This window comes from Sessilibacter sp. MAH1 (genome assembly GCF_054658315.1).
The window spans coordinates 173,014-288,356 of sequence record NZ_BAAGIC010000004.1; the positions used below are offsets into that span (position 1 = coordinate 173,014).

Annotated in this window: 92 protein-coding genes, 5 tRNA genes and 1 pseudogene (2 of these 98 only partly in view); 51 read left to right on the top strand and 47 right to left on the bottom strand. The window is 41.4% G+C overall.

The annotated features are described in order from the left end of the window. Nucleotides 1-2,772 carry the 5' portion of a TonB-dependent receptor gene (locus ACYQ28_RS05760; RefSeq protein WP_460048719.1) on the bottom strand. Its footprint begins 351 nt before the window's first position, so only the first 2,772 of its 3,123 coding nucleotides appear in the window; the start codon lies at nt 2,770-2,772; its stop codon lies beyond the left edge, outside the window. 1,007 nt (nt 2,773-3,779) lie between these two features. Between ACYQ28_RS05760 and ACYQ28_RS05765 the strand changes: the two genes are divergently transcribed. Next, nucleotides 3,780-6,938, top strand: a complete 3,159-nt coding sequence (locus ACYQ28_RS05765; RefSeq protein ID WP_460048720.1) for a non-ribosomal peptide synthetase — start codon at nt 3,780-3,782, stop codon at nt 6,936-6,938. Here ACYQ28_RS05765 and ACYQ28_RS05770 read toward each other — a convergent pair. Both ACYQ28_RS05770 and pdxH read right to left on the bottom strand, forming a co-directional pair. Next, nucleotides 6,922-7,485, bottom strand: coding sequence for a DUF1415 domain-containing protein (locus tag ACYQ28_RS05770; protein ID WP_460048722.1), 564 nt, complete (start codon nt 7,483-7,485; stop codon nt 6,922-6,924). The genes ACYQ28_RS05765 and ACYQ28_RS05770 overlap by 17 nt on opposite strands. Before the next feature lie 32 nt (nt 7,486-7,517). Then, nucleotides 7,518-8,162, bottom strand: coding sequence for a pyridoxamine 5'-phosphate oxidase (pdxH, locus tag ACYQ28_RS05775; RefSeq protein ID WP_460048724.1), 645 nt, complete (start codon nt 8,160-8,162; stop codon nt 7,518-7,520). Between the two features lie 209 nt (nt 8,163-8,371). Here pdxH and ACYQ28_RS05780 point away from each other — a divergent pair, with 209 nt between their 5' ends. The 5 genes from ACYQ28_RS05780 (at nt 8,372) to ACYQ28_RS05800 (ending at nt 14,452) form a co-directional block, all read left to right on the top strand. After that, a complete protein-coding gene (locus ACYQ28_RS05780) occupies nt 8,372-9,043 on the top strand; it encodes a molybdenum cofactor guanylyltransferase (protein WP_460048725.1) in 672 nt (223 codons plus the stop codon). Nucleotides 9,044-9,414: 371 nt separating this feature from the next. Beyond that, nucleotides 9,415-10,818: a CmpA/NrtA family ABC transporter substrate-binding protein gene (locus ACYQ28_RS05785; protein ID WP_460048726.1), complete on the top strand. Its 1,404-nt coding sequence runs from the start codon at nt 9,415-9,417 to the stop codon at nt 10,816-10,818. 124 nt (nt 10,819-10,942) lie between these two features. Then, nucleotides 10,943-11,962, top strand: coding sequence for an ABC transporter permease (locus ACYQ28_RS05790; RefSeq protein ID WP_460048727.1), 1,020 nt, complete (start codon nt 10,943-10,945; stop codon nt 11,960-11,962). Between the two features lie 36 nt (nt 11,963-11,998). Continuing rightward, the gene (locus ACYQ28_RS05795; RefSeq protein WP_460048729.1) at nt 11,999-12,868 is read left to right on the top strand and encodes an ABC transporter ATP-binding protein; all 870 of its coding nucleotides are present in this window, start codon (nt 11,999-12,001) and stop codon (nt 12,866-12,868) included. A 387-nt stretch (nt 12,869-13,255) separates the two neighbouring features. Further along, complete coding sequence (locus tag ACYQ28_RS05800; RefSeq protein WP_460048730.1) at nt 13,256-14,452, top strand: alginate export family protein; 1,197 nt, start codon at nt 13,256-13,258, stop codon at nt 14,450-14,452. 47 nt (nt 14,453-14,499) lie between these two features. On the opposite strand, the gene ACYQ28_RS05805 is transcribed toward ACYQ28_RS05800, so the two are convergent. The 6 genes from ACYQ28_RS05805 to purU all read right to left on the bottom strand — a co-directional run bounded on the left by ACYQ28_RS05805 (nt 14,500) and on the right by purU (nt 20,442). Further along, a complete protein-coding gene (locus tag ACYQ28_RS05805) occupies nt 14,500-15,351 on the bottom strand; it encodes an ATP-grasp domain-containing protein (protein WP_460048731.1) in 852 nt (283 codons plus the stop codon). Nucleotides 15,352-15,498: 147 nt separating this feature from the next. Next, on the bottom strand, nt 15,499-15,837 hold the full coding sequence (locus tag ACYQ28_RS05810) for a hypothetical protein (RefSeq protein WP_460048733.1): 339 nt from the start codon (nt 15,835-15,837) through the stop codon (nt 15,499-15,501). A 244-nt stretch (nt 15,838-16,081) separates the two neighbouring features. After that, nucleotides 16,082-17,272, bottom strand: coding sequence for a hypothetical protein (locus tag ACYQ28_RS05815; RefSeq protein ID WP_460048734.1), 1,191 nt, complete (start codon nt 17,270-17,272; stop codon nt 16,082-16,084). 276 nt (nt 17,273-17,548) lie between these two features. Further along, nucleotides 17,549-18,160 carry a MarC family protein gene (locus ACYQ28_RS05820; protein WP_460048736.1) on the bottom strand — a complete coding sequence of 204 codons (612 nt, stop codon included), beginning with the start codon at nt 18,158-18,160 and terminating at the stop codon, nt 17,549-17,551. Nucleotides 18,161-18,545: 385 nt separating this feature from the next. Beyond that, nucleotides 18,546-19,292, bottom strand: a complete 747-nt coding sequence (locus ACYQ28_RS05825; protein WP_460048737.1) for a competence/damage-inducible protein A — start codon at nt 19,290-19,292, stop codon at nt 18,546-18,548. Nucleotides 19,293-19,551: 259 nt separating this feature from the next. Further along, on the bottom strand, nt 19,552-20,442 hold the full coding sequence (gene purU, locus ACYQ28_RS05830; RefSeq protein WP_460048739.1) for a formyltetrahydrofolate deformylase: 891 nt from the start codon (nt 20,440-20,442) through the stop codon (nt 19,552-19,554). Nucleotides 20,443-21,270: 828 nt separating this feature from the next. Here purU and ACYQ28_RS05835 point away from each other — a divergent pair. From ACYQ28_RS05835 to ACYQ28_RS05900, 14 genes are all read left to right on the top strand, one after another. After that, a complete protein-coding gene (locus ACYQ28_RS05835; RefSeq protein ID WP_460048741.1) occupies nt 21,271-22,596 on the top strand; it encodes a hypothetical protein in 1,326 nt (441 codons plus the stop codon). 564 nt (nt 22,597-23,160) lie between these two features. Then, nucleotides 23,161-24,189, top strand: a complete 1,029-nt coding sequence (locus ACYQ28_RS05840; RefSeq protein ID WP_460048743.1) for a hypothetical protein — start codon at nt 23,161-23,163, stop codon at nt 24,187-24,189. A gap of 92 nt (nt 24,190-24,281) precedes the next feature. Beyond that, nucleotides 24,282-25,493: a hypothetical protein gene (locus ACYQ28_RS05845; protein ID WP_460048744.1), complete on the top strand. Its 1,212-nt coding sequence runs from the start codon at nt 24,282-24,284 to the stop codon at nt 25,491-25,493. A gap of 27 nt (nt 25,494-25,520) precedes the next feature. Further along, the gene (locus ACYQ28_RS05850; RefSeq protein WP_460048746.1) at nt 25,521-27,092 is read left to right on the top strand and encodes a tetratricopeptide repeat protein; all 1,572 of its coding nucleotides are present in this window, start codon (nt 25,521-25,523) and stop codon (nt 27,090-27,092) included. A 261-nt stretch (nt 27,093-27,353) separates the two neighbouring features. Next, the gene (locus ACYQ28_RS05855) at nt 27,354-29,414 is read left to right on the top strand and encodes a PEGA domain-containing protein (protein ID WP_460048748.1); all 2,061 of its coding nucleotides are present in this window, start codon (nt 27,354-27,356) and stop codon (nt 29,412-29,414) included. Nucleotides 29,415-29,420: 6 nt separating this feature from the next. After that, a complete protein-coding gene (locus ACYQ28_RS05860) occupies nt 29,421-29,708 on the top strand; it encodes a hypothetical protein (protein ID WP_460048749.1) in 288 nt (95 codons plus the stop codon). Between the two features lie 19 nt (nt 29,709-29,727). Then, entirely contained in the window at nt 29,728-30,528 is an 801-nt protein-coding gene (locus ACYQ28_RS05865) for a MotA/TolQ/ExbB proton channel family protein (protein ID WP_460048751.1), read from the top strand. A gap of 40 nt (nt 30,529-30,568) precedes the next feature. Continuing rightward, on the top strand, nt 30,569-31,897 hold the full coding sequence (locus ACYQ28_RS05870) for a hypothetical protein (RefSeq protein WP_460048753.1): 1,329 nt from the start codon (nt 30,569-30,571) through the stop codon (nt 31,895-31,897). After that, nucleotides 31,897-32,976: a vWA domain-containing protein gene (locus ACYQ28_RS05875; RefSeq protein ID WP_460048755.1), complete on the top strand. Its 1,080-nt coding sequence runs from the start codon at nt 31,897-31,899 to the stop codon at nt 32,974-32,976. The genes ACYQ28_RS05870 and ACYQ28_RS05875 overlap by 1 nt, the downstream gene beginning before the upstream one ends. 10 nt (nt 32,977-32,986) lie before the next feature. Continuing rightward, complete coding sequence (locus ACYQ28_RS05880) at nt 32,987-33,994, top strand: VWA domain-containing protein (RefSeq protein WP_460048756.1); 1,008 nt, start codon at nt 32,987-32,989, stop codon at nt 33,992-33,994. A gap of 124 nt (nt 33,995-34,118) precedes the next feature. Next, nucleotides 34,119-34,811: a hypothetical protein gene (locus ACYQ28_RS05885; RefSeq protein ID WP_460048758.1), complete on the top strand. Its 693-nt coding sequence runs from the start codon at nt 34,119-34,121 to the stop codon at nt 34,809-34,811. A gap of 64 nt (nt 34,812-34,875) precedes the next feature. Beyond that, nucleotides 34,876-35,547: a hypothetical protein gene (locus tag ACYQ28_RS05890; protein WP_460048759.1), complete on the top strand. Its 672-nt coding sequence runs from the start codon at nt 34,876-34,878 to the stop codon at nt 35,545-35,547. A 48-nt stretch (nt 35,548-35,595) separates the two neighbouring features. Beyond that, a complete protein-coding gene (locus ACYQ28_RS05895; RefSeq protein WP_460048761.1) occupies nt 35,596-37,092 on the top strand; it encodes a M48 family metalloprotease in 1,497 nt (498 codons plus the stop codon). Nucleotides 37,093-38,960: 1,868 nt separating this feature from the next. Beyond that, complete coding sequence (locus ACYQ28_RS05900; protein ID WP_460048762.1) at nt 38,961-39,557, top strand: TetR/AcrR family transcriptional regulator; 597 nt, start codon at nt 38,961-38,963, stop codon at nt 39,555-39,557. A gap of 193 nt (nt 39,558-39,750) precedes the next feature. On the opposite strand, the gene ACYQ28_RS05905 is transcribed toward ACYQ28_RS05900, so the two are convergent. From ACYQ28_RS05905 to ACYQ28_RS05925, 5 genes are all read right to left on the bottom strand, one after another. Further along, the gene (locus ACYQ28_RS05905; RefSeq protein ID WP_460048763.1) at nt 39,751-40,365 is read right to left on the bottom strand and encodes a TetR/AcrR family transcriptional regulator; all 615 of its coding nucleotides are present in this window, start codon (nt 40,363-40,365) and stop codon (nt 39,751-39,753) included. A 795-nt stretch (nt 40,366-41,160) separates the two neighbouring features. Next, nucleotides 41,161-41,604 (bottom strand): response regulator, encoded by a 444-nt coding sequence (locus ACYQ28_RS05910; RefSeq protein ID WP_460048765.1) that lies wholly within the window; start codon nt 41,602-41,604, stop codon nt 41,161-41,163. Nucleotides 41,605-41,865: 261 nt separating this feature from the next. Continuing rightward, the gene (locus tag ACYQ28_RS05915) at nt 41,866-44,700 is read right to left on the bottom strand and encodes an ATP-binding protein (RefSeq protein ID WP_460048767.1); all 2,835 of its coding nucleotides are present in this window, start codon (nt 44,698-44,700) and stop codon (nt 41,866-41,868) included. 5 nt (nt 44,701-44,705) lie between these two features. Then, nucleotides 44,706-45,161, bottom strand: coding sequence for a response regulator (locus tag ACYQ28_RS05920; protein ID WP_460048768.1), 456 nt, complete (start codon nt 45,159-45,161; stop codon nt 44,706-44,708). Then, nucleotides 45,158-46,672 carry a sensor histidine kinase gene (locus tag ACYQ28_RS05925; RefSeq protein ID WP_460048769.1) on the bottom strand — a complete coding sequence of 505 codons (1,515 nt, stop codon included), beginning with the start codon at nt 46,670-46,672 and terminating at the stop codon, nt 45,158-45,160. Before ACYQ28_RS05925 ends, ACYQ28_RS05920 begins: the two co-directional genes overlap by 4 nt. 147 nt (nt 46,673-46,819) lie before the next feature. On the opposite strand from ACYQ28_RS05925, the gene ACYQ28_RS05930 reads away from it, so the two are divergent. Next, complete coding sequence (locus ACYQ28_RS05930) at nt 46,820-47,548, top strand: ATP-binding protein (RefSeq protein WP_460048771.1); 729 nt, start codon at nt 46,820-46,822, stop codon at nt 47,546-47,548. 22 nt (nt 47,549-47,570) lie between these two features. Then, nucleotides 47,571-49,343 carry a putative bifunctional diguanylate cyclase/phosphodiesterase gene (locus tag ACYQ28_RS05935; RefSeq protein ID WP_460048772.1) on the top strand — a complete coding sequence of 591 codons (1,773 nt, stop codon included), beginning with the start codon at nt 47,571-47,573 and terminating at the stop codon, nt 49,341-49,343. Between the two features lie 29 nt (nt 49,344-49,372). Here ACYQ28_RS05935 and ACYQ28_RS05940 read toward each other — a convergent pair whose 3' ends face one another. From ACYQ28_RS05940 to ACYQ28_RS05970, 7 genes are all read right to left on the bottom strand, one after another. Then, nucleotides 49,373-50,689 carry an allantoate amidohydrolase gene (locus tag ACYQ28_RS05940; RefSeq protein ID WP_460048773.1) on the bottom strand — a complete coding sequence of 439 codons (1,317 nt, stop codon included), beginning with the start codon at nt 50,687-50,689 and terminating at the stop codon, nt 49,373-49,375. Then, a complete protein-coding gene (locus ACYQ28_RS05945; protein ID WP_460048775.1) occupies nt 50,661-51,890 on the bottom strand; it encodes a pyridoxal-phosphate-dependent aminotransferase family protein in 1,230 nt (409 codons plus the stop codon). Before ACYQ28_RS05945 ends, ACYQ28_RS05940 begins: the two co-directional genes overlap by 29 nt. A 23-nt stretch (nt 51,891-51,913) precedes the next feature. Beyond that, nucleotides 51,914-52,744 (bottom strand): sulfite exporter TauE/SafE family protein, encoded by an 831-nt coding sequence (locus tag ACYQ28_RS05950; protein WP_460048776.1) that lies wholly within the window; start codon nt 52,742-52,744, stop codon nt 51,914-51,916. Nucleotides 52,745-53,100: 356 nt separating this feature from the next. Continuing rightward, on the bottom strand, nt 53,101-54,693 hold the full coding sequence (locus ACYQ28_RS05955) for a gamma-glutamyltransferase family protein (RefSeq protein WP_460048778.1): 1,593 nt from the start codon (nt 54,691-54,693) through the stop codon (nt 53,101-53,103). Between the two features lie 106 nt (nt 54,694-54,799). Then, nucleotides 54,800-56,002, bottom strand: a complete 1,203-nt coding sequence (locus ACYQ28_RS05960; protein ID WP_460048779.1) for an amidase — start codon at nt 56,000-56,002, stop codon at nt 54,800-54,802. Nucleotides 56,003-56,295: 293 nt separating this feature from the next. Next, nucleotides 56,296-57,300, bottom strand: coding sequence for an adenosine deaminase (locus ACYQ28_RS05965; protein ID WP_460048780.1), 1,005 nt, complete (start codon nt 57,298-57,300; stop codon nt 56,296-56,298). Nucleotides 57,301-57,476: 176 nt separating this feature from the next. Next, complete coding sequence (locus tag ACYQ28_RS05970; RefSeq protein ID WP_460048782.1) at nt 57,477-58,598, bottom strand: purine nucleoside permease; 1,122 nt, start codon at nt 58,596-58,598, stop codon at nt 57,477-57,479. A 259-nt stretch (nt 58,599-58,857) separates the two neighbouring features. Here ACYQ28_RS05970 and puuE point away from each other — a divergent pair, with 259 nt between their 5' ends. The 3 genes from puuE (at nt 58,858) to ACYQ28_RS05985 (ending at nt 61,882) form a co-directional block, all read left to right on the top strand. Beyond that, on the top strand, nt 58,858-59,763 hold the full coding sequence (gene puuE, locus ACYQ28_RS05975) for an allantoinase PuuE (RefSeq protein WP_460048783.1): 906 nt from the start codon (nt 58,858-58,860) through the stop codon (nt 59,761-59,763). Between the two features lie 95 nt (nt 59,764-59,858). Beyond that, the gene (locus ACYQ28_RS05980) at nt 59,859-60,455 is read left to right on the top strand and encodes a cupin domain-containing protein (RefSeq protein ID WP_460048785.1); all 597 of its coding nucleotides are present in this window, start codon (nt 59,859-59,861) and stop codon (nt 60,453-60,455) included. Nucleotides 60,456-60,478: 23 nt separating this feature from the next. Next, nucleotides 60,479-61,882 carry an amidohydrolase family protein gene (locus ACYQ28_RS05985; protein WP_460048786.1) on the top strand — a complete coding sequence of 468 codons (1,404 nt, stop codon included), beginning with the start codon at nt 60,479-60,481 and terminating at the stop codon, nt 61,880-61,882. Nucleotides 61,883-61,936: 54 nt separating this feature from the next. Here the strand turns inward: ACYQ28_RS05985 and ACYQ28_RS05990 are convergent, their stop codons facing one another. Then, nucleotides 61,937-62,086, bottom strand: a complete 150-nt coding sequence (locus ACYQ28_RS05990) for a hypothetical protein (protein WP_460048788.1) — start codon at nt 62,084-62,086, stop codon at nt 61,937-61,939. Nucleotides 62,087-62,934: 848 nt separating this feature from the next. Between ACYQ28_RS05990 and ACYQ28_RS05995 the strand changes: the two genes are divergently transcribed. Continuing rightward, nucleotides 62,935-64,302 (top strand): radical SAM protein, encoded by a 1,368-nt coding sequence (locus ACYQ28_RS05995; RefSeq protein WP_460048789.1) that lies wholly within the window; start codon nt 62,935-62,937, stop codon nt 64,300-64,302. A 288-nt stretch (nt 64,303-64,590) separates the two neighbouring features. Further along, nucleotides 64,591-65,331: a fumarate/nitrate reduction transcriptional regulator Fnr gene (gene fnr / locus ACYQ28_RS06000; RefSeq protein WP_460048791.1), complete on the top strand. Its 741-nt coding sequence runs from the start codon at nt 64,591-64,593 to the stop codon at nt 65,329-65,331. Between the two features lie 1,049 nt (nt 65,332-66,380). On the opposite strand, the gene ACYQ28_RS06005 is transcribed toward fnr, so the two are convergent. Then, nucleotides 66,381-66,468: transfer RNA gene (locus ACYQ28_RS06005), tRNA-Ser, on the bottom strand. Between the two features lie 217 nt (nt 66,469-66,685). On the opposite strand from ACYQ28_RS06005, the gene ACYQ28_RS06010 reads away from it, so the two are divergent. Continuing rightward, nucleotides 66,686-67,654: a hypothetical protein gene (locus tag ACYQ28_RS06010; protein ID WP_460048792.1), complete on the top strand. Its 969-nt coding sequence runs from the start codon at nt 66,686-66,688 to the stop codon at nt 67,652-67,654. Between the two features lie 209 nt (nt 67,655-67,863). Further along, on the top strand, nt 67,864-69,252 hold the full coding sequence (locus ACYQ28_RS06015; RefSeq protein WP_460048793.1) for an adenylate/guanylate cyclase domain-containing protein: 1,389 nt from the start codon (nt 67,864-67,866) through the stop codon (nt 69,250-69,252). Nucleotides 69,253-69,343: 91 nt separating this feature from the next. Here ACYQ28_RS06015 and queF read toward each other — a convergent pair whose 3' ends face one another. The 7 genes from queF to ACYQ28_RS06050 form a co-directional block, all read right to left on the bottom strand. Beyond that, a complete protein-coding gene (gene queF / locus ACYQ28_RS06020) occupies nt 69,344-70,258 on the bottom strand; it encodes an NADPH-dependent 7-cyano-7-deazaguanine reductase QueF (protein ID WP_460048795.1) in 915 nt (304 codons plus the stop codon). Between the two features lie 74 nt (nt 70,259-70,332). After that, nucleotides 70,333-71,106 carry an ABC transporter permease gene (locus ACYQ28_RS06025; protein ID WP_460048796.1) on the bottom strand — a complete coding sequence of 258 codons (774 nt, stop codon included), beginning with the start codon at nt 71,104-71,106 and terminating at the stop codon, nt 70,333-70,335. Continuing rightward, the gene (locus tag ACYQ28_RS06030; RefSeq protein ID WP_460048797.1) at nt 71,103-72,053 is read right to left on the bottom strand and encodes an ABC transporter ATP-binding protein; all 951 of its coding nucleotides are present in this window, start codon (nt 72,051-72,053) and stop codon (nt 71,103-71,105) included. The genes ACYQ28_RS06025 and ACYQ28_RS06030 overlap by 4 nt, the downstream gene beginning before the upstream one ends. Nucleotides 72,054-72,445: 392 nt before the next feature. Beyond that, a tRNA-Gly gene (locus tag ACYQ28_RS06035) sits at nt 72,446-72,521 on the bottom strand. Nucleotides 72,522-72,523: 2 nt separating this feature from the next. After that, nucleotides 72,524-72,599: transfer RNA gene (locus tag ACYQ28_RS06040), tRNA-Glu, on the bottom strand. Nucleotides 72,600-72,789: 190 nt separating this feature from the next. Further along, nucleotides 72,790-72,865 (bottom strand) — tRNA-Gly (locus tag ACYQ28_RS06045). A 1-nt stretch (nt 72,866) separates the two neighbouring features. Next, nucleotides 72,867-72,942, bottom strand: a tRNA-Glu gene (locus ACYQ28_RS06050). A gap of 292 nt (nt 72,943-73,234) precedes the next feature. Here ACYQ28_RS06050 and ACYQ28_RS06055 point away from each other — a divergent pair. After that, complete coding sequence (locus ACYQ28_RS06055) at nt 73,235-74,005, top strand: hypothetical protein (RefSeq protein ID WP_460048798.1); 771 nt, start codon at nt 73,235-73,237, stop codon at nt 74,003-74,005. A gap of 1 nt (nt 74,006) precedes the next feature. On the opposite strand, the gene ACYQ28_RS06060 is transcribed toward ACYQ28_RS06055, so the two are convergent. Then, nucleotides 74,007-74,687, bottom strand: coding sequence for a DNA-3-methyladenine glycosylase I (locus ACYQ28_RS06060; RefSeq protein ID WP_460048800.1), 681 nt, complete (start codon nt 74,685-74,687; stop codon nt 74,007-74,009). A gap of 51 nt (nt 74,688-74,738) precedes the next feature. Then, nucleotides 74,739-75,152: a peptide-methionine (R)-S-oxide reductase MsrB gene (gene msrB / locus ACYQ28_RS06065; protein ID WP_460048801.1), complete on the bottom strand. Its 414-nt coding sequence runs from the start codon at nt 75,150-75,152 to the stop codon at nt 74,739-74,741. A 240-nt stretch (nt 75,153-75,392) separates the two neighbouring features. Here msrB and ACYQ28_RS06070 point away from each other — a divergent pair, with 240 nt between their 5' ends. Together ACYQ28_RS06070 and ACYQ28_RS06075 are read left to right on the top strand one after the other, a co-directional pair. After that, entirely contained in the window at nt 75,393-76,607 is a 1,215-nt protein-coding gene (locus ACYQ28_RS06070) for a pyridoxal phosphate-dependent aminotransferase (RefSeq protein WP_460048803.1), read from the top strand. Nucleotides 76,608-76,643: 36 nt separating this feature from the next. Next, entirely contained in the window at nt 76,644-77,102 is a 459-nt protein-coding gene (locus ACYQ28_RS06075; protein WP_460048805.1) for a hypothetical protein, read from the top strand. A gap of 3 nt (nt 77,103-77,105) precedes the next feature. Here the strand turns inward: ACYQ28_RS06075 and ACYQ28_RS06080 are convergent, their stop codons facing one another. Continuing rightward, nucleotides 77,106-78,050 carry a class I SAM-dependent methyltransferase gene (locus tag ACYQ28_RS06080; protein WP_460048806.1) on the bottom strand — a complete coding sequence of 315 codons (945 nt, stop codon included), beginning with the start codon at nt 78,048-78,050 and terminating at the stop codon, nt 77,106-77,108. 358 nt (nt 78,051-78,408) lie between these two features. Between ACYQ28_RS06080 and ACYQ28_RS06085 the strand changes: the two genes are divergently transcribed. Then, the gene (locus ACYQ28_RS06085) at nt 78,409-78,663 is read left to right on the top strand and encodes a hypothetical protein (protein WP_460048807.1); all 255 of its coding nucleotides are present in this window, start codon (nt 78,409-78,411) and stop codon (nt 78,661-78,663) included. A gap of 101 nt (nt 78,664-78,764) precedes the next feature. Here the strand turns inward: ACYQ28_RS06085 and ACYQ28_RS06090 are convergent, their stop codons facing one another. After that, nucleotides 78,765-79,913 (bottom strand): 4-phosphoerythronate dehydrogenase, encoded by a 1,149-nt coding sequence (locus ACYQ28_RS06090; protein WP_460048809.1) that lies wholly within the window; start codon nt 79,911-79,913, stop codon nt 78,765-78,767. Nucleotides 79,914-80,357: 444 nt separating this feature from the next. Continuing rightward, nucleotides 80,358-80,954 carry an elongation factor P hydroxylase gene (locus tag ACYQ28_RS06095; RefSeq protein WP_460048810.1) on the bottom strand — a complete coding sequence of 199 codons (597 nt, stop codon included), beginning with the start codon at nt 80,952-80,954 and terminating at the stop codon, nt 80,358-80,360. Nucleotides 80,955-81,230: 276 nt separating this feature from the next. Here ACYQ28_RS06095 and ACYQ28_RS06100 point away from each other — a divergent pair, with 276 nt between their 5' ends. Then, nucleotides 81,231-81,929, top strand: coding sequence for a hypothetical protein (locus ACYQ28_RS06100; RefSeq protein WP_460048812.1), 699 nt, complete (start codon nt 81,231-81,233; stop codon nt 81,927-81,929). A 272-nt stretch (nt 81,930-82,201) separates the two neighbouring features. On the opposite strand, the gene tusA is transcribed toward ACYQ28_RS06100, so the two are convergent. Continuing rightward, nucleotides 82,202-82,453: a sulfurtransferase TusA gene (gene tusA, locus ACYQ28_RS06105; RefSeq protein ID WP_460048813.1), complete on the bottom strand. Its 252-nt coding sequence runs from the start codon at nt 82,451-82,453 to the stop codon at nt 82,202-82,204. Nucleotides 82,454-82,835: 382 nt separating this feature from the next. Between tusA and ACYQ28_RS06110 the strand changes: the two genes are divergently transcribed. Then, nucleotides 82,836-83,201 (top strand): hypothetical protein, encoded by a 366-nt coding sequence (locus ACYQ28_RS06110; protein WP_460048815.1) that lies wholly within the window; start codon nt 82,836-82,838, stop codon nt 83,199-83,201. Between the two features lie 87 nt (nt 83,202-83,288). On the opposite strand, the gene ACYQ28_RS06115 is transcribed toward ACYQ28_RS06110, so the two are convergent. Further along, nucleotides 83,289-83,918, bottom strand: coding sequence for an alpha/beta family hydrolase (locus tag ACYQ28_RS06115; protein WP_460048816.1), 630 nt, complete (start codon nt 83,916-83,918; stop codon nt 83,289-83,291). A 228-nt stretch (nt 83,919-84,146) separates the two neighbouring features. Then, nucleotides 84,147-84,374 (bottom strand): YheU family protein, encoded by a 228-nt coding sequence (locus tag ACYQ28_RS06120; RefSeq protein WP_460048818.1) that lies wholly within the window; start codon nt 84,372-84,374, stop codon nt 84,147-84,149. A gap of 148 nt (nt 84,375-84,522) precedes the next feature. Here ACYQ28_RS06120 and ACYQ28_RS06125 point away from each other — a divergent pair, with 148 nt between their 5' ends. Then, on the top strand, nt 84,523-85,038 hold the full coding sequence (locus ACYQ28_RS06125) for a glycine cleavage system transcriptional repressor (RefSeq protein ID WP_460048820.1): 516 nt from the start codon (nt 84,523-84,525) through the stop codon (nt 85,036-85,038). 312 nt (nt 85,039-85,350) lie between these two features. Here ACYQ28_RS06125 and ACYQ28_RS06130 read toward each other — a convergent pair whose 3' ends face one another. The 3 genes from ACYQ28_RS06130 to ACYQ28_RS06140 form a co-directional block, all read right to left on the bottom strand. After that, complete coding sequence (locus ACYQ28_RS06130; protein ID WP_460048822.1) at nt 85,351-85,668, bottom strand: TraR/DksA family transcriptional regulator; 318 nt, start codon at nt 85,666-85,668, stop codon at nt 85,351-85,353. A 30-nt stretch (nt 85,669-85,698) separates the two neighbouring features. Then, the gene (locus ACYQ28_RS06135; RefSeq protein ID WP_460048823.1) at nt 85,699-85,941 is read right to left on the bottom strand and encodes a YdcH family protein; all 243 of its coding nucleotides are present in this window, start codon (nt 85,939-85,941) and stop codon (nt 85,699-85,701) included. A gap of 166 nt (nt 85,942-86,107) precedes the next feature. After that, the gene (locus ACYQ28_RS06140) at nt 86,108-86,494 is read right to left on the bottom strand and encodes a hypothetical protein (protein WP_460048824.1); all 387 of its coding nucleotides are present in this window, start codon (nt 86,492-86,494) and stop codon (nt 86,108-86,110) included. 505 nt (nt 86,495-86,999) lie between these two features. Between ACYQ28_RS06140 and ACYQ28_RS06145 the strand changes: the two genes are divergently transcribed. After that, on the top strand, nt 87,000-87,218 hold the full coding sequence (locus ACYQ28_RS06145; protein ID WP_460048826.1) for a Nif11-like leader peptide family natural product precursor: 219 nt from the start codon (nt 87,000-87,002) through the stop codon (nt 87,216-87,218). Nucleotides 87,219-87,463: 245 nt separating this feature from the next. Here ACYQ28_RS06145 and ACYQ28_RS06150 read toward each other — a convergent pair whose 3' ends face one another. After that, nucleotides 87,464-88,150: a peroxiredoxin-like family protein gene (locus tag ACYQ28_RS06150; protein ID WP_460048828.1), complete on the bottom strand. Its 687-nt coding sequence runs from the start codon at nt 88,148-88,150 to the stop codon at nt 87,464-87,466. A 678-nt stretch (nt 88,151-88,828) separates the two neighbouring features. On the opposite strand from ACYQ28_RS06150, the gene ACYQ28_RS06155 reads away from it, so the two are divergent. Genes ACYQ28_RS06155 through ACYQ28_RS06165 form a run of 3 tightly spaced genes read left to right on the top strand, consistent with a single transcriptional unit; the run spans nt 88,829 to nt 93,381 of the window. Further along, a complete protein-coding gene (locus tag ACYQ28_RS06155; protein ID WP_460048830.1) occupies nt 88,829-89,536 on the top strand; it encodes an ABC transporter ATP-binding protein in 708 nt (235 codons plus the stop codon). 5 nt (nt 89,537-89,541) lie between these two features. Continuing rightward, nucleotides 89,542-92,241, top strand: coding sequence for an ABC transporter permease (locus ACYQ28_RS06160; protein WP_460164696.1), 2,700 nt, complete (start codon nt 89,542-89,544; stop codon nt 92,239-92,241). Nucleotides 92,242-92,244: 3 nt separating this feature from the next. Beyond that, nucleotides 92,245-93,381, top strand: coding sequence for a lipocalin-like domain-containing protein (locus ACYQ28_RS06165; RefSeq protein WP_460048833.1), 1,137 nt, complete (start codon nt 92,245-92,247; stop codon nt 93,379-93,381). A gap of 189 nt (nt 93,382-93,570) precedes the next feature. Here the strand turns inward: ACYQ28_RS06165 and ACYQ28_RS06170 are convergent, their stop codons facing one another. Further along, entirely contained in the window at nt 93,571-94,272 is a 702-nt protein-coding gene (locus ACYQ28_RS06170) for a P-loop NTPase family protein (protein ID WP_460048835.1), read from the bottom strand. 359 nt (nt 94,273-94,631) lie between these two features. Here ACYQ28_RS06170 and ACYQ28_RS06175 point away from each other — a divergent pair, with 359 nt between their 5' ends. The 3 genes from ACYQ28_RS06175 to ACYQ28_RS06185 all read left to right on the top strand — a co-directional run bounded on the left by ACYQ28_RS06175 (nt 94,632) and on the right by ACYQ28_RS06185 (nt 103,013). Continuing rightward, nucleotides 94,632-96,272 (top strand): endonuclease, encoded by a 1,641-nt coding sequence (locus ACYQ28_RS06175; RefSeq protein ID WP_460048837.1) that lies wholly within the window; start codon nt 94,632-94,634, stop codon nt 96,270-96,272. Nucleotides 96,273-96,869: 597 nt separating this feature from the next. Further along, nucleotides 96,870-101,999, top strand: coding sequence for an AMP-binding protein (locus ACYQ28_RS06180; RefSeq protein WP_460048839.1), 5,130 nt, complete (start codon nt 96,870-96,872; stop codon nt 101,997-101,999). A gap of 369 nt (nt 102,000-102,368) precedes the next feature. Further along, entirely contained in the window at nt 102,369-103,013 is a 645-nt protein-coding gene (locus ACYQ28_RS06185; protein ID WP_460048840.1) for an SDR family oxidoreductase, read from the top strand. 117 nt (nt 103,014-103,130) lie between these two features. Here the strand turns inward: ACYQ28_RS06185 and ACYQ28_RS06190 are convergent, their stop codons facing one another. Next, entirely contained in the window at nt 103,131-103,610 is a 480-nt protein-coding gene (locus tag ACYQ28_RS06190) for a hypothetical protein (protein WP_460048841.1), read from the bottom strand. 186 nt (nt 103,611-103,796) lie between these two features. Further along, nucleotides 103,797-106,061, bottom strand: coding sequence for a YgiQ family radical SAM protein (locus tag ACYQ28_RS06195; RefSeq protein ID WP_460048843.1), 2,265 nt, complete (start codon nt 106,059-106,061; stop codon nt 103,797-103,799). 246 nt (nt 106,062-106,307) lie between these two features. Between ACYQ28_RS06195 and ACYQ28_RS06200 the strand changes: the two genes are divergently transcribed. The 8 genes and pseudogenes from ACYQ28_RS06200 to ACYQ28_RS06235 form a co-directional block, all read left to right on the top strand. Continuing rightward, nucleotides 106,308-107,204, top strand: coding sequence for an ROK family protein (locus ACYQ28_RS06200; RefSeq protein ID WP_460048845.1), 897 nt, complete (start codon nt 106,308-106,310; stop codon nt 107,202-107,204). 317 nt (nt 107,205-107,521) lie between these two features. Next, nucleotides 107,522-107,773, top strand: coding sequence for a hypothetical protein (locus ACYQ28_RS06205; protein WP_460048847.1), 252 nt, complete (start codon nt 107,522-107,524; stop codon nt 107,771-107,773). A gap of 592 nt (nt 107,774-108,365) precedes the next feature. Next, complete coding sequence (locus ACYQ28_RS06210) at nt 108,366-109,235, top strand: HamA C-terminal domain-containing protein (protein WP_460048848.1); 870 nt, start codon at nt 108,366-108,368, stop codon at nt 109,233-109,235. Next, entirely contained in the window at nt 109,232-111,382 is a 2,151-nt protein-coding gene (locus ACYQ28_RS06215; protein WP_460048850.1) for a DEAD/DEAH box helicase, read from the top strand. The genes ACYQ28_RS06210 and ACYQ28_RS06215 overlap by 4 nt, the downstream gene beginning before the upstream one ends. 112 nt (nt 111,383-111,494) lie before the next feature. Beyond that, on the top strand, nt 111,495-112,013 hold the full coding sequence (locus ACYQ28_RS06220; protein WP_460048852.1) for a hypothetical protein: 519 nt from the start codon (nt 111,495-111,497) through the stop codon (nt 112,011-112,013). Then, a complete protein-coding gene (locus tag ACYQ28_RS06225) occupies nt 112,014-112,259 on the top strand; it encodes a hypothetical protein (RefSeq protein WP_460048854.1) in 246 nt (81 codons plus the stop codon). 22 nt (nt 112,260-112,281) lie between these two features. Beyond that, complete coding sequence (locus ACYQ28_RS06230; RefSeq protein WP_460048855.1) at nt 112,282-112,890, top strand: HD domain-containing protein; 609 nt, start codon at nt 112,282-112,284, stop codon at nt 112,888-112,890. A 143-nt stretch (nt 112,891-113,033) separates the two neighbouring features. Continuing rightward, nucleotides 113,034-113,135, top strand: a pseudogene (locus ACYQ28_RS06235) (DUF4291 family protein); the annotation flags it as partial. 258 nt (nt 113,136-113,393) lie between these two features. Here the strand turns inward: ACYQ28_RS06235 and ACYQ28_RS06240 are convergent. Further along, nucleotides 113,394-113,966 carry a peroxiredoxin gene (locus tag ACYQ28_RS06240; protein ID WP_460048856.1) on the bottom strand — a complete coding sequence of 191 codons (573 nt, stop codon included), beginning with the start codon at nt 113,964-113,966 and terminating at the stop codon, nt 113,394-113,396. Nucleotides 113,967-114,311: 345 nt separating this feature from the next. Next, a protein-coding gene (gene aptA / locus ACYQ28_RS06245) for an omega-aminotransferase AptA (RefSeq protein ID WP_460048858.1) crosses the window boundary here: on the bottom strand, nt 114,312-115,343 show its 3' portion. 297 nt of this gene lie beyond the right edge of the window; 1,032 of the gene's 1,329 nt are visible here — the last part of the coding sequence; its start codon lies off the right edge, out of view; its stop codon occupies nt 114,312-114,314.

A 115,343-nucleotide genomic window follows, 5' to 3' on the forward strand; every position in this document is an offset into this window, starting at 1 on the left:
TTCGGCATCAATAATACTGGCGTTACTCGCCACGAAAATGGTTTGTGTCAGAGATTCATTGAGTGGAAAATCAATTCGTCCATCGACTTCAACACCAAATAATTCTGCACTATCGCTGTTTTCGAAAGTTCTGGAGTTACCAGCCGTACCCGATGCAACCAAAATTACACGTTCGATGGGATCTTTAAAATCTTTATAAAATGCTGCAACGCTCACATTACTATTATCTGACCAGTAGTATTCCCAACGTAAATCAACGTTAAATACTTCTGAAACTTTTAGATTTGGATTACCACGTACGCGGAAATTAAATTCGTTATCGTAGAAGGTTGCACTAGAAGCTTCTTTAAAATCTGGACGGCTCACGGTTTTAGAAACTGCAAAGCGTAATTGTTGCTCGTCTGAATAAATCCAGTTAAAACCAAAGGCCGGTAAAAACGTAGCTTCATCAATAGTTGAAGTCGTCGCGCTTTGAGCACCGGTTAATTCGAAGGTATCAGTGATTAATTCAAAGTCTTCGTAACGACCGCCGACAATAAATTGAAACTCAGAATTAATGAATAAATCGTAGGTGATATAACCCGCGTATTGAGTTAATTCAGAATCATAAGAATCGCTCGGCAGAGTTCTATCAACAAATTGCAAACCAGTACCTGGGTCGCCGGTATTGTTATCATCATTAATCACTTCAGAAACCAACAAATTAGGTGCTAGTGTTAGATCTGAATTTGCAGTATGTCTAAATCCGTAGGTTGTAGATTCAGAATCACGCTCTCTGAAAATATATTGCCAACCAAAGCTTAATGTCTGATCAAAACTTCCATCAGAATTAATTAACCATTCGTAATTATTAGAAACGTCGTAATTGTAATCTTCTAATTCGTCGTAACGACGTGAAGTGTTAGCCAGCTGCAATCGGAATGGCTCGTCGTCTTGCTCTAGGTTAAATTGCACCTCACGACGATCCGGTGCGTATCGTATAGTTTGGCTAATACTTGCTTGCCAATCGGTAGTAAAGTCACCGTTCGCATTTAAGAAATGCTCACCAGCAAATTGCTGAGAAATAAATTGGCGCTCTTCGTAATCGATAAAATACTGAAAACTGTCTTCACCGGAGTCACCATCCGTACCATTTGAAACTCGAACTTGGTTCGAGGTTACGCGAGAGGCAACGGTGTTGGATTCGAAAGAATTATTACCAACATTGTAACCAAACGATAAAAGACCACTTATATTAACTTTGAAAGTATTTTCATCAAATTCGAAATCATCACTAATAGTGCCGTCGCCAGCTGTGGTATAGGTTCTCGAGATACCATCACGTTTTTGTTCGTAACTGGTTTTGTAGTTGACTGCCGCAAAGTAGCCTAATTCATTATCACCAATGTAGGTAAAATCGCCGTAGTTTGCTGACAAACTCAAATTAGGCGTTGCGGTAGTTTCATCTAAATCGAAATTATCGGTGAGAAAAAAACCAGCGGCTTGACGCAATTGTCTTTCAATTTCTTCACTAAATGGCTGCTCAATAGTACCTGTTGAACCACCATCAATGCCTAAAGAAAGAGTTGGATTTAAAACCAAAGCAATGGCTTCAACCGCAAGAGGTTCGTTACGAGAACCGTCATCAAAACCTAAGAAATCAAAATCACCGTTTGCTGGATCTGAAGCTACAGTCTCACCGGTAAGATCGGTAACAAAACCGGTTTTAATTGACAGCTTACCTGCGCCTTCATCTGGGAAGGTACGAGTATTAATAACCAAATTACCACCGGTACTTTCACCGGGTAAATGCGGCAAAAAGGTTTTCTTAACATCTAATTGGCTAACAATATTCGACGGAAATAAATCCAACGGAACTGAACGTCGATTTGGGTTAGTACTTGGTAAGGTCGCACCATTTAAAGTTGTCGTAACGTAACGACCACCTAAACCACGAATAAAAACAAAGCTGTCGTCTTGAATAGTAACCGATGGTAAACGAATAACAGACGAGGCAATATCCGAACCGCCAAAACGAGCAAGCTCTTCAATACCCAAAGTATCAACCACGTTTAAAGAAAAACGTTCGCTTTCACCATATGCGTTTGGGTTATATTTTGCTAAAACGGTAACTTCTTCAATATCTGGAGACGCAATTTGAATACCCGCAACACCAGCCGAACGCGGCGATAAAGTAACATTTATGCCTTTAGTAGTGTTGGAAACAATACGAATGTCAGACAGCTCAGCCAATTTCATTTCAGGATGAGAAACTGTAACCGAGTAAACACCGCGCGCTATAGAAATGCTATAAACACCGTCTTCGTCGGTGGATGTTGATACGTCCGCACCGTCTATAGAGACAGTCGCATTGGCAACGGGTTGACCTTGAGAAGTAACACGGCCAGTAATTATGCCTTGCGGAGCAGAACGCTTCTCGGTGGCCGTTTCAATTTTACTAAAAGATTCAACCGCAACCTTAGGTGCAACACCTTCATCTATAGCGACATTAATATCGGTTAATTGACCTTGCCCACTATTAAAACGAAAGCTGTGAATTGTTTTACCATTTTCAATTAATTGAATACTGTGCGTGCCAGCGTCCAAATCGAATGTCGCAGCACCACCTGTAACGGTATTTTTCTCGGCTTGACCATCTAATTTAACAGTAATATCTGAGGCAGCATTGCCATTTTTATAAACGTAAATAATCAGCTCGTCCTCGGCCAAAACAGAGCCAGCACTAAGCGCGATTGCACCCGCGACCAAACTTTTGGTTAGCGACCTTTTCATTTACACCTCATATATTTTGCGTCAGGTATCAAGCTGTCACCACAATCAACGAGGTTTGTCGTCTGATGTAATTTCTTGTGGCGCATCGAATTTGGCGCTAGATTAGTCGGTGTTTATTACACTAATGTTTCATAGTGAAATATTTCGGAACTAATTTCCTTTTTTACAACGACTTGAAATTAAAACCAGAATTTAACCGGTTAAAATGCCGTTTATTACCCACAATGAATAAACGTAAGTTCAAAAAAATTGCGAGTTTTGAACACATTAAATAGAGAAATACAGAATGAAGGAAACTTGAAGGAGTCTAGGAACCAATAATTATCACTCCGTGATTTAATCAAAAACTCCTATAAAACGTTCCTATAAAAAGAGGAAGCAATACCGAGGAATCTCTAATTAACTGATCCATGATTTAATCAGAGTTCCCATACTTAATTTGATAGGTTCATGCCGGTTATTAACTCAAGATTTGTCGAGTTATCTAGAATTTCTGGGTATAAATTCATCGACGTTTGAATTGTTTTGAGCCGAGCAACAACTCACAAACCCGGTCAACTCAGTGAATGGTGTGCCTTAATAAGGTTATAAATCGCAATACGCCCAAGCAATTTTGCATGCTCACCCAGATAAAACGATTGTAAAAACTTTATTTTGATCAAAAATAAATCACATAAACATTTCTTTACAAAGAAAAATTTCCAATATTGGAATAATAAGAACATTTTTTGTACTAAAAATAGTTATAAAAAAATTCATATCTCGACCAAAAATTGGTTCTTATCACAATTAATTATAAAAAAACATACCAAAATCACAGTTAAGCTGTAATTTATTACTACTTTCATCACACTTTTTCAAATATCACAGTATGTATAGAAAAAATATAGATTGTATTAAATTGTTTTTATCTTATATAAACGTTTTTAAATATACAGCTTGACGAGGCAATACAACGCTATCGACGCTCAGGTAAGTGAATAATAGATGGAGGAGAGCAGACCAAAATGGATGGAAGGATTGTCAAAGAAGACAATATTATCGAACAAATCTGGAGTATCTGCGATCGCCACCCAAATCAAGAAGCTCTTAAATGTGAAAACGGTAAATTTTGGAATTATCAATCGTTTCAAAAAATTACCTATAAAATAGCCAATGGAGTTTCTTCGTGCCTGTCACAGGAATCAATAAGAACGGGCGATCAGTCAAACGACACCACCGTTATTATTGCACTATTAATTGATCACACACCGGAATTAATTTTCGCCATTATCGGCACCCTAGCCGCAGGTTGCGCTTACTTCCCAATAGATACGCGATCACCCGAATCGCAAATTGATAATCTATTGCGCATTAATAAACCTGTATTATTAATTACCGATAGCAACAATTCGTATAAAACTGAGTTGTTACAACAGACAATTGCAATTATTAATATAGATGAACTTATCCATTTTGAAGACAGCACTAAACCTGCTCTGAACATTTCTCCTAATAACCCCACCTATTTACTATCAACCTCGGGCAGCACCGGTGTTCCCAAAGGCGTTTTGCATACACATCAAAGTTTACTGCGTTCGGTTAATCACTATATTAATGACTTTGGCGTTTTAACGAGTGATACCATTGGTTTAATTCAGGCGTGTACCTACACGCCAAGCATTTTTAGTATTTTTGGTGCGTTAAAATCAGGCGCTTGCTTGTGTATTTTTAACGTTCACAAAAATAGTTCTCAGGCCTTTTACGAATGGCTTCAAAATCACAAAATAAGTTTGCTGTACACAACACCTAGCAGCTTTCGAAAAATTCTGAGCGAAACAAACGATACATCAATTTTTAAATCGCTCAGATGTGTACAACTGGCGGGTGAACCCTTATTAAAATCCGATATTGAATTATGGCAAAAAGACTATGCGACTCTCTTTGCGTTGTATAATGGTTTTGGCTCAACGGAAACCAGCTGCATTAGCAGACAATTCGTTTCCGAACACACACTCGAAGGCCAAAATATCTCTGTGGGAGAACCCTACAGCGATGTAACCATTAAAATAATCAACGATCAAGGCCAAGAGCTGGCGTCAAATGAAGTCGGTGAAATTATTATTTTAAGTGCGTACACAGCACATGGTTATTGGCAACAACCCGAGATTTCAACATCAAATTTCTTCTACCGCGAAGATTCGAATGTTATTGAATATCGCTCGGGTGACCTAGGATATATCGATCAAAACGGCGCCCTTTATATTCTTGGACGACAAGATCGACAAGTGAAAATTCGCGGTCAACGCGTAGAATTAAGACAAATCGAACAAGCAATTTTAAGTCAGCCAGAAGTAAAAGAATGCGCAGTGGAATTGTTTACACCTGACAACGAAGAACCCTATCTTGCAGCCTTTATTATTCCTGAAGAATTGGATTTAAAACCGATAAGAGAATATTTAAGTAATCATTTACAACCCTTTATGATACCAACCCGTTGGGCATTCTTGGATTCTTTACCGCAAAACTCTGCCGGTAAAATAGATCACACAAAATTAAAAGAATACAATTTTAAAAAATCGTCCAGCAAGCCCGGCGAAGGTGAACCCGAAAACAGTTATCAAAAAAGAGCCATTGAAGCCTTTACAGAAATATTAAAAGATGACGATATCGATTTGGATTCTGATTTTTTTGACCACGGCGGAACCTCATTAAATGCCGTAGATTTGGCGATGGTGTTATCCAATAAATTTGCAGTGCCATTTAATGCTTCATCATTGATTGAGGCTTCTACGCCCAGAGACATTGCCTATGCTATTGAAAATATGCACAAAGCAGACTCAAAAACCTTAATTCAATTCAAACGTTTAGAAAAAAACAACAACGCCGAAGACAATATTCCCTTATTTTGCATACCGGGCATGTTTGGTAATGCGCTGTCTTTCCGAGCGCTGGCATCTGAGATGCTAAAATATCGCAACGTTTTTGCGTTTGAATATCCCGGTTATTCGGGTGGCCCTATTACCTTTGCAAACTTGCCAGAACTGGTTGATTTATTATTCACCGAGATCACAAAGAAACATCCACACGGTAAAATTGCTTTGGCCTGTTATTCTCTGGGCGGCTGCATTGGTTTTGAGCTGTATAGAAAGCTCTTAGCTCATCATCGCGAAGTGGTTACCATCATATTTTTGGATTGCTTCGCACCAAGAGGCATCAAACTCCGTCACATTAAAGAACAATGTAAAAATTTATTACTCAAAATAACCGGTAGACAAACAACAGGTTGGCGAGCCAGAGAGGAGAAAGTCAATCTAGCACTTACTCGATCTATCGCCAATTATAAATTCAAACCGCAAACCATTAGGGATTTTTTATTCTTAACAGCCGAATTAAAATCAACAGGTTTGCTTGGCATCGCCAAAAATGCGGCTCGAAAATTTTTTGACATCAGACCCTGGCAAAATTTATTTACAACACCGATTACGCACAGATTTATTCAGGGAAATCATATTGACATTATTATGCCCGAAAAAGCCAAAGCTATTACTGATGACATTAACCAATACATGGCCGCATTTGATCCGATTAGTATCGATGAATTAAATACTAGTGACCATGCACTTTTGAGTTTTTCAGACGCATTATCTGGCTTTCAATTGTCTTCGTCTGACACGCAGATTGTAAAGAGTTCTGATATACCCAATCCTTACAACGCATTTATCGCGACCGAATCGCAACTTACTGCCAATTTGGAAAAAGCTCTCGAAAAAAAGCTCACACCGAAAGTTCACAACTCTAAACACGAAGGAGCCTATTACACACGAAAAGTTGATTTAATCATCGAGGGAACAAAAAACATAGCGGTTAAGGCACTGATCACGGTAAACCTCTCAGACAAACGCCAGGATTTTAAAGCACAAATAATCAACGGCGATAAGCCCTTTGGCACCATATTACAAGAACAAAATATTATTTATTCCTGTGAACCTCTGTATCTATTTGCAATCGGCAATACGAATCGATTGAAGTCTCTGTTTAATCTTAACGAGGTTACAAAAAACACCAAAGCCTATGGACGAATCAATCAATTCAAAGACGAAAATGAAAATATTCTGGCAACCGTTATCGAAATTCTGTCGCCGCAACTTGATCACTTTATAAAAGCCCCTAAATCTGGGGCTTAAGATACGGGAAAAGACCGGCGACCTCTTCGTCGGACAATGCATCCATACGCCGAATATTGGTATCAGGAATAGAATCTGGATCTGGATGAGCCTCAACTGCCCAGGCAATACTCGACTCTCTTAACAAATGAAAAATGGGATACGGGGATCGATTAGTAAGATTTTCACGATCTTCGGCCTCTGTTCCGCCAAATTGATAATTAGGGTGAAAACTCGCAATCTGAAAAATCCCTTCCCAATCATTAACTTCAATCAGACGATCAGTTACGTCTAAATATTGGTTGTAATCAAAGAAATCCTCCAAACAATTTGGCGTAATCACCAACGTTGTTTCAAGCTCTGCTGACGGAGTATTGTTGAGATGCACCAGCTCTTCTTGCAGTAATTCTGTTAACCGCGGTAAATCTTCGCCATCAAATACTACCAGTCGAACTTTTTCTTCCAACCAAGGTTTGGCCGCAAATGGGCATAAACCCAGGCCAATAACAACTTGTGAGAGCCATTTGGAGGTCAAATCCAATACTGCATCTCGATTAATTTCTTGCATTTTATTCGAACAACTCATTGATCAATTGATGATTAAGGCATAAGCCGCGACATTAGCCATTGGTTTTGTTCATTTTTTTGATAAACCAAACGATCGTGCAATCGATGACTTCCACCTTGCCAAAACTCAATCTCATGAGGAACCACTCGATAACCACCCCAAAAATCGGGCAAGGGTATTTGGCCGTTTTTAAACTTTTCTTTCATTCGCGCAAATTGTGCCATCAACATTGATCGAGAATCGATTGGACGACTTTGGCTCGACGCCCAAGCCGCGAGCTGGCTTTCTTCGGGACGTGACGAGAAATATTTTAAGGATTCCGCCGTGGATACCTTTTGCGCAACACCACACACCTTTACCTGGCGCTCGGCAAAATGCCACGGAAAGTGCAGACTGATCTTATTATTGATCGATAATTCTTGGGCTTTACGACTCTCGTAGTTGGTGTAAAACACAAAACCGCGCTCATCGACCTGCTTGAGCAGAACAATGCGCTGTGACGGTTGACCATCCGGTGACACTGTCGCTACGGTCATTGCCGTAGGATCTTTAATACCCCAGTCGATAACCTGCTTTAACCATATTTGAAACTGCTCAATGGGATCTGTGAGCATTTCGTCTTCTTTCAGCTGCGCCAGTTGATAATCTCTGCGCAAACCGCTTATTTCTTCAGCCATTAGCGTAATACCGGTAAATGATTAAACGTGTTACGTTGCCATTTCAAATTGAGTTCAGAGAAAATTGAAGCTCTCTGAAAAACAACGAATGGTTGATACGGATTGTTCTCATTATAATAGAAATCTAGGTTTACAATCCTAGTTACCTCAATAACCCTTGAGATTAACCACAAAACGCGCGCTACTGTGCAACGACCTAATTCAAATCAATGAACAATCACCCGCCGTACGAAAACACGACTGATAAACCTGCGGCCGCAGCCGTATTCGGGTGTGTGATCGCCGGTGGCAAAAGCCAAAGAATGAACGGGAGCGACAAGCCTTTCATGACGCGGGAAAACAGCCTCCTTATAGACATTGCATTGAATCATCTCTGCAAGGCCGACATAACAACCTGCGCCATTTCGTCTAGCTCTAAATTAAAATCTCGCTTTGAAGAGTTCTTAAAAACCCGCTCGTCAAACATCTCCGTGATTGATGTACTTGAAGATGAACCTCAATTTACCAACAAGGGCCCTCTCGCTGGACTGTTCACAGCCTTGCGTTGGGCATACAAAATAAATCCGCACTCTTTGGTGTATACCTGTCCGGTAGACACCCCCTTACTTAATACAGAAATTCCTGTTCGTCTTCTCAATTCTTTTTATCAAAATAACTGCGACTGCGTTATTGCGGCCCAAGGCGATAAACTCCATCCAATTATCGGTGTCTGGCAATCGAGCAGTTATAAGACACTGGCAGAATTTCTGAACACCTCTCAAAAATACAGCTTTCATGCTTGGCTTTCGCATATTGATCCAAACGTCGTTGATTTTAGCTTTTTAGATCCTTCCACCTTTTTAAACATTAATACTCCGTCAGACCTTCTCGACCCTATCTAACCAAAAAATTGCACCAATAAAATACATATTACAAATTCCAAAAAATATCCAATTCGATAAATCTCATCAAACGATAACTTTTTGAATTTATTTTAGATCACAGTATTTATCATTTTGCTTTTCATTGGTGCGATTTAAAATAAATTAATTCACCACTATTGATCACAGAATTAATATTTGCATTATTATTGACCTATTATTTTTTGATCAATGATCAATAATGATAACCAAGCGCCCCATTTAATCTCCTGATTTTTATAGATTTTTTGCCAAAAAAGCGCCATTTTGAAACTTTGGCAAGGGAATTGCGATGTAAGAGCATAGAACCAATTAGCCATTTCATAGCACATTAGGGTATCTAGGAGTCATAAATGGAAAAACGAGATCAGGACGCAAAATCTGTATTTAAGCGCATAACTTTATTCAAGCATCTTTTAGGTGCAGCAGTTACTTCAATTGCATTAACCGCAACTGGCTTAGTAACAGCCGAAGAATTAGAGTTAGAAAAAGAAGATCTAAAATTCGGTTTTATTAAATTGACCGACATGGCTCCTTTGGCAGTTGCCTACGAAAATGGATATTTTGAAGATGAAGGACTTTATGTAACGCTCGAAGCACAGGCCAACTGGAAAGTATTGTTGGATCGCGTTATTGATGGCCAACTTGATGGCGCACACATGCTTGCCGGTCAGCCGTTAGGTGCAACCATTGGCTTTGGTACACAAGCGCACGTTGTTACTGCATTTAGCATGGATTTAAACGGCAACGGTATTACGGTTTCCAACGATATTTGGGAACAAATGAAGCCGAATATTCCAAAACAAGCTGACGGAAAACCTGTTCACCCAATTAAAGCAGACGCTTTAAAACCGGTTGTGGATAAATACAAGGCCGAAGGCAAACCTTTTAAAATGGGCATGGTATTTCCGGTATCCACTCACAACTACGAACTTCGTTATTGGTTAGCTGCTGGCGGTATTCACCCAGGGTATTACGCTCCACACAAAGGTGATACTTCGGGCACCATTAATGCCGATGCTTTATTATCAGTAACACCGCCACCACAAATGCCTGCTACCTTAGAAGCCGGTACTATTTATGGCTACTGTGTCGGTGAACCTTGGAACCAACAAGCCGTATTTAAAGGTATTGGTGTTCCAGTTGTTACCGATTACGAAATTTGGAAAAACAACCCAGAAAAAGTATTCGGTGTATCCAACAAATGGGCCGAAGAAAACCCAAATACACATTTAGCCGTTGTTAAAGCATTAATTCGCGCCGCCAAATGGTTGGACGAAAATGATAACGCTAACCGTCCAGCCGCTGTAAAAATTCTATCGAAACCTAATTACGTTGGTGCCGATTACGACGTTATTGCCAACTCAATGACCGGTACTTTTGAATACGAAAAAGGCGACAAGCGCTCTGTTCCAGACTTCAACGTATTCTTCCGTTACTACGCAACCTACCCTTATTATTCAGATGCCATTTGGTACTTAACGCAAATGCGTCGCTGGGGACAAATCGACGAGCCAAAATCCGACAGCTGGTTCTTTGAAGTTGCGAAAAAAGTGTATAAGCCAGAAATCTATATGCAAGCTGCTCAGATGCTAATTGAAGAAGGCAAAATGAAGAAAGAGGATTTCCCGTTTGGTACAGACGGTTTCCGCGATCCTCAAACACATTTTATTGACAATATTACCTACGACGGCCGCAAACCAAATGAATATCTAGAAAAATTCAGCATTGGTTTAAAAGGCGACACGGTTCTTTAAGCAACATTTATAAGGCGGAGATATTCTCCGCCCTCTCAAATTACACGTAAAAATCAAGCCATAACATCATTCATTAACTCGCGGCATCTTAATATGCTGCGCACAGAATACGAAGGTAAAGCACATGTTAAATCGCAGTATTCGATTTTTCGAGCTTACAGGCATGAGCTGGTTAATTCCTATTGCCAACATATTGGCGGGAAAAAATCCAAAGGCTCAATTGAATCAATTACTCTCGAGTCTAGGCGCACCTTTAGCCGCGTTTTTAATTTTTTTATTACTCTGGTCTGTTGCCGCTAAAAATATTGAAACCAGCTTAGGTAACCTTCCAGGACCCAGCCAAACCTGGGAACAATTTCAGTCATTAATAGCTGAGCACGTTGAAGCTCGCGAAAAAGAAGCAACGTTTTATGAACGCCAAGAAGAGCGTAATGAAAAACGAATTGCAAAAGGCGAAGAACCTAAAGAAATTCGTCCGTACACTGGTTCACCAACATTTTTCGATCAGATTTTTACCAGCTTATACACCGTTTTTGTCGGCTTTGCAGTAGCCTCAATTATTGCAGTTCCAGTTGGTATTATTTGCGGTCTAAATTCAACCATTTACACAGGATTAAATCCATTAATTCAAATTTTCCGCCCAGTATCACCTCTTGCATGGTTACCTATTGTCACCATGGTGGTAAGTGCACTGTACACAACGGACGACCCGATTCTCGCAAAATCGTTTGTGATTTCAGCTTTTACCGTAACGCTTTGTTCACTTTGGCCAACACTCATTAATACGACAGTTGGTGTTTCAACTATCGATAAAGACCTTATTAACGTAAGCCGAGTTCTACGTTTAAGTTGGCCAACCAAAATATTTAAAGTAGTCGTTCCTGCGTCATTACCCATGATATTTACAGGTTTACGCCTATCACTTGGTGTGGGCTGGATGGTGTTAATTGCCGCAGAAATGCTGGCGCAAAACCCAGGCCTTGGTAAATTCGTTTGGGATGAATTCCAAAATGGTAGCTCGAACTCGTTAGGTAGAATTTTAGTGGCAGTATTTGTTATCGGGATTATCGGCTTCTTACTAGATCGAGTAATGCTGACTCTACAAAAAGCGGTGTCCCACGATAAAACACAAGAAGTTCGATAAACGCTGCGTCACGCATTAAATATTAAGAGGTTCACCATGACAGGTACATACTTAGACATTTCTGGCGTTTCTATCGAATTTCCAACGCCTAATGGTCCGTTTAAAGCATTAGACAATGTTCATTTAAAAATTAAACAAGGCGAATTTATTTCGTTAATAGGTCACTCCGGCTGCGGAAAATCTACCGTATTAAATATTGTTGCAGGCCTGTACAGAGCGACCCAAGGCGGCGTAATTTTGCAAGGCAAAGAAGTGGTTGAACCGGGTCCAGATCGGGCGGTTGTATTCCAAAACCATTCGCTATTTCCTTGGTTAACCTGCTACGAAAATGTTCGTCTTGCCGTCGATAAAGTCATGAAAGGCAAAAGCAGAGCAGAGCGTCATGAGTGGACCGAACATAATTTAAAATTAGTGCACATGGGCCATGCCATGCATAAACGCCCGGACGAAATTTCTGGTGGTATGAAACAGCGCATTGGTATCGCTCGCGCCTTGGCGATGCAACCAAAAGTTTTATTAATGGACGAGCCCTTCGGTGCACTGGATGCGCTAACCCGAGCACACATGCAAGACTCATTGATGGAAATTCAAAACGAATTAAACAACACCGTTATTATGATTACGCACGATGTTGATGAAGCCGTTTTGTTATCAGATCGTATCGTTATGATGACCAATGGTCCTGCGGCAACTGTAGGCGAGATATTAGAAGTAGATTTACCTCGTCCACGTGAGCGTTTAGTACTGGCAGATGATCCAACATACAACCATTACCGCGCCGAAGTCTTAAAATTCTTACACGAACGTCATTCTAAAAAAGACGTTCCGCAAACACCAAAAAAGATTGAGGCGGTTGCTCACAGCAACACACCATCGACACCCGCCAAAAAAAGTGTCGCCGCTTGAGCCGTATCAATAAGCGTAAATTAAATAAAGGAAACTCTGATTCACTCAGAGTTTCTGCGACACGAGGATGTGTCGCCAACTTCAAGAACGATGAGTATTTGAAATTGTATAAAAATTGAAAATAGCATTTTCAATTTCTGCCCTCTTATTAAATCAAAGATGAGTTAATAAGAGATTCTAAAAATTTATTATTTTACCTTTTGGAATTGTTTTACTTTTTGGACAAGATGTCACTTGCAAAGGGAGTTGCACCCTACCCACATAATAAAACTTAAAAAGTGGGTAAAAAATTCTTGCATTAAATACATATTATATTAATTGATTTTAACAGCCAGGGAACAATCCTTATAAAGCATTTCTGGACTTGAATCGTTAGGAGACAATCGAATGAAACATCTTAAACAATCTCTTATTACTCTGGCCGTTTGTGCGGCAACCACAAGTTCTTTCAGCGTCAATGCCGACGTATTAACTGAAATGCTTGAAGGTGCAAAACTCTACGGTGACTTTCGTTTACGTTACGAATCCGTAGATCAAGATAACGCCTTAGATGACGCAAGCGCTCTTACTCTTCGTTCACGTATTGGATTTAAAACCGCGGAAGTCAATCATTTCTCTGCTACCGCAGAAATTGAAGATAGCCGAGTTGTGTTAGGTGAAGATGATTTCTCGGTCCCTCAAACGGGCTTTAATACCGGTGAATTTTCTGTAGTGGCAGATCCAGAAGTTACCGAGCTAGACCAAGCCTTTGTGCAATACGGCACCGAAACTCTTACCGCAAAATTAGGTCGTCAAGTATTTGTATTAGACGGACAACGCTTCATTGGTGATGTTGGCTGGAGGCAAGATCGTCAAACATTTGATGCCTTAAGTGTTGCGTATAATCCAACCAAAGAAATTACCGTAACAGGTGCTTATTTAGATAAGCGTAATCGCATTTTTGCTGACGACGCCGACATCGATTCAAAAGATTTCATTGGTAACGTTAGTTTCAAAACCGCAATCGGTAAAGTTGTTGGTTACTCTTACCTACTTGAAAACGAAGAAAACGACACTGAGCTTGATACCTACGGTATTAGCTTAGACGGCAGCGCAGCAATTAATGAGAAGGCGAAATTTTTGTACCACGCGGAATTTGCCACCCAAGAAACCGATACCGATTTCGATGCTGATTATTTATTCTTAGAAGCCGGTGTTAAGGTTGCCAACATTACCGCCAAAATTGGTTACGAGCTTTTAGGTTCTGACGACGGCCAATACGGTTTTTCTACGCCGTTAGCTACCTTACATAAATTCAACGGTTGGGCAGATATTTTCTTAAATACTCCAGCAACCGGGCTAGAAGATACCTACCTAAGCTTAAGCGCCAAAGTAGGCCCAGGCAACGCAACCGTTGTCTATCATGAATTCGATACCGACGAAGACACAGCAGCAATTTCCGATTTGGGCAGCGAATTAGATTTACAATACGCGTTTAAATTCGGTAAAAAATATTCAGCGGGTATTAAAGCCGCGTTCTACAGCGCTGATGATGTAGCGGTTGATACCGATAAAGTTTGGGTTTGGGTTAGTAAAGCGTTCTAATCAATTATCCAACGTAATAAAAAAAGCCTCTTTTAAAGAGGCTTTTTTTAACTGGCAATTTTTAGCCATTTTCGACCAGAACTATTTGGCGAAAGCGGACGATGATCTTCACCATTATCTAATAGATATTTAAATATTGCGTCGGTAATGGTTTTACCACCGCCAGGAATACCTTGGGTTCCAAAAAGTCGATTGAACTCAAAGAAATAAGGCCTGTCACCAACCATCGCAATATCAAAACCTGCATGATTAATTCCCAGTGTTTTTGCCCATGTTAATACAAACTCAATGGCTTGATCGGGAATATTTTTATAGTCTACAGTACCACCACGAGATACATTGGTATGAAAACTTCTATCAGATTGGTGCCGCCAATAAGAAGCAACCACCTCCCCTCCAACCAAAACAATACGCAAATCCTTCTCAATCGGCAGCTGTTCCTGAACGTACAAACTGTCGGCTATAGACACATACTGCTTCCACTGTACATAGTCTTCAATCAACCAAACACCAACACCCTGAGAAGCCTTAGGCAATTTAGCCACAAACGGTGTTGATAACTCATTCCATATACGATCTGCCTGCTCAGGTGTATTCTTACAGATCCAAGTTTGAGGTGTATTTATCGGAAAAAGTAACTGAGCAACACGGCTCATCTCGATCTTATCGTGACCGATGCGATAGGTCGCAGGACTTGGAAAAATTTGACACTCACACCCGTAGAGTAATGAATTGAGCTGCCAATATTCAGGGAACAACACCCAATCCGCTGAACTTAAAAGCGAAAAAAAACGATCTGGATTGGCTTCATAAGCCTCTGGCTTAACGTAAGTTAAATCAACTTCTTTATTTGATTCTAAACCTAAGGTACGAAAAAGATTAAAAGAAACAACTTTCATATAGGTCTCATAGAAAATAAAGGTGGCGGATTTTGTACAAAAACAAAATTACACGCAACACCTTTAAATCAGAGAATCATCTATTGAAGGGTAAGTATTTTGAGCTGTAAATAATAGAGCTCTTTAGAACCTGCAAGCAATAAACCATCAATTTGTTATTAATGCATGAGGTGATTCTGCGTCAGCCCAGTCTAATACATTTACACACTGAACATCATTTAAATATTGAATTTTTAAAGGTTGCTTTTGTGCTAATGTAGTCAAAATAAGTGAGTACCAGCCGTTACAAACTTCGGGAGCAACACCTTTCCATGTTTCTCGGACACTGCAAATCTGCTTACCTTTACTACTTTCATAGATCTCTTGGGAAATTAAACTAACGCCACCATTAGCAGCCAAATGAACTCGGTCAGGTAAACCTGTGCAGACATCGGCGAAAGCCGTTGGAACCAAAATAATTAAAAATACAAATAAATACTTTTTCATAAAACTTTTAACACACAGAATTGAATTTAAACCATCAGCTTTTATGCAATGGCCACATAGGCCATACAGTGTAAATAAAAAACAATGAAAAACTATATATAAATTAGTTCTTAAATGTAAACTAAAGCATTAAGCAATGGTGTAAAAAAATAGATACCAACAAGATTGCTAACATTAAGAATTAATTTCAAAATAAAGATTTAAAAATCTCAAAATCAGTTGATCGTATATTCTAAAAACACTTTCAATTCAAAGACTCTTGCGAGTTCGCCCTCCAGCTTTGTCGAATTTTAGCCATAAATAGAGACTCATTAGGAACTTCTATTTGCTGTAGATGATTTTCTACAAAAAATTCAACTTGTTTACTTAAATCCGCATCATCTTCAAAGGTCACACGGTATTTAACAAATTTATCTTTTAGCTGACACAAATAAATCACCGTTTTAAAGTTACCACCATCGTTAATTGTGTAACTACCACTCAACGACGCCAGATTTAAAAGAGTTTCTCCGCTTTCGGTAGTGCGTTTTATAGGACGAATTTCCACTTCATTAAAACTGGCTTGCTCAACACCTTGTTCTTTTAGAAAAATATTAATCTCATGTTTTACAACATCCATTTCTCTAATCAGTACTTTGTCGGAATTGGATAAATCCCAATGTCTTACTGGGTAGACGAATACATCTACGTAATCAAACTCAAATTGCTCATGTACATAGCGATTTACAGCACCAAACAAAGGATTATGAAAGATTTTTTTCTGATTTAGTGAATATTCACCAGCAAACTCTGGCAGTTTTAAATCATCCACATAGTTGCTGGCCTTCAATTTTTTATTCACATTTTCAGGTGCGAAAACATTTTTCTCTTGAAAGTCTTTAATAATGTGCGAGGTGATACTTTTAGCAATATCGGCGGAATCGTTTTGATCCACAGTAAAAAGATTGCTGTTCGCCACAAAAGGAATATCTTGCTGGTATTGTTCAATAAGTTCGCCGTTCCAAACTAGAGCAGCATCAACCCGATAAGTTTCTTCACTGGTAAGAGGCGCAATTAATAATGTCGCCGCAGAAAGCGTATTTTGACCTATTGATTTACCGGAGGTTTGTGAATAATTTGCAACACTAATTAAGATATTAAAATCAACGTCAGATTTTGCGTAATAAACATCTTCAAAAAGATTTGTGTTTTTAAATTCTTCGTAAAAGTATTGCAAGTGCACGTTATTGGTCGCGCAAAAGTGCCATGCTGATTGCTTGTCATAGTTACTACAGAATTCCGACAGCTCATCGGACGGTGTTTGAAAATAGATAGAAACTGGGGGAAGTTTTTCGTCGGGTAGATCGTCGTACTCTGCAACGGTAAATTGATTTGTTGTTGCACAACCCGTTAACAGCGTAAACCCTAACGCCAGAACACTTCCCTTATAATTCATCATCTATTCCTTTTTGTACGGTAGTTATAATAGGAAACTCTGATTAACCTAGAGTTTCTCGCGACACAAGCAAGGATGTGTCACCAATTTCAAGAACAGTAAGTAATTGAAATTGGCAAGAAATTGTCAATCGCATAGTCAATTTCTGCCCTCTGATTGAATCATGGATGAGTTAATCAGAGGTTCCATTAATGTTTCTACTATCGAAAATATGGCAGTTCAAGAACTGCCAATTAAAAATCTTATATTATTACAAACACATACGCTAAAAATAATTTAGCTTCCCGGCATCCATTGTTTTACACCCAACGCATTCATTACTAACTCTACAGACAGTGCAGCCAATACCATGCCCATGATTCGCGTTAAAATATTAGCACCACCTAAACCTATGGCTTTGATGATTCGCGATGAGAACAATAATAGCAGTAAGGTAATGCCCAATACCGCAAGCATAATTAAGGCAGTTCCTATTTGGGCGGTAATTGGATAAACGTTGTTATCGGTTAATAAAATAACCGCCAATATGGCCCCCGGAGTTGCCGTGGCAGGAATGGCTAATGGAAAGACCGCCATGTCGTGCTCGCTATCGCGATTAGCGTTTTCTGAGCCTGATCCAAAAATCATCTGTAGGCCAAATAAGAAGAGAATAATGCCGCCGGCCAATTGGAAAGAAACTAAACGTATGCCCATGGCGCCGAGCACAATTTGACCAACAATAATGGCTCCCAATAAAACACTACCCGCATAAATGATGGCTTTAATCGCCGTGGCTTTACGTTTTTCAGGTGTTAAATGAGCGGTAAGTGCGGCGAACAATGCCATGGTGCCTAAAGGATCTATGGTTGCCCAAATAATCAGAAAGTCTTGAATCAGTTTATCTAGCATTTTAGCGGTACTGGCCTTAAGTATTTAGGAGTTAAGTTCTCTAAGACCAATAATGTAGAGTTTGGTTATGAGCCAAGGCAAGAAAATTCGAGAAATATTATGGCGACAGCTGAGAGGCGTTTTGTTGTTCAACAGACTTTTAATTTAGGGTTATTTTTTAGTAGTGGAAACGCTGGTTAACCTAGAGTTTCTCACGACACAAGCAAGGATGTGTCGCCAATTTCAAGAGCTGTACGTGATTGAAATTGGCAAGAAATTGTCAATCGCATGGTCAATTTCAGCTCTCTGATTAAATCATAGATGAGTTAATCAGAGGTTCCTATTAGAACCTTCAATTAAAATCGTAGGTTAATTGAAGATTCCGTAAAACGTGTGAGCTCAAAGATCAGTCGTTTTTGCAATAAAAACCTAAGGCCTCTACACCCGCAATTAATTCAGACATTGCTTGCTCAACCAACTCATTGTTGCCTTTAAATCCCAGCTCTATTTGCCGCTCACCGTCTTTCATCATAGGCAGGCTGAATAGTTTCAACGTTGGATAGTTAGCAACCAAGGTTTCCATTAAGGGCGTTACCACACTTTCATGGGCGCCGATGGCAAAAACAGATTTTTCGCAGTAATGCTGATCAACAAGATGATGGAGCTTGTGCGTTAATACCCAATCCATCATAGGCTCGGCCATTTTAGGAAATCCGGGCGTAAAAAAGTGGTTATTAACAGAAAACCCCGGAATTTTATTGACCGGATTGGGAATGACTTCTGAGCCAACGGGAAATTCGACCATTTGATAATGATGAGGCAAGAGTTCTCTGTCGTTTTCGCGAGCAAATTCGTTAAGCAATTCTAAACCTACAGGGTGTTGCTCAAGAGGAACATTTAAGGCTTCGGCGACAACAGCACGGGTTAAATCATCGGGTGTACTGCCAATTCCGCCGGTGCTAAATACGTAATCACCACTGGCAAAACTTTCTTTAAAGGTATGCAAAAGAAGATCTCGATCATCCGAGAGTATTTTCACCCAACTTAACACCAAGCCGCGCGGTTTTAGCAGCTCGATAAGATTGGGGAGATGCTTGTCGACTCTTCGACCCGACAAAACCTCATCACCAATAACAATTAATCCAATGCCCATATTTACTCCATCCGGTACAACAAAAACGGCTTGATCACAGTTTCAAACGAGCAGGTACGCAGATCTCATCTTACCGGATGAAAAGATAGGATTCTCTGATTAACCAAAACTGCACGAGCGACACGAGCATGTATCGCCAATCTCAAGAACGGTAAGTGATTGAAATTGAGAAGACATTGAAAGTTATGTATTCAATGTCTGCTCCTTGATCAAATCGTGTCGAAGTAATTAGAGGTACCAATCGTTAAATTTATTAACATTAACGGGGAAACACCACGGTTTTATCGTCATTGAGCAGAACCCTGTGTTGGGCATGCCAAGCTACCGCCCGATTCAATACCACGCGCTCTACATCTCTACCGATCTCAACCATTTCCTCCGCCGAGTTAGCGTGATTAACACGCTCCACGGCCTGCTCAATAATTGGGCCTTCATCCAGATCGGGTGTCACATAATGGGCCGTAGCACCAATGAGTTTAACACCGCGATTAAACGCTTGATGATAAGGACGTGCACCTTTAAAGCCGGGTAAAAATGAATGGTGAATGTTAATGGCTCGGCCTTTCAACTGTTGGCACAACGAATCTGACAAGATTTGCATGTAGCGAGCTAACACTAAAAAATCGGCATAGGTATCGTTCATTAATTGCAAGATAGCCTGCTCTTGATCGGATTTGGTATCTTTGGTGACCGGTAAATAGTGGTAAGGCACTTGGTACCACTCACACAGAGGTCGCATTACTTCGTGATTAGACACCACAGCGACCACATCGATAGGTAACACACCTCGTTTCCAAGAATTCAATAGGTGCTCTAAACAGTGCCCCCACTGGGACACAGCAATCACAACACGAGGCTTATAGCGGTAATCGTTCAGTTGCCAATCCATTTCGAAGCGTCGCGCTAAGGGCTCAAACGCTTGTCGCACTTGCGATAATGATTTTTCGCCTTGGCAAGAACTCAGCACGGTACGCATAAAAAACTTGTGGCTATTTGGGTCTTCAAATTGATTGGATTCATTGATGTTAAATCCTTGAAGCGCAAACATATTGGCTACTGCCGCAACAATACCGGGTTGATCTTTGCAGCTAAAGCGCAGAACAACTTCCTCAACAATATCGTTGTTAGGTTTGGTGATTTGGCTGGTCATGTGTGTATCCAGATACTCGTAAATCAAACTTTCCTTGTGAAGGAATGCAATCCTATCGATGCACAAAGATTGTTACCGTTGCCAACAATAAAAGCGGCCGGTGTATGCATCGAAAAAGTGCCGCAATATACCATAGAAGACTTGAATTTTGATGACAGAGGCAGAAACTGGCCGAATGTCTTGCATTGAGGTCTCAAAACTATACGGTCAACGCACGACCCACGTTAATAACCGTAAATTGTTCAATTATTCAGTGAATATTTGAACAATTCAGCACTTTTGTATTATTTAAAAAGCCTATAGTTGTATCCTAGGAAATGGAACAATTTGTGCCAAATAATCTATTGTCAAGGTTCTCGGTGTAAGTAAGTTGCAATAAAACGTCACTATAAATGACGTGTTGAGTTGACAGTGTGTCGACTTTTTTCGTCGTATTTAATGCTAAGGTTGCAACCGATAGCTGATGCTTTTTACACATGCTCCGATCTTGTGATCGAGTCGAGCTTTCTCGATTCAATATTGGCTAAAAATTTCTGATTAACGCGCGAGCCAGTAAAGATGAAACGATTGGAACCTCTGATTAACCTTTCCATGATGTGATCAGAGGACGGAAATTGCCCAGAAAACTGTCAATTTCTTTGTAATTTCAATCACTTACCGTTCTTGAAATTGGCGACACATCCTTGTGCCGCTGGAAATTCTAGGTTAATCAGAGTTTCCTATTTTGTGAAAACTGCAACGAACCGCTCGCTCATACGTTAAGTTTGTACGCCGTCGGTAGCGACACATGACAACGATTTCACAGGGGATGATTCACGGGTAATAACTATGCTTCATTTAATTTTGCCAACCAACATTGTTAAAAAGCTCAGTTCACACGGTTTAGGTGTGCTTACTTACGTCGCCCTGTGCAGTCCGGCTTTTGCCCAAACGGACCAATCCTTAGCGCTGGCTAATGACGCGTCGTCGCCTGCCCCTGCGGCACAAACACGGCTTATTCCACGCATCGAAAATGAGATTGCTCGAATCGAATCCGAACAAGGGCCATTCGGTGCATCGCTCAGTGAGCAGCTACAATCTCTGGCGACACGATATCAAGACCAAGGCCTGCACGAAGAAGCCTTGATTGCCCTAAATCGCGCCATTCATGTGCAAAGAATCAACGGCGGTTTATACGACCTTAGCCAAGCGCTTTTAATTGAACAGACCATTAGCAGCCATGTCGCGCTCGGTGATTGGAACGAGGCCAGTAATCGCCATGATCATTTATTGTGGTTGCATCAACGTAATTTTGCCGACGACGATCCACGTATGCTGCCGGTCTTTGAGAAACTGAGCGACTGGCACCTAAACGCCTACTCAGTGAACCGCAGTTCGGTAATTGGCCACCTTCTGAACGCCTACAACCTCTACAATAACTCGCTAGCTCTTATCCAAAGTAATTTTGGCCAAAACGACCTACGATTGGTCGACCCACTTAGAGGTTATGCTTTGGCCAACTATTACTTTGCCAATTTGCGCTTTGAACAAAACGATCCAGCCTATCGATCTCAATTCAATCAACCAACCAGTACTGCCGAATTCTCGACCCGAGACAACCGCCGCAGCGATCGTGAAATTGAACTGAAGCTACGCATTGACCAGTACATTCAGAGTTCGTATGTCCAAGGCAAAAAGGCGATGCTGAAAATTGTCGATATTTATAAACATAACGACAATGTCGATCCCAAAGAAATGTTCATCGCGCAGGTTCAATTGGGCGACTGGTACATGTTGTTCAATGCACCCAAAGCTGCTGCAAAAGAGTATGAAGAAGCCTTAGCGATGGTGGATGAAAAAAATGACGAAGAGCTTAGCAACTACGCAAAATCCGTATTTTCGCACCCAACGGCCCTACCCGATCAGCCTTTAATCGAAACAGAATCCTACGAGCTCAACGGCGAGTCTGAGTTTGTTATGGTGAAGTACGACGTAACCGATAACGGCAACACACGAAATATAGAAGTGTTAGACGCCCAGCCGGAAAACAATATCGGTCTGCGTATTAATGTGAAACGTAATTTACGCAATGCTATTTTCAGACCTAAATACGAGAATGGCAAAGCCGTTGATACCACCGGTATCGTGCACCGATTCGTAGTTCCCAACAGCTAAAAGCGCCGTAAGGTACTTTTACACATCTAGATTCGTGCTAAAACCTTGGTGAATAGCGCCAAGGTCGCAGCATGAAAACTTTTTTTTCAATATTCTGTCGATATCTTTCTGTAGCAAAGAATCATTGATAACAATGATGGTATAAGGCTTTTAAGGTAACGTTTTAAGAATCTTACGCGGCAAGATTTCACAAAAGCTAAATATCGGAGCACTTTCACGCGCCGTTAAGGTTGAGTAAATTTAAACTTGCTAGCATTTTTTGCTGACTTTGCACGGCTGCAACTTGGTGGCTTACCGCGAGAGTTGACACAAAAAACAACATTAGAACAAAAATCCTTCATGGCGAGCCTAGAAGATATATTGGAAACTCTGCTTAACCCAGAGTTTCCAGCGGCACAAGGATGGGTCGTCAATTTCAAGAACGGTAAGTGATTGAAGTTGTAAAGAAATTGGAAATCGCATTATCAATTTCTGTCTTCTGATTAAATCAGCGATAAGTTAATCAAAAGTTCCTAAACCATAGAAGACATTTATAGAAGCAATAAAGCACTACGAGGACGAAAAATGGCGAACAAACCCATCAAGCTTATGAGTCTTTCCGTGCTGACTGCAGTCATTCTTGCAGGCTGCGGCGGCCAAACCTCGTCCCAGTCGTCTGGTCAAAACCCTTCGCAACCCAGTGCCAGCTCATCCTCTAGTTCCTCTTCATCACCATCTAGTAGTAGCAGCTCCGGTGGCAATGCAACCGTCTCTCGACCCGGATCACCGTCCGGTACTAGCGATACCTCATCTCGAAGCTCATCGAGCACCTCATCAGGCAGTAGTTCGTCCACACCGTCTGGTTCTACCAGTTCAGGCTTACCCAGGGGTACAACCTACGGTGGCTCCGAGTCCGGCTCAGATGCGCAAGCAACAACAGGGTCAGACGGTGGTTTTGACAACGAAAATACCAGTGGAGAAGCATCGCTTCCCGGAGCTGCAAACCAACCTGCCAATCAAACCGCAGGTGCCGGTCAGTCTCAATCCGACGACATAGATTTCTCAGACGATGCCAATGCAGGTAGTGGTGGCCAAGAAAGCTTTGAAGAAGCACAAGCACCCAGCACCGCTGGCTCGGGAACGGGGACAGGTCGAAGCACCCAAGAAGAAATCGCCGCAAAAGAAGCCATTTTTAGAGATACCGTTGGCGACTATGACGGTTACATATTAAAAGAACGCGAATACATCGCGAATCGACGCAACGCCAGTGGCAGCGAAGAAGACTTAGAAGATTTCGACGGGCCTCTTTTTGATGAGGTCGAAGGATCGGGAGCTTCCGGTGGCAATGGTGAAAATGAAGGTCCCGGCAGTGCGTATGAATCCACTACCAGCACGGCAGGTGTTGGCAATCGGCCACCTGGCCCCGGTGATAATCGCGAAGGTGACTTTGAGCACACCGCAGCAAGCAATACACCACCGCCCGACATTCCCAGCGGTAACGACGATGACGTTGTCGCCAGACAAATTCGCGAGGCGGCTATGCGAGAAACCGACCCCAAATTGCGTGAAGCCCTGTGGGACGAATATCGGAAGTATAAAAATCAGCAAAAATAACAATTATTTTCTCTGCCCTCTGATTAAATCACGAATGAGTTAATCGGAGACTCCTAAAAAGATATCGGCGAAAACAAATACAGGCTTAAACCATGGCGATAACTCAATATTCGCAAACCATTGCTAACCTAAAGCGCACTTTTATTGTTCTGACGATGGTCACCGCTGCATTTGCAATTACCGGTTGTGCCAATAAGGTCGTCAAATCCACCGCGCAAACACCACTTGAGGTAGAAACTAGCAATATTCCTGAAAACGAATTGTTGGATGTAGGAATCGTTATTTTTGATCCGGGTCTTGAGGACGAAAGTAAGTCAGTTATTCCCGTTTCCTCAGAAGTTCGCAAGGCAGAGTCACAGTTTTTCCCTGTAAAACTCATGGACGCCATGCAACGCAGCGCCGCTTGGGGAGCCGTTCGTGTTGTTCCTAACGAAAATGCCGCGGTTGATGTGATGGTTACCGGGAAAATTATTTCCTCAGACGGTGAGCGCTTGATCTTAAATATTCGCGCCTTCGATTCTGTGGGCGATCAATGGTTTGAAAAAGAATACGAACAAAAAGCCAGCAAATACAGCTACGATCCCGCCGCAAGAATTCGTCGCGATCCGTTCTCCAGCGTTTATAACGAAATCGCCAACGATTTATTAGAATACAAACGCCAGCTGGCCAGCGATTACTTAAGAAAACTGCGCATTGTTACCGAACTAAAATTCGCCAAAGACTTTTCACCAGAGGCCTTTGACGATCATTTATACGTCGATAAAAAAGGCGAATATCAACTCAATCGCTTACCGGCCGAATCCGACCCAATGCTTGAGCGCATTCGCACCATTCGTGAACGCGATTATCTTTTTGTCGATACGCTTCAAGAATATTACGGCACCTTCGTTAACGAAATGGAAAAACCCTATCAAGAATGGCGCAGCCAAAGCTATTCCGAGGCCGCGGAAGTTAGACGTTTACGCACCCAGGCCATTGGCCAAACCGTGGCCGGTGTTGCATCGGTTGTGGGCGGCATACTCGCTGCTGGATCTTCGGATGCCTCTGCCAGAGCGGCGGGCTCGGTCGCCATTGTCGGCGGCGGTTATCTCATTAAAGAAGGTTTTGGCACCCGCTCGGACAGTAAATTACACCTTGAAGCACTCAGAGAATTGGGCGACTCACTAGGCGCCGAAGTAGAATCTCATTACATTGACTTAGAAGATCGCACCATAACGCTCTCGGGAACGGTAGAAAACCAATATGAGCAATGGCGCGAAATACTCCGAGATATTTACGATTTAGAAACCGGCGGCGTTCAATAATCGTCGATAGAGATTACTGTATTAAAAATGACTGATTCGAACAAAAACGACATTACCGACAACGAACAACCTACCGAAGTCACTCAAAAACCGTCACCCCCAATTGAGCCTGCACCTTGGGCTCAGGGACCCATCGCCCAAGTTTCGACAACACCTTGGTGGATGGAGCCCAAAGCCATTGTGCCATTTATTTTGCTGATTGTTTTGTTGGTTCTGGTTATTTTTTGGCTGCCGAGTTTAGTTACACCCAGCAAACCAGTAGCCAGTGACAACAGCGCGCCACCGGCCAACACCTCGCAATCGGCGGCTGCAAACGCCGCCGCTGGCGGCAATCTCGAATCACCGTGGAGTGAAGCTCAGCTCGCCAAACAACGCCGCGAAGCGCAAGATATTCTGGCAAAAATTCTTGATCACCAGCGTAAGCTCGAACAAGCACAGGTGACTTCTTGGGCTAACGAAGAATTCTCCAACGCTATGGCAACCGCAGCCAGCGGCGATGAACAATATCGCAATCGAGAGTTTGAACAGGCTAAAACGCTCTATAAACAAAGCTTAGAGGCCTTTACCGCACTGTCTGAAAAAAAGGATTCGGTCTTTCAAGAAACCTTAGCCGAAGGTATTGCCGCTTTAGAAAACAACGACCCTAAAATATCCGTCGAAAAACTCTCCCTAGCCACACAAATCGATCCCAGTAGCACCCAAGCCAAACAAGCGTTAGCGCGGGCCAATAATCTTGAAGAGGTGTTGGATTTAGTAAAAGTCTCGGATCAACTTCAAGAACAACGCCAATGGCAAGATGCGCTAAAAAAATTGAAAGAAGCACAGGCTTTAGATTCGCAATCAAAGTTAGTCGATGAAAAAATAAAAGCACTGACGGTAACCATTGTTGATCAACGGTTTGCAGAAACCATGTCTCGGGGTTATAACGCCCTCGACGACGGCGATTTTCGTGGCGCAAGAGAAGAATTCAAAGCGGCATTGGCCATAAAACCCAACGCCAGCGACGCACAAGCGGCAAAAACACAAGCTGAAAACCGTTTGCTACAAACCGCTCTCAGCCAGCAATTAACCATTGCTGAAACTCTGGCAGAACAAGAAAACTGGGAAGATTCCCTAGCGGCCTACGAAAACGCTTTAAAATACGACCCTAATTTGGTCAACGCGCGCATCGGTAAAATTAAAGCGTCTACCCGGCTTAAGTTGGATGAAAACCTCAATGCGCTCATCGCCGATCCGTTGCGAATTGCAGATCCTCAGGTTTTAACTCAGGCCCAAAAAACGCTGACCGACGCAAAAAACATTTCTGCGCCGGGGCCAAGACTCGCCCAACAAATTGCCAAGCTAGAAAACGCCATCGACAGTGCACAAACACCGGTAACGGTGAGTATTCAATCCAACAATCAAACCGAAGTTACGGTGTACCGCGTCGGTAAACTCGGTGTGTTTGAAGAGCACTCTCTACAGCTTAAACCGGGCCGTTACACCGTTGTGGGTTCTCGTGCGGGTTATCGCGATGTGCGCCAAGAATTCACCGTTACCGCCGATAAAAGTCCAATTTCTATTCGAATTCAATGTGAGGAGAAAATAGCGAGTCTTTAATGATACTTTTTAGGTGGTTTTTGCGGTAACTTTTGCCAGAGCCTTTGCTTCGCGATAGAACTCACAAGCTCAAAGAGCAAATATCAGTATCGTGTTACGACTGTCCATAACGATATTCAAAAAAAGACATTCGAAACAGTGACGTTAAGAAAAAGCGACGTTAAGAAAAAGTAACACGCAGAAAAACTGTTAAAGACTTATTTCGATCCAAATCGGCCTGAACAATCAGATCGTGAAATTAAAAACCTCATTAAGTTGTATATGGATAACAAACCGTCGATCAAACGCATTCAAGCAGCGCAATTTACTCCTACCGCTGCCGTCGAAACAAAATCAGGATTTGTTTTTAAACCAATCTACGGCGTAATCGCCGCGCTATTTTTAATCGTCCTAGTCTCTGGCTGGTATTTGATCAGCGCGCGATCATTAATCATTTATACCAATCCCATTGATGCCGAGGTAAACCTAGAAGGTGGTTTTCACCTAAAACTGGGCGACAGCTATTTATTGCTACCGGGACAGTATCAGGCCGTTATCACTCATCAAGATTACTTCACCTTATCGTCGGATATCACCGTAAGTAGCCAAGAGAACCAAACCATTGAGCTTAACCTAGCACCGCTGCCGGGTTCGCTAAAAATCAATTTGGCCGAAAATACCGAGATAGAAGTGTTCATCGATGGCGAAAAAGCCCAGGTTACAGAAAACCTAATCATCAAGGACATTTCGGCCGGTGAACACAGATACACCATAACCAGTGCGCGTTTTCAAAACTATTCAGACACAGTGATCATTGAAGGCAAGCGCATTCAGCAAAGTCTTGACGTTTCTTTGGTTCCCGCCTGGGCAGACGTCAGCGTTAACTCCTTACCCGAGGGTGCCGAAATCTATGCCGACGGCGAGCTGCTCGGTAAAACACCAGCCAGTGTAGAACTGCTTCAAGGCGATCGCGATATTGTTTTAAAACTCAGCGGTTACAAAGACAAAACCTACCCGCTTACCGTTAAAGCGCAAGAAGATCAAAAGGTAGGAACCCTAGTTTTAGAAAAAATCGATGGTCAAATCCAACTAACATCCTCTCCGCAAGGTGCGAGCGTTACGATCGATGGATTTTATGTAGGGCAAACACCGATAACCGCTCCAGTCACACCTAAAAACGGTATGCGTGTACGGTTTTTTAAAGATGGCTATCAATCGGTATCCAAGTCTGTGAGCGTTAAATCCGGGGATAAGATCAATTTAAGCGCTAACTTACCGGAGCTACTTGGCTTAGTCCGTATTTCTGCAAACCCATCCGATGCACTGCTTTACGTTGATGGCCGCTTAAGTGGTCGCGCCAGTCAGTCGTTAAAATTACCGGCTCGCCAAACGCGCATCACGATAAAAAAAGAAGGCTACGCCGATTACTCCACAGCGGTTATTCCACATCCAGAGCTTACGCAAAATGTTTCGGTACAGCTTAAAACATTAGAAGAGGCCAAGTGGGAAAACGTTAAACAAACCATTACCGCAGCCGATGGCCAAACGCTTAAATTATTCCGTCCAAACGATACCTTCACCATGGGTGCATCGCGGCGCGAACAAGGTCGCCGCTCTAACGAAACCCTGCGCACGGTTCAATTGACGCGCCCGTTTTACATGGCAACCACCGAGACCACCAACGCGCAATTTAAACAATTCCAAGCCACACATTCATCCAGCCATGTGTCTGGAAACAGTCTCGATAACGACCAATTACCGGTCGTAAACGTGAGTTGGGTAGAAGCGGCCAAGTTCTGTAACTGGCTGTCGCAACAAGAAAATCTGCCGCTGTTTTATAACTTTGAGAACGACGAATTTAAAGGTTTCAATTCGCAATCAAACGGTTATCGGTTACCAACCGAAGCAGAATGGGCTTGGGTTGCACGATTTAAAGATGGCGACATGCTTCGCTACTCTTGGGGAGACGCCCTGCCACCGCCGGATAAATCCGAGAATATTGCCGATCGTAGCGCGGCGTCTATTTTAGGTGTTATTCAAGCGGGTTACGATGACGGCTACATAGTGACCTCACCCGTGAAAAGTTTTGCGGCAAACCATAATGGCTTGTTTGATATAAACGGTAACGTCTCGGAATGGATCAGCGATTTTTATCTGATTAAAACCGGAATTTCCTCAGAGACCGAAGTCGATCCATTGGGTCCAGCCGAAGGTGATTTCCATGTAATTCGTGGTAGCAGTTGGTCAAGTGGTGGTATTTCCGATTTGAGATTGTCGTATCGCGAGTATGGCAACGACCGTAAAAATACCATCGGTTTCCGTATCGCACGTTTCTTGGATTAAGCACGTATGAAATCTATTTTCGGCTTTAATTTCCGTCTGAACTTGTTAAAAACTGCGCTCAACTGCGCAGCGTTTACGATCGTATTGTCGGTAAGTGCTTTAAGTTTTGCACAAACAAGCGACGATACTGAGTCAGATTTTGAATCATCCAACCAAGAACAAAACGACAAATCAGCTCAAGAACAAAACAACAAATCTTCGACGGCACAAAGTAACTCAGAACCCGCACCGGAATTTATTCCCAGCGAAGAGATATCGGAAGATTTATCCGTGTCTTTTCCAACCGATATTTAATCGAATTTAAGGAGATGTAATGAAGCGCAATGGCTCTTCAGAATTTTTGTACCAGCTCTTCGCGCTAATTACCGCGGCGATATTGGTTCACGCCGTGTACGTAACACTGGTACGCCCACAAGCCGATGCCATAGTTCGTCATCAAATGGAATTACAAGAAGCCGGAGAGAATGCACCCAGCGAACGATCCATTTTTGTGGTTTTAAAAGATTACGAACAGGAAGCCTGTTTTATTTTAATGCTCTGGGCTTTAGCGATCATGGGTTACAAAGCCCGAGATATTATGGCCGAACGCCGACTGTTATCGGCATCAATCCTGAACCTTCGCGAAGGCATAACCATTTTACCGGAAGACGCCCGCGATTTATCTCGCCCTATTCAATCACTGCCGGTGGCTCAGCAATTAATGCTCTTGCCAAGGGCTTTATTAAAAGCGCTGCAACGCTTTGATTCCTCCAAAAGCGTTACCGATGCAGCCAATGCGGTGCGCGAAACCTGCGAAACAGAGTCTGATCGTCTCGACAGCGAATTGGCGATGATTCGCTATATTGCATGGGCAATTCCGTCTATTGGATTTATCGGTACCGTGCGCGGTATTGGTGAAGCACTCGGCCAAGCGCACAAAGCCGTACAAGGTGACATTGCAGGCGTTACGGTAAGTTTGGGGGTTGCCTTTAACTCAACATTTATCGCCTTGGTGATCAGTATTATCGTGATGTTTTTTACCCACCAACTTCAGTTGATGCAAGAACGGCTGGTGCTTGATACCGAAAACTATTGCGATTCAAACCTGTTACGCTTTTTAACCGTTCGCAATTAATCAGCATTTATCAATCGTCCCTATCGCTCTGGAAACACCCGTGGCCAATACACAACGTATTTTTGTATTAGATTTAAACGATCATAATCTGTGCTTACAGAGCGAAGACTCGCAAGTCTTTGCGCCCGGCTACGCTATTTTTGATGATCACGAAATTACCACGGGTAAAGACGCCAAAAACCAATACCGTTTAAAACCCTTAAGTGCCAGCAATCAATTTTGGGATCAACTCAGCCTCGACCCAATTCGCAGCGCAACCGCGCGTGTTAAACACAACGCCGATCTGGTTTATCACCAACTAAAAACCTGGTTTGAAGAATTTTCGGTAAGCCACCTGATTATTTCGGCACCGGGTTCTTACAGCGAGCGCCAATTAGCACTGCTCTTGGGTATTTGCCAGAGTTTAAATGTTCAAGTCGATAGCATTGTCGATTCGGCCGTGTTACACACAACGCAACTCTACAATGGCCAATATGTGCACGTAGAGTTATTACTGCACCAAGCTGTTTTAACTCCCATAGACATTCACCAGCGCACCGTCTTAAAAAAACAAGCAACGCTTTTACCCGGCTGCGGCACCGCGCAAATCGACGACGCATGGGCGCGAGCCATTTCCGATGAGTTTATTCGTCAATTGCGCTACAACCCGTTGCACGATGCCAAAGCGGAGCAATCGGTTTACAACCAATTGGCCGAATGGCAGGTATCACTTGCCGCAGGCAATAACGAAATCAGAATCGGTGAGCAATCCATTAAACTCGCCAACAGCTTGTTTAGTGACGCCATCAAACCCTTATTGAATCGCGTCATTGATCGAATCAAACCACTAGCCGACACCCACAGCCAAATTGTGTTGAGTCCAAGTTGCTCGGCTTTAGTCGGAATGAATGAAATCTTGCCAGAAGCCATTTTATTATCTGAAAACACTACTAGACCTTTGGCCTTTGAGTATCTCGAACAACTGCAAGACGATCACGGCGAAACTGCGTTAATTCACCAATTAAGAGCCAATCCCGCGCGCTCGGTGACTTTTAACGATCTTAATTATTCTGGGAGCCATCAGTCCGAAACGACCGCATTATTAGAATTAACGCCCAGCCATCTGCTCGTTAATTCCCAAGCTTATCCCATTGGTAAAAGGCTGCTTCTGGATTCTCGGCTATTGCCACTCGATTCTCACAACAAAGCTCTCGATGCCTTTGTGGAATTATTCTCCGAGGCCGGTGTTGTCTATCTCAACATTTTGCACGAAGGCTTAACAATGAATGATCGGGAAGTTGATTTTAATTCTACCGTTAACGCCCTAAAAATCGGCGATAAGATCGCCAGCGCCTTAGCCAACGCCACACTCATTAAGGTTCATCATTAATGGCTCGTTCGCGCAGATTTACCACCTTCAGCCTATCGTTTCTCGACATTATGTCGTGCGGCTTTGGCGCGGTTGCGCTGATTTTTTTAATCATCAAACACGATGTAGATACCCAAACCGAAAATCAAAGCCCGCAGCAAAATGCTGAAGTGAATCTTTTAGAAGAGGAAATCCGCGAGGGAGAAGAAAACCTCGTTCGAGCTCGCAATACCATTTCCGACATTGATCAGCGTTTAGCCCAAGCTCAAGGTTTGGCAACGCGAATTAACGAGGATCTAACCCGCCTTCAAGGTGCCATTGAAGACCTAGACGCGGAAGATACTGACTCCGCCGTTGATGCTTTGAAGAAAAAAATTCAAGACTTAGAGAAAGAAAAACAACAGCTTGAAGCCGATGCCGATCAAAGCGCCAATAATTCTCGACGCTTTATAGGTGAAGGTAATCGACAATATTTGACCGGTTTAAATCTTGGCGGCAGGCGCGTGTTGATCATGCTCGATGCCTCGGCCAGTATGCTGGATGAATCCATTGTTAACGTCATTCGGCGCCGTAACATGGACGACTCGATAAAAAAACAATCGCCCAAATGGTTGCGAGGGCTCGCCATCGTCGAATGGCTGGTGGCGCAATTACCGCCAAATGCTCAATATCAAATTTACACATTCAATACCGATGCACAATCACCGCTGTTGGGCACAGAAACTCAGTGGTTAAATATCGATGACAAAGCGCAGCTTGAAAGAGCCATCGATAATTTACGCCAAACTATTCCTCAAAACGGCACCAGCTTGCATCGCGTATTTACCACGTTAAATTTGCTTAACCCAAGGCCCGATAACATCTTTTTAATTACCGATGGTCTGCCCACACAGGGTGCAAAACCGAGCCGTAAAACCACCATTACCGGCCCTGAGCGCTTAAAACTGGCCGACTCAGCCATTGCACTGCTACCGGCGGGCGTTCCCGTAAATACCATCTTATTACCCATGGAAGGCGATCCATTTGCTCCCGCGGTATTTTGGCAACTGGCGCAAATCAGCCAAGGTGCGTTTTTAACTCCATCCAAAGATTGGCCTTAAAGGTGACCTTATGTCGATGAAACGTAAACGCCGAGTCAGCGAAGAATCGAGCATGTCGTTTTTAGATGTGGTTTGCTGTGGCTTTGGCGCCATTGTTTTACTGCTGATGATTACCAAAACCGTAGAGCCATCGGTGCTGGAAGAAACCGAAATTCAGCTCGACGGTATTGTTGCCGACTTGCAGGAAAAACTCTTCTCGATCCGAGGCGAAACCCAAGTATTAAATCGCGAACTCAATGCCAAGCACGAACAGCTCGACGCCGAAAACAAACGCATTGCGATCTTGCGTGGTCAACTCGACAACTTAAATCGCCAGTACGCGGCTCTAAACCAATCAAGTAACGTCGATAACACAATTAAAGGCGAGCTGGAATTAGCTCTGCAGTCGCTCACCGAAGAAATGCAACGTTTGCTGGGTTCTAATTATCAGAGTAAAAACAACTTAGTCGGTGGAATTCCCGTCGATAGTGAGTACATTATCTTTATCATTGACACCTCTGGCAGTATGTTCAACTACGGCTGGAGTCGGATGATGACCGAAATGGTGAACATCTTAGACATATACCCTAATGTGAAAGGCATCCAAGTGATGAATGACATGGGTGACTACATGTTTGATAGCTTTCGCGGCAAATGGATTCCTGATACACCGGCTAGGCGAGATATCATTTTGCAGCGCCTAAGAAGTTGGAATCCTTTCAGTAACTCAAGTCCGGTTGAGGGTATCGAACGCGCTATTCGTACTTATTATGATCCCGACAAGAAAATCAGTTTGTATGTGCTGGGTGACGAATTTACCGGAAACTCTATTAAACAAGTGGTAGACACGGTTGATCGACTCAACCGCAAAGGTGCCGACGGCGAACGGCTGGTGCGAATTCATGCGGTGGGATTCCCTGTGCAGTTTACTCGCCCGAAAAACCAGCAAACTACGGGAATTCGATTCGCCGCACTCATGCGCGAACTGACTCGTAAAAATGGTGGCACTTTTGTAGGCTTAAACGATCACCGCAATTGAGTAAGAGTTTGCCCAGCGATGTGTTATAGGTAGCCAAAACACAAGGCACCTAAACCAACGGATTTCGTCGCCCAAAGACAACAGCTCTGACAATAAACATAAATTCTCAACTACGGCTCAATTTATGAAACGGCTGAATGGACACCTCCGAGGAACCTTAACCAAGGCCCTACTTCTCGCATCAGCTTTTTTACTCTCAGCGTGTGAAAGCGCGTTGATTGTTAAAAGTGATTTCCCAAAACCTGTGGTACAACCCATCGATATCACTATGGGTGTGGTGTACACCGATGAACTTACTAAATACACCTATTCGGAATCTGAAGAATCGCGCTCTAAATGGAAGATTGGCATTGGTGAGGCGCACCAACATTTATTCGAGCAGGTTTTTGAAAAAATGTTTACACATTCAGAGAGCCTAACGTCGTTGGATGAAAATAATCCCGATTACGACTTGGTTCTACTGCCTTCGATCAACGAGTTTCAGTACTCTTCTCCCAAAGAGACGCGCAGCAAAATCTACGAAGTTTGGATTCGCTACAACATGCAGGTCTATTCCGGCAACGGGGAACTGGTAGCAGATTGGATCATGAGTGCTTACGGCAAAACACCTTCGGCGTTCTTAAAATCCCGAGAAGAAGCCATGAACCAAGCTATTATTGTGGCCTTAAGAGATTTAGGCGCCAGTCTTACTACCGGTTTTGCACGTGTACCTGAAGTTAAATCTTGGCTGGCAAACAAAGAAGACATTCGCAGCAACGAATTGCCACCAAATTCGCCCGAACCCAAAACAGACACCTTAGAAAAAACCGGTATTTAATAATCGTACAGCAATAATTATTTACCGATCACTGCATAGAAAACCCTTCACAAGAGGTAAGCACATGAAAATTGTGTATTTAATACTGAGCTTAAGCATTGTGTTTTTTAGTGGTTGCACAACACTTACCATCGATGAACACCGAGCCAATGAACAGCAAATAAAGATCAACAAAGACGAATCCGTAGTTGTTCTGGGTAGAAGACATTCCAGTGAGTACGAAACCGAACCGAAGCTTATTGAATGCGTTGGCAATGTTCTGTCGAGGGGTTCCGATGGCTTAAACGTCGTTCCGGAAGATGAATTCTTAGATGCCATGTACCCATGGTTTGAGCCTCGAACCGCGCCACTAAAGGTTAAAGATCTGTCGCGTTTTCTTGATGATTCCGCCATAGAAGAAGTAATGAAACGTCTTAACGTGACCTATATTATCTGGATCGATGGTAAAACCGAGGTCACCGACTCCAGTGGCTCCATTGGTTGTACAATCAGCGTTGGTGCCGCAGGCTGCTTTGGTTTTGGCACCTGGGATAAAGAATCCGACTACGAAGCTATTGTTTGGGATTACCGCAATCGAAGACGAGAAGGCCAACTGTCTGCCGACGCCTCGGGAACCTCCTACGTGCCCGCGGTAGTCATTCCCATACCAATTATTGCGCAGGTCCGCAAAAGTGCCTGTAACGGCATGGGAGAGCAGTTAAAAGGCTTTTTTGCCGCCCAAGACTCAACGCCTTAATACATTAACCTCTTAGTAAACTATCTGCTCATAGGACTTTGCACCCACATGCGTAAGCCCAATCAAAAACAATTGCTTAAAAAACTGTCTCTGTCTGCTATCGCCTGCTTTTCCCTTTTACAAGGCTGTGCCATCAATCCTGCAACCGGCCGAGTAGATACGGTTACCATGTCATCGGCACGGGAAGTCTCCTTGGGCAAAGAACTCTACGAGGAAATGCTCAAAACCCTACCTGTCTACCAAGATGAAAAACTCAATGCCTACATCAACGAAGTTGGGCAAAAAGTAGCGGCAGCCGGAGATCGCACCAAAATCGAATACCATTTCACCGTGGTAGACAGCCCAGACATCAACGCCTTTGCCCTGCCCGGCGGCTACATTTTTATTAATCGCGGCTTGATTGCCTATCTACAAAATGAAGCGCAATTAGCCGCGGTATTAGGCCACGAAATCGCACACGTGACCGCAAGACACGCCGTTCGCCAAGAGGCCGCGAGAGCTGGGCGAAATGTCGGAGCCGTGTTTGCCGGCGTACTGACAGGCAGCTCAACCGTCGCCTCGGCGGCGGCTCAATGGAGCGATGCCGCCATCGCTGGATACGGCAGAAATATGGAGCTAGAGGCCGATGGTTTTGGCGCCGAATACATTCGCAATGCCGGTTATTCCGCTGAAGCCATGATTGACGTTATTGGCGTATTGAAAGATCACGAACGATTCACTAAGCAACAAGCCAAAGACGCCGGTAAACAAACCACGTCTTACCACGGTGTATTTGCAAGTCACCCACGTAACGACAAACGTTTACAAGAGGCAGTAAAAGCCACGGGTGACAATCAAAAATCCGGCGAGCTCTATGTAGAACGATTTGAAGAGGCCACCGACGGCCTAATCTGGGGAGAAAATTTCGATCGCGCCGAACAGGCAGCCAGTAAGGAAGAAGCCAACAAAGAAAACCGATACACACATTCTCGACTTGGCTTCACTATGTTGTTTCCAGAAAGCTGGGAAATCGACAATGGAAAAACCGAAATTATTGGCGAGGCCACCGACAAATCGGCAAGTCTGACTCTTGGTCTTTCAAGGCTCAAACCAGATACCAATTACGAAGAGTTTCTCAGAAGCAAATTTAATGTCACTCTGTTAAAACAATCAGAACCATTGAATCAGTTTGGAATGCTCGGACATACAGGAATCAAATCGGATAAGAGCGGGGCCGAACAACGCATTGCCGTATTAAACCGAGGCGGCGTTGCCTATGTTTTTGAAGGCAAGGTCAACTCTGCAAAAGAAGGTATTAACTATGACCAATTGTTTATGTCTTCTATTCGCAGCTTTCAACCAGTGGCAAGAACATCACCCAACACCGCAAAACTAAAGCACTCAAAAACCATTAAATACGTTATTGCCAACGAAAATACAACCTTCGCGAGATTGGCCAATCAATTAAAACTCGGAAAATACGGCGAAGAATATTTAAGACTTATTAACAGCTACTATCCCAGAGGCGAACCCATTCCGGGAGAGAAAATAAAGATTATTCAATAAAACGGTTATATCTAAAATGTAGATTAATTATAGGAACCTCTGATTAACTCATCCTTGATTTAATCAGCGGGCAGAAATTGACAATGTGATTTCCAATTTCTTCACAATTTCAATTACTTACAGTTCTTGAAGTTGGCGACACATCCTTGTGTCGCGAGAAACTCTAGGTTAATCAGAGTTTCCTATAGAATTTTCAATAGCACATGGATGTGCAGTCACTTTCAATAACGACAGCTTATTGAAGTTATAATAAAATAACAAAAGATATTCGGCTTGCTTAATAGACCTACTCAAATCATCAAATATGATGCAAAGCAGCCAACAATAAACTCGCAATAACGCTCCAGGTAACGTTCTCACCCAGCTGGCTTACCATCGACACAACAAGCCACCAATACAACGCACTCTTAAGCCATCACCTATACTCGGTCGAAGTTTGCGACTCACGCTATCAAAATCACCGACTTAAAGCCCGACAAGAAATCGACCAGTAACCAACACAGTTACAGCAATGCACGTCGATCATAATCAGTGTAGAACCGCGAATTAAACCTCCGAAGATTGATAAAATACTGCACAGACTTAAAACAACTTAAACGATTAATATACAAAAGAGACTCCGTCTAAAGACAACTCAAATACAACAAAAATCACGGCACTTTGTCTTTCACATTTCCGGACAAAAATAGTAGGAAATTAACACAGCGATAAGCCGTGAATTAAAGAAGTTGCAATTAATTCGGATGTCTCCGCCGCATCAAAGCCCTATCGCCAAGTTCAATAACGATAAGCGCCGCAACTATAAAGAAACTGCAAATCACCTTTTCAAGTTCTGACCGATAAATAAATCAAGAACGTATCAATCAGCGATATGTTAATTTAATTTCCAACAAATTCATGCGGCATTTAAGCACATCCGCAAATCCATTAAAGCCGTACGTATTAAATGATTATTTATTTCATTAAGCCTCAATAATTCCGACGGTTCTTCATAATTTTTACCGGGAAATTTATAAATCACTGTCATAATTGAATAAACATTTTAGTCTTAGAAATACCTGTTTTTTTCAATGACTTAATTGCAAGTTATAAAAAATTAAACCGACCGGTTAACTAGAAAAATATGAACCCTAACTCTGACTAAACTAATAATTAATTGAAACAAACAGCAGATAGATTTTTATTAATTACACTCGAAAAATAATCTAATTGTCTAAAAAAGAGAGCTTTTTGCTAACGTTAATCTAACTTTGCGAATGATATTTTGTGATTACCGCTTTCTATCAATATGAATAGTCGCTACAATTCCAGACGGAGAGGTTTTTGTTTATACAAAGCGTTGTTTCTGTACCAACAAGTCAGTTATATAGCACTTCAAGAATCAAATACTGTTATAACCTTCTCTTCGCATTTTATTGTTAGTAAAGTTTTATTTAGCTCTTAATAACCGCGCGAATCACGAAAAATTGTTGCTCTATTTAATCTCAATTAAAAATGGTGTAATTGCAAATGCAAAAGGACTTGAAGAACCTGCCAAAATCAAAAACAGTATTCCCCACACTGGTAAACTTCGCGGTCATGCATCAATGCGAAAACGCCAACACCTTTATATTTTCAAGCTCGCCATTTGTTACCGGTAATTATCGAAATACTGAAACTGATTTTTAAATGTATTAATTGCAAAAGATTAATTAGCTATCCATTTTTACTAGCCGAAAATAAACTTTAAGAAACACCAAAGGCGTTTGGATAACAACAACCTAATGAGAAAGCTTCATTAAACAGAACCTTCATCAAACGGCATGAAAAGATCATTAAATAATGTTTGATGTAAACCAATTAGATGTATAAGTATTGATAAGATTACTATGAATAGCACTAAAACTAACAGTAAAACTCATCTCATAAACACTGCGTATCGTTTATTTCTTAGTAAAAGTTATAACAGCACAAGCACCAGTTTAATCTGTGATGAAGCCTCTATAAATAAAGGTACCTTCTATCATTTCTTTCCGTCTAAAGCTGCTTTATTAATTGCCTGCTTAGAGTTACACGCAGATATATTAGCCGGTCAAATGACGGAAATTTCTGGTCAAGATATTAGTGCCATAGAAAAAATTGAGAAATTAAAAGAAATTCCAAGAGAAATTGCAGCCTCCAGCATGTCGGAATCTGGAAAAGTCGAAGGCTGTCTTTTGGGTAATATCGCACTAGAGTTGTCGACAATTGATGATCAGATTCACACCGCGATTACCCACTGTGCGTATAAGGTTATTAAGGCGATACAACTAACGCTTGAGCACTATAAAACAGAAAACAATATTGCTATGGATACAGCCAGTGCTGCTGAAGTAATGTTTTCTATGATGCAGGGCGGAATTTTATTATCCAAATTAGAAAATAACCCTGAAAAAGTAGTTACCGTATTAAAGACACTTCCAGAAGCATTAAAAACCTATCAATAGATCTCAATTAATAATGTAAATTAATACTGGGATTATGAGTTTAACCGAAATTGATTCTGAAAATAGGTGAATAGAATTTTACAGATTGGCGAAAAAACTGAAGGGAAAATAGATTGCGTCATTTAATAAGCATCCGCTTGTATCTGTATATCAACATAAAGACATACGATACAAGCGTGACTGCTTCAAAATATTACTGAATACTTTGTGCTGGATAAGCGTTTACAGGCAGTGTAAGAGCTTCGTCCCATGGCAACCATGACAATGACTCTCGAACGCCTTGCAACAAATGATCATATCCGTAACCAAGGTAACCATATACACGCAAACCAAACATGTTTAACAACAAACTGGTTGTTTTTGCGTTTACGGCCTCTTCAGACTGGCCCGTTTGCAATGCTTCACTGAAAATAGTTTCTAGCTTTTTCAACTGTTCAGCAACAACAGAAGCTAGCGCTTCGTCACCACTGGATTTAAGCTCTAACTGACTTTTCACCAAAAAACAGCTACAGAATTCAGATTCAGTAGATTCCCGAATCATTCTCAAAAGTACACTGCAAATACCAACGTCAATAGACGGGGCGCTGGTTAACTCTTCTGAAACTCTCTCAAAAGAAATCTTAGAATAGTGTCTTACTGTCTCTTCAAATAAGCCTGCTTTACTACCAAAGGCATTGTATAAACTGCCTGGTTGTAAACCGGTTACCTGAAAAACGTCTTGCATAGAAGCAGCTTGATATCCGCGCTGCCAAAATAACTGTGTCGCAGCATGAACTACTTCAGTACGATCAAATTTTGCTTTAGCCATTAGTATTTCCTCAACTACCTAAATAAATTAGCTTTTATTATTTTGTGGATCTGGTTCGTCTATTATAGCGCGTTTGTTCAAAATGTAATTATACGCGCCAAAAAAAAACGAGTTAAATTACTCCTTCCCAGTCAGACAAGATTTTTACAGCGAAATCTATGTCCTATTCTAAGAACTTAAGCCAAGAGTATTATCATCAAGTGTGGCGCCCAATAAATCTAAAAGGCGGGAGTTTCCGTGTAATAAAGGTATCTTCTAAAATTTTAAAAAAAAGCAGTAAATTGGGTAGAAACTGCAAATTATCGGATAACCGCATACACAAACTCACATATACCACGAGTTTTAAGCTCGGCATGAAGAAAAATGCCGCATTACGAAGCAATCGATTTTGCTGAGGAGAGATAAAAAGGAGAAGCTTCAGAGGTTCATTCACCAAACAAAGTCAATGAACCGGACAAAAGCCTTGTTGGCACTGAAACCCGACTGCCTATGTCGTCCCGCTATACCGCACACCTCAACTTTTTTCAACTGTAAACTATTTTTAATGTTTATTCCAGCTAAGGCATAAAATAATTGTAAAAATTGTATTTAATATGAGGAATTTATAAAGCGGCGTTACTGAATGAAACAAAAAATAGCGGCAGGAGTGTCAACAATATTAATTCGAAAAGGAGTAATATAAACAAATATCTTGATGTAAAACCGGCTTAAATATTCGAAAATAACAGCGCTGCATAAAGTACTATTTAATAAAATTTCTTTTAAAAGCAAGCAATTATATTCACACTATATCAACTAATCTATTTTAGGTGGCAGCGTTACTACATCAAACCAAAAATTATCCAATGCAATCACTACGTTAACAAACTGATTTAAATCTAAAGGTTTTACAATGTAGCCGTTGGCGTGTAAATCGTAAGATTCTAAAATATCTCTCTCAGACTCAGAACTTGTGAGTACAATTACGGGAATACGTCTTAATACATCATCACCTTTAAGATTTTCCAAAACTTCGCGCCCGTCTACCTTAGGTAAGTTTAGGTCCAAGAGTATTAAATCTGGTTTGCTGTGTTGCTCATAACCGGGTCTAGAAAACAAAATATTTAATGCTTCTTCTCCATCTTTAGCAATGCTAATACTATTTACAATCTTGGCTTCGGCAAAAGCCTCTTGCGTTAAAATTACGTCACCGGGATTATCTTCAACCAACAAAATATCTACAGATCGATTATTTTTCATTTTTTAGACCAAATCTTTGTTAAATTAAGTTAACGTTGACTTAGCGAAGAGCCAGAAAAAACTTACAAAAACTTCCGATTAAGCCATCGTTAGTTTCATTAGACGAGAGAAATCAAAATAAAATTTCGATCGCTATGCTTTTTCAATAACTTGCTATCGTAAACACTGCCGAAAAATCGGAGCCTAGCAGTAACAATACTCCGATCAAAGCGTTTAGCGCTCAAGAACTCAGGGCCAACCAATCTATTCCCAAAAGACTCGCTAAACTTTAGGGAGAGTAAAAACGAATTTACATCCATCACCAGAGTTAGCTTCTACCCAGATTTCTCCTTCTAAAGACTCAATTATTTTTCGACAGATAGATAAACCCATGCCGACACCCGAGTATTCATTTTTCCCGTGTAGACGCTTAAAAGGCTCAAAAATTTTCTCGGAAAATTCGGGCTTAATACCAATACCATTATCAGTAACGGTAAATAACCAGTAATTACGTTTTGACTCGCAGGAAATAATTACTTCCGGCGGCACATCGTTACGTGAGTACTTAATGGCGTTGCCAATAATATTTTGAAAAACAGAACACAACCTAGCCGCACTGCCACGAACCTTCGGAAGTTTAGACCAACGAATGACTGCGTTTTTATCCGAGATGCCCGATTCAAGATTGGTCAGTACCTGAGATTTTAATCGATCCAAATCAACAATTTGGTAAGTTTCAGATTCATCACCAACACGAGCATATTCCAAAAGATCTTTAACCAAACATTGCATACGTGTCGCACCTTGGCAGGCATGATCAATATACATTTCAGCAGCTTCTGTCAGAACATCTCCAGTCTTAAATCGTTTTTTAAGTAACGACATAAAACCAGATACCATTCTAAGCGGCTCTTGTAAATCATGAGAAGCCATGTATGCAAATCGTTCTAGCTCTTCATTAGCTTTAATGAGTTCGTTAATGGATTTCTTGATAGAAGTGATATCTTCTAGAGCACCAGACATGCTAACAGGGTTTCCGAGCTCGTCACGCACACTATCGCCTTTCATTCGAAACCATAACGGATCAGAATTCTTCCTGTGACAAACACGAAATTCAACATTAAAGTTTTCTTCGTTCAGTAAATGCGACTCTATTTTTTCTTTTATTAACTCTCGATCATCGAGATAAAGTGTATTTAACCAATTATTTAATGTATCTAACGACTGTTTATCTTTATTTTTTATATATAAAAGATCGCGAGCTTTGGGCGACAAATAGAACTCACCGGATAGAAGGTTGTATCGCCAGATACCAATATTTGACGCTTCAACGGCGGTTTCGAATTTTTCTTCACTCAAGGCCAATTGAGACTGAATATCTCTTAATTGTGTAATATCTTTGCTCAAAGATAAAATGTAACTCGTATCGGATTTATCTTTGAATAATATCTTTTTCGTTAAATACGACTTTTCTATATTTTGATCAATGTTGTAACATTCTTCAAATTCACAGGGGTTACCGTTTAACACCAAGGAATCTGGATCAAAAATTATATCAGACAAGCCTTTTAACCTTTTACCTTGAACTTTTTCATCCATATTTGAGGTTGAATATAAAGTTTTGCGAACTGGTATCACAGCAGAATCCGATAAAACAGACTCAGTATAAGCCTTATTTGCTCGAACAATTTTTAACGATTCATCCTTCACTGTTAAAGGATCGGGAATGGAGTTTTGTATTAGATCCAAAAACTCCTCAGATTCCTCCAATTTATCGGTATATAATTTTCTTGAATGCTCACTGGATATCCACTGTGTCAACAGGCCCATAAAGCTTTTTTCACGACTTGACAGATCTGATGCCAATTTTTTAGTAGAATAAAATGACAAGGTTCCGTAAGGAAGACTGTTAATATAAAGTGTCGTACCAATATAGCCTTTTACTTTTACACTAGAAATTGCCGAGGGAATAATAAAATTAGAACTGTAATAAACACCGGGTTTACCAAAAATCGTGGAACAATAGGTTTCATCCAGAGAAAACACATCCCCGGGAGAAATATCTTCTAAGGCAAGCGAAGAAAAATAACGAATAATATAATCTTTGTCTCTAATTTCACTGACAACTGCAAATTGAAAATCGAAATACTCTAAACCTAACAGCAAGATTTTATCAATTTTCTCTTGAGATGAACCTTGCAAATCGAAGGAAGTGGAATAAAGCTGATTAATAATAAATTCTTCGTTTTTTTCCTTATTGATATCTTGAATAAGACCCACTATTTTTTGCTGTCCATCAGAATCACTTTCTAATCGATTACCGATATCTTTTATCCAAACCCACTTCCCTGCTGCACCTCTTATTCTATAACTGACATTAAATTTCTCAGTTTTATAGGAAACAAAATTATTCCAGTGATAATTCAAAAACTCCAAATCATCAGGATGAACCAAAGATCGAAAATCTTTTAAAGACAAACTAGCATCAAACGTCGAGTAGATAATATTTTTTATACGCTCGTCTATATAAAACTTGTCCGACGAAAGATCATATTCCCACAACACAATACCTGTCGCATCAACTACACGCTCAGTTCTTTTTTGTTTTTCAATATAACTATTTTGATACTTTAAGATTTCTATATTTTTGTCTTCGATAATATTTTCGTATTTTTTTTGCTCAATACACTGTAAAATACTGGCTTCTAAATTGGTGGAAATTATTTTAGATTTAGACACATAATCAGACGCACCACTTTTTATCGCTTTTACGGCAACTTCCTCGCTACCCATACCGGTTAAAAGAATGACGGGTAAAAAAGGTTTATCGGAAACTATGGTACTCAATAAGGTCAGTCCGGTTTCACCGGGGAGAGAATAGTCCAACAAAATGCAGTCAGGCGTATGCTCACTTAAGCAAAGCATTGCCTCTTTTGAACTCGCTGCTTTTAAAAAAAAATATTTGTATTTACTTTTTCTCGATAATGAGCGAGTAACATATTCAATATCATCTTCGCTATCATCAACGATCAATATAGTTAGTTGTTTACTAACGGGTAAATTATCGGCTACATTCGATGTACCGATTTTGACGGCTTCAAATTGATTTATGCTCACGATTTTCAGTGCGATGTTGAGTTAATCTGTTTCGGCAAGATAGCAATACCAAACCAATAGTCCTGTATCTTCTTAATGGCTTCGGTTAAACCTTCAAATGAAACGGGTTTTTGAATATATGTACTCGCTCCTAGCTGATAACAATGTTCAATGTCTTTCTCATCTGCCGAGGTTGTTAAAATGATAACGGGTATTGAACGTGTTTTTGGGTAAGATTTCAGCACCTTCAAAACTTCACGCCCATCAATCCCAGGCATATTTAAATCCAGCAATATGATATTAGGGTTTATTAATTTCGTGTGTTCTTCGTCTTCTTCAGGCAAAATGAGATCTAAAGCTTCTTTACCGTTCTTGCACCACTTTATAGGGTTCATAAATCGATTTTTTTTGAAACTTCGTAAAGTCGCTTCATAATCGTCTTGGTTGTCTTCTACGATTAAAATATACGATAACTCTGTCATAATTCTATGTCTTTAATATTAAAATAAAAGATCGTGCCCAGACCAACACTGGACTCTACCCATATTTTACCATTGTGTTTTTCGATAATTTTTTTCACGAAGGTCAAACCAACTCCATTACCGCGTTTAGAATCATCCTCTGAATTCAATCGTTTGAATATTCTAAATATATCGTTATAAAACTTTTCTTCAATTCCTATTCCGTTGTCTTTTACGTAAAGAGTGACACCTTCAATTCCTCTAGAAGGCGCCGATGGATCATGACCAATTTCTATTATCTTTTCTTTCTTATCGTTATATTTGACAGCGTTAACAATAAGATTCAAGAAAACTTCTCTGATCTTTATTGAATCGCAACGTATTCTTGGTAATTCGCCAACAATGATAACCTTTGCATTTTCTTGCTCTAAGAACTCCCGTAGATCATCGGCAACATTGGTAATTATCTTATTGATATTAATTTTAGAGAGAGAATAACTTTGTCGACCTAGTCGCGAAAAGTACAATAAATCATCAATCAATTTTTCTAAGCGTGTACAGAGCTGTTGGATTCTCGTTATACGACGCTTACCATCATCGCCTAATTTATCTTCAAAATCCTCAAATAGAAAACTGGCATTGTTCGCTAAACCACGTATGGGCTCTTTAAGATCATGGGACGCGATATAGGCAAAATCGTCTAGTTCTTGGTTACTTCTTTTCAACTGATTAATATAGTTATTAATGATTCTCTGGCTACTTACTCGCTCTGTAATATCACGAATTGTACCTACATACTCGGTTTTTCCGTTAACTTCCATCTCGTTAACACCAAGCTCTATAGGAAAACATTCTCCATTTTTTCGCTTAGCCGATACCTCTCTTCCAACACCAATAATATTTCGCTTACCGGTTTTGTGATAATTCGACAAATACCCATCGTGAGCTTCATGGTATGGCGAAGGCATAAGAGTTTTGATATTTAACCCGATGATCTCTTCGGCTTTATAAAGAAATATTTTTTCGGCTGCTGGGTTAAAACTTTTAACTACTCCGTATTTATCGATGGTAATCACACCATCTAGAACCGTATTGAGCACGGTATCTAATTCTTTACGCTCTGCATCTATGATGTCTTGTTGACGTTTTTGGTAGCTAATATCTTTGAATATCCCTATAACATTTAATTCTTTACCTCGTTGAAAGTGATTGATACCCAGTTGCACGAAAACAGCTTTTTGTTCTTTTGTTTCAACTAATAGTTCGTATTGACGCCCTATCAACGATTCGTTAGTTTGATCTCCACCGACAATCGAATCGATGTATTGTGTAAAGAATTCGATATCACCAATCAGTTCACTAATATTTTTTTCTATTAAATCAGATCCTTCATAGCCAAATAAAATATTTAATGCTTTATTGACAGCTAATATTTTTCCCGTATTACTAACAATAATAATTCCGTCAGGAATGGCGTCCATTAGCGAACTGGTGGTTAGATCAGAAAACACATCCCCCGTGATGTATTCCATAGAATGCACTCTAAGATGGTATATAAAGGTGGTTTCACATAATTTAGAAATTTCTGCTACCCTAACAGTAGACTAGCAGCATCGGTTTAGCCAAAGTTCAAATGTAAAGTTGAGACGTTTTTTTAATTCATTCAATCGAAATAGAATATGGCATCCACAGACTCCCCCCCAGAATCGGAAGGTTCTGTTTCTAAATTATTTGTTGATAAGTTAATCTACGGAATCACTCACGATTTAGGCGCATCTGCTCGCCAAATGCATCAATTTTCTCAACTTATTGCTAAACAACAAGCCTTACGTGAATTACCTCAGATTGCTGTATGGCTAGATTATTTAGCAATTTCCAGTAAAGATTTTCAAGAAAAGATATTAGCCCTATCTAACTTGAGAGGTATTTCTAAGTCTGAAAATAATAGAATTTATACCAATCTTAAAGATTTAATTAATAGTCATATTAATGATTTCTCAGCCTTATCCAACGACGCTAATATCGATTTTATAAATCACGATATATTTGCAACCGTAAATGTCGAGCATTGGAATTATCTTGTGACGGCATTACTCCAAAATGCTCTAACATTTAGGAAAATTGAAGAGCCTAAAATAGAAACAAAAATAAAGATTCGACTAACCTTAGATGGTTCCATTCTCATTTTTACAATTGAAGACAACGGAATTGGTGTCAGACAAAATAACCACGAAGACCTGTGTAGACCTTTTAAACGTCTATGTGCAAATAACGAATATCCGGGTTTAGGTGTTGGTTTAACAATTTGTTGGTATATCGCAGAACTTAATAATGGACATATCGGATTTGAAAATTCTGATATGGGCGGTTTAAAAGTTGTCTATCAACAACCCACAAGCATCGAGTAACAACTTTAGAAAAATATAATTTATGTCAACAGCAATTGAGAATCGAACCGTGGAGAGCACTATCGTTGAAAGCCAGAATATTTTTCTTATGGCCGAAGATAATCCCTTAGATGCCGAAATTTTTTCAGAAATGTTAAAAAATTCCTTCGGTAACCGGTACTCCATTTTTTGTGTTGATCGATTTAAAAAAATTCTTCAAGCATTAGAAACCAATTCTTTTAACGCTCTAATTCTTGATATGAATTTACCTGATAGCTCTGGCGTTAATAACGTAGTTGAAATTGGCGAGAAGTTTCCAAATCTACCCATCATTGTTTTAACCGGTGACGACGATATACAAAAAGCCATAGATGCTTTGCAAAACGGTGCTCAAGATTATTTATCAAAGAATCACGTTACCCCAGAAACTCTAGAACGGAGTCTTAGATACGCTAGTGAGCGAAAGCAGATCGAGCAAAAACTTAAGTTCGCTTTACAAGATGCCGCATTTAAAAATATTCAATTAGAAGCGCAAGCAAAGCACGATTCGTTAACAGGCTTGGCCAACCGCACTTACTTTGCCGATGTCGCCTCCCGAGTTATTCACCGAGCCAGACGCTATAAATGTTTAGCAAGTCTAATGTATTTCGATTTAAACGGTTTTAAAAAAATTAATGATAATTACGGCCATGTAGCAGGTGATGAGTTATTAAAACAGGTTTCTAATCGTTTAATGTGCATTGTCAGAGACACTGAGTTCTTGGCACGCATGGGCGGCGATGAGTTTGTAATCATTACTGACCTATTAAAAGATAAAACCGAAATTTATCCGCTGTTAAAACGCATTCAACAGCAGTTCGATACACCATTTAAAATTGGCCCTCACGAAATTAGCGTGAGCACATCCATTGGTATTGCGTTTTACCCTGAAGCTGACTCTCTGGATTTACTCATTAAACACGCCGATTGTGCGATGTATGAGGCAAAATCAGAGCCTGAAAAATCCATTTGTTTTTATTCTGGTAAATTAGCGGCACAGTATGCAAGAACCCAGAAAATTGAATCCAGTTTTACTAAGGCCATTGAAAAAAACGAATTAGTAGCATTTTTTCAACCTATTATCTCGGTTAGCGATCCGGATTTGGTTTATGTTGAAGCTCTGGCCCGCTGGCATTCCTCCGAGCTCGGTAATATTAGCCCTTCGGAATTTATTCCCATTGCTGAATCGACGCCTACAATTAATAATATAACTCAGATTATTTCGCAAAAAAGCAGTCTATTGAGCCAAGGTTTAAGAATCATGGGCTTACCATTGCAAAAAATTGCGATTAACGTGGATGCATACCAATTAAGTGACCCTCATTTTTCAAGAAGGCTTCTGAATCAAATTGAGATTTCTCACCTTGAACCCAATCAAATTTGTTTAGAACTTACCGAGCGTCAAGTTGTACAAAATATTAATCAATGCAAGACACAAATTGAGCTTTTACGCAGGGAAGGAATAACTTTAGCGTTAGATGATTTTGGCACCGGTTATTCCTCTATTACTTATCTTTTGGATTTACCATTTGATGTGTTAAAAATAGATCGAATTCTTATTGCCGATATTGATAAAAACACCAGAAACCAGGCCTTAGTTGCCGGTATTGTAGAAATGGCGCATCGGTTAGATATGAAAGTTGTGGCGGAAGGGATTGAGAGTAACTGCGAAAAAGATGCCGCTATTAACCTTGGTTGCGATTTTCTCCAAGGATTTTTCTATTCAGGCCCAATGCCTCTAGAAGAGGCTCTATTGTTTTTTCAGTTAAAAAAATAAGGTTGCGATTGTGTTTAATAACCTCTGAGTTATTCAGAGGTTATGCCTGTCATGTAGATTGTTAATGACTGAAAAAAAACTCTTAAGGCTGCATTCACATCTTCTGGAATAACAGATTCGTCAGGATGATGACTGAGTCCTCTCGGACTTCTTAAAAATAACATCGCCATCGGACAAATCTCTGCCATTGCCATGGCATCATGCCCTGCACCAGACGGTAAATAACGAATGGGCAAGCGACTCATGAAAACCGTATCAATGGCTTGGGCAAACACTTCTTGAAAACTCTGTTCACACATCACGGCCGCGGCACGATGAGTATGACTCCAGCTTAATTCTAAGTTTCTTCGTCCGGCGATGACTTCACTGGTGTCGTTGATGGTTTCAATCACTTGATCACGCAACTGATCATTTTGCGAACGTACATCCAGCGATAGTAGTGTTTGGCCTGAAATGACATTAACTGCACCGGGTTTGGTAAACATCTGCCCAACGGTCGCAACTAAATCACCACCAACGGTGTTAGCGATTTTTTCAATGGCGAGGGTTATTTCTGCGGCACCGCATAAGCTGTCGCGACGTAAATTCATGGGCGTAGTACCGGCGTGACCGGCCTGACCTTTTAGCTGAATGCTCGCGCGTCTTGCACCGGCAATACCCGTAACAATACCAACGGGTAAGTCTTCGGCCTCTAATACCGGGCCTTGCTCAATGTGTAATTCCCAAAATCCTAACACTTTCTCGGAATTTAATTTGGCATTCGCGCATTGCTCTGGATCTAAACCAAAGTTTTTAAGCGCTTGCGCCATGGAAATACCGTCTTCATCGGTAACAGATAACCAATCGTCTTGCCATAAACCCGCCAGCGCTTTTGAGCCGATCAATGTGGTGCCAAATCGAGTGCCTTCTTCGTCGCAAAAACCGACGATTTCGATCGCATGATCAAAGCGAATATGTTTTTCGTTTAATTCGCTAACAAGTTCAATCGCCGATAAAACACCGAGAATACCGTCGTAGCGTCCCGCGTAAGGAACCGTATCAAGGTGGGAACCTAATATTAACGCCGGTGCTTTTGGCAAGTTACCTTCGTATCGCCCCCAAACATTACCGACTTGATCTTGCCATGTGCTCATGCCCGCGGCATTCATCCAGTCGGCCACTTGTTGATTAGCGAGTTGGTGTTCTGGCGTTAAATACGCGCGAAGAATTCCATCTTTTAAGGCAGAAAATCCCGCTAAGAGGTCACAACGTTCCAGTAATCGTTTACATGCAGACTGACTGTCGAAGTCGCTCAATAATTGTTGCGACATAAATTCTTTACCCATAAACCACAAGCGCAGCGTCAATGCCAGCACCGAGCGTTAATTGATGACCAGATATTCGTAAACAATTTTCAAGAGCAGCAAGAGTAGTCAGTACAGTGTCTTTGCGCGCGTTATACCCCATGGTGCCAATGCGCCAGATTTTGCCAGCAAGTGGACCAAATGAGGTGCCGATTTCGATGCAAAAATCCAACAGCATTTGTTTGCGAATGGCTTCACCGTCAACACCCGGTGGAATTACCACGCCAACCACATTCGACATTTTATGATTTAAATCACCGAATAATTCGAGATTCATGGCGGCTAAACCTTTGTACATGGCTTGGCCGTGCAATTCGTGACGGGCAATGCAGTTATCCAATCCTTCTTGCAAAACAATACGCGCGCATTCACGAGCACCGTAGAGCATGGTGGTTGCTTCGGTATGGTGGTTTAAACGCTCTTCGCCCCAGTAATCTAATATCATCGGTAAATCAAAATAATTCGAGCGAATGCGATCACCGCTGCCTTCAATATGATGAGATGCTTTAATTCCCGATTCTACGTGGTGGCGTTTACGAATGTGTTCGACGAATTTTTCGCTAAGGGTAATTGGGCCGCTGCCAGACGGGCCACCCAGACATTTTTGTAAACCACAAGAAACAGCGTCAATTTGCCAATCGTCGGTTAATAATGTGTTGCCAACAATCGACGCGGTTGCATCGCAATATAAAAGCACACCGTGGTCGTGACAGATTTTTCCAATCTCTTCGAGTGGCTGCAACATGGTGGTCGAGGTATCGCCCTGCACCAACGCTAAAAGCGTAGGTTTAATGCTTTTTATGGCAATTTCTATTTCGTTGGGTGTAAATACTTCGCCCCATGCTTTTTCGATGACATAAACGTCAGCACCGCAGCGCTCGGCAATTTCTTTTAATAAATGCCCAAAACGGCCAAAGACTGGAATTAATACCTTATCACCCGGCGTAATGGCAGATACCAAACAGGCTTCGATGGCAGCGCGTGAGGTGCCATCAATTAATAAAGTCCATCGGTTTTGTGTAACGAAAATATCGCGATACAGCGACATGGTTTCGTTCATGTACGCGGTCATGGCAGGATCATACTGGCCCACAAGCTGCGCCGACATGGCTCTTAATACGCGCGGGTCGGCGTTAATTGGTCCCGGCCCCATTAATAATCGAGCGGGAGGATTTATTTGGTCGTGTTTTTTACTATCGAACATCGTAATTACCTTTCAACTCACGCTTAAAACAGCGTTAAAGCCACTTGAATTAACATGCGCACGCCGGTGATTGCCAACACAATCGCGAAGATTTTTTTCAAAAGAGCGCCGTCTAGTTTAGAACCCAATTTCGCGCCAACTGGTGCAAACAAAACGGTCAAAGGCACAATGGCAACTAAGCCCGGCAGGTTTACCAAACCAAAGGTGTATTGCGGCGCGTTTTCGGGTGTTTGGCCTTGTAAAAGCATCATTAAGGCACCGGGCAACGCAATTAAAAATCCGAAAGCAGCCGCTGTACCAACCGCACGATGGGCAGCAACATTAAATGCCGTTAAGGTAGGTACACCAAGAGTACCGCCACCAATACCGACCATCACCGAGAAAAACCCAATCAAAGAGGCAATAACACTCTGGCCCGGTTTTCCCGGAAGACTTTCGGCCAAGGGTTTTGCTTTGGCCCGAAACAACATGTTAAGCGAAACTAAAACCGCCATGACACCAAATAAAATACTGAAAATATGGCCATTAACAATGGTGACCAGATAACTGCCACAAAGCACGCCTAATATCATGAACGGCGCCCAGCGTTTAAGCAGATCCCAATCGACATTACCTTTGGTGTTGTGCGCACGAATGGACGAGATAGAAGTAGGAATAATGGTCGCCAAAGATGTACCGGTTGCAACCACCATGGCTGTTGCCGGATCAATACCCAAGCCTTGGAAAACAAAGTAAAGCACCGGCACAATTACAATTCCGCCGCCAACACCTAACAGGCCGGCTAGAATTCCCGCAAAAATACCTGTAAAAATTAACGCGATAAAAACCGGTAGTAATTCAGAAAACTGTTCCACAGAAAACTCGTTTTAAAAAATGGATAAATTAACATTTGGGCCGGTGTTCTTTCAAAAAAACACAAAAGTGTATTTTTCTAAAAGAACACCGAACGATACTAAAGGAAACTCTGATTAACCCAGTGTTTCCAGCGACACAGAGATGTGCCGCCAATTTCAAGAACTGTACGTGATTGAAATTGTGAAGAAATTGAAAATGGCATTTTCAATTTCTTCACAATTTCTGTTCTCGATTAAATCAGAGATGAGTTAATCGGAGGTTCCTAAAGATGCTGATAAAAACTTTTGACGCTGAACATTTGGCTATCGAATCAACGCTTAAAAATCAACTCGATAGCGCAGGTAAAAATGAATAATTAAACATTCGCCCAAAGACCAGCACCGTCACTGCGCGGATCGGTGGCGACTTGTAAATCGCCGTTTTCCGATAAAATAATACCGCCAGCATGACCCATCATTTCGATTTGACTTGGTACTTCAGCAACTTCGTGGCCTAACTTAGTTAAATCTCCGGCAATTTCGTCGGCCAGGTTTTTTTCTAATTTAAGGTTGTTACTAACATCACCCCAAGTACGTCCAAGCAACCAACGATCTTTAGCGATAGCATCTTCAAGTGATAAACCATCATAGATATGACGAGTAAATAAGGCCGCTTGAGTTTGTGGCTGACCTTCGCCACCCATGGTGCCGTAGCTGAAACGTCGGCCATCGTCGAGTAACGCAAATGCAGGATTTAACGTATGTAACGGTTTTGCGTTTGGTGTTAAGTGATTGTGATGATCTTTATTTAAATTAAAACTCAAACCGCGGTTATTCCACACCAAACCTAAATCAGGAATGACCAAACCACTGCCAAATTCCCAATAAATACTTTGAATAAACGACACCATGGTACCGTCTTGGTCGAGCGCACCCATCCAAATGGTATCGCCATGTTCGGCAGGTCGTGGCCATTCTAATGCACGGTTACTGTCAATGGATTTAGCCAACACATCTAATGAGCTGGAATCTAAAAATTCTTGTGCCGATTTTTTCATGCGTGCACGATCACACACAAAACTATCGCGAATTAAAAACGCTTGCTTAGTACATTCAACAATATGATGCACACGCTCGGCTTCGCTCCAACCTTCTTTATACACTCGGTCGTACAGCGCCAAAATAATTAACGACGCTAAACCTTGCGTGGGTGCGACCATATTAAATAAATGGCCTTTCGAGGTTTTGGTGGTTAAAGGGGTAAGCGCCTCGGCTTTAAATGCCGCTAGGTCTTGGCGAGTAATTGGGCTGTCTTGTTTTTCTAATTCTTTAGCAATGGTATTGGCAATATCACCTTGGTAAAAATCCATCAAACCAAGATCAGCAACCGTTAAGTGATCGATCATGTCGGCGAGATTTTTATTCACCAAGGTTTTACCCGCGGTTAGGGTTTTACCATTGTCTAAATAAAGCTCGTTAAACGCTTTAAAACCGTTTAACTCGTCAAAGGTTTTTTCCGATGCAGCTTGGAGGCTTTCGGTAATTTTAATGCCGTTTGCAGCCAAGTCTTTGGCCGGGCCTAATAAACGCGAGAGCGGTAAAGATTTTTTGCCGCCAAAAATATCGCGTACCAAATGCCAACCGGCGATGGTGCCTGCTTGGGTGATTGCCGCCAAACCACCACGGTTTGGAATACTGTCTAACGATTTTTGCGCTAATAATTCTTGATAACGGCCAATGGTTGCTAGGCTACCGGAGCTGCCACAGGCATCAATGGCAACGGGTTTATCACCGGGCTTTTGCACAATCCAAAAACCATCGCCACCGAGACTGTTCATGTGTGGATAAACAACGGCAATGGCAGCTGCGGCTGCAACCATTGCATCGACGGCGCTGCCGCCTTCTTTTAACACCGATAATCCAACTTCCGCTGCTTGTGCATGTGGAGCGGTAAACGCAACCTTAGCCATAATCTAATCCAATAATTCTGGTAATCTTTTTATTAAACGTTGCCAATATTTTTAAAAAATACGCCGTGTTTATTTGGTGTATTTTTGTGCTTCTGTAATGTTGATATTATTTAAACGCTGATGTAAGAGGCGATGCCTCTAGGTGTTTTATCAACGCCAACAAATCTTTATCGCCACCTTGTTTGGCCATTACCGACAATCCCCAAGCACAGTTATCGCTTTGTAGATACGGCAAGCTTACCTGCACAGATTTAGATAAACCGGCGATGGCCGTTAAACCCATTAACTGATTGCGGTATTCGTTCATGGCTTCTGCCGGAGTATCGAGCAAAGGTGCAGCGCCCGGTGCGGTTGGTAGAATCACGCAGGTGTTATCGAGCAAAAATTCTTGTTGAGCGTATTCTAAAAACGCTAGAGCTTGTTGTTCGGCGGCTTCTTTTTGTTCAATCGTGATGGTTTGGCACCACAACAAACGCTCGGTAATGTCGGCGGCAAATTCCGGCTGATAGGTTTCAATCCATTCGCCGTGCTCGCGCCAAATTTCAAAACCTTGCAGTACTCGGAATGCGGCGCTGGCCTTTGCCGTAATCTCAGTTGGCAAAGGTTTTACGTCTATGCGTTCAAACACATTGGCTGCTTTTAGCTCGGTGGTTAATGCAGGTACAAGCTCCAACCAAGCCGTTAGGTTCTCCGGTAACAGAACAACACAATTGCTCAAGGTGCTAATTGTTGACTGCTTCGGCAACAATACATCTGCCACCCTTGCAAGGGTGTCAAAGTCGCGCGTAAGCCAACCGACCGTATCAAACCGTGGCGACAAACCCACCAAGTGCTCAACGCTGATGACCCCGTGCGACGGACGAATTCCATACAAACCATTGTAGCTAGCCGGAACTCGCACCGAGCCACCGGTATCGGTACCCAAGCCAATATCTACCGCCGAATTAGCCGTAGTAATTGCCGAACCTGAGCTTGAACCACCAGGAACACGACGCGCATCCAGAGCGTTAGCAGGCGTTCCGTAGTGAACATTTACACCGTTTAGACTGTAGGCGATTTCATCGGTGAGCGTTTTTGCTCGAAGCTGAGCGCCAGCCTCTATTAATGCTTTTACAACCGGAGAAGTGGCCTTAGGAATTGGATGCGTGGCCAACCAGTCTGGGTTGCCCGCCGAAGTCGGCAGACCGGCAATATGAAACAAATCTTTTACACCCAAACGCAAACCCGATAAGGCTCCGGCAGCCGGTACGCAATCCGGTACGGTGATACCTTGGCAGTCAAATAGGACTTCAGGGAGATTTTGAGTCATAGTGAGTTACGCAAATTTCTTCAAGCAAAACGCTGTTACATCGTATCAATTGACGCCAAGCTTGCCATAACCTGACCACTTGATCAATTTTTTAATCGAGACGATCCGTTCAAAACTTTCTCGCTAAGAGAATAGATGTTAAAGACAATAAAGTTGGATTTAGCTCGGTATCAAGGCCCAAGAACGAGCCGCTTTAAACGACGAACAATGTGAACAGTTAAAGCAACAGAGCTTTTGGCTCTTAAAGAATTGTACTTCAAGAGTTGCACTTCAAGAGCCAAGAACATGACACTCTATTGAGCAACCGCGTCGATTTCGGCCAACCACTTTTGTTGCTCGGCTTCAGAGATAAAACTCGCCAAGAAACTGTTTTTTGCCAATGCAACAATGTGCTCTGCGCTCGGTGACAAAGCTTCATCAACGGCAATAAAGTTTTGATTCATGTAACCGCCAAAGTACGCGGGATCATCAGAGTTGATCATCACGCGAATGCCGCGATCAAGCAGCGTTAATAACGGGTGTTTCGCCATGTCGTCATAAACACACAAACGCACATTCGATAGCGGGCAGACGGTGAGCGCCATGTTCTCGTCGGTAACGCGCTGCATTAGGGTCTCGCTTTCGGTGATGCGAACACCGTGATCAATACGATCAATGTTTAGTAAATCTAATGCTTGTTCAATGTAATCTGCTGGGCCTTCTTCACCAGCGTGGGCAACCAAGCGCAAGCCCGCTTCTTTGGCTTTGGCAAATACATTGGTGAATAACTGTGGCGGGAAGTCTTTTTCCGATGAATCCAAACCAACACCCTGAATTAAATGCAACCAAGGTTGTGCTTGTTCCCAGGTTTGCAGCGCGTCAGCTTCAGGAAGATGACGCAAGAAACACATAATCAATTGACTGCTAATGCCCAGTTTTTCTTGGCCTGCTTTTAAGGCATCGTCGATACCTTGAATAACTTCGCCAAATTCAATACCACGACTGGTATGGCTTTGCGGATCAAAAAAGATTTCGCAGTGAACCACTCGATCTTCAGCGCAGTGTTCAAGATAAGCCCACGTTAAATCGTAGAAATCTTGGCGGGTTTGCAGTACGTCGGTTGCTTGGTAATACAGATCTAAAAACGATTGCAGATCGCTAAAATCATAAAGCGCCGCTAACTCTTCAGCATTCGCGTAAGGCAGTTCGATATTGTTGCGTTTGGCCAGCGCAAAAACCATTTCTGGCTCTAACGTACCCTCAATGTGCAAATGCAATTCGGCTTTGGGTAATTTTTTTATCAGTTCTAGATTGCTCACGTAAGACTCTCAATATTTAACAATTAGACCCTTTAATGAATTCACCGACGAATTCATTAAAGGACAGAAATAGCCAATGCAATTTCTTATTTTCTGTTTTTAGGTACTTTGATCTCAGTGGCGGTAATTGCAGCAGTGTTAATTTCAGTCACCGCTCACAGGATCATTGCTTTTTATTACTGTTCGGCCTTAACTTCGTATGGCAATTGGGTTTTGTAGCTGTCCCAATTTTTAACGATGTCATTAACCACGGTGCTACCCACCATGTAAGCGGTCTCTAAAGACAACGCCAAACCTTCGTAGCTTTCGCCTTCGCTGGTTAAGCTTTCGGCGGCGGTTTTGCCGGGTTCTGGAATGGTAAAGTTACTGGCACTGCGCAAGACCATTAAGCGGTCGTAATCGGCTTTACCGGCGCGATCTAAATAGAACAGCGATTGTGCGGTACCGGTATCTTCCATGGCAGAAGACACAAACTCACCCTCGCCATCGCTCCAGTATTTCACCCATTCATTGGCCCAATCGTTAAGAATTTCACCGTGCCAGAAAGTCATAGCCGCAAGGTTATCGCCTTTTAATACAAACGGTGGTTTTTGCGCATTGGGATATTCGCTGAAGTGCTCACGAGTTTTGGCAACCGCAGGATCATCGGGTAATTCAAGATCTTTGGTCATCTCAAAAGCCCAATCGGTGAGATCACCATTAATTTTGAACACCTCGCCTTGGTTTGGTGGACGATTTTCGTCAAAAGGACCTTTAGAAAACAATGGGAAGAAGCCGGTTTTCCAATCCTCAGGAATTTCTCGCGCATCGATCTCGTGACCAAAATCGCCATCAACCAGATACTCAGCCCAAGCCGCCGAACCGATGGATGCATCCGCCGGATCAAAACCGGAAATTCCCGCAACTAACCAATAAGCCTTCGATAGATCAAAACGTGGGTCTAATCCTAATGCCATGATTGCAGAGGTAGATTTCATGGTACCCATACCGGTGACGATACCCAAAACACCGGTTTCTTCATTCATGTAGATGTCGTGAAATGACTGAGGAAAATCGTATTTAGTATTCAAGCCTTGGCGCTCCTTCCATAACTGGAATTCACCGGCGGTATCGCCCTGATCTTCGCCAATTTCAAACATTGTGACGACTACCACCTTAACTTCTTTGGGTGCAGCAACTTCAGCTTTCGCAGCCGGAGTTTCAGAAGCTTGTGTCGTTTTGGTTTCTGATCCACAAGCGGCGAGGATAGAAGTAGCAAGTACCGCCGTGGCAAACGGCAAACGATGTAAAAATTTCACGGATGGTTTCCTCAAATGTAAACGTTGGTTGCGCAATCGTTGGCGTTTTATTGTAACGGCTCTGAAAGAGAGATAAACCCAAAAGCAAAAAACCAACCAATTGGTCAGCATTTTCCCTTATGGAAACAATTTAACGCAATAACACAACAGAAACACTTTACACGAGTAACAATCACATTCACTCAGTTGTAAGCTGTTATGCAGATTCAACTTAGCTAACCGTTTTACATTCAACATTGATCAGCAAGAACCAATCATCATGACCGAAAACACTCGCGACCTGATCGGCTACGGCCAAAACCCACCGAACCCAAAGTGGCCCAATAACGCTCGCATCGCACTGCAATTTGTTATCAATTACGAAGAAGGTGGTGAAAACTGCATTCTTGATGGCGACCCGGCCTCGGAGAAATTTCTATCCGAAATCGTCGGCGCAGAAGCTTATGTAAATCAGCGCCACATGAGCATGGAATCGATCTACGAATACGGCTCGCGCGCTGGATTTTGGCGCCTACACCGCCTGTTTACCGAACGAAATCTACCGGTCACCGTATTCGGCGTGGCGCAAGCATTAGCAAAGCACCCTGAAGCGGTAGAAGCTATGCTGGAGGCCGATTGGGAAATTGCCAGCCACGGCTTGAAGTGGATTCACTATCAAGATATGGACATCAACAAAGAACGCGCAATGCTCGAACAAGCTGTTGAGATTCATACCAAGGTCACGGGCTCAAGACCACTGGGTTGGTATACCGGCCGCGACAGCCCTAACACGCGCCGTTTAGTCTCAGAATTTGGTGGATTTAAGTACCACGCAGATTCCTACGCCGACGACCTGCCCTACTGGTGCTACGACTTCGAACAGCCTTTGTTGACCGTACCCTACACGCTCGACAGTAATGATATGCGATTTGCAACACCACAAGGCTTTAACGCTGGTGATCAATTCTTTAATTACCTGAAAGACAGCTTCGATTTTTTATACGAAGAAGGTGAACGTGCGCCGAAAATGCTCAGTATTGGTTTGCATTGCCGCCTTGTGGGTCGTCCCGGTCGAGCCATGGCTTTAAAACGATTTTTAGATTACGTCATGTCTTTTAGTGACGTTTGGGTGTGTAGAAGAATTGATATCGCCGATCACTGGCACAGGCATTTTCCAGCAAAATAACGCTAAACACTCAACAGTGAATGATTCACAAAAGTATCGGAAACTCTGATTAACACAGCGTTTAGAAGTTGGTTGGGCTAAAAAGGATTATATTTGTGTTTTTAAACAGCGCGCACAAACAGTGGCTACTGGCAGGCTTAATGATGTTTGGTTCGGCCACACAAGCGGAAGAAATTAATTCAACCATGACAAAAACAGCCATTTCAACCGAAGCTCTCATCAAAGCGCTTAATTTAGAGCAGCATGTAGAAGGCGGTTATTACCGCCGAACCTACCAATCCGATCATCGCGACATGGTAAACACCGGCGGCGGTGAACGATTTTTGTTAACGTCTATTTACTACCTGTTAACGAACAAATCTCCTATTGGTCACTGGCACAAGAACCAGTCAGACATACTGCACTTTTTTCACTTGGGCGAACCTATTACCTATTATTTAATTCATCCCGATGGCTCGTTGGAAACCGTAGTAATGGGCAGTGACCCCACCAAAGGACAACAACTTCAATTATTGGTGAAAGGCGGCACATGGAAAGCATCACATTTACGACAAGGCGAATTTGGACTGATTAGTGAAGCGGTATCTCCGGGTTTTGATTTTGCCGATATGCAGCTGGGGTCACGACAAGTATTGCTTGAACAGTTTCCTCAACACCAAGAACTTATTCAACAATTTACGCGCGAAAAATAATGAGAAAATTCACGAAAAAATCTATGACATTTCAAACTGGATTGGTAAGAACAACTCTCTCAGCAGCCTGTATTGGACTTTTCTCTTTAGAGACTTTTGCCAACGATGTTGATCTTATTGTTGAGGGCGATTATGTTGTCACCATGCAAGATGACGACTCAATTATTGAGCAAGGCGCAATCGCAATTAAAGATGGTGTTATTGTAGAAGTCGGAAAAGCCAATAACATTCGCAAAAAATATCAAACCAGTAACATCATTCCCGGCCACGAAAAAGTTCTCATGCCCGGGCTCATTAACGGCCACAGCCACAGTGCAATGACGTTATTTCGCGGCATTGCCGATGATCTGGATTTAATGGATTGGTTAACCCAATACATTTTTCCCATCGAAAACAAATTTGTGACGCCTGAGTTTATTAAAACCGGGGCAGAACTCGCCTGTTATGAAATGATTCAATCGGGCACAACCACGTTTGTGGATATGTATTTTTATCCAGAAGTGATTGCCGATGTTATGGTAGATTGCGGATTAAGAGCCATCATTACCGCACCCATGATTGATACCCCAAGCCCAGGCTTTAAGGGTTGGAATGATTCATTTAGCGCTGGTGAAAAATACGTACGCCAGTGGCAAAATAAACACCCGCGAATTACTCCGGGATTTGGCCCTCACGCACCCTACACGGTGATTCCTGAGCACTTAAAACAGGTTGGCGAAGTTGCTAAAAAATTATCGGCGCCGATTTCAATTCATGTTGCCGAAACCAGCGGCGAAACCGATATTATTCAAAGTCAGTATCACAAAACGCCTGTAACTCACGTGCTATCACAGCTGCAAGATAATTGGATTATTGCTGCACACATGGTTCATCCACTGGAATCAGAATACCCAAGTATGGCAGCCGCTAATCTTGGCGCCATTCATAATCCCACCTCTAACGCAAAACTAGCATCGGGATTATCACCCGTACCAGAAATGCTGAACGCAGGAATTCGCGTTGGTTTGGGTACCGATGGTGCTGCCAGCAATAACAACTTAGACATGTTTGAAGAGATAAGAACCGCGGCTCTTATTCACAAGCTTGAAAGCGGCGATCCTAAAAAGCTACCAGCAGTGGATGCTTTAAAATTGGCGACAAAGTACGGCGCAGCCGCAATTGGGTTCGAGAGTAGCATTGGTCAACTAAAAACGGGTTATTCAGCAGACTTAATTCAGTTGGATTTAAGCGAGGCTCGAATTCACCCAATTTACGACATTATTTCACATCTCGTCTATGTAATTGATTCCGATCAAGTGGTAACAACCATCGTAGACGGCAAGGTACTGATGTTAAATAAAGACGTAAAAACGTTAGATGGCCGAAAAATTAAAGAAGAGGCTCAACACAAGGCGAAAGAAATACAACAATACTTGCGAAAACACTAATTTATAGAAAATACCAAGAGCCTCAAAGTCAAACAACCAACGCTTTGTACCACCTCAGTGATGATTTTTAATCACTTCTTGTTGAGGCTCTTTTTTCAATTCGGTACGAATGTGCTGAATCATGTATTTGCTTGCATAAACAACTACAGCACATGTAGCCACTACAACGATAATTCCAGATAAAATAACTGTGTCGAAATACATGATTTAGCTCCTTAGCGATGTAATTTCATTTTTATTGTATAGCTACAAAGTAAAGCAAATTCACCTTTAGCAATTGCCTTAAATCAAGTAAATGTTTGACGAATTATTTTTCTACAAAAATCATTTAATTAAAATCAAATAACCCATTGCTCACGCATAAAATTTCAAACAAAACCTAATAAAAACCACGACCTTTATATAAGAGCAGAGATTTGGTTAACAACTACAAAGTCAGAAAAATTAATCGTTTCTTTATCAGCTCTTTTATTAATTAAAGGAACCTCTGATTAACTCATCCTTGATTTAATCAGAGGGCAGAAATTGAAAATGTGATTTCCAATTTCTTCACAATTTCAATCAGTTACAGTTCTTGAAATTGGCGACACATCCTTGTGTCGCGAGAAACTCTAAGTTAATCAGAGTTTCCTAAACATCGATCAGGTATTCAAATTAAGAAATCTCTTATGTGAGACGCTACTCAAAAACTCGATAATTACCTCTTAAGAAACCTCTGATGTACTCTTCTATAAACTAATCAGAAATTCCTTCATATTGATATCAAAATGAATACCGTCTTATCACATTATTTTTCTCCACGAATAACCGAACACTAGCGATTAGCACCGTTAATAATCCCTCACGCAATCACCAAAAAAGTCTTGTTAGGCCTATTTTTATAACCGCCAGTTGATTCAAATCAATCTATACAATTCCTTGATGATTAGAGTTGGCGGCCGGTTGATACAGGCCAAATAATTTTTTTCGTTTTGTTTTTAAGTAAGCAAAACCAAACATCGGCGGTATCGATAGTAGTTACTGATATTTGGTGAGAAAAAGATAAACATAACATGAGAGAAAATGGTTTTATGCCTGCGTTCACTCCTCCCAAAGCAGACCTGCTTGCTAGACTCAGCACGTGCCCAACGTTACAGGTGCCTTATCCGCCCATTGAAACGTTTAAAGAATTGGAATTTCAGGCGGAAGATCTTGAAAAGCACTTAAGAGCTTCTCAGTCTTTCGCCATCCATCTACACATTCCTTTTTGCAAAGAGCTTTGCAATTATTGTAATTGCAATATTGTGGTCACTCGACAATACGGTTTGGCGGCGCAATATGCCGACTATTTAAAACAAGAAATCCAGTGGTACGGTCAAATCATCAAGGGAATGAGCCAAAAACGACTACCGCCGAAGCAAATTTATTTTGGCGGCGGCACTCCGACCTTTCTGTTAGCCGATGATTTACGACGAGTTACTTACGAAATTGAAAACTCCTTTGGCGTATCACACGCTGTAGATCGAGATTATTGCATTGAAACCGATCCAAGAACGGTAGATACAGAGCTCGTCAGTCTTGTTAAAAGCTTGGGATTTAACCGCATTCATTTTGGTGTTGAAGATTTTAGTACACAGGTTCAGCAGGTTATTAATCGAAAATACACCTTCGAAAAACTGAAACAATCAACCTTAGATGTTCGCTCGCAAGGCATCCAATCCGTCAGTTTCGACGTTACCTTTGGATTACCACAACAGAGCTTGGGCTCATTTATGAGCAGCCTAAAACAACTGTTAAAACTGTCGCCCTCACGAGTTGTTCTGCGTAAATATCACCACAATCCCAAAATATTTACCTCACAATCGCTGATTGATATCGAATCAGTTCCCGAAGATAAAACCGTTATGGAAATGCGCACCTTTGCCATCAACCATCTTCAAAGTAGCGGTTATTGCGCAATTGGCCCCGATTGCTTCGTTAGCAACGATGACCCCTTGTGCGATGCAACCAAAAGTGGTCGTCTGCAATGGACTCAACATGGCTATGTTCCAGACGTTGCCGATACCGTCATTGGTTTTGGATTGTCGGCGATATCCAGCACGCCATCAGCCGTTTGGCAAAACCAATTGGGTTTACGTGACTATACCCGCCAAGTGAGAAGCTACGGACACTCGGTTTATCGCGGTACAGAACTGTCGGTCGATGATCAAATAAGAAAAGAAATCACTCAACGCTTACTGTGTAATTTAGAAGTAAATAAAGAAGAGTTTGAAAGCCGCTGGAAAACCAGTTTCGACCATTATTTTGCAAAAGAATTATCTAATTTAGAACAAGAGTTTGGGCAACAAATGGTAATCAGTAATCAGCAAAAACTAAGATTAACACCAAGCGGTCAATGGTTTGCCAATCAATTGGCTTCCTACTTCAGACGTGCGGGCTAATAAGCCCGCATTTCATACCGATGTTCCCTGCTATATAGTCTATTGTTATTGCAGTAAAAATAAACAAATTGAATTTTTGAGCTGTTGATCGAATAAAAAATTTATTGATTATTACCAAGGAAGCTAAGTTTTGCGCAAAGAAGGCGTATTTGTAAATTCTCACGCCTCGAAGCTATCGACCTATCTCCCTCAATAACGTATATTGCTGATATAGCAACCTTAAACTATGCACTCAGATCAAAAGTCCTGTAGAATTTCAACAAGATAAGCCCGGTAGGAAAGTTACCTATGACTGTTACCTCATATGTACGATGCAGTAACTGCGCTGTAAGTAAGTTTTGTCTGCCTCACACCCTGTCCAACGATGATATTGGCCAACTAGAAGGTGTGGTGCAACAAAAGCGTGTACTCCATGCGGGTGAGACCCTTTATCATACCGGTGATCATTTCGAAGGGTTGTTCGCCATTAGCTCAGGCAGCTTCAAATCGGTGGTAATTGCAACCAATGGCGATAGCCAAATCACCGAGTTTTCATTCCCTGGTGAAATTTTAGGCTTTGATGCCTATCACGGTAAAACTCACAACAGCTTTGCAGAAGCGCTAGAAACCAGCAGCGTTTGCTTTTTGCCGCAAGCACAACTCGACAATTTGTCACAAAAAGTTCCTGCGCTTCAGCAGCAACTGTACAACCTATTCTCCGCCGAGATTCAAAGCAATAACGAATTCCTATTGATGATGGGCAAGCGCTCCGCAGAAGATCGCCTAGCAGCGCTGTTAATCAACATTTCTAGTCGTTACTCACAACGCGGATATTCTGCAACGCACTTCCGTCTTTCTATGTCGCGTACAGATATCGCCAACTACCTTGGCCTTACTATTGAAACCGTAAGCCGACTTATTCGCAGGTTCCAAAAAGAAAGCCTTATTGAAGTTGCCCAGCGTGACATCACCATTATTGACCTTGTAGGATTAAGTGAGCTAGCTGGCACACATTGCTCCTACGACCAAAAAGTGGCGAGTGCTGAATAACACAAATTTATACTTCGCTTTTAATTGTGGTGAGTATTTAAAGCGGTTTGTCTACACGTATTGCCACATTAGATTACCTTCTACCGATCTCGGTCGGTAGAAAAAATCCTCTTAGTTGCGCAACACTTTCTAATCCCGAAGCATTTTCTCATCAAAAAGCACCTTCAATAAATTCTTATTCGTACCGATTTATTAGGTAGAACAATTCCACGTTAAAATAACTTGGAATTACTTTTAAAGAATCATTGAACCTTCTAAAAATACCGAATTCCTTGGCCAACAATGTTCGCAAAACATATCAAAAAACTTTTTTTATTTAATATAAAAATCTGAACAGCCTTACAAATTTTCAATTATAAATATAGAAAAACAAGAATGTAGAATCAGTTGTAATCTTAGATAACTTTGCCGTAAGTAACTATTCACAAACTTAATTAAAATCAACTACATTACAAACAGCGATCAAATTAACAAAATTCCGCCAAACAACTCACAAAAAATTACCCATTCGATTTAATCAACCGACTAAAACACTTAACACCATCAATTAAGCCTGTACTTAACAATCTATTCGTATACAGCAATTAGGGCATTGAGTTAAATCAATCTTAAAAATTAGATATTTGATGGGAAACAAACTATCAATCAACGGTCATTGCGAACAGTGCCGAAAGTCTTTGGTAAATGCCTTACAGCTTCATCCTCATTTCAGTAATTGCGGCCCGTTCAGTTTGTTGCTTAGCTTTGCACTAGTCCCGCTCGGGTTCTCACCCTATCTCACCGCGCTAGTCTTGGCGGATATGTTCAGGCATAAAAAAGCCCCACATCGTGGAGCTTTTTAGATTTGGATTTAATTGTCGGTCGGGATTAATCAAAACAATCTACGGATTGTTTTGACCCTTTGGGCTGCGCCGCCTTTGGCGTCTTGTCGCAAATACTTTGTATTTGCTCGAACCGCTCGGGTTCTCACCCTCTCTCACCGCGCTAGTATTGGCGGATATGTTCAGGCATAAAAAAACCCTAACATTGTAGGGTTTTTCAACATTCGATGGCGGTGAGGGAGGGATTCGAACCCTCGATGCCTTTCGACATACACACTTTCCAGGCGTGCTCCTTCGGCCACTCGGACACCTCACCTTCAAAATTGGCAGCTTGGAATAAGCGGAAGCGCTAATTTTGGGAGGGCGAACTATACGCAAACACTAAGTTAGAATCAATGCTTATTCTTTCTGTATTGATTTACGCACTGTAAAGATAACAGGCAACATGGATACATCTCTGTTCTTTGACAATACTTAGTAACGTGGCTTCTTATATTCAAATATCGACCCCCTAACCAAAAGTTGAAAAAGACATGCAGATATCCAAATGGATCGTGATTGGCACCTTGGAAATTTACGCTGTACTGATTCTGCTGTCGGTGTTTTTGCTCTTTAATATCAAAGGTCTGAGAAAGCTTGTTCAAAAGTTGAAGCTAACGATTCAAGGACTTACCGACGAGCTGAATGAGATCAAGGAAAACCCTACTCATAGCTCAAATGACAAGCAGTTGTACCAAAAACAGGTAGGCCAGCAGTTACAAATTAGTCTTGGGCATCTCGCTAAGATTTCTAGCGCGCCTTCAGTTGAAGATGCGTTGAAATCATCCGATCAGCCAGAGGCGCAAGCAGTTGCGTTTCGAGCACAAATTCTGCAAACAGAAATGGATGCCATCGAAGATAATCGTACCAACTGGAGAAAACTTTATTCAAGCCTGAATACTATTGTTCGAATGTTTGAACAAGAGCCCAAGTCAACAGAGCAAGCAGCCTCTCGTGCAAGCGGCATAAAGAGTTTAACGCAAGAAATTGATTCTATTTTGAAAGGCTCTGAAGACAAAACCCACGGTGAAATCTGTTCAGAACTTATGCAGTACAAAGATCTGTTGAAGCAGCTGGAGCGCAATTCTGACTCTGCTCAATCTGAGCATTTTCAAGACACGCTAAAGAATTGGAAGCAATCTGCCAATTTGTTTAAAAAATCGCTTCAGAAGCAATCAGCAGAAGTGTCTTCGAGTGATCAAAAACAGCAGTATCAACAACATTTAGCGTCGTTCGATGCTTTTATGAATGAATCACATGTGCATATTAATGCCCTCGAAAATGAAGTGATTCGCCTAGAAAAAGAGCTTAATACCAGTAAAAGCCAGCGGAAAACGCAGCCAGATAACAAAACTACACAGCAACTTATGAACGAAAATGTTGCACTAAAAAAACGCCTAAAACAGCAGCAGGCGGAAATTGATCAATTACTAGCTCAAATGCAACTCGATGACAGTTTATGATCAACTACCAAAGCCGTAATGACTAACAATAGACAGATGAATTCTTGAAGTTGTATATTCCACCACGTTATTTCAAACGCTATGTCTCGAAACCTAATAAAAAGAACAGAACAAAACTTTTTGTTTGATCCTTACTTTATTAAATGTGATTATGTTTGATCTTTCGCTCGTTAATTTATAATTCAACAAGTATTCGCAGTGCAACGTTCATGACGAGAGAAAAAATCCAGTACAGTGACTTTTGGGCAAGTCCGCAACGATATTTTTACTTCCGCTCGTTAATTGCGTTTTCAGTGGTTGGTTCTCTTGTTTCTTACAGAAGCTGGCCAGAATTTGATATCACTTCAATCGCCCTTTCTATTCTTACCCTGTGTTACTTGGCGCTTACGCGCTTTCTTTCTGAAAAAAAGCATTCCGATGAGCGAAAAGAAAAACTCGAACGCTATTTTGGTTGGGTAGATGCAGCTCTAATTGGCGCCTGTTTGTGCCTTGTTGATTTTCAAATTTTACCAACAGTCTTATTTGCCACCATTATTCAATTTAATGCAGCGTTGCAAGGTGGTAGCCGAAAATGGCTTGAAGATAACGCAGCCTTTTTTATTGGCGCTGGCACCGGCGGATTTTTGTACACACCCGTTTGGGTGCTTAGTTCCAGTGTTCAAATCAGCGCAACCACTCTTATTGGCGTTAGTGTTTACATTGTACTTTATGGTTTGTACTTAAATTCTAAGCTTCGCTCTGCCAGTAAACGAATCGCAGAGCTAACCGAAGTTACCGAAAAAGAAAAGGCCAAAGGCTTTTTACTATCTCGATACATTTCACCAGCGGTTTACAGCGCCATCAGTACCGATAACGAAAACCGCCTGCAGACCGAACGCAAACGCTTAACGGTGTTCTTTTCGGATATCCAAGGGTTTACGTCGCTTTCTGAAGAACTGGAAGCAGAAACGCTTTCAACACTGCTCAACTTATATTTGACCGAAATGACCAAAATCATTGCCCATTTTGGCGGCACGGTTGATAAGTTTATGGGTGATGGAATTATGGTGATTTTCGGTGATCATGAATCCAAAGGCGTAAAAACCGACTGCATTCGCTGTGTATCCATGGCGATTGCCATGAAAAAACGTATGCGTGTTTTACAGAATCATTGGTTTAGCCAAGGCATTAAGAAGAAATTGCAAATCCGTATGGGCATTAACACCGGCTACTGTACGGTAGGTACCTTTGGTACTCGCGCCCATCACCTCGATTACACCGCTCTCGGTACACACGTTAACTTGGCGAGTCGCTTGGAGTCTGCCGCCGATCCCGGCGAGATTTTGTTGTCGCATGAGTCTTGGGCTTTGGTTAAAGACACCATCATGTGTACCAACAAAGGCATGATCGAGGCCAAAGGCTTTAGCTATCCCATTGAGGTTTACGAGGTCGTGGACTTCCGTAAGAACCTCGGCGCACATCAAACCTATATGGAATCTAACGCCGAAGGTTTTTCCATGCATTTAGATCTAGAAAAAGTGCGTAACTTTGAGAAAGAAAAGGTTATTTACGATCTAGAAAAAGCGTTGCAAACCATTAAAGATCGAGTAATCCAATAAAGCCGTAGCGATTACGGCTTCACTTCAGTAAAACTCACGGGAAAGACTCAATCATTTAGAGCTTTACCCAAGACCTTCATACGCTAAAAAGCTACTGACGAATCAACTTCACGGTGTTAAGCGTAAGCTGCTCTAGGGGAATATTGGTTCGCAACGGATTAATATCCAAACCGCCACGGCGAGTGTAACGCGCATAAACCAATAATTGCTCGGGACCACATTGTGCGGAGATATCGTAGAAAATACGCTCAACACACTGCTCATGAAAATCCTGATGCTCACGCATTCCCACCACGTAACGCAGCAGATTCTCATGGGAAATGGCAACGCCTTTATAGTAGATCCACAAACTCGCCCAATCTGGCTGTCCAGTTACAGGACAGTTCGTTTTGAGCAAATCTGAATACACAACTTCGCTGATTCTTCCCTTGCGATTTAAATCTAAGGTCAAAATAGATTTATCGCTGGGGTTACCAGAGATTTGAATATCTTGCTGATCAAGGCAAACGGTTTTGTTTTGATGGTGTGCAGCGGTTAAGAACGAGGGAATATCAAATGGCGCCAAACTCCCAGAAGAAGCTTGAAAGTAGGTTTCGGCTTCTTTAAGGGTCATTAAACGCACATCAACGCTACCGCCCGTAACTAGACTCAGATCCGTCTGCATACATTCTCTGACGGTTCGAATACTTTCAAAACGAGTTTGGTTAAACGAATTCAAATACAACTTAAAGGACTTGGATTCAACAATTGATTCACAACTGAGAGGAAAACGAAATTCTGCAACCGCCACTTGAGGCAATCCCTTGGGGTTTAACCAAGAAATCTCCCAAGCCGTCCAAAGATCAAACCCCTGCAACTTAGCAACATTCATGTTTAGTGAGTGCGTACTGCGTGCGGTTTTACGAGCAATGGGAAACAACAGCGATTTATCGTACTTAGAAACGTACTTGGTCTCTTTACCCAATAAACTGCCATGTGCGTTATTTACTGTTTTTTTATCGCTCAACTTGAATCCAAACCTTCGAGTCAAAAATCAATTTAATAACCAGGTAACATAAATAATGTGACCTATATCAACACCTAAGAGCGTAAGCGTTTACCGTTATTGAGTAAATACATGGCGTAGATAAATAAGATAACAATAAACAGAACAACGCCGGTAAAGGCGAAGCTAATATCAATATCAGAAATGCCCAAAAAGCCATAGCGGAACGCATTCACCATGTACAAAATTGGGTTTAGTTGAGATACCGACTGCCAAAACTCCGACAACAAACTGATGGAATAGAATACACCACCCAGATACGTTAAAGGCGTTAGAACAAAGGTAGGAACAATACTGATATCGTCAAATGAATTGGCAAAAACAGCGTTAATTAGACCCGCCAGAGAGAACAATACCGAGGTTAAAAACACAATGGCGATGGTAACGGCTAAATTATGGACATGCAGATCAATAAAGAAAAACGATACCAGAGACACGATCAGGCCAATTAATAGACCTCTCGCCACGCCACCGAGAACAAACCCCAACAAAATAATGTAATTGGGCGTAGGAGAAACCAACAGCTCTTCGATACTGTTCTGGAATTTAGCGCTGTAAAAAGAACTAACCACGTTTGAATAACTGTTGGTGATCACCGACATCATAATCAAGCCGGGAACAACGAACGACATATAATCAAAGCCGTCCATCTCTCCAATCCGCGAACCGATCAGCGCCCCAAAAATCACAAAGTACAAAGACATAGTGATTACCGGCGGCAAAAGCGTTTGAATCCAAATTCGTGTAAAGCGACGCACTTCTTTAGTAAAGATGGTCGTTAAGGCAATCCACTGCTCAGAAAAATTCACGCACTTACTCCTGTTTGTTCAGCAGCTTTTTTCTTTTTATTGGCTTCTACCAGTTTTACAAAAAGCTCTTCAAGACGATTAGCCTTGTTACGCATACTGATGACTTCTACAGATTGTTGACTAAGGGCCGTAAAAACATCGTTCATTGACTGGCCTTTTTCTAATTCAATCTCAAAAGATTGAGTATCAGTAACCTTCACGTCGTAATTCGCCAGCGTTAAATCGCCGACAGGCTTACTGGAATCAAAAATAAAGGTTTCTCGATTCAATTTTGAAAGCAATGCTTTAATGCTGGTATTTTCGACGATGGAGCCTTGATCAATAATCGCAATGTTGCGACATAAGCTTTCGGCTTCTTCAAGATAATGGGTCGTCAAAATAATGGTGGTGCCTTGTTTATTAATTTGGCGAAGGAACGTCCACATTGAACGACGTAATTCAATATCAACGCCCGCGGTTGGTTCATCAAGAATCAACAGCTTGGGTTGATGCACGAGCGCTCGGGCAATCATTAAACGACGTTTCATACCGCCGGATAAGAAACGTGCTTGGGTAGAACGCTTATCCCAAAGACCGAGCTGTTTAAGATGAGTCTCGGCGACCTCACCGGCCTCCTTACGATTAATTCCGTAATAACCAGCCTGGTTAACGACAATATCGAAAACCTTCTCAAAGTGATTAAAGTTAAACTCTTGCGGTACAACACCTAAAGACTTTTTGGCAAGCGCCATATCTTTATCAATGTCATAACCCAAAATAGAGACATCACCCTGAGTCTTTTTAACCAAGGAGCTAATAACACCGATGGTTGTCGATTTACCGGCCCCATTAGGACCTAACAATGCAAAGAAATCGCCCTGCTCCACTTCTAGGTCAATACCTTTCAGCGCAGTGAAACCATTAGCGTAAGTCTTTTGCAAATTTCTGATTGAAATTGCAGCAGTCATAAAAACTCTTCTCTGAAATTTGCTGAAAATGAGAGCGCAGAAATTAAATGTGTCGGGGTTTTATACGATGATTAGTAAAAACCAGCGTTAAGCTCGAATTTACCGAATGTTTGAAGTTTAAAGAAACCATTTAGTTATTGCAGTGAAAAAACCCATAACCTCAAGATATATGATTGTAGGGTATGAACACTAGCTTAGATAACGCATGGTTTTGATTGCCAGAATTTTTAAAGGTATGGAAACAAACTTCAATTACAACAACACTGTGGTTGATGTGCTTAGACAATAACAAATATACGAGTTTCGTAAAATTATCTTTTTATGATGATATCTATCGAATCACTCGATCATTCATCGAATGATCAAACAAAAACAGATGTAGAAAGGAGAACTGGAGCGGGAAACGAGACTCGAACTCGCGACCCCAACCTTGGCAAGGTTGTGCTCTACCAACTGAGCTATTCCCGCAATGGCGTCCCCTAGGGGAGTCGAACCCCTGTTACCGCCGTGAAAGGGCGGTGTCCTAGGCCTCTAGACGAAGGGGACATAATTCGCAAAAACGAAATGTCACTTTTGACGACATCAAAGCGGAAGCTTTAAGCGTCTATACTCACAAAAATAAATACCAAGCCACTTAAATTTCAGCAGCTTAAATCCGTATAGACGGGATTTACCTCTGAGAATACATAAATCAGGATTATCTGATTTACAAAATAAACTCTATTGAGAGCTTATTTGGAGCGGGAAACGAGACTCGAACTCGCGACCCCAACCTTGGCAAGGTTGTGCTCTACCAACTGAGCTATTCCCGCATGGCGTCCCCTAGGGGAGTCGAACCCCTGTTACCGCCGTGAAAGGGCGGTGTCCTAGGCCTCTAGACGAAGGGGACTTAGGACCTTGAACAAAAACTTGTTTAAAAACCGTACCTTAGCGAACTATGTAAGGTTGTAAACATGTCCTCGTTCAGAAGTGGGGCGAATTCTATGGACAGCTAAGGCGACTGTCAACACCTTTAAAACATTTTTGTTGCAAAACTCTTTGCGAATATAAGAAACGTATTAAAAGTAACCGACTATACTCAATAAATGAACGAAAATGCCGACTACAGGTGAGTCTATGTTCGCCAATACCAGCGCAACCGTCAAACCTATTTTTTACAGCCCAACGGGATTTTAACCAGAATGACATCCGTTTATATCGCAGCTGGAATAATCATCGTGCTAATTATGGTGCTGTGTTACGCATTTATGGTTCAAACCGTAGCGAAGAAACGCGAGCAACAACTGCGGATGATTCAAGTTCTTGAACAAAGAATTAAAAACTTTTGTATTTTGACAAAAGCATTCCCACCTGGGTTTTTATCAAAAGAACTCGAATTGCTCATTTATCAGCAACTGATTGACGCGACTAATCAACTAATCGAACTAGCACCCAAAGAAAAAAAATACAGTGAAGAACTAGAAGTCTACACCCGTGAGCAATCGGAGCTGCAACGTAAACCACCACAACATAAAAGGGTGAAGCTTTCGTCACCCAAACAAGCCAAAGAAGTTAAGGTGTATTTGAACGAGTTGAATAAGTTTATTCATCGTTTAAACCAGCGAAACAAGTTATCGAACAATGAGTTCAATACCTACACCGCCCAGATTAAGCAACTCGTGTTACATATTGCTGTGGATAACTATGTCAGCCACGCTCGCGCGGCTGAAACAGCCAATAAACCCAGAATGGCGCTGCATTACTTCACACTTGCTAAAAATTTGATGCTGAAAGAATCCACCGATAAGAATCAGAAGTTTCAGCTTGATCAAATTAACAACCAAATCGAGCGCTTAGAAGAACTCACCGCCGTGCCAGATATCCCGGAGGAGGATTCGACAGCGCAGGGCGGCGATTGGGATCAATTTAAGTCAGAAGATGACGGCTGGAAGAAAAAAGCCATCTATGACTGAGTTAGAAAGTCTCGGCTAGCACCGTATAGGAAATGATCCGACTGAGCTCGCACAAGGGCCGGCCAGTTTCTTCACGCCATTGGTTAAACGCCAGTTGCACTGCATTTAGGTCACGCTTAGAAGACGGAACCTTATCGACAATATTTTCGGCTTTTAAAACAGCAACGACATCGTTGGTAAGTAAAAACGTATCTTTGCCGACCATTCTTAAGAATCGACTGCCAGACATGCCGCCTAGCTGAGCACCAATTTTTTTCAGCTCAAGCCACAAACCAACAATATTGTCTTCGGGCCATTGAGCGAGAAACTGACCGAAACTGCCATATTGGCGTGAAATATCGATGATCATTGCCGCATTTAAACGAATCGACTTCATCTTACCCAAATGTCGAATCAACTCTTGATTCGACATAAGATCGTCGATGTCCGAATCGCTGAGCATGGCGCATTCCATAGGATCAAACTGACGCAGTGCTTTTTCAAAGGCGGGCCAGCGATCGTTGACCATACTGTGCTTTAATCCCGCTTGAAAGACACGACGAGACATGTTCGATAGATAAAACGCGTTACTCTGAGAGGAAAGAGTCTTAGCGCTGGCAGGTTTCGGCAGCGAAGCCTCAATCTTCGCCAAACTACCCTTGTGCAGCACCGCTGTCTCTAAAATGTCGGAAAAGGCTCTCACCAACACCCCCAGTCACATCTGTTTGAAACCCAAGAGCTTTGAATTTGCACGCTACTCTTCACGACCTTCCACCAACTCAAGCGAAGCCGAATTAACACAATAGCGCAAACCTGTAGGTTCTGGCCCATCGGGAAATACGTGGCCCAAATGGCTTTGGCATTTGCCACAGAGTATTTCAACTCTACGCATACCAAAGCTGGTATCAAACTCTTCAGCGATTACATCTTTGGAAATTGGCGCATAAAAACTCGGCCAACCGCTGCCGGAATCGTATTTGGTTTGCGAGTCGAAAAGCGGTTCGTTACAACACTTGCAGTGGTAGATACCATCGGTTTTGGTATCCCAATATTTACCGCTAAAAGCTGGCTCTGTGCCGCACTGGCGGCAAATACGATATTCTTCTGCCGATAATTTATCTTTCCAGGCAGCTTCTGCTTCTTCATTTTTTGGGGTTTTCTCTGCCATAATCTCGCGCCTTTTCTGTTCTTATTGGAATTGATACTAAATATTCTTGCCTTCGATTAAGCATCGAAGCATTTGTTCAGCAAGCAGTAACTATCAGAACGGTTTAGCCAATTAATTCACAGTATCTTATTTAGTTATCTGTGAAAAAGCTTGAGCAAAACATTTGTTCAACGTGATTTGTATTATGTTCTTAGCGAAATACGTCGCCTTAAATTTAACCTTGTTTGCACAGCCGCGCCTATGAAACCGATCGAGAAGTCCCATAAATTACACGGTGTATGTTACGACATTCGAGGCCCAGTACTCGACCACGCCAATCGCATGGAAGAAGAAGGCCACAAAATTTTAAAGCTCAACATTGGTAACCCTGCGCCATTTGGCTTTGACGCACCGGACGAAATCATCCATGACGTCATCAGTAATTTAAGAGACGCCCAAGGTTATACCCACTCAAAAGGGTTATTTGCAGCGCGTAAAGCCATCATGCACGAATGCCAAACACTGAAAATACCCGGTGTTGAAGTCGGCGATATCATTCTGGGCAATGGCGTCAGTGAATTGATCATGATTGCCATGCAAGCGCTCGTGAACAACGGCGACGAAGTACTGGTGCCTGCTCCTGATTATCCTATCTGGACCGCAGCCGTGAGCCTCGCCGGTGGTAAAGCACGGCACTACCTCTGTGATGAGCAATCCGATTGGTATCCCGACCTCGACGATATTCGCTCAAAAATCACTCCAACCACCAAAGCAATTGTGGTTATCAACCCCAACAACCCAACCGGAGCGGTTTATTCTAAAGAGCTGCTCAATGAGATTGTTGAGATTGCTCGGACCAATAATTTGATCATCTTTGCCGATGAAATTTACAGCAAAATTTTGTACGACGGAGCCGAGTTTGTTCCCATGGGCAGCATTGCAACCGACGTGCTGTGCATCAGCTTCAATGGTCTCTCTAAATCTTATCGCTTGGCTGGTTTTAGATCGGGCTGGATGGTGATATCCGGCGCCAAAAAGGCCGCAAAAAGCTACATAGAAGGCCTTGAGATGCTCTCGTCCATGCGTCTGTGCGCGAACGTTCCGGCTATGCTCGCGGTACAGACCGCACTCGGTGGCTACCAAAGCATTAATGAGTTGGTTATTAACGGCGGGCGTCTGTACGAGCAAAAAACACTGGCTCACCGCAAGGTTAACGACATTCCGGGCGTTAGTTGTGTAGAACCCAAAGGCGCAATCTATCTGTTCCCTAAATTAAACCTTGATGTTCACAAGATCGCGTCCGACCGACAGTTTGTTTTGGACTTTTTGCTGGAAGAAAAGATTTTGTTGGTGGAAGGCAGCGCATTCAATTGGCCAAATAAAGACCACTTTAGAATCGTGTTTTTACCGCGCTTGGACGAACTTGATCATGCACTTGACCGTTTAGCCGTTTTTCTGGATCGTTATCAAAAATAACTCCAGAAGTTGACCATCTAAGGCTAATCTAGCGCTATGGCCGATATACATATTGCAGATTTTTACAAAGATTGCGCGTCGATATTTGTGACCTTGTATCGCAACTTTCCGCGCAAAATCCAACTCTACGTCGACGACATTGCCGGGGCGGACGAACCCGACGAGTTTGGGTTACCAAGCCCTAGGCATTCGTCATGCTTCGCAACGATGGTATGGCTTGCGGAGTCTGGATACATTCAATATCAAACCAATATTCGCCAAGAGGCGCTCGATCTGGCGCAACTCACGCACCTAGGCTTTATGTTGCTGTCGAGCCCAAGAACCATACCTATATCGGCAGCACTCAGCAGCCCAACCGACCTTGACCTAGACGGCCCTCAGTCATCCGCTAACCACATTCATAATCTGCGACAACAGTTGCGTACCGGTTCTTCTAATGCGATCGAACGAGCCGTTACCGAAGTTTTCGCTCAATCCTATCGCTACAGAGGCTAATGGCTAAGTAGGGTCACTATCGATAGATTGATCATTAACGAATCGATAGTGATACAGCTTTAGTGCCTGATTTGGGTCTTTTTCTGGAAAATACGGATTCGCAGGAAGGCGCTCAACGAGTTCAGCCTGTGGCAAGATTTCTGAAAATAAATCGGTCAAAAAAGACGCATCAAGCTCCGGTGAGTTTAAACACGCAAGCACCTCACATTGTTCGGAGGCTAATTCGGGAATTCGACGAATCAATTTGCGGTAATCTCTTTGTGCAACAAAGCTGCCTTTTTGGAAAGACGGCGGATCGAAGATAATAACGTCGAACGGGCCGCGTTTTCGAATACGCCCCCACGACTTAAGAATATCTTCCTGCATAAACTCAACATTGTAGGTGTCTTGGTTATTTAAATGATGATTGGCTCGACCTCGATTCAGAGATTGCCGACTCATATCCACGTTAACAACTTTTGCCGCACCTACTCCGACTCCTACCACCGAAAAAGCACACGTAAAAGCGAATAAATTGAGTATGCGTTTCGATTTTCCGTGTTCTTCAAGCCAATGACGACCAGGCTCTATATCCAGAAAAAAGCCTACATTCTGCTGGCGACCAACACTTAACTCGAAACGCTGCTGATCGCGAACTGCATAAAAATCGGCATCGGCATCGCCACGAACGCATTGCCAAGCTTGCTCAGTTAAATAGCGTCGATGATAAAAAACCGTGTCTATCGAAAGCTCATCGGCCAGAACATTGATTTCATCTATAGAAGGCAAGTCAAAATCTAAAGGCTTGTATGCTGAGATAATCAACAACCTTGGATGCCAATCGATGGTCAGGTGTTCAAATCCAGCGTAGGTACCACCGCGGCCGTGGAAGATCCGCACAGATTGCCGTTTCTCCCAAGTATTCAGTTGATTAAATCTCTGTACGATGAGGTCAAGTATCGGAGACAAGCGCTTTTCCCTAAAAATTGACAATTGTACAACGAAAGGGGCATTTTTTAATCGCGTAAGATGTGCGATGGTTAGTTAATACAACCCGACATCAATTGGAAAGGTTGTTTTTTATGCAAAAATATAAGAAGAATAGGCAGTGCTCTGAAAACAACGTTGCAAATTTGGGTAAATAATTCAAACACAAGCGACTGCGAAGATTTACCAGAGGGATATTTATAGACCGTCGGAACACATAGCTAGAAGAAAGTTAATAAAACTAAACGATGGCCACGCACGAATAAATCGTCACTGTACAATAAAAGTGCAAGCTTTCTCTGGCAATATCACCGGATACCAAATAGAGGGATCGAGCAAAATGATTGTATTTATCAACAATAACGCGTTAAAAAACACCGCGCTCAAAATGCTCCATTCAAAACAAAAACGGGATGTTCAAAAACCTTTTGGGTATTTAATCAACTCTCAGGGCGAATCCGTAGGAATTACCGATCAAGTTGTTTTAAATTGTATTAATCAATTTGAAGCGGAAGGCCACTACCCTAATCGCTGGGCAATGATAAAAAATAAACTGCCTAAAAAGCCGTTCTTAAAACTCTTAACGTTTTCTTAAAGAATATAAATAAACGTCTCGACGGTTAGATAAAGCAAACAAAAATTGGATTGCTCATGCATAAATGGCAAGCCTTACCTTGCTTTTGCTCTTATTATGGATCAGTGCAAATCCATAAAACCAAGATTAAGCAGTAACTCCTTCATCTCACCATTAACTTGAGCCGGAATGAAATAATTTCCAAACTCACGTCTCACTGCGTATTTTTTGCGCATCGCATCAAATTCAATACCCGGTTGTGCCGAGTTATGCATCAATAAACGAAAGTGCTTATCATCTGCTAAAACATCATAACTTTGCCGAATGTACGCAAACGCATCTTCTTTTATGCGATTGCCCGACCAATGCAAAACAGGCACATTGAGCGCCGGCAACAGAGAATACAGATCAATCGTTTTGTGTTGTGCTTCAGCATTTAAGCGCGCCAAATGCTCGCACAGCGCCTGATAAACTTGGTAAGTACCTTTCACCTTGCCATCATAGCTGTAACCCGCAATGTGCGGTGTCGCAATTGTGACTAAATCCATTAACGGTAAATCAATATCCGGCTCCGATTCCCAAACATCCAACACCACGGTTAAATCGTTTTGATCTTCAAGGCGTTGTCGCAAGGCGGAATTATTAATTACCCCTCCTCGCCCGGCGTTAATTAACACAGTGCCAGGTGCCAGCGCAGAAATTTCGCGCTCACCAATCATATGAAATGTGGGATGGTCACCATTAAAAGTTAACGGTGTATGTAAACAAATAATGTCGCAGGCCAGAGCTTCGTTAAGTTCAACCAAATCTAAACACTGATGCTCGCTTAAAAAAGGGTCATACACACAACACTTAACGTTTAATCGAGTTAACGCCGACAGCAATTTGGAGCCAACATTACCACAGCCAACAATTGCCACAGTTTTTTCTCGTAAATATTTGCCGTGAAGTGATAGCGCAGATAACGCCGAGAGAACATATTCGACGACAGAGGTTGCGTTACAACCCGGTGCGCTCGCCCATTGGATGTGAGTATTTTGAAAATAATCGAGATCTAAATGATCAATACCTATGGTGCAGGTGCCGACAAAACTGACCAAGGAATTGCGCAACAATGATTCATTCACACGTGTAACCGAACGCACAATTAATGCATCAACATCTAATAAATCTTGTGCGCTAATGGTTCTACCCGGTTTTAATACGAGTTCGCCAAGAGAACCAAACACCTCTCTTGCCATTGGAATATTTTCGTCAGCTAATATTTTCACAGCGCGCCACTGATTCCCCAAATAATGCACTATCGACGCTAAATTATGCGCCGACAACAGTGATCAACATGTCACGGATTCTATCACTGAAATTACTGAATAGAATGGGAAAAAATACCGATAAGAATCTCTGATTAACGCCACCATGATTTAATCAGGACACAAAAATTGAAAAGGCGATTTCCAATTTCTTCACAATTTCAATCACTTACTGTTGCTGACATTAGCGAAACATCCATGTACGGCACGAACCTTTGGGTTATGCAGAGCGGTTTGTAAATAAACAAAGTAATGTCTAAAAACCGTTATAAAATAGGCTTAAAAACCGCCTTTTAAAAAAAGAAACTTCTGTAAAAAAATAATCCAAACCACTAGGTCAATAATCAAATTGTTAATACGACGGTTTGGTCAAGTCCGCACAAAATGGTCTTATACAAAACAAACTTACACGAGAAGCGTCTCGAAAGAATAACAGTCTACCAATGCAAAATCGGCTTGATGATAATAGCCAGACAACGCCTTGGAAAAAATATCAGCCCGCTTGGGCAAGCCTTCAGATAAATACCGTTGTGTTTGATCGACGATATTTCGGCGAAAAACTTCGCTAGCGCCAATGCCAGCACTCAGATTGTCTGCGCTGATTCGAAACTTAAAACCACACGCCTGACTAAAAATCCATTCCAAAGACTGCGGTTTTATTTCCACCCGTTCAAACTCAGTTTGTTGCAGCTGAGTTCTACCGTCTGGATTGTACCAATAACCAAAATCGACCAATTTTCTACGTTCGCTACCAGCCACACACCAATGTGCAATTTCGTGCAAAGCACTGGCAAAATAATCCTGAGTAAAAATAATTCGGTTGTGGGTAAATTGCTCGCTGCGAGGTAAGTAAATTGGCTCTTCACCACCGGCGACTAAAACAGTATTGAAGGAATCTTGAAAACACTCGTTGAATATCTGTACGAGGTCGGTGGCATGGTGACCCTCTACATAGGTGTTTGCAACTGTCGAATTTTCAATGGTAAAGGAGTTTGAATGCATGGATAACATAATATCTTTGATACAAATATGCCTTTCTGGCGTAAATACTGAGTCGCTGTTTATTTAGGTAGCAGCAACTGGTACGAACATTTTACTGGGGATAATTAGCGCAAACACGGTGTCTCTGAACTAGAGCACAAACACAAAATTCAGTTTTTTTCGTGCAAAGTGTTGTGCTTTTTAAAAACACCATATACCTTATGTAGTGGTGGTGCCAAAATTTCCATCCTGCCTAACGTCTCTTCAGACCAATAGGCCATTGCATGGAGGTGTATTATGAAGACCTCGAATAAGGGCCGCAACATGGATAATGTGGTCGATCTCTTTAGCGGGAAAAGTTTTTCCCAACTTCACGACGACCGTTTCATTCGGCTTGCTCCAGAATTAGACGGCTTAGAAATCTTATACTCCAATGAAACCAGCGGTGACATGCTCTACAGCTTGCAAATCCTTGCTTGGGGATTGCGTGCTAATGGAGAAGTTGTCGCATTAGTGCCTTGGCTTAATGATATCGTGCCCTGTAACGAAATCTGCGATCCGCTCAACGGCACCTGGGAAGGATATTACGACCCAGGTATAGATGAGGTGTTTTACGACGCTCCCATCCATAAAATCGTTGAACTGGAAACCGCTGCCGAGTACTACGAACTGGAATGTGACGAACCTGATACCGTCGTTCAAGAGATACCAGATACGATTGGCACCCACGCTGTGCTCTCTGACAATGGTTTTCAGAGTCTGACACTGACCCAAGTTATTAGCTGGCAGTTATTGCACGACGGAACTATTCTGGCGATGCTTGCAGACGAAGATAAGGTCATTAATACCCCAATTTTGCCGGGTGACGACTGCCTTTATCCTGCTCAAGCAAGCGATAACTTCCGATATTTCTTCCAACATCAAATTGCTAACAAGATTAAGTCACAAGATCCTGAAGCAATGGCGGCAATATCGCTTCTAGTTGAACAACAATGAAACACTAAAAAGAACGAATTTAGTAGATTCTGCTAAATTCGTTCTCGTTTCTTTGTTGGCCATTATCCGCTAATCGCGCAGATGTTAGCGTCGGCGTAATGTTGGAGAAAACTTCTTGAGTGATAAGACTGCCGAATCTCTCGATTCTGATCTCAAAGTACCTTTTCAAAAACTACAGCGATTACATTTTCAAAAGATGCAGATCTAAAATCTACGTCAATGCACCGTCCCTGCACTATTACTGTGTTCCTGCACTGTTCCTTTAACGGCTATTAATTTTTCCGTATCCAGTAACAAAACAAATTCTCTTCTTGCTCAGATTTCAACAACTCATGACCTAAAAAATGACAAAAATTGGGAATATCTCTCTGCGTTGATGGATCGGTAGCAACAACCTTAATCACTTCGTTAACAGCTGCATCACGAATCCGTTGGTGCAGCATCATTACAGGCTCGGGACACAACAATCCAACGGTATCTAATTGGTGGTCGTAATGACCTGATTCATCCACTTTGTCACTCATTAGCTGACACTCAAACATTTTAAAAATCGTAACGTTTATCCTATCTTAAAAAAACTTTCATTATCAAGCCGCGAAAACCATAGAAACTTTGTCGTTTCATTGCTTTTTTTCATTATAAAGAAACGGAAAACATTCTCAGTGCTAGACTCATTATATATTTCAAAACTCTATAGAAACTTCTGACTGGTTAATCCTTGATGTAATCAGAAGCGAGAAATTAACAAAGCGTTTTTCAGCGATTCATAATTTCAATAACTTTTTTATTGAAATTAACGATGTATAGGTCGCACGCAACTCTGGAAAACGGAGCTTCCTATAATAATTTCTATCCCGATATAACTCGGTAGCGCATGGCGAGTTTTTGTATTACAGGTAGTTGTATATGTTTAAATTAGCTAGCTATTTAACAAACGGTCCAATATTAACCCGAATTAATATTGATCGCTTAAATGCAACAAAAGACCTTTTAAATACCAACGCAATTAAAACGGCCTTCAAGCTGCAACAATATTTAGAAAAAAATACCCACGATTCCCTTTTTGTCGAACAAAGAGACCTAACCCTAGAAATAGACATAGAGACAATTATAGAGGTTATCGCCGAGCTTACTCTGGTTGGTGAACGACTGTTATCAACACCTGATGCCAACACTCAGCGCCAGAAAATCAAAGAAATCATCGAATACTGGGTTGATACGCTGGAGTTGATTTTAGAAAGAATTGAAATCAAACTGCCACAAATACACTGAAAACCTAAGACAAATAACGCTTGCATACACCTTGCATTATTTAATGACGTCACACAAATAACTCAAAAAGTACTTTTGACAAAACATTTACATCAACAAAAATTCTTTGATTGTTTTTGCAGCCTCTAAACAGTGTTCGTCGAACTGAACTCGACTTGATTTTTTAGTCGTGAAATCGTGATCACCATCTTCCAACCAACTGATAATCACATTTGAATTTAAAGCGTAATTTTGAACCTCGTCATATCGGCCAAACGGATCACGAGTACCTTGCAAAATGAGAATCGAATTATGTACAGAATTAAGCAGGTCAATTCTTAATTTTTCAGGCTTGCCAACCGGATGAAAAGGATACCCTAAACAGATTACCTTTAAATCTTCATGATTAGCAGATAAATTCACAGCGACTCGTGCACCTAAAGACTTGCCAGTAAGGTGCCAGTTAATTTCTGAATGTAATTCTCTGGCGAGATTAAGTGCAGATTGAAAACTTTCAATTAATACGGGCATGGTATTTGGCGGCCTTTTAATACCTGTTTCTCGAATCAATTGACGGTAGGGGAATTCAAATCGAGCAACTGCAATTCCCAAGTCAACCAAACTTGCTGAAATAGAATTCATAAACCAATGATCCATACCAATGCCCGAGCCGTGCGCAAAAACTACTCCCAATAAAGCGTTATCGGGTTTATCAACATTGATTAAAAAAGAATTCATAATTACCGGCAAATTATCTGTGGGCAAAAGATTTAACTTAACAATCTAACTTCACCTCAACTTAATAATAGGAAACTCTGATTAGCTTAGAGTTTCTAGCAACACAGAATACGTCGCCAAATTGAAGAACGGTGAGCGATTGAAATTGTGTAAAAATTGAAAATCACATTGTCAATTTCTGTCCTCTGATTAAATCATGGATGTGTTAATCAGAGATTCTAATAAGTTTTATTCTAGATCTTCAGAAAGATCATCGGCAGAAACAATACTGGTGGATTCCGAATACGTATCGTAAACAACAAAGGCTTTTTTGTTTTTTAATTGCGCAATAACTTGCTCTACCTTATCGTTCAATTCAGTGGTGTAATCACCATAATCGGTGCCTTCACGGGTTACAAACTCTTCCACCAAATTAATCAATATATCTTTAGGTAACTTGTCAAAAGGGATGATCATAAATAAGCTCTGGTGTATGCATTGGTAGCCGGAAGAATGCTACACTTTGGGCACAAAAACAATTTTCGTGATCGGTGATATCACTACAGGAACCTCTAGGTTAATTAGAGTCTCCTATATAAAGACACTAACAACGGGATAATAGGCCATGCATGATCATGCCGTAATGACGGTTCTAACCGACGATAAACCGGGAATCGTAGAATTTATTGCCAATATCATTGAGAGAAATAATGGCAACTGGACAGAAAGCCAATTGCAACATCTGCACGGTAAATTTGCCGGAATATTGAGCATCACCTTGGAGTCTAACCTGCGTGCGCAGTTAGAATCGGATCTGCAAGCGCTTACCGCCAAAGGTATTCACTATCAATTGAGTTGGTCATCACCTACTCTACCAAGTACCGGAAAAACCGCAAAGCTCAGCGTATTAGGTCCCGACCGAACCGGAATTATCAAAGAAATCGCGCAAGCGCTTGCACAACGTTCCATTAATTTACTGAATTTGGAAAGCCGATGCACCAGCGCACCGTGGACAGGTGAGGCCCTATTTGAAGCGAATGCAGAAATATCGGTCCCGAAATCAACCGATATGGAAGAACTTGTCAATAAACTCAGCGTCATTACCGATGAGCTCGGACTGGAACTGACTTTAGAAGATTGAGTATTTTGCTGTTAGATATTACCTGACACCATCGGGTATCTCGTAATATCTACAAAGACTTTTTTGTACTGTTACTCTTTACTTAAACAGCAGCTATTCTTTCCCTAAATAGCAACAGCATTTGTATACTCAGTTGCATCTGTAAAAATAATAATCACAACCCTGCTCATAGCTCGATAAATTCGCGCACAAGTCATGCCCCTTCCGTAAAAACATTTAATGTAAAATGAGTTTAGGAAGGGAAATACACAACTAAAAAATCGAATTCGCATTACACATCTTATGCATCACAAGCATTATACACCACGCATTTTATGGCGGTGCGCAAGCAATACAGAGCGTCGCGTAAGGTAGCGCGGCTAATCGCCTTGGATCAATTGATTTACCGCATCTCTGGCAAAAACCGTAAGTACCTTCATCAATTCGCTCAAGTGCTAAATTGATTTTACGAATTTCATCCACAGACTCAGAATAAATACGCTCAAGTACCTCGTCATTTTCTCGCTCTTGAGCTTGCTCTTCAGAGTCAGCCGATTTCAACGTAGATAAATCAGCTTCAATTTTTGAAACTCGTTTATCCAGTTGTAACAGTTTTTTTTCTAGGATCAGTCGGGTTTCTTTGAACCTCATAAATCACCTGTATTTTGCGCTGTGTTTTTATTATTTTGAGGTATTAATAATTGCCACTAATTCGTCTTTTAGAGCTAACCTTTTTACCTTCAAGGATTCTTCATGCGCTGTGGTAGAAGGTTCAACCTCATTTTCAATATTTTCGATGGTTTTAGTCAGATCGTGATACTCATCAAACAACCTTTTAAAGTGATTGTCGTGCATTTTAAGTTGATGAATTTGATCCTTGTATTCGGGTAATTCGTGGACTAAATCATGATGTTCAACAGACACGGTACTACTCCTGGATATATTTGATTATTGTAATTTTTAAGTGTCGGTATTTCGCTACCGCACGACCAAAGAGTAACCGACAGATCTACTTAAAAACTTGATGCACGTCAGGAAAGCTTAGACAAATTATTCGCCGCAAACTAAAAATAAACGCCGTCGATTAAATTTACGCACGTCGAAGGTAACCTCTGTGGTCATTTACTATTCGACGCTTACAATCCAACAGATAAGATTGCGTTTTCTCGCTGGCAGCAACCAACGCAATCAGCTTTGATCTGGAATAAATGGGTTTATTCAAATCAGAAAGCACCATATTGTGAATCTTCTCACCAATAGCCAAAGCGTCTAAGGGGCGACCTTCAGCCCAAAAAACATCGCCCAGCTTAAAGTACACATCTATTGTCGTTGTGATCCACAAATCATCGCCGTGCCAGTGATGAAAGTACTTCTCCAATTCTTGGCAAAGATTAATCAATAACACTTCGGCATCTTCCCAAGATTCTGCCAAAAGCAGTTCATTCACAGATTTTAGTTGCTGGTAATATTCTCTCATGATTATTTTGCTCTTATGTTGTTATTAAGTTTACGAGAAAGCGAAAAGGTTACTTTTTACTTTCAAAGAACACGAAATAATAACTATTATCAACAACAACTTTCGAGCCAAATATTTACAACGTGATTTACTTTCTACTTACACAGTTTTTTTGATACATAAAGTCTGAATTACTGAGATAACCTCAATAAAACTCAACTTATTCCAAATTTCTTTATTAGATAACCGCCAGACCATAACCACAATTTTGTTACGATTATTGCAAAGACAAAAAACATTGTTGGATTACGGACATACAATTTGATGGCGCTACAGCGCAGAGCATTGAAACTCACAGCTAATTAGTTGATTTTTATCAACATTATCTAAGCCCTCTTATTAAATTGAATACCATCAAACTCGGCCACAGTTTTGCCTAAAGGCAAAAACCTAACAACGAAAATACCGCATTTATGGGGTAGATACCGTCGTAGAAGTGATGAAACATTATTAGGAGAGAATGATCATGTCTGTAGCACAAATTGCCGCTTTCTCAGAAAACGCTCGTTCTGATGAAGGGCTTGCAGAGAAGCTAAAAAATTGTCAAAAAATGAAAGAAATGTTCGCACTAGCGAATGAATACGGCTATCAATTCGACGAAGACTCTTTGTATCCGCCAAACGAGCCACAATTTACCGAAGAGCAGCTCTCAGAGCGCCTTGCGAAGGCATTATTACGAGCCTAAGGCAAAGGGCCGGAACTTCTGGTTAACACAGTTAGAGCGACCCTCTGCTGTCATACTCTTATTACCGGACAGCTATTACTGGACTGATATTTGGGCTGGTATAACTGGAGTTGTTGCTGCAAGACCCGTTGAAATTAATTGCGGTTTTCAAGCACAAAAGCCAAGGTAAACTCCTTGGCTTTTTTAGAAAAATGGATATTTATAGAGAAATGGATATTTATAGAGAAATAAATATTCACTGAGGCTTAGAGCGCCGTATCTACAGCCGCCAACACATCTTCAGCAGGTAAACGCACTTTAAAGTTTGGATCGACAAACGAATAGGTCACTTCACCGTCTTTATTGATAACAAACACAGCAGGCACTGGCAGTGCATTGTGCTTTCTAAGCGACGAGCCGCTCGTCGATGGTTTTAGCTTCAATAAAGTCATACCAAAGCCCGACGAATTAAACGCAATTCCCAAAGCACTAGACGCTTCCATATCGGCATCGGAATAAATTTTGTAATCTAGGCCGTCAATCTCTTCTTGAGTTTGCTCTTTCAAACCGGAATACAGAATTTCAGGGCGATCACCACTTAGGAACATAACATTCACGCCCTTTTCGCGGATCTCCGGTAAAACTTTGCGTAAATCTTGTAACTGTACATTACAGTATGGGCACCAACCGCCACGATAAACAACGATGAGTGTCGGTGAGTCGAGTTCGTTTGGATCAAATATAACCTGTTCACCGTCGGTATCTTTCACCGTGAATTTTGGTGCCTTATCACCCACTTGCAGTGGTTTAATCGATTCAGCATTATCAGCAATCGTCAAATGTGTCTCCTTGGCGTAAGCAATGTTAAAAAAGCTCGAAAACAAAGCCGTCAGAAATATTGCCAGAGTGACGGCAATACCCGCTGACTTAACAGAGTTATGAACTGTTCCCATAATGATCTTCCTTTCCAATTTATGGTCATTATTTCTGGACGATTTCGACAAGCTTTACCATTGACGACTTATCGGCGCTTTGCTGAACAAACTAGACCTGTAATTCCTTTAATCCAGAGCATCAAAACGAACGTACCTGCGAATCCTTATCCTATTCGCGACACATTAAGCGCTTTTTTATGCAAAAATCAAAGTTGATAGAAACATCAGATACTGAACAAAGGTAAGCTCGAAATCAAATCACAAACTGGTCATTTTTTCGTGATTATTCCGTTAGCGCTAACAAAGCGCTAAAACTTCAGGCACTTTATACCTGTTCTTAATTCATGCTTTGATCAAATTAAAAAAAACGTAACACTAAATGTTGATGAATCAATTAAATACACAGGCGAACACAAAGATTATCAATATTAGAATTTACCGAAAACGAAATTAACCTAATCTTTACATCCCATCCTTTAAAGATGTGAAATAACGTGTAAAAAAGAGAAGTATCAACATTTTATTTAGGGTTTTACGGCTAATTAACTGTGCGAGCCTGTGTTTAACTCCGCAGTGATTTAATCAGAGTTTCTTATGAACAACACGTACTATTTTTGAAGGATTAAACCCCATTTATCGACATAATTTTCGAGTATTTTATTCGTATAACGTACATTTTTATGACCGTCCATTGTTATGATCACTAACTCCTCGCCTCTTTTAATTGCCTCTAAGGTTTCAAAAACCATTGATGACAACACTCAAAAAAATCAACGTGCTCAGATTCTAAATGCCATTGATTTTGAAGCCCATCCAAACGAAACCATTGCCATACTAGGCCGCAGCGGTAGTGGCAAAAGCACTCTGTTGAATATTTTGGCCGGTATTGTTGATGCCGACGAAGGAGAGGTTCATTTTTACGGCCATAAACTCCATGAACTGAATAACAAACAAAAAACGCTCGTTCGACGAAATCATTTAGGTTATGTATTTCAGTTCTTCAATTTGGTACCAACACTTACCGTGGAAGAAAATATTTTTCTACCGCTTGAATTGTTAGGTAAAAAAGAAACAAACCGACTACAAGTTGAACAATACATTTCCGAACTGGGACTGAGCTCGTTACGAAAACGTTTTCCCAATCAATTATCCGGAGGTGAACAACAACGTGTCGCCATTCTTCGAGCGATATCCCATCAACCGCAAATCATCCTAGCCGACGAGCCAACTGGCAGCCTTGATGTCGATACCGGTAATCAAGTAGCCGATTTACTATTCAACTCAGTCAACGAAACCTCTACCTTGATTGTTGTTACCCACAGCGAAGAAATTGCAGCTCGCGCCAACAGTATTTACGAATTGTCACGCGGAAAACTTCATAAACGTATCGCTAACTCACTCTAAATTATATGGCTCTTTTAATACGCGCGCAGTTCAGGTTTTTATGGCAAAACCGCTTACAAACTTTTTTGGCGATACTTGGAATTTTGCTGGGTGTATGCGTTGTTATCGCAGTAGAGCTTACCAACTCCAGCGCTAATCAAAGTTTTATTAACGCCTTTCGTGCAACAAACGCTAACGTCAGCCATCGAATTGTTGGACCATCTACCGGTGTTGCACCCAAGGACTATGTTTATTTACGAAAAAACATTTTTCCACACATTCCCGAAATCAAAACCGCGCCGATAATTGAAGGCGATGGTAAATTTGTAGGAACAGAGCTCGACCACAAAAAACTCCCAATAACACACACCAATGAGAATGTAATCTCTTATAAAGTGCGTATTTTTGGCGTTGATCCAATAGCAGAAACATTTATTGATCGCTTGAATTTTACTTCAAACGAGCAAAGCTCTGAAGGTTCGAGAGCAAGTGAAAACGACGCGAATCAAGATATTGACGTGTCTATAAACATCAATCAACTGATGCTACAAGAGAACTCGGTTTTTATCAGTTTGAGTTTTGCGCAAAAATACCACCTTAAATTAAACGATCGCCTATTTCTGCAAAGCTCATCAGATCCCCTAACCGTTGTGGGAATATTTCCAGATACAGATGGTTATTTAGATAACTTTATTATTTGTGATATTGATACCGCCCAAAAGCTCACCAATCGAAATACTTTCTCAAGGATAGACATCAATATTGCTCAACACCTTTGGCATAAATATGAACCTATTATTCAGCAACAACTACCACCGGGTTATTATCTACAGCGCACAACCTCACTGGAACAGCAATCACTAAAATTAACACAATCATTCCAACTTAATTTACAAGCCATGAGCTTACTAAGTTTACTGGTTGGAATTTTTCTGGTGTATAGCACCGTCAATTATTTCGTCGAAAAGCAACTGCCATTGTTTAAACGTTTGCACGCTATTGGCGTACTTCCGCGCGAAATATTGCAGTTAATTTTATTTGAAGTCGCGCTAATCTCGATAGTTGCATCCAGCGCCGGGGCATTTTTAGCCATCAAACTGGCCGGTTTTTTAGTCTCACTGTCTAACCAAACCATCAACGATTTATATTATTCCACTACTGCCGCACAATTATTTTTATTTAAAACACCTATTTTCAAGGGTTTTATATTAGGAATTGGCGCATCACTTGCGGCAGTGGTTATGCCGGCCGTTAAAATTTACAACAGCATTAACGGAATAAACACCAAACAATCGCCAGTAACCAAAGTATCGATTATAAACCCAATATTCACATCACAGGCCTTTGGAATAATTTCATCGGTGATACTTATCGTTGCGGGAGTCGTATTCGCACAACTGGAATCGACCGGTATCTACGGTGGGTTTTTCTCTGTATTCGTTGTACTGCTGGGTCTAGCGTTTTTAACACCTACCTGTGTTGGCTTTTTATTATTTTTTATTCAACGGCTAAAACCGGTATTTCGCAACTCCTATAAACTTTTGTTTTCTATGGCCGTTGGCGATACTCAGAGAAATTTAGCGAAAACCTCGGTAGCTGCGATGGCTTTAATGATTGCCATTGCCAGCGCCAATGGTATGAGCATCATGATTGGCAGTTTTAGAGAAGCCGTTGGCGATTGGTTAAGTGAACGAGTAAGTGCAGATATTTATGTACGTGGTTTTGACGAGGCACACAATGAAGAAACCTTTATTAACAACGAAATAATTACTGCAATTAAAAACAACCCCACCGTTCATAATCTCTCTATATTCAGCGATTTTAATGCCGAAGCAGCAACCCACGACAACCTTTTCACGGTCGTTAATATAACTGGTGCAATTTTACCCGAGCCTGCACTTCAAGGTTACCAATTTATCGATGATAATAATGACCTAAGTCGCCAAACAGCTTGGGAAAGATTTAAAAACGACGAGGTATTTATCAGCGAAACGCTTTCTAACAAGTTTTCGTTGCGCGTAAACGATACCATTACCGTAAAAACCAGCATTGGCCTTAAGAGATTTACCGTTGCCAGTATTTATACCGATTACGGCAATCAAACTGGTCGAATGTTAATTAACTGGAATTTATTACAAAAATATTGGCCAGAACAACAACCTCAGTCGCTGGGGCTGTTTGTGAATACCGACAAACATTTATCCAAAGACCAAGCGCTAGAAAATTTAAAAAGCCAATTACAAGAACGCTATAAAAACGAACCTTTACAAATTGTGATAGGCAGTGAAATTATTGATACTGCATTCAATGTTTTCGATCGTACTTTTTTAATTACCCACGCATTAAAAATATTTGTCTTAATTGTGGCATTAATTTCTATCTTTAGTGCTTTATCGTCATTAATGTTAGAGCGCAAAAGCGAACTAATTACCCTAAGAACGCTTGGATTTACCAGCTCTCAAGTACTGTGCTTGCTCTTAATTCAAGCCGGTGTGCTGGGGTTGTGCGTTGGTATTATCGCCGCACCGGTAGGTGAGCTACTTTCTTGGATGCTAATTGAGATTATTCACTGGCGCTCGTTTGGTTGGAGTATGCCGTTGGTTCCGCAAATTTCGGTTTTGGTTGAAAATACTTTCTTTGCTGTATTAACCGCGTTGGTTGCAGCCTTGTATCCGGCGCTTCGTGTGATGAACACGGTTAATAACAACCAATTTAATCAAGAGTAATGTATGAAATACCTTACGCTGTTATTGCTTTTACATTATTTCACCGCAGGACTGTGTCTCGCTCAAGAAAATAATGCTATCGATTACCGCAATTTAATTCGCAATTCAGAAAATCAAGACTTTGCCAAAGTAACAGCACCCAGAGAATTTGTGTTTCCGCACGATCATGGCGAACATCCCGATTATAAAATTGAATGGTGGTATCTCACCGGGCATTTACACAACATTAATGACGCCTCACAAAAATGGGGTTATCAAATTACCTTCTTTCGATTCGCATTATCACCCGATGTAACACCAGAAGATCAGCACAAAGATTGGCAATCTAATCAAGTTTACGCGGCACATTTTGCGCTGACAGATATCAATAACAACAAACATTTTCAGTTTGAACGTTTTAGTCGTCCTGCTCTAGGTTTGGCTGGCGTTACAAATCAACCCTTAACCGTGTGGCAAGATAATTGGGTATTAAGCTCAGAGAACTCAAAGGATTTATTTCCCGCAAAACTCTACGCCCAAGATACCGATGCTGATTACGGCACCGTAGCCATCGATTTTAATTTAATCAATTCCAAACCCATTGTTTTGCAAGGTGACCGTGGTTTTAGCAAAAAAAGTAATACTCAAGGTAACGCCTCTTATTACTATTCATACACGCGAATAGCTACAGACGGCAGCATCACAATTGGCGATAACCGTTTTCAAGTCAGTGGCGACAGCTGGCTAGATCGCGAATGGGGCAGCTCCAGCTTGGATACCAATCAAGTTGGTTGGGACTGGTTTGCATTGCAGCTCGAAAACAATCAAGAATTAATGTATTACCGGCTCAGAAGTGATAACGAAATACACAATCGTCAACACGAATCCAGCCAGGGTCTTTGGGTATTTAACGACGGAACCAGCCAAAGGCTTTTCCCACAAGACGTTAATGTTGCACCGCTGGAATTTTGGCAAAGCAATACTGGACAGAAATTTCCCATCAAATGGCAAATTAAAATACCGTCGCTAAACGTAGATATAACTGTTGATGCCGAAATTAAAGATCAGTTATGGAAGAAAAGATTAAAATATTGGGAAGGAGCAATGATCGTAACCGGCAGCCATAAGGGCCGTGGTTACCTTGAGCTTTCGGGCTATTAAAAACTGTGGGAACCTGTGATTAACTCATTCATGATTTAATCACAGGGCAGAAATTGACAATGCGATTTCCGATTTCTTCACAATTTCAATTACTTATAATTTTAATTACTTACAATTCTTGAAATTAACGACACATCCTTGTGTCGTGAGAAACTCTAGGTTAATCAGAGTTTTTTTAATCAGAATTTCCTAGGCTTTTTTCTCAACTTTTAAAAAACGATCGAACTTGCTGTAGCAATTATTCAACCATACTTTTACGCGTTGACGCTCTGCTGTAGACATCGCTTTTGCGTTATTAGCAGCCGCCCAAAAACTGAAATTATAGAAATCAATTTTTTGCGCTAACTGTGATTGTAATTTTGGAAGGGTCACAAAAATTGCGTTAATGCTTTGCGCTCTTTCAAAAATTGCAGACTTATCGAATAAATCGAAATTAGCACCACGCCCCATATTCTTAACAATGACCATTTGCATGGGTAAATCTTGATATTTCTTAATAAAGCGATCCAGTAAACGAGCGGAATCGGCGCCGTCGTCCATTACATGCCAGAAATACGCTTTTGCATCAATCGCTTCAAGAATGGCAAATAAATCGCTCTCGTCAATCCAGTCTTCTAAACTGTCTGCGGTTTGTGCAGCAAGATCAACGATAATTTCGGCGCGGCCATTTTCTTCAGCGGCGACTAGAATTTCGTCCATGCTCTCAAAGTCGTCAATAACAACTGGAGAAGTGAATTCTGCGTAAAATCGTGAAAATGTACTGTGTGATTGATCTGAATCGAAACCAATAAAAGGCTGCTCGGCGTCGATAAAGTACTGCGCTAACGTTCTCGCTGTAAAGGATTTACCAACACCACCTTTCTCACCACTGATAAAATGAACTCTAGCCACGACTTCTCTCCTAAAATGAATACACAGCAAATTATGTAATTTATTCCAGTTGAAAATTTCATATTTATGAATTTCTCAACAGAACGCAAAAAAATCTGATTTCTTGCGGAGGCGGCATTTTAATGCCGTAGCTGTGACTGGCAAATGAATTTTCGCGATAACGTCTAATAATTCATAACGAATGACCGATACACAAGTTAGTTATTAACGACGTATTCGACTCCTGCAGATATTCAAACACGACCTTTTTAACGACATAGACAAGTTTTTCTTGAATCAATGGTTAGGTTCATAAAAGTATTCGAATCTTTTCGTTAGATTACCTCGCAATTTTTATCTCAACCTCCTCGGGAGTTAACATGAAACACAGAGTCTTGTTTGGGCTACTCGTTGCTGGCCTTGCGCCGCTGGCTAGTGCACAAATTGAAAATGCAAATTTTGAAAATTTTTCTGGCAACACGCCAACCGGTTGGACTACCGATACGGGCATTGCCACTAGCCGATCAACTATTGCTCAAGCAGGCAGCAGCTCTGTCGCTGTCCAAGTGAATACCACCAGCCAAGCAAGCACAGACCTTACACAATTGGTTCCGGTTGTTGCCGGCCAAACCTATAATTTCAGTGCTTACGTTCGTCACACCGAAGGCGGTATGCGAGCCCGTATGGTGGTTGACGGCTTCAGAAACTACTCATCACCAACGCTTTTAAACCAATGGCAACAAATTAGTTATACCTACACCGCCGCATCTACCGGTAGCATTGAAGTAGGCTTGCGTTTTTACGACGTAGCGGGTTTTGATGGCTCTGAAATCGTATACGTAGATAACTTTGCACCAGCATCAACCAGTGGTGGCGGTGGCGGCGGTTCAAGCAGCTGTGCTGACAATCCTGTAACCGTAAGTATTCTTACCGACAACTTCGGCAGTGAAACAACCTGGACTTTACGTCGTGGTACTACCACCGTTGCCAGCGGCGGCAACTACGGTAACAACGCGCAAATTTCTGAAGACTACTGCGTAACCGACGGCAGCTACACCTTCCAAATCAATGATTCCTTCGGCGACGGCATCTGTTGTGGTTTCGGCAATGGCAATTACTCTGTCAGCTCAAGCGGCACCGTAGTAGCGAGTGGCGGTCAATTTGCCAGTACCGAAAGCACAACCTTTAGCCTTCCAGTTTCCGGCGGCTCAGGTGGCGGCACCACCCCTCCTCCATCCGATAACGGCGCGCCATCGGGTTATTACGCAAGTGCCACAGGCTTAAGTGGCTTCACGCTTAAATCAGAGCTACACCGCATCATTAATAATCACGCAGCGCAAGGTTATAGTGCGGTTTGGACTTTCTATCTAAATAACGAAATCGACCGTTTCTACGAAAACGATGGCAGCATCTTAGATATTTATTCTGAACGCCCAACCAGCGGTGACGCTTACAACTACTCACCTGGCACTGATCAATGCGGTACCTTCAGTGGCGAAGGCAACTGTTATAACCGTGAACACTCCTTCCCACGCAGCTGGTTTGGCGGCGCGGTTGAGCCAATGAACTCCGATATTCACCACATTTTTGCTACCGATGGCTCGGTTAACGGTCGTCGCAGCAGCTTCCCTTATGGTGAAGTTGGTTCTGCAACCTTTACTTCAACCAACGGCTCACGTCTTGGCAGTGCACGTACCGGTCTTGGCTATAGCGGCACCGTGTTCGAACCTATCGATGAGTTTAAAGGCGATTTAGCACGTGCTTATTTCTACATGGCAACACGTTACGAAGACAGAATCGCAGGATGGCAAAGTAACAGCACCTCCGCTGACGACGTGCTAAACGGCACTAGCACTCAAGCATTCGAGCCTTGGGTTGTTAACATGCTGCGCAGCTGGCATTTAGCTGATCCAGTGAGCCAAAAAGAAATTGATCGTAACAATGCTGCGTTTATCCACCAGGGCAACCGCAACCCATTCGTTGATCATCCAGAATATGTAACCCAAATTTGGGGCAACTAACCGTTTAAAAACGTTTAATAATAAAACGATTATCAATATCTAAGGCCATCTTTTAAAGATGGCCTTTTTTTATATCAAAAATACTTAGAATTAATTTTTAAGAACCTTCAAATAACTCATCCATGATTTAATCAGATTTTCCTTTACACAATATCCCAAAAGCTTTTATAGGAAACCCCGATAGATCCAGCGCCTCTTCAATGTTTAATTCGTTTAAAATATTTTGCCGCGTTTAACCAAACACCTAATTCCCAGTAAACGACATATAACCTTTTATCAAAATACCTCTTGAGGTTAAAACGTATTCTAGAAATATATTATGCCCATATACATTAATAAAATTCCTGTATTTAGTTTTTAAAGTAATTAAAACCGTGCAAAAATAACAATTCTGTAACTTAAATTTGAACCACGTCAAAAAAATAGACTTCGCCGCACTAATAATTAAAATCGTCTAATATATCTCTCTGCTTACATAGCAATTTACTCATTACATATTTATCAGCAACACCGTCACTGCCACTAGAGCAATGCAAGCCAGTACCGCATTACGTTAGGTTTTATAACAATATCGCCAACCGGACTTAGGCTATAAAAATGACCTTTAATGGAACAAAGCACACTCAATTGATTGGCAAGGTAGTAAAAAGACAACAATCACCCAAAGCCATAGAATCACTGCTATCCAATATTACACAGTCTTTTATACTCCGCGAAAATCAAGGCATATCAGAAAAAAGCGTCTGTTTTTTTGTTTCAAAAAAAACATTTTATGAACCGGAATTGGAACTCTTAGCAAATTCAAACGCTGACCAAACCATAGAATATGTGCAGATTTCATCAATACCGTTAACACCTTTGGGTAAAGTTGATATTGCTAAATTAAAATTCTTGTACAGCTCAAATCAACTGATTTCAACCAAAACGCTCAACACCAACAATCAAGATAAATATTCTTTCTATTTTTTAGGTGAAGCGCAAGCAACAGCCAACTATATTCATCTGAATCAGTTACAACCGCCAACAAATTCAAGGCAAAACAACTCAGACTCATTGATTGACCAAGATTTAAGAGATACAACTGAAAGTCAACAAGAACCACCGTTAGATTTTTTAGAAAACAATTTACCTTCATCGGAGACACACACCCAACCCTGTGCAACACAAGACCAAGGGCCTTTTACTTTAATAGAATTATTGGCATTAAGAGCCGAGCAAATTCAATCTCCTGAATTAATATTTCTCGACGAATTAGGTCAAATAGACAACACCTACTCGTGCAAAGCGTTATTATTACAAGTAAAAATACTGGCTAAACATCTACAACTAACACACAATGATAATCCTTATCTTATAATTCACACACGCGATCTAAGTCATTCACTTATAGCATTTTGGTCTGCTATTTATTCTGGATTAATTCCCGTTATTACCAATGCCTGGCAAAACTCAGAACCCAGCGAAAATGATTGGGAAAAATTTGATTATGTTCGCCGACAACTTGGCGACCCCATTATTATTTCTGATCAATTATCCATAAAGACGTTAACCAAACTCTATAACGAAAAATCTAAACAACTGAATATCATTGATAATACCTTAGCAACTCGTACCTTAGATATTGTTAGCACTCTAGAGAATTCAACAAATAACCTAATCGCACTTAGAAAAATCACTCAACCCAAACCAGACGACGTTGCATTTTTGTGTTTAACCTCAGGCAGCACAGGTATGCCGAAATTTGTAGAGTTAACACACAAGAATATTTTGGCAAGAAGTAAAGGCGCTGCGCATTTATGGGAAAATCAACCCAGCGATAAAACCTTGAACTGGCTACCCTTCGACCACATTGGCAGCATTTCTGACTGGCATATCAGAGGTTTGGTATGTGGTTGTACTACAGTTTATGCACCCACAGAATTGGTACTTAATAATCCGTTAAATTGGTTAGACACCATTGATCGCCTACGCATTACGCACACATGGGCGACGGATTCCGCCTATAAAATGATTATTAATGCACTTAAATCTAATCGCGATTCACGATTTTGGGATTTATCCTGCGTTAATACGTTATTAAACGCCGCAGAACCCATTGCAGAATCCACCGCCAAAGAACTTATTTCGCAATTGAGCGACTACCAACTACCTAAAAATTGCCTAATGCCCGCCTTCGGCATGGCCGAGCTCGGATCGGGCGTGACCTATTCTAGGCCAAAAGAAAACACCTTTAAAAAACAAATTACCGTAGAACGAGCAAGCACTAATAAATCACTACTTAAGATTGTACAAATCGGCACACCGGGAAGCGTGGCTTATACAAGTCTTGGCCCAACCATACCCGGTATGGGGGTTCGCGCAATTGATAAAGATGGCAATGTTTTACCCGAGCTATCTATTGGTGAAATTCAATTTAAAGGTTCTTCGCTATCCAACGGTTATTTTAATAACCAAGTTGCAAACCAAGGCTTATTTTCTGAAGATGGCTGGTTAAATACCGGAGACAAAGGTTTTATTTATAACAAGGAATTATTTTTAACTGGCAGAAGTAAAGACACCTTAATTATAAACGGCAAAAATTATAATCCCATTGATTTTGAAGTTATTGTCGATAATTTAGCGAGTGTCGCTGCAGGTTACACAGCCGCAATACAAGCCAAAAAGCCTGGTCAAACTAGCGAAAGCCTGATTGTATTTTTTTGTCCAAACAACTCAACTCTAGCTAACAATGATTTAAAAACCATTATTGACGATATAGAAAAAGCGTTCTCCAAACACCATCAGTTAAAGCCTGATTATATTCTGCCGGTTGCTAAAGACGATATTCCCAAAACCAGCATCCAAAAAATTCAGCGCTCGAAATTAGTTCATCAGGTTGAGGATGGTAACTTTGAAGAACTCTGCGAAAAAATTGATGTACTTACCGAAAATAACCGAACCGTAAGAGAATGCTTTACCGAACTCAGTTGGGTGAACGATATTGGCGAAGCCGATCTAAAAATTGAACGCCACAATACAATTTTACTGATCAGAGAAATAACTAGCGAAATTGAAGCTCTAATAAAGGCTGTATTACAAACATCTCGATCGCTACTTGTTATCAGCGAAGCTTCTTTATTATCATCCTTAAACTTGGTAGAGGCAGATAGCAATCTAGTACTCGTGAGTCTTCATCAAGAAAATTTTTGTGATCAACTCAGTGAATGGCTTGATAATAACAGCTTTACACAAAACGTATTTTTAGATCTTTCACTAACTGCTAAAGCGTGCAATCTTGATGAAGACATAGAAGCGATTATTGCTGATCACAACACGGTTCTTAATCAAGTAAATCAGAGCCAAGTTTTTGCCAAATACATTTGTCAATATTTGCTCATCGGTAGATCAGACCATATTGATGAAATTACCTTTTGGTCGTTATCCAGTTACTACTTAACTGGCATTCGTAGCCTACTCAACCAAATTGATCTTGAGTCAACAACCGGTGCAGAAACTCCAGAGAAATTTTATAAATCGATTTATTTTAAAGACATCGATAATAATTGTGAGAACTACTGGTTAGATACCCTACTCTTTGAGTTAAGCCATTGTGGCAGTGCCGATGAAGTACGTTATGATCAATTATCATCCTTTAAAACAACAGATACTAGCAACAAACTGGCACGACAAACTAAAAAGCTCTCCGCTGTTAATTTATGGAATCAAAAAAATACATCATTACCGCTACAACAAAATACTTGGGTTTTGGTAACCGGCGGTTTAGGTGCCATAGGTTTTGAGGTTTGCAAATGGTTACAAAACCACAACATTAATTTATTGGTTACCGGCTCTAAAACCAAATCCGAAATTCATTCTAGAGAAAATATCGACATTAGAGACCGTTATCAACATCTGGAAAATAATGGTAATTTTATTTATCAACCCCATAAGATCTCAAAGGCTAAAACATTTTTGTCTGCCATTGACCGTTGGCAACAAGAATTAGGTGCAAGCATATCGGGTGTTTTTCACCTTGCTGGTACCGCCACTGCGGATGACGATATACATATATCGAACGCAGATTTTAAAAAAATATGGCTAGCCAAAGTCGAGGGAACAAAAGCCATTTGTGAATTGCAACAGCACGATCCAAATTTAGTGGCCGTGTTATTTTCATCAATAATGGCCGACAGCAGATTATTTGGCTCACCCGCCTATTGTGCAGCCAATCGTTATCTTCAAGAACTGGCATTACAACAACAAATCAATGCGTATAAAACCTATGCAATCGCCTGGTCTGCCTGGAAAAACCTAGGATTATCGCACAATACATCATCGGCGCTACTACAAAAGCTCGGTGTAGAAGCGCTTACCAGTGATTCTGGTATCGCTGTTTTAGAAGCGTATTTGCGACAACAACCTCAAAACATTCTGGTAGGCGTTGATTCTAATGCGGCCAATTTTAGAGCGCAAAATAGCGAACAAAACCACAGTATTCATCGTTTATTGTGTGTTCACCCTCGCGAGGCCTCTAACGCACTAGGCGATTTTGAAAGGGTAAAAACGCCCATTAAAACCCAAATAAATGGCGGCCTATCTGTTGATACTCTCAATATCGAGAGCCTACCACACATGGTTACCGCCCAGTACAGCGGCGTAAACTACAAGCAGTTACGCGATTTATTTGTTGTTGAACAAAGCGAAGCTGTAAAACCAACAAACGAGATACAACATAAACTGCACGAAATTTGGCAACGTATTTTAAATCACTCGGATTTTGGCGTATCCGATAATTTTTATTTGGTTGGTGGCTCCTCTATGCTGTCAGCAGCAGTTGTTACCGCCATAAAGCAGCACTGGAAAATCGAAATCAATAAACACGATGCCATTAATGCTACGACCATTCTGCAACAAGAAGCCCTAATCACAGAAAAAACGAGTCCTTCGATATATTTAGATACAGCGCCAGTCTCGAAATCTCAACAATTACACGAACGCAAAGACGAGGTTATTTGCCTACAAAATAACACCAACAATACACCTTTCTTTTGTTTATGCGGCATTGGTATTTATGCCGAACTCGCCCAGGCACTGCAAAACGTAGCACCGGTATACGCGATTTATCTGTATATGGAAGATCGAGCACTCGAAAAAGACGAGTTGTTAGATGTAAACATTATGGCAAAAGCCTACGTTGAGTCTATAAAAAAAGTGCAAAGTACCGGGCCTTATCGCCTTTTAGGTTTGTCTTTTGGCGGTGTTTTAGCGTATGAAGTTGCCAACCTGTTGATCTCGCAGGGAGACGATGTAGAACTGGTTGGTGTACTGGATTTTATTCTGCCCGAAAACCTAGCCGCCCCCAATTTCTTCAACGACCTTAAATTTCACTTAAAAGATAAATCTAAACGTGTTTTCAGAAATGCATTACGCCTTGTGCAACATGTTAACAAAAGCTTTCAACTAAAACCCGACACCGTAGAAGTTCATTATCGCCGAGCTTTTGAACACCATAAAAGTTACCTAAAACCTTGGCAATATCCCGACAAACTTGTTGTTTTCAGAGCCAAAGACGAACCTCACCATAAAGGTAAAAGCGCTCAAATTTGCGGAGGCTGGAACCAACTGAATACCGTTAGCAAGAATATTGAATCCTATTTAATCGACGGTGACCACTTGGGAATTCTTCGCGATTCTGGCCCAAAACAAATTGCCAGTCTTATCGAAGACAAATTAGCGCGTTTGAAATAGATGTTTACTTTTTCGTCTTTAATAAATTAACTCAAATACTGTAGGAACCTCTGTTGAATTCACGGTAATTTAACTAGAGGTTCCTATAAATTTTATTTCTAACACTTTTTTCACTATCTTTTAGATGCTCATTTAAATATTCACATAAATACATTTTAATAAATAATCGATTAATTTACATACCTGCCTGCACCAAACCGAATAAGCCCGATTAATCAATAAACAACAAGTTAAAATATTGTAAAAAATCCAATTAAAAAAGAATTTACAGTATTAATTTATTCTCTGGTAAATAAAATCCCCATCCGAACTCATCACCACGAATAATAATTTTTTTATTATTCGCGCTTAACATTCAGGATGAAACGTATGAAAGGGAAGACAGTTCTTATTGTTGGTGGCACCTCAGACATTGGTTTTGCTCTTGCAAAAAAAGTATCCGACGCCGGCGCTAGAGTTATTGTCTCATCAAGATCAAAACATAAAGAGTCTTATAACTTCGATTATATTCCCGTCGATTTAACTGTTGACAGCGACGTTGCCGATTTAGTAGGCATCGCCGGTAATATTGATCACTTAGCCATTACCATTAAATCACCATTAGTCGTCGAAAACTTTTTAGAAATTAATAACAATGATGTGCGTAATGCCTTTGAAACTAAATTTTGGGGCCAATACAATTTAGTCAAAAAAATCCACAAGAATATTAATACCGGCGGCAGCATCACCATGACTTCGGGTTCGTTAGGTATAAAACCCCACAAAGGATTCTCGACCATGAGCGCGGTTGCTGGTGCCGTAGATTCTTTATGTCGATCGTTAGCGCTTGAGCTGGCACCACTGCGCGTAAACTCAGTAAGCCCAGGTTTTAAAACCCTCGAAGAATTAAAAGACAAAATTCCATTAGGACTAGGCACCAGCCAACAAATGGCTAACTCTTATTTTTATTTAATGAATGACGACTACGTAACGGGAACCAACTTAATTACCGACGGTGGCGCACTGCTGGTTTAAGAACGGCTAGTTTAAGAACGGCTAGCTTAAGAACGCTCGGCTCAAGAACGATTAGTTAAAGAACATCTAATTAGCCGAGGAATAGATTAAGCGCTATTTTTCTTATTATTTAAATATTCAATTAACCGTTTTTACTTTAGAAAACGCACCTTTTAGCGCAAAAAATAACAACAACTGCGCAACAATAAAAATGTAGTATTTTAAATAAGTACCAGTCACCAATACCGCCATTGAGTTCGCATAATTATCAGACAAACTTAAAGTAATGTACTGAACTATTAGAAAAGTCGCTAAAACTATAGCAAGTGTCACATCCACGGACAGTCGCGACACCCAAGTCGCGACCAAGGTTAATGGCAACACTGCCACAAAATACCCACAATAACGGATCGCCGTTATTACCCAATCGCCGTACAAATACCAGCCATTAATTGTGCTGGTCACCAACATCTTAGGTACAAAGGTTCGAAAGATTTCGTTGACCAACCAAGATAGCGGTATGGCTAGTACAACAATCCACAATAGTTTTTTAATAAACACGGCGGTGGTTTGAGTTGTCTGTGAGGTTTTTTCTGATTGAGTAAGTTCGTTTTGCAATGGAAAACCCGTTATAGGTGCGCGAATTTTAGTGGCTTTAGATTAATTAAAGGTGATTTAATCGACAGTAGAAATTAAAAATGCGACTTTCAATTTTTTCACAATTTTAATTGCATACCGCTCCTAAATTGGCGACACATCCTTGTGCCGCGGTAACTCTAGATCAGTTAGAGCTGCTTTTATTTGTTAACGACGCTTGGTCGGCGGTCTATTAGGGCCACGACCCGCAGAACCACCGGTTGGTTTTCTGCGCGAACCGGCACTGGCACTGGGTTTATTTCTTCCGGCAAGACCTTGTTGGCGTTTATCGCCGCGCGCAGGTCTTGGTTTTATGCCTTTACGAACGCGATATTCTTCGTTTTCGCCGGGAACCAGTTTTTTATCGCCCACACCAATAAGATCTTCTCGACCCATTTCACGCAAGGCTTCGCGCAATTTCGCCCAATTGGCCGGGTCGTGATAACGCAAAAACGCCTTTTGCACGCGACGCTCTTCGGTGTTTTTGGGGCTGTATATTTTTTCTGACTTATAGGTAATGCGTTTTAACGGATTACGACCGGAATAGTACATCGCTGTGGCCAGCGACATAGGCGACGGATAAAACGTTTGTACCTGATCGACTTCGAAACCGTGGGTTTTTAACCAAACCGCAAGGTTCATCATGTCTTCGTCTTCGCAACCGGGATGTGCGGCAATAAAGTACGGAATTAAATATTGTTTTTTACCCGCTTCTTTTGAGTATTTATAAAACATTTTCTCAAAACGAGCATAGGTTCCCATGCCGGGCTTCATCATTTTGCTCAGCGTATTTTGTTCGCTGTGCTCGGGCGCAATTTTTAAATAGCCACCCACATGATGCGTCACCAATTCTTTAACGTATTCTGGGTCTTCCACAGCAAGGTCGTAACGCAGGCCCGAAGCAATCGCGATTGTATGCACACCTTCAACCGCACGCGCCTTGCGATAAAGCTGCGTGGTTTCGGAGTGATCGGTTTTTAAATTCGGACAAATTTCTGGGTAAACACAGCTCAGCTTACGGCAGTTGGCTTGAATATTTGGATCTTTGCAGTTGAGCTTGTACATGTTTGATGTGGGCCCACCCAAATCCGAAATCGCACCGGTAAATCCGGGAACCTTATCGCGAATTTCTTCAATTTCTCGCAAAATCGATTCGTGCGAACGGCTTTGAATAATTCGGCCTTCGTGTTCGGTGATGGAACAAAAAGTACAACCACCAAAACAACCCCGCATAATATTGACCGAAGTTTTGATCATATCGTACGCAGGAATCCGCTTGCCCGCGTATTTAGGATGCGGAATGCGCGCATAAGGCAAACCAAACACTGCGTCCATTTCGTCGGTTTCTAATGGGATTGGCGGCGGGTTTACCCAAATTTCTTTATTGCCGTGTTTTTGAATCAACGCACGGGCGTTATGAGGGTTTGATTCTTGATGCAGCACTCGCGAAGCGTGGGCGTACAACACCGAATCTTTAGAGACCTTTTCAAAGCTGGGTAAACGAATACAGGTTTGATCGGGATTCAACTCTTGCTCGTAGCGGCGCAAAGGCATGGGCACAATACGCACCACATCACTGCGTTCGGCAGGTGTTTCTTCGGTGTTTTCACCAACATTTTTGCTGTCAATAACATTACCATCGGCATCAACTTTTTGTTGCTGATGCACGGTTTCATAAGGGCTTGGAATCTGGTCTATTTTTCCCGGCCAATCGATACGCGAAGAATCCAGCTCAGAGTAACCACCCGGCGTGTGATCAATCAACACCGTGGTACCGCGTAAATCTCTGATAGAGGAAATAGGCTCGCCATCGGCTAAGCGGTGGCTCAATTCAACAATGGCGCGCTCGGCGTTACCGTACAGAAGAATATCGGCGGTAGAATCCACCAAAACCGAGCGGCGCACACTGTTGCTCCAATAATCGTACTGGGCAATACGACGTAGGCTTGCCTCAATACCACCAATCACGATGGGCACGTCTTTCCAGCAGGCTTTACAGCGCTGGCTGTACACAATTACCGCGCGATCTGGGCGCTTACCGGCCTCACCTAATGGCGTGTAGGCATCGTCGCTGCGCAAACGCAAATCAGCGGTGTAGGCGTTAATCAGCGAATCCATATTTCCGGCGGTAACACCAAAATACAAATTCGGCTTACCTAAAGCCATAAAATCATCGTTAGAACGCCAATCGGGCTGGCTGATAATACCCACGCGAAAGCCCTGCGCCTCTAACAAGCGCCCCATAACCGCCATACCAAATGACGGATGATCAACATAGGCATCGCCAGTGACGATAATAATATCGCAGCTGTCCCAGCCGAGTTGTTCCATTTCTTGTCGCGAGGTTGGTAAAAACGGCGCGGCTCCAAAGCATTCCGCCCAATACTTGGGGTAAGAGAACAAATGGGGCGCAGTTTTAGGGGCAGATTTCATAGTCGATAACACACTAGCCAGATAAACGGCGTATTCTCACAAATTATTGTAGAAAGTCATAGACAAATTCCGAGAAAACCGTACGAATAATGACCCTTGTGCAATCATGGAAATACACTTTCAAACCATTGTTAACCCACATTGCAAACCCGTTATATTCGCAAACGCTTATTTCATTGAGCGCAAGTTTTCCCAAGCCGTTAAACTTCTTATTATCAAAAAATAGCGCAAAACAAAGAGACCTTCATGAAAATAGGCATCGACCTAGGCGGCACTAAAATTGAAGTTTTAGTTATCGATGACAACGGCCAAGAACACTATCGCCAACGTATTGCCACACCCAAAGGCAACTACATAAACACCATTTCGGCCATCGCCAACGTATGTGCAAACGCCGAAGCGGCTGTGGGTATAACCTGCACCGTGGGTGTATCTATGCCGGGGTCTTTTTCACCCAAAACCGGATACGTACGCAACGCCAACTCAACGTGGTTAAATGACCAAGCCTTTGATCACGATTTACAAACGGCATTAAAACGCGAAATTCGCTTTGCTAACGACGCCAATTGTTTGGCCGTATCAGAAGCAACCGATGGCGCAGGCGCCGGTTACCAAACCGTATTTGCCATTATTTTAGGTACCGGCGTTGGCGGCGGTTTAGCAATAAATGCAAAAGTTGTTAATGGCAGAAATTTTTTGGCCGGTGAATGGGGCCACGTAACACTGCCGTACATGAATGCAGAAGAATTCCCCGGTGCCGAATGTTTTTGTGGCCAACGCGGCTGCATAGAAACCTATTTATCGGGCTCGGGATTTCAACACCAACATTTTTTAGCAACCGGCCAACAACTCACCGGCGAAGCCATAATAAACCAAGCAAATTCCGGTGAGCCTTCTGCACAACAATCGTTTAATCACTACAAAATAAGGCTCGCAAAATCACTCGCTATGCTTGCTAACATAATCGACCCCGATATTTTTGTATTGGGTGGCGGCATGTCGAACATTAATGCTTTGTACGAAGATTTAAATCAACACATAGAACCTTGGGTACTTGGCAAAGAATTTATAACGCCTGTAAAAAAAGCCCAACACGGCGATTCATCTGGCGTAAGAGGCGCAGCATGGCTTTGGAATGATTAAAAAATTATTCATGAGCACAAAATAAAAAACCCGAGCATATATCCCAACATGAAAAAAGTTTAAACGAATAAAATCAGAAAACTGCATTGTTGGTTCGTATTGGATCTTATTTATAATAATTCCAATTGCAATTTCATCAATCGCAATAAATTATTATGAATTCCCTGTATGGACCTTAATATTGATAGGTTTTTCGATACTTTCAATTGGTGAACGTGGCATTAGAATATGGGCAAGATTGTTTGAGAATGATAAGTAAATTACAGAAGCGCTTGACGCTTTAGCAATTAATTCTGATATTAAGCTCAGGAGTTTAAATGCCAATAGTAAATGAGAAAAGCCTTGCTATTTGTATACAAGCATTACAGAAAGCCATTAAGTTTAACGACTTTTTGAGTCAATCCGACACTGTAGATAGTGATGACTACGAAGAAAGTTCGTATATGTATGAATTGGAACTAAATCGACTTTGTGACTTATATAAATCAGAAGAGATAAAGGGAAATGTTTCCATTCCATTAGCGTCACTACTAACACCACCTTTTGACGAAATAAATGCTAATAAGTAAAATCACAAGTCGCAGCTAAGCTGCGCTTGTTTTAAAAAATCTTAGCTCCAAAGACAAAACGTGGGTTATTAAAATAGGTACTAAACTTAATATTAAGAAGAGAAGTCTTTCTCTTAAAACTAAAGAAAAAATCACCAAACCCTGTAACACATATTTTTTGCCAGAATAGACAGAGCCAAAAATCAGATAATTAATGACGATAAATTTTCTAACCACCCTTAAATATCCCCTGCCTCAGTTCGAGTCAAGAAATATCATAGAACTTTTCAAACTCCCCACTCAGAAAGACAAAAAATACTTAACCGACCCGTCAAAGCAACCTCCTTTCCTCACAGTGAAAATTGGTCAATTAAACAGCTAGAAAACGTCAAATCTTTAAGATAAACATCACATCTTTCAAGAAGGAAAAATGAATTTTGTGCCAAACTAGAAGAATTATTGACGAGAAATAGCTTTCAAGATAGTTTTCGGAAAAAGCCGCTCGAAATATAAATACTAATGAAGATATGTTGCTGCATATACTTAAGAGACTTCCATTAGATTATCACCCACCTAACCAGTGTTAATCATATCTAACTACAAAAGGAACTAAATGGATCATCCAGACGATTTTTTAGAAATTATCTTTCATGAAGTCAATGGACTGGGAGATGATTTAGCTCTCTGCGCAGGATTTGAACGTGGGAATTGGAGAAATGACCAGTTAGCAGATCATATGATGGAATGGCTGCCGGAGTTCGCATTGGATTATTCAGAATTAAGCGAAATCGGACATGCAAACGCTTTAAGGATGACAAAAAAAGCAGCAAAAATAGTTTATCAAACAGAAAAGTATGGATTGAGAGGGGAATTTGGTGAACTACTGCTGCACATAGCTATTCGTCAAGTGTATGAAACCCTGCCAGCTGTTAGCAAAATTTATTACAAGAGTGCAGTTAATGAAACAGTAAAGGGATTTGATGCTGTACACGTTGTAAGAAAGGATGACGATCTTGAGCTGTGGATTGGAGAAACAAAGTTCTATGAAAATATAACAAAGGCTATTTATGATGTTTCTAAAGAGATAATCGATCATCTAGAGACCGATTACTTGAGATCAGAGTTTATTCTCATAAAAAATAAAGTTGATCCTTCTTGGCCAGAAGCAAACAAACTTAATAAGTTGTTACATGAAAACACATCGCTGGATTCTGTATTTAAAAAGGTCTGTATTCCTATACTACTTACCTATGACAGCGATGCAGTCGGGACTAGTATATGCAACGATGAGGAATACAAAGAAAAAATTGAAGACGAGATCATAGGTTCATATACTCGTTTAAGAGCAAAGATTAGAACCGAGTATAAAAACAGATTCGATCAAGAGTTTCCACTTGTAGTTCATGTGATTTTCGTACCTCTAAAAGAAAAGAAACTCTTAATAGCAGCTCTCGATGTCCGGCTTAAGGCGTTACAAATATGAGCAATATCGTTGAAATTCGTGAAAAGCTAAAATCAGATAGATGGGCAAGAGACGATCCTTTCACTGTTCTTTCAGATATAGCTAGTATTTGCTCTTCCAGTATCCACCTAGCTCGTGACCTCGTAATCCGCGCTCTTGAATACCAATATTTACTCAGTCAATCCTATAGAAATATATTAAATGATTTGACGATGCAAGTAGGACTCTATCCATATGTTTCGGATCTTGAGGATCTTTCTTTAAGAAACGCACTTATGCACGCTGCCCATCGAGCTGACGGGTCAATGGGTGACTATGTTTTACATAGATCACAAGCGCGTGTTTTGAACTGGCTTATGTCTGGTGCTTCAGTAATTTTAAGTGCGCCTACATCATTTGGTAAAAGCCTTTTAATTGACATAATTATATCAGCACGAAATTTTAATAATGTTGTTTTAATAGTTCCAACCTTGGCGCTTGTAGAAGAAACTAGAAGAAGAATGTCGAGATTTGTCGATGATTACTCGATTGTCACTTCTAGTAACCAAAAAGTATCTGAAAAGAATATATTCGTTCTCACGCAAGAACGATATATTTCTATAGAGCAAGAAATTCCCGAAATTGATTTTTTTGTGATTGATGAATTTTACAAGCTTTCAATATCAAATGATGGAGGCAGATCGACTCTTTTAAATCAAGCTTTCCTACGACTCTCCAATACAGGCGCGCAATTCTATTTATTAGGCCCTTCAATCAAGTCAATACCAGCTGTCGTCCAAGAGAAACTAAACTGCAAGTTTTTGGTAGAAGACTTTCAAACTGTGGCTATTGAGCTTCATTTTCTTAAGAAAAAACCAAACAAGAATGAAGCTTTAGCTAAACTTTTAGATGAAATTGACGGCCAGACGATGGTTTACTGCCAATCCCCTGCTAGCACGAGAAAATTAATTAAATCTTATCTTGATATACGGGATCTGGAAGAAACTCAAGAAAATGAACTGCTGGAGGCTGCAAAGTGGACTTCTGATAATTATCATGATGAATGGTTAGTATCTGTGGCCCTTCGACATGGAATTGGAATACATCACGGACGTCTTCCACGTGCTCTTGGACGCTTCATGATCCGCGCCTTTGAAGAAGGAAAGATAAAAATATTGCTCTGTACATCTACGCTGATTGAAGGGATAAATACATCTGCAAAAAATGTAGTGATCTACGACAGTAAGCTTAATAGAAAGTCATTAGATTTTTTCACCTTCAGTAATATCAAAGGACGAACTGGCCGAATGTTTCGTCATTTCAAGGGTAATATATTTGTTTTTGAAGCTCCTCCTGAAGAAGAACTTCCTTTTGTTGATATACCTGCCATCAATCCAGACGAGAATACACCTAGTAGTATTCTAATTAATCTTCCAGAGAAAGATGTTCCATCGTCCTTACGAGGAAAGGTCGACACATTGTTAAATCAAAAATCTCTTCCAGTTGACCTTCTAAAACAACACTCAGGCATCGAGCCAGAATATCTATTGGGCGCAGCAAACACATTAATGCTTTTAGAGGTTAGAGACTTAGAAAGGTTTTCGTGGACGTCAAGACCTCAATACGATGATATTAAACTTACTTCCAACCTCATTTGGACAGAGCTAGGCGGAGCGGCAACGGCTAGACAGAACTCTATGCGAAGTGCAAGCATGATGACTTTATGGATATGGCGGCTCTACTCGTCGGGTAACGTGCCACGATTTAGACGGGAAATGATATTAAGTCAGATAGAGCGAAATACTTCGCCCGATGATGCTGTGGAAAATGTCCTCGCCTTTTTGAGAGGCTGGGCCTCATTCAATTATCCTAAGTATCTTGTAGCACTGAACGATGTTGTAAATCATGTTTTGCAATTGAAAGGCTTGCGCCCATGTAGTTATTTGCCATTTGCTATGATAATTGAGCACCTATTTCAACCATCATCATTCTCTGCACTTGAAGAATATGGTCTGCCAACAGAAATTTCTGAAAAGCTTTTAAACGGAAAAGTTTTTAACAAAGACGATTCATTGGATGTTGTTGTGAATAATTTGCGTAACCATGAATTAGATAGTTTTGGGGATAACGTTTTTGAAAAGAGAGTTATTGAAGACTTTCAACGGGGTATCGGCGCGAAAATCAGCTAACAAAGCATCATCGTCGGGCGATAATTCTAGCATGGCCTAGTCTAAATGCACTACAGAGCAAAGTGCTATGAATATCTAAGCCAGAGTATTCTAAGTAATTTACGGAGTAACAATGAAAGCGACCAACTTAACGTACAGTAAATCACAAGCTATTGACTTCTTAAATACAAATAAACGGAAAAAAGTTGTCTACATGTATAAATTTGATGTCGATGTTGTTTTTAGAAAGGGACAGCATGAAGACCAACAAATAGGTAAAGTCCGTTATAAAGAAGACGCAAGGCCACAAAAATCATATAACAAGCGAACGAAAAGAGAGGAATCAAAGAGAAACGACGTAGTTACTTATAAGATGCCAGGACAAGAAGACCTATATGTCTTATCAAAATCCGGAGGAGTATCATTGTTTGATGGGATAAGCAGCAAAGTATCATTAAGCAAAAAGGATTGCTGGTGGGTAATTACTCAAAATGCAAGACTTGCAGAAGGTTTAGTTATCGCAAAGGATATTTTTAAAGATCTTGAAGGAAATACTCATTACGCAATTGAACCTGATAGAGATATGCTTCTTTCTGACTTCATTGAAAAATTGGAAGAACTCAAGAAATATATGAAAAAGCTGGGGCAATAAATGACATATAACTACAAAGATTTAACCTATATAAGAGCTGCTCTGGAATCATACGAAGCTTCACTTTTAGCGATAAAAGAGGAGGAGTGTGAAGATGACGAGTTTTCTGAGATTCAAGACGATATTTTGTATCTTTCAAGGCTTCTTGCTTTAACCAATAGCAATATTAAAGATTGGGAAGAGTCAGGGCCTAGTTTAAATTCGGTAAAAGATAATCCATCGCCCGACAACAACTCGGTTGATTAGAGTATTAAAACTTAGGTAATTTATGTTTGAAAATTCATGGCAGCGTTGTTGGCAGGCAATTGGTGCAATAGGCTCGGGTAGTGAGTTGAGGCAAAAGCTGATAGATGCTTATAACGAGCCACAAAGACAATATCATACCGGCCAGCATTTGGCTGAATGTCTTTCTCTGTTTGATGAGTATATTGATTGTGCAATTGAGCCGGGTGAGGTTGAAATGGCGTTGTGGTTTCACGATGCGGTGTACGATGTAAAAGCCTCTGATAACGAAGAGCAAAGTGCAATTTGGGCGGTAAACGAGTTAAAACAGTACGGCGTTGCAAGTGAGAAAGTAAGCCGTATTAATGCACTTATTCTGGCAACCAAACACACGGCACTACCGGAAGGTGACGATCAAAAATTACTGATCGATATTGATCTTGCTATTTTGGGTGCAAGCGAAAGTCGATTTGATGAATACGAACAACAGGTTAGAAAAGAATATTCTTTTGTGCCGGGTTTTATTTTTCGAAAAAAGCGCAAACAAATACTGAAGCAATTTCTAGCTCGCGATTCAATATATTCCACCCCAGTACTTCGAGCGAGATTTGAAGATCAAGCTCGCGACAACATTAAACGCTCAATGTCTAAATAATTGTAGAATTGCTCAATAGCAATTAATGTAATTTATGAGCAGTAGAACCAAATAAAGAACTTATACAAACAGGAAAATATTTAGATCAACTAAAACATTGGCCAGTGTCTGGCCGTCACATTATGGCGTAGTTTGATGACGAAACGGTTATTGTTTACCAAGCTTATCGCGCCGAAATTACTCTTTATGCCATAGACCATCAGAAGTTTGGTGGCGAATTTAGCTTCAACCGAATAAGTGGATAAAACCCTAATTTTTTATGGAGGAGCGAAGAATGCAATCCATGCATTAGAAAAGAGCATTTCGGAAATTTTCGCACAACAGGTTGAACCTTATTAATTAACCTTGTCTTCAACTTGAAATCTTGTGCATATAAGCACGTTTTATCGAATATTATCTCTCACACTGAAAGCCCCGATTAATTTGAACTTTTAGTGTGAGAGTTGATAAGTCTTTTACAACAAACATCAATTAAAAATTATTTTACGTAGTATTGGCGATTCTTATTCGTGTGTTGCTTGCCAGTTTTTTATTGCGGTTAGGCTTTGTGAGATGTGCCCTTTGGGTGCTGAGTCGTGCAGTACGTGGATGATTTCACCACTCGGTGCGATAACGTATGAGACTCGATCGGCAATGTCGTCGCGACCTTTTATTAGCGAATCGTAGGCGCGGGTTACGGTAGCGTCTGTGTCTGCGGCCACGGCGAATTTATTGCGACATTCAGAAACCGAGAATTCGTTTAGGGTTTTAATGTCGTCGGTAGAGACACCAATAATGGTGGTATTTAATTCGGCGAAGTCGTCTGAGGCTTCGGCAAAAGTGTGTGCTTCTACGGTGCAACCTGCGGTAAATGCTCGCGGATAAAAGTACACAACCACTGGCCCGGTTTTTAGGGCCTCTTGTAAATCGAATGAGAATTCTTGGCCTGCCTTAGAAGCTTGCAATGCAAATTGCGGAGCTATTTCACCTTCTGAAAGCGTTGCCTGCGCACTCGCCGCCATAAAATACAGTAGTGTTGAAAGTAAACTGCCCTTTTTTAAGGTGGTTACACATTTTTTACCGTAGATGTTACTCATACTCAGCTCTTTGGGTTTATGGTTTTTTAATGGAATGTAAGAGTTTTTATTAAAAGAACCGCTAATGTCTTTTCGGCTTCTGCAATAGATTATTAAAACTAACGACAACAATACGCACATGACGGAGGCTGAGATTAGCAGATTACGAAGACTTTTCTAGAGTAATTTAGAAGATACTGTTATTTGTACCTTCTAAATTAAGAGATTACACCAAGAGCTGTATTAAGAAACTACTCCACGAACTATGACGCTGGGAGGACTTTGAAAGATAAAACAGCTAATGGCAGAGATAAGGTCGGATGAAACTCTGATTAAGTCGTTTTTGAGTTAACCAGAGCTTGTTATTTACTGTGCTTTTAAGCAGTCGCCCAATGCACTGAATAGATCGCTGATTTCTTGTTCTGTGGCAATAAACGGCACGGCAAATTGTAGGGTATCGCCACCGTTTCGAACGTAGAAACCTTTTTCCCACATTTTTAACACAATCTCAATGGGACGACGCGTTGGCTCACCGGGATAGGCTTCTAGAGTAAGCGCACCGGCCATACCGCAGTTACGAATATCCGTTACGGTTGGTAAACCTTTTAATTCGTGAATGCATCGTTCTAAAACCGGCGCCAAGCTGCGTGAACGCTCGATAAGACCTTCGCGTTCAATAAGATCTAAGGTTGCCAAACCCGCCGCACACGCCACGGGATGCGCAGAGTAGGTGTAACCGTGGGGCAGTTCTAGTTGATACTCTGGGCCACCGGTTTCCATAAAGGTGTCGTAGATTTCTTGCTTACAAACCACCCCGCCCATGGGTATAACGCCGTTGGTCATTTGTTTGGCGATGTTAATGATGTCGGGCTGTATATCGTAGGCTTCTGAACCTGTTTTGTAGCCTAAACGGCCAAAACCAGTGATAACTTCATCGAAAATTAACAATATGTTGTTATCTCGACAGATCTGTTCGATACGTTTTAGGTAGCCTTTTGGCGGCGGAATAACACCGGCAGAACCAGACATGGGTTCAATCATTACGGCGGCGATGTTACTGGCATCGTGCAGGTTAATTAAATCGAGCAGGTAGTTCGCGCACTCGGCACCGGTTTCGGGTTCGCCTTTAGAGAATTCATTACCGGGAATCATGGTGTGCGGCAGATGGTAGGTTTCTAAACCACTACCAAACCACGCTTTGTTACCGGGAATACCGCCAACGCTTGTGCCACCGTAGTTAACACCGTGGTAGCCTTTTACACGACCAATAATTTTGGTTTTACTTGCCAAGCCTTTTTTGCGCCAATAGGCGCGCACTATTTTTAATGCAGTGTCGGCGGCTTCACTACCCGACCCTGTAAAAAATACGCGATTAAGCCCCGCAGGCATAAATTGGGT

Bases quoted from the DNA above. Each gene is read 5' to 3' on its own strand.
- ACYQ28_RS06100 (WP_460048812.1), top strand. From the start codon at position 81,231: ATGAAGACCTCGAATAAGGGCCGCAACATGGATAATGTGGTCGATCTC.
- fnr (WP_460048791.1), top strand. From the start codon at position 64,591: ATGACTGTTACCTCATATGTACGATGCAGTAACTGCGCTGTAAGTAAG.
- ACYQ28_RS05815 (WP_460048734.1), bottom strand. From the start codon at position 17,272: ATGAATTATAAGGGAAGTGTTCTGGCGTTAGGGTTTACGCTGTTAACG.
- ACYQ28_RS05835 (WP_460048741.1), top strand. From the start codon at position 21,271: ATGCTTCATTTAATTTTGCCAACCAACATTGTTAAAAAGCTCAGTTCA.
- ACYQ28_RS06075 (WP_460048805.1), top strand. From the start codon at position 76,644: ATGGCCGATATACATATTGCAGATTTTTACAAAGATTGCGCGTCGATA.
- ACYQ28_RS05840 (WP_460048743.1), top strand. From the start codon at position 23,161: ATGGCGAACAAACCCATCAAGCTTATGAGTCTTTCCGTGCTGACTGCA.
- ACYQ28_RS05865 (WP_460048751.1), top strand. From the start codon at position 29,728: ATGAAGCGCAATGGCTCTTCAGAATTTTTGTACCAGCTCTTCGCGCTA.
- purU (WP_460048739.1), bottom strand. From the start codon at position 20,442: ATGACCAGCCAAATCACCAAACCTAACAACGATATTGTTGAGGAAGTT.
- ACYQ28_RS05920 (WP_460048768.1), bottom strand. From the start codon at position 45,161: ATGACAGAGTTATCGTATATTTTAATCGTAGAAGACAACCAAGACGAT.
- ACYQ28_RS05880 (WP_460048756.1), top strand. From the start codon at position 32,987: ATGTCGATGAAACGTAAACGCCGAGTCAGCGAAGAATCGAGCATGTCG.
- ACYQ28_RS05845 (WP_460048744.1), top strand. From the start codon at position 24,282: ATGGCGATAACTCAATATTCGCAAACCATTGCTAACCTAAAGCGCACT.
- ACYQ28_RS05820 (WP_460048736.1), bottom strand. From the start codon at position 18,160: ATGCTAGATAAACTGATTCAAGACTTTCTGATTATTTGGGCAACCATA.
- ACYQ28_RS05765 (WP_460048720.1), top strand. From the start codon at position 3,780: ATGGATGGAAGGATTGTCAAAGAAGACAATATTATCGAACAAATCTGG.
- ACYQ28_RS05770 (WP_460048722.1), bottom strand. From the start codon at position 7,485: ATGCAAGAAATTAATCGAGATGCAGTATTGGATTTGACCTCCAAATGG.
- pdxH (WP_460048724.1), bottom strand. From the start codon at position 8,162: ATGGCTGAAGAAATAAGCGGTTTGCGCAGAGATTATCAACTGGCGCAG.
- ACYQ28_RS06240 (WP_460048856.1), bottom strand. From the start codon at position 113,966: ATGAGTAACATCTACGGTAAAAAATGTGTAACCACCTTAAAAAAGGGC.
- ACYQ28_RS06095 (WP_460048810.1), bottom strand. From the start codon at position 80,954: ATGCATTCAAACTCCTTTACCATTGAAAATTCGACAGTTGCAAACACC.
- ACYQ28_RS06225 (WP_460048854.1), top strand. From the start codon at position 112,014: ATGACATATAACTACAAAGATTTAACCTATATAAGAGCTGCTCTGGAA.
- ACYQ28_RS06160 (WP_460164696.1), top strand. From the start codon at position 89,542: ATGGCTCTTTTAATACGCGCGCAGTTCAGGTTTTTATGGCAAAACCGC.
- ACYQ28_RS06175 (WP_460048837.1), top strand. From the start codon at position 94,632: ATGAAACACAGAGTCTTGTTTGGGCTACTCGTTGCTGGCCTTGCGCCG.
- ACYQ28_RS06185 (WP_460048840.1), top strand. From the start codon at position 102,369: ATGAAAGGGAAGACAGTTCTTATTGTTGGTGGCACCTCAGACATTGGT.
- ACYQ28_RS06125 (WP_460048820.1), top strand. From the start codon at position 84,523: ATGCATGATCATGCCGTAATGACGGTTCTAACCGACGATAAACCGGGA.
- ACYQ28_RS05995 (WP_460048789.1), top strand. From the start codon at position 62,935: ATGAGAGAAAATGGTTTTATGCCTGCGTTCACTCCTCCCAAAGCAGAC.
- tusA (WP_460048813.1), bottom strand. From the start codon at position 82,453: ATGAGTGACAAAGTGGATGAATCAGGTCATTACGACCACCAATTAGAT.
- ACYQ28_RS06010 (WP_460048792.1), top strand. From the start codon at position 66,686: ATGCAGATATCCAAATGGATCGTGATTGGCACCTTGGAAATTTACGCT.
- ACYQ28_RS06110 (WP_460048815.1), top strand. From the start codon at position 82,836: ATGTTTAAATTAGCTAGCTATTTAACAAACGGTCCAATATTAACCCGA.
- ACYQ28_RS05935 (WP_460048772.1), top strand. From the start codon at position 47,571: ATGTCAACAGCAATTGAGAATCGAACCGTGGAGAGCACTATCGTTGAA.
- ACYQ28_RS06015 (WP_460048793.1), top strand. From the start codon at position 67,864: ATGACGAGAGAAAAAATCCAGTACAGTGACTTTTGGGCAAGTCCGCAA.
- ACYQ28_RS05930 (WP_460048771.1), top strand. From the start codon at position 46,820: ATGGCATCCACAGACTCCCCCCCAGAATCGGAAGGTTCTGTTTCTAAA.
- msrB (WP_460048801.1), bottom strand. From the start codon at position 75,152: ATGGCAGAGAAAACCCCAAAAAATGAAGAAGCAGAAGCTGCCTGGAAA.
- ACYQ28_RS06195 (WP_460048843.1), bottom strand. From the start codon at position 106,061: ATGAAATCTGCCCCTAAAACTGCGCCCCATTTGTTCTCTTACCCCAAG.
- ACYQ28_RS05885 (WP_460048758.1), top strand. From the start codon at position 34,119: ATGAAACGGCTGAATGGACACCTCCGAGGAACCTTAACCAAGGCCCTA.
- ACYQ28_RS05800 (WP_460048730.1), top strand. From the start codon at position 13,256: ATGAAACATCTTAAACAATCTCTTATTACTCTGGCCGTTTGTGCGGCA.
- ACYQ28_RS06120 (WP_460048818.1), bottom strand. From the start codon at position 84,374: ATGATCATCCCTTTTGACAAGTTACCTAAAGATATATTGATTAATTTG.
- ACYQ28_RS05780 (WP_460048725.1), top strand. From the start codon at position 8,372: ATGAACAATCACCCGCCGTACGAAAACACGACTGATAAACCTGCGGCC.
- ACYQ28_RS05860 (WP_460048749.1), top strand. From the start codon at position 29,421: ATGAAATCTATTTTCGGCTTTAATTTCCGTCTGAACTTGTTAAAAACT.
- ACYQ28_RS06030 (WP_460048797.1), bottom strand. From the start codon at position 72,053: ATGACTGCTGCAATTTCAATCAGAAATTTGCAAAAGACTTACGCTAAT.
- ACYQ28_RS06210 (WP_460048848.1), top strand. From the start codon at position 108,366: ATGGATCATCCAGACGATTTTTTAGAAATTATCTTTCATGAAGTCAAT.
- ACYQ28_RS05910 (WP_460048765.1), bottom strand. From the start codon at position 41,604: ATGAAAAATAATCGATCTGTAGATATTTTGTTGGTTGAAGATAATCCC.
- ACYQ28_RS05785 (WP_460048726.1), top strand. From the start codon at position 9,415: ATGGAAAAACGAGATCAGGACGCAAAATCTGTATTTAAGCGCATAACT.
- ACYQ28_RS06055 (WP_460048798.1), top strand. From the start codon at position 73,235: ATGACATCCGTTTATATCGCAGCTGGAATAATCATCGTGCTAATTATG.
- ACYQ28_RS05955 (WP_460048778.1), bottom strand. From the start codon at position 54,693: ATGGCTAAGGTTGCGTTTACCGCTCCACATGCACAAGCAGCGGAAGTT.
- ACYQ28_RS06165 (WP_460048833.1), top strand. From the start codon at position 92,245: ATGAAATACCTTACGCTGTTATTGCTTTTACATTATTTCACCGCAGGA.
- ACYQ28_RS05990 (WP_460048788.1), bottom strand. From the start codon at position 62,086: ATGTATTTCGACACAGTTATTTTATCTGGAATTATCGTTGTAGTGGCT.
- puuE (WP_460048783.1), top strand. From the start codon at position 58,858: ATGACCGAAAACACTCGCGACCTGATCGGCTACGGCCAAAACCCACCG.
- ACYQ28_RS06140 (WP_460048824.1), bottom strand. From the start codon at position 86,494: ATGAGAGAATATTACCAGCAACTAAAATCTGTGAATGAACTGCTTTTG.
- ACYQ28_RS06205 (WP_460048847.1), top strand. From the start codon at position 107,522: ATGCCAATAGTAAATGAGAAAAGCCTTGCTATTTGTATACAAGCATTA.
- ACYQ28_RS05805 (WP_460048731.1), bottom strand. From the start codon at position 15,351: ATGAAAGTTGTTTCTTTTAATCTTTTTCGTACCTTAGGTTTAGAATCA.
- ACYQ28_RS05985 (WP_460048786.1), top strand. From the start codon at position 60,479: ATGACATTTCAAACTGGATTGGTAAGAACAACTCTCTCAGCAGCCTGT.
- ACYQ28_RS06150 (WP_460048828.1), bottom strand. From the start codon at position 88,150: ATGGGAACAGTTCATAACTCTGTTAAGTCAGCGGGTATTGCCGTCACT.
- ACYQ28_RS05900 (WP_460048762.1), top strand. From the start codon at position 38,961: ATGAATAGCACTAAAACTAACAGTAAAACTCATCTCATAAACACTGCG.
- ACYQ28_RS06155 (WP_460048830.1), top strand. From the start codon at position 88,829: ATGATCACTAACTCCTCGCCTCTTTTAATTGCCTCTAAGGTTTCAAAA.
- ACYQ28_RS05925 (WP_460048769.1), bottom strand. From the start codon at position 46,672: ATGGAATACATCACGGGGGATGTGTTTTCTGATCTAACCACCAGTTCG.
- ACYQ28_RS05850 (WP_460048746.1), top strand. From the start codon at position 25,521: ATGACTGATTCGAACAAAAACGACATTACCGACAACGAACAACCTACC.
- ACYQ28_RS06220 (WP_460048852.1), top strand. From the start codon at position 111,495: ATGAAAGCGACCAACTTAACGTACAGTAAATCACAAGCTATTGACTTC.
- ACYQ28_RS05825 (WP_460048737.1), bottom strand. From the start codon at position 19,292: ATGGGCATTGGATTAATTGTTATTGGTGATGAGGTTTTGTCGGGTCGA.
- ACYQ28_RS06070 (WP_460048803.1), top strand. From the start codon at position 75,393: ATGAAACCGATCGAGAAGTCCCATAAATTACACGGTGTATGTTACGAC.
- ACYQ28_RS05855 (WP_460048748.1), top strand. From the start codon at position 27,354: ATGGATAACAAACCGTCGATCAAACGCATTCAAGCAGCGCAATTTACT.
- ACYQ28_RS05905 (WP_460048763.1), bottom strand. From the start codon at position 40,365: ATGGCTAAAGCAAAATTTGATCGTACTGAAGTAGTTCATGCTGCGACA.
- ACYQ28_RS06230 (WP_460048855.1), top strand. From the start codon at position 112,282: ATGTTTGAAAATTCATGGCAGCGTTGTTGGCAGGCAATTGGTGCAATA.
- ACYQ28_RS05890 (WP_460048759.1), top strand. From the start codon at position 34,876: ATGAAAATTGTGTATTTAATACTGAGCTTAAGCATTGTGTTTTTTAGT.
- ACYQ28_RS06215 (WP_460048850.1), top strand. From the start codon at position 109,232: ATGAGCAATATCGTTGAAATTCGTGAAAAGCTAAAATCAGATAGATGG.
- ACYQ28_RS06085 (WP_460048807.1), top strand. From the start codon at position 78,409: ATGATTGTATTTATCAACAATAACGCGTTAAAAAACACCGCGCTCAAA.
- ACYQ28_RS05810 (WP_460048733.1), bottom strand. From the start codon at position 15,837: ATGAAAAAGTATTTATTTGTATTTTTAATTATTTTGGTTCCAACGGCT.
- ACYQ28_RS06180 (WP_460048839.1), top strand. From the start codon at position 96,870: ATGACCTTTAATGGAACAAAGCACACTCAATTGATTGGCAAGGTAGTA.
- ACYQ28_RS05945 (WP_460048775.1), bottom strand. From the start codon at position 51,890: ATGTTCGATAGTAAAAAACACGACCAAATAAATCCTCCCGCTCGATTA.
- ACYQ28_RS05795 (WP_460048729.1), top strand. From the start codon at position 11,999: ATGACAGGTACATACTTAGACATTTCTGGCGTTTCTATCGAATTTCCA.
- ACYQ28_RS05960 (WP_460048779.1), bottom strand. From the start codon at position 56,002: ATGACTCAAAATCTCCCTGAAGTCCTATTTGACTGCCAAGGTATCACC.
- ACYQ28_RS06145 (WP_460048826.1), top strand. From the start codon at position 87,000: ATGTCTGTAGCACAAATTGCCGCTTTCTCAGAAAACGCTCGTTCTGAT.
- ACYQ28_RS06200 (WP_460048845.1), top strand. From the start codon at position 106,308: ATGAAAATAGGCATCGACCTAGGCGGCACTAAAATTGAAGTTTTAGTT.
- ACYQ28_RS05875 (WP_460048755.1), top strand. From the start codon at position 31,897: ATGGCTCGTTCGCGCAGATTTACCACCTTCAGCCTATCGTTTCTCGAC.
- ACYQ28_RS06130 (WP_460048822.1), bottom strand. From the start codon at position 85,668: ATGAGGTTCAAAGAAACCCGACTGATCCTAGAAAAAAAACTGTTACAA.
- ACYQ28_RS05790 (WP_460048727.1), top strand. From the start codon at position 10,943: ATGTTAAATCGCAGTATTCGATTTTTCGAGCTTACAGGCATGAGCTGG.
- ACYQ28_RS05895 (WP_460048761.1), top strand. From the start codon at position 35,596: ATGCGTAAGCCCAATCAAAAACAATTGCTTAAAAAACTGTCTCTGTCT.
- ACYQ28_RS06115 (WP_460048816.1), bottom strand. From the start codon at position 83,918: ATGAATTCTTTTTTAATCAATGTTGATAAACCCGATAACGCTTTATTG.